Consider the following 113,184-nt stretch of genomic DNA (forward strand, 5'->3'; position numbering starts at 1 on the left):
TCCCACCCTCCCAAACCAGCTTCGACGCCGCCTTCAGCCAGTAAGCCCACCCTGGCGGGAACGCCCCCGACAATACGGCAAGGCAAAGGCGGCACCAGAGACCAGAAAGGACTCCACACATGGATCCAAAAGACGCGCCGCTACGCATCGGCATTTTGGGGGCGTCCCGCATCAGCCCGACATCCATCGTTGAACCTTCCAAGCTGACAGGTGCGCGGCTGGTGGTCGTCGCAGCCCGCGACCGGGACCGGGCGCAGGACTTTGCCGACCGGTACGGCGTCGAACGGGTAGTCGGCTCCTATGAAGATCTTGTCAACGACCCGGAGATCGAAGCGGTCTACAATCCGCTGGCCAACTCACTGCACGGACGATGGAACCTTGCTGCCATTGCGGCGGGAAAACACGTCCTGTCGGAAAAGCCGTTCGCCGCAAACACAGCAGAAGCCAAGGAAGTGCGGGACGCAGGCAAACGCGCGGGCGTGCAGGTCGTCGACGGTTTCCACTACCTTTACCACCCCGTCACGAAGAGACTCCACGAACTCGTCGCGTCCGGGGAACTGGGCGAGCTGCAGCGTGTGGAAACCATGGTGACGATTCCACCGCCGCCACCCGAAGACCCCCGGTGGTCGCTGCCACTCGCGGGCGGCGCACTCATGGACTTGGGCTGCTACAGCCTCCATGCCGTCCGAGCCATGGCCCACCTGGCAGGAGGGAATCCCACGCTCATCGGTGCCCGGGGAGCCGAACGGACGGGCTTGCCGGGCGTGGACGAATGGGTTGACGCTGAACTGGTCTATCCCTCCGGAATCACCGCAACCGCGCGATGCAATATGAACGGGCACCGAATCGAAATGACCTACCGCGCCATCGGAAGCAAGGGGCAAGCCACCGTATCAAATTTCATCCTCCCCCACACCGATGACAGCCTCGAGGTGAAAACGACTGACGGTGAACGAATCGAGCACCTGGGCACAAGATCCTCCTACACCTACCAGTTGGAGGCTTTCGCTGCCCTGGTCAGACATGGAATCCCCATGCCCACAGACAGCGACGACGCCGTACAAACCGCGGAACTCATCGACCAATGCTACGCAGCCATCGGACTGGAACCCCGTGCCGGCACCCGATTCGAGGCCAACGCCCAAGAACGCTAAGGGAACCTGGATGTGCGGTTGCGGGGCAGTCCTTGGTCACATCTTGGCGGCGACCAGACCGTAGTCGGTGAACCGGACCGGCCCGCCCACAAGCACTGGCTGATAGACGGCTTCAAAGGCCGCGACGGCGTCCGACCGGCCGTGGGCCTCGTGTGCGTCCTCATTCTCGAAAATGAAAAGGTGGACGAACTTGGTGGGATCCTCGATCTCCTGCCATGCGGCATAAAGCCTGGTGCCCGGCTCATTCGCCTTCACGTAGGAGACGAACTCCTCAACTGCTGCCTTAACGCGTTCGACGGCATCGCCTTGAACCTGGTAGTGCGCGGTCTGGTAGATCGGCATGAGTGCTCCTCTTCACGACATCGGATCATTCAGCATTCAGTCGATCACGGGGTCCGGAGCTGGTCAACGCTCCGATTTATCGCTGCGTGCTTCCGGGCTCGTGATCGCCCAGCAATCCCAGTTCCCCCCTGCGGGGCAGCCCTTCCCAGTCGCCCACCGTGCTGACGGCGACAGCGCCAGTAATGACCCCGCGCCGGAGCCGCCCGGCGAGGTCGTCGCCGTCGAGCACTGCGGACAGGTAACCGGCGGTGAAGGCGTCACCGGCTCCCACGGTATCGACGCTGGTGACAGGCAAGGCTTGCGCCTCGAGGCACCCAGCGGCGGTGTAGGCACATGCGCCGTCTGCTCCCCGCTTGACCACGACTTCCCGTACGCCGCGGTCCAGCAGCCCGGCCGCAAGCCGGGCCTCCGCTCCTGAGCTGTGGTTTCCGTCGGCGAGGGCCGGCTCATCGGACGCGAGCAGGTCAAGCTCGTCCGCGGAAGCGATCACGACGTCAACGTATCCGGCGATCGCGCTGAGCGCGGTACGCGCCTGGTGCCGGGTCCAGAGCTTGCTACGGTAATTCACGTCCAAGGAGACCAGGATCCCTTCGCTTGCGGCGCGCCGGGCTGCATACTCCACGGCTTCGAGTGGCCCTGGCCCCAGTGCGGCGGTAACCCCGGTCAGATGCAGGATCCTGGCGCCCGCATCGAGTGCCGGCTGAAGGTCGTCCGATCGAAAAGTGGATCCCGCCGAACCTGCACGGTAGTAAAAAGCACGGCTGACGTCGGCTGTGCGCTGTTCGAGGAACATCACGCCGGTGCTGCGGGCCTGGTCGATCCGGTGCTGTACGCCGACACCTTCGGAGCGCAATTGCCGAAGAATGAACTCGCCGTGCGGATCCGCCCCCAGCACCCCGGCCCAGGTGACCGTGTGGCCGAGGCGCGCCATGCCCACGGCCACGTTGGATTCGGCCCCTGCGGCGTGCATGCTCAGGCTGCCGCCCGCAGAAAGGGGGCCGGGACTCCTGAGGGAGACCATGGTCTCCCCGAACGTCAGAAGGTCGACGGCGGCGCTCAAGGCTGCTCGACCTTGCCGTGGCGCGCGGCAAGGGCCACGAAGGCCCTGGCGCGTTCGCGCAAGGCGTTGAGGTCACCTCCGGACGCCGCGTCTCCGACGAGCGGACTTCCCGGGCCAACTGCGATGGCGCCGGCTTCCCAGAAAGCAGGAGCTTCCTTCAAGCCAACTCCGCCGACGGCGATGAACGGAGTCCGCGGAAACGGGTCCCGGAGTGCTTTGAGGTAGGAGGGGCCGCCGAGCGAGGCCGGGAAGAGCTTCACCGCGGTAGCGCCGCGGGTCATTGCCCCATGGGCTTCGCTGGGGGTCATCGCGCCGGCGAGGACTGGGATCCCGAGGCCGGCACCTGCCTCAATCGATTCGGCCAAGGCCGGGGTGACGATGAACTGGCCACCGGCCGCAGCGACATCGTGCACGTCCCGGGCGGTGAGGACGGTTCCCGCTCCCACGAAGCACGACTCCGGCGCGGAAGCACGGATGCGCGCGATAGCCGCGAGGGCGTCCGGCGTCGTGAGTGCGACCTCGACGTAGGAGAAGCCCTCCTCGATGAGCGCAAGGGCGGTGTCCACCGCTGCCTCTCCGGATGTTCCGCGCACGATCCCCACGAGCCGTGCGTTGCTCAGTCCCTGCAGGAACGAATCTGCAGCCATCTTGGTCACCATTCTGCGAAGGAGCCGTCGGAATGGCGCCACACCGGGCCGCGCCATGCGTGCCCCTGTTTGTCGGCGGCGCGGACAACGGCCTCGTCGATCTCGATCCCGAGGCCCGGCCCGGTCAACCGTTCAATGTGCCCGTCCACGAATTTGAGCGGTGTCTTGTCCACCACGTAGTCCAGGACCTCGGCGCCTTGGTTGTAGTGGATCCCGATGCTCTGCTCCTGGATCAGGAAGTTTGGCGTGGCAAACCCCACTTGCAGGCAGGCCGCCAGCGCCAGCGGGCCCAAAGGGCAATGCGGGGCGAGCTGGACCTCGTACACTTCGGCCAAAGAGGCGATTTTCCGGACTTCCGTGATGCCACCGGCGTGGGAGAGGTCCGGTTGGGCCACGGCGATCCCGGCCTGCAGCGCGGGCAGGAATTCCTGCCTGCTGTAGAGCCGCTCGCCTGTGGAGACCGGCGTCGTGGTGGAAGAGGTGAACTCGCGCAGAAGGTGCGTGTTTTCCGGGACCACCGGCTCCTCGAGGAAGAAGGGGCGGCAGGGTTCCAGGAGGGGTGCCACCCTGCGGGCGTTGGCGAGGCTGAAGCGGCCATGGAAGTCGACCGCGACGTCCCGGTGGTCGCCCAGCACTTCCCGGGCGGCCTCCACTCGCCGGACCACGCCGTCGATCTCTGCCACTGTTGCCACCGGGCCCATCCGGCCGCTGGCGTTCATCTTGACGGCAGTGAGTCCGACTTCGAGTTGCGCGCTGATCTGGTCGGCCACCTCGTTCGGCTCGTCCCCGCCGACCCAGCCGTACATCCTGATCCGGTCACGGACCGGGCCACCGAGCAGCTGGTGCACGGGAGCGTTGAAATGTTTGCCCGCGATGTCCCATAGGGCCTGGTCCAGGCCCGAAACCGCGCTCCCCAGGATCGGACCGCCACGGTAGAACGATCCCTTGGTCATGACCTGCCAGTGGTCCTCGATCCGAAGGGCGTCGTTTCCGATGAGCAACTCGGAGAGTTGCTCGACGGCGGTGCGGACGGTTTCGCTGCGGCCCTCGCAACTGGCCTCTCCCCAACCGACGATTCCGCTGTCGGTTTCGATCCGCACGAACAACCAGCGCGGCGGGACAAGGAACGTTTCGATCTTGCTGATACGCGTCATGCCGGGCCCCTAACCTTTGGTCGCGCCGGCAGTCATGCCGGACACGATGTATTTCTGGGTGAAGAGCGCGATGATCATGATCGGGATGGTGACCACGGTGGCGGCGGCCATGAGCCCGCCCCAATCGATGCTTGCGTAGGAGACGAAGTCAAAGATCGCCACAGGCAGGGTCTTGGTCTTGGAGCCGGAGAGAACCAAGGCGAACATGAAGTTGTTCCACGAGAAGATGAACGACAGGATTCCCGCTGTGGCCATCCCGGCGACCGACAGGGGCAGCGTGATGCGGCGGAAGGCCCCGATCGGCGTCAAACCGTCCACCTGCGCCGACTCTTCGAGTTCAAGGGGCAATGAGTCGAAGTAGCTCATCATGATGTACACGATCAGGGGCAATGCCACGAACATGTGGCTGAGGATCAGCGCTTCGAACCCGCCAACCATCTTCAAATTGGAGAAGACGTAATACCAGGGCACCAGAAGCGAAACTCCCGGGATGACGCGTGCCATCAGGACTACGAGGGCCGAGCGGTGCATGGTGAACCTGCTCATCGCATAAGCGGCAGGAACGCCCAGCACCAGCGACAGCGCCGTGGACACGAAGGCCACGCTAAAGCTGTTCGTAATGAAGACAAAGTAGTTGTTTCGCTGCAGCACGTTGGCATAGTTCTCCACCGTCGGCGAGAACAGGAAAGACTTGCCGGCGTCGTAGATGTCCACGTTGGTCTTGAAGGAGGCCAAAAGCATCCAGAACAGCGGAGCGATCAGGAAAAGGACGACGACGACCAGCGCGACCACACGAAACACCTTGTAGGCGCGTGCGCTGATGGGCTTACGACGACGGGCGGGCACCGCGGGCGCTCCGGTCGAGATGCGGGCTTTGTTCAGGACGGTCATTTGCTTGCCGCTTTCTTGCGCATGGTCAGAAGCCACATCGTGCCGATAATGATCATGAAAAACAGAATCAGAACCGCGGAGGACAGACCGTATTGGTTGTAGTCGAAGCTCAGCCCGTAGGCGTAGACGTTGAGGGTCTCCACCTCATGGAAGGAGCCGCCGCCCTTGCCTTTCGTGGCATAGAGGATGTCAAAGGTCTTCAGGGCGTCGATGCCGCGGAGCAGGACAGCAACGATCATGGTTGGCATCATCAGCGGCAGCGTGACATAGAAGAAGCGCTGGAAGGCGTTGGCACCGTCCATCCGTGCAGCTTCGTCGGGTTCGTCGGACAAGGAAGTCAAGCCGGCAAGAAGGATAAGGACCACCATGGGGGTCCACTGCCACACATCCATGAAGATTGTGGTACCAAGTGCGGTGTCCTGACCTGACAGCCACGGCTGCGGCGGGATGCCGACCAGACCTAAGAGCTGGTTGACCAACCCGATGTTCGGATCCAGGATCAGCCTCCACATCATGCCCACTGCCACAGGGGTGGCTACGAGCGGCAGGAGGATTGCCACCCGGACCCAGCGCTCACCGCGGAACGGCCGCCACAACAGCAAGGCGACGCCCAGGCCCAGCAGAATTTCGCACGCCAGCGCCACGCCCGTGAAGGAAAGTGTGCGTGTGACTGCCGGCCAGAAACGGTCCGTATCGGAGAGGACAGTGGCGTAGTTCTGCAGGCCCACAAACTCAGAAGCGGCCCGGACGGACCCATGCGAGTCCGTCAGGCTAAGGTAGACGGTCCAAGCCAAGGGGAAGACGATCAGCACACCGACAAAGATCATCGCGGGGGCCGCGAAGAGCCATTTCCGATGGCGGTTGGCCCAGCCCGAGAAGTTCTCACGGGCACCGGTGGTCCGGTCCGATCTTCTGGAGGACGCGCTGCGGGGAGCGGTTTGTACAGACATGGTTCACCTAAGGAGTTGAGGGCGAATTCGCGTGTCGGCCGCGGGGGGGGGGGNCTGGAGGACGCGCTGCGGGGAGCGGTTTGTACAGACATGGTTCACCTAAGGAGTTGAGGGCGAATTCGCGTGTCGGCCGCGGCGGGACGGCAACCAAGCCGTCCCGCCGCGGCGGTTGCGTTACTTCTTTTCGCTGTCCAGGAACTTCTGGAAATCGCTGCTGGCCTTGTCGGCTGCAGCTGAAGCGTCGGCTCCCGTGATCGTGGAAACGATCGGAGTGCCCACGATTTCGCGGGCCTTTCCTACCGTGATCACCTCGGGACGGTCGTGCCCAACCCCGGCCTTGGCGCTGCTCGCGATGGCCTCCGCCAGGTCCTTCGGGTACGTCGACGTGCCCGCCGGGTCAGCCCAGACCGAGGAGCGGGCTCCCGGCACGCCGGCCTTCTGTGCGGCCAGGGTGCGTTCCTTGCTCGTTGCCCACTGGATGAATTTCCATGCATTGTCCTGGTTGCTGGACGCCTTATTGACGGCCAAGCCCCACGAAGCGATGTTGTACGGCTTGGAACCTGCGGGGCCGGCGGGCAGGGCGGCGAAGCCCACGTTGTCGGCGACCTTCGACTTGGCCGGGTCTGTCGCGTTCTTGTAGAGCGAATCGGCCTCAGTGTAGAAGGCCGCTTTGCCTTGGGTGAAGACAGCCATGGCTTCCGGCCAGCTCATGTCGGTGCTGACGTTCTTGGGTCCGAAGTTCTTGATGAGACCACCGTAGAAGGCGTAGGCCTTCTTCGCGGCATCGCTTCCCACAGCGGATTTGCCGCTGCCGTCGACGAAATCCCCGCCGAAGCTGTACAGGAAGCTTGAGAACTGGGTGACGGCGGCCGACTTGTTCGTTCGCGCCACAAAGCCTGCCGTGTCAGGCGAGGTTGCGGCGATGGTCTTCGCTGCCGCCTGGAGCTCGTTCATGGTCTTGGGTACCGCGAGACCCGCAGCCTTCAGCAGGTCCTTGCGGTAATAGAGCACTTCGCGCTCGGTGATGATGGGTACACCCACCACTTTCCCGTCGACAGTGCTGGCCTTCACAGGACCGTCTTGGTAATCCTTCCAGTCCCAGCCGGCGTCCTGGGACACTTTGCTGGTCAGGTCGGCAAGATAGCCGTTCTTTGCGAATGCTTTGCCTTCCTGAAGAGGACGGTACATCATGACGTCGATCTCGTCGGTGCCCGCGTTGAGCTTGACGTTGTACTGGTCTGAGAGCTGGTCTTCACCGAGCTGGGTCAGTTCGACCTTGAGCCCTGTGGCCTTCTCGAATTCAGGAATCGAGGCCTTGATCCCCTCGGTCCAGACATGGTTGGCCAGCGTGACCCGAACGGTCCCTGACGCCTTCGTCTCGCCCCCGCCGCTGCCTCCACATGCGGTCAGACCGAGAGACAGGACTGCGGCCACTGCCGCATATTTCACAATTGAACGCCGCTTCATTACGACTCCCCGTTTAGTTTTCAGAGCCGGACAACCTCGTCCAGCCGACTGCAGATGCATCCATACATCTGCTCCGGATGAGAGCTTAGGGAAATAAAGCATACTTAAACAAGGGCTTGCCGTAATTCAGTATGATTTATTTATGAAGACCCCCCATAGCGACCCCACTCCGGACCTGCATACAGTGCTGGTCCAGAACCTGGGACTCGCCATCGCCGAGGGGACCCTCCAGGCGAATTCGGTCCTGCGCCTGGATAGCTTGGAGAAAGAACACAACGTCTCCCGATCCGTGGTCCGGGAAGCCACACGGGTGCTTTGCTCCATGGGCATGTTGGAATCACGGCGGCGCCTTGGCACCGTAGTGCAACCCGAAGAGACCTGGAACCTTTATGACCCGCAGGTCATCCGCTGGCGGCTTGCGTCTTCCAAGAGACTCGACCAGCTGCAAGCGCTCAATGAACTGCGCGGTGCAATCGAGCCGCAAGCCGCGCGGCTAGCCGCCCGGCGCGCCTCACTGGAAGCCGGCAGCGATCTGGTTTCCTTGGCCGCACGGTTGTGGGCCGCAGGCCACGGCGGCAACCAGGACGAGTTCCTGAGGCTGGACATCGAGTTTCACGCCGCAGTTCTGCGCGCCTCGGGAAATCCGATGTTTTCCCAGCTTCACAACCTCGTGAAGGAACTCCTGACCGGGCGCGCGGAGCATGGACTCATGCCCCACTTGCCCCATCACGAGGCCCTTCAACTTCACGTGGACGTGGCGAGCGCCATCCAGCGCGGCGAGGCGGAAAGCGCCCATGCCGCCATGAGCAGGATCGTCGAACAGTTCGTTGAGGAAATGGCCGAAATCTGGTCAAAGCACCACGCTCCCGGTGAGGACAGCTAGGACACCCATCCCAGGGGCACACTAGGACCTGTGGACTGACCACTAGGGACAGACTCAGCTCGGTGGACTGACCATTGTGGACGAACCACTGTGGACTGACCATTGACCAGCAGGCGCGGGTGCGCCTAATATTCAATCCACCTGCAGCGTTCCGTGCAGTGGAAATCTCCTTCCGTTGGTTCTCGAAGTGCAAGCCCTACGATCTGTTGTCTCAGACAAAGGAGTCTCTCGTGACAGCGTTCCACCAGTTAACCGATCCCTTGGGATCATTGGCCCTCGCAGCGGTGCTCGCGGCCCTTCCTCTCATTCTGTTGTTCATCCTCCTCGGCGTTTTCCGGACCAAGGCATGGAAGGCCGCCGTTGCGAGTCTGGCCCTGTCCGTGGTGCTGGCTGTTGCCGTGTGGCGGATGCCCGTCGGCCAAGCCTTGAGCGCCACCGCCGAGGGTGCTTTCTATGGCTTCTTCCCCATCCTGTGGATCCTGATCAACGCCCTCTGGGTCTACCGGCTCACCACGGAAACCCGCTGGTTCGGAGTGCTTGGTGCGACCATCCGGTCGGTCTCGGGCGACCTGCGGATCCTGGCGATCCTGATCGCGTTTTGCTTCGGCGCACTCCTGGAGGCCCTGGCCGGATTCGGCGCACCCGTGGCGATCACCTCTGCCATGCTGATGGCGGCAGGCATGAAGCCCCTCAAGTCCGCTTCGGTATCGCTTCTGGCCAACACCGCGCCCGTCGCCTTCGGCGCGATGGGATCGCCGGTCATCGCTCTGAGCGGTGTCACCGGCATTCCGCTCGGAACCGTCGCCGCCATGGCCGGACGGCAGACGCCGTTCCTCGCCCTCATCGTCCCGCTCCTGCTGGTGTTCATCGTTGACGGCAGGCGCGGCGTTCGCCAAACGTGGCCTGCGGCAGTTGTGGGCGGCACAGTCTTCGCCATCGTCCAATTTGCCACGTCGAACTTCTTCACTGTGGAGCTCACCGACGTCCTGGCGGGCATTGTCGCCATCGCAGCCGTCCTGCTGCTGCTCCGGGTGTGGAAGCCCGCCGCCGCTGAGGTTGCCGACAATGCCGTGGCAGTCGGGGAACCCGCGTCCATCGTGCTGGGCACAGAAGGCGCAGCTGGCAACTCGGGTGCCGGAAGGACGTCGGTCAGGGGCGGGACAGCGCCTGGAATCGGACAGTCCGTACGCCCCGGACAGGGCTCTGCAGCCGAATCCGAGGTTCCTGCCCGCCCGTCACCACGGGAGATCTGGATGGCCATAGCACCATATCTGGTGGTCATCGCCGTCTTCTCCATTTCCCAGATTCCCGCCATCAAGTCCTGGCTGACGGCTGCCGGCGGATTCTCGTTCAACTGGCCCGGGCTCGACGTTGTCGGGACGAACGGCAAGCCGGCCGCATCGCAAATCATGCGGTTCGACCACCTCAAGGCCACCGGCACGCTGCTGCTCATTTCCGGGCTCATTACGCTGGCGCTGTACCGGATCCGCTTCGCGGACGGGATCAAAATCTACGTCAAGACGCTGGGGATGCTGAGGTGGACGATCCTGACCGTGTGTTCTGTACTGGCGCTCTCGTTCGTCATGAACCTTTCGGGCGAGACCGGAACCCTCGGCGTGGCCCTGGCTTCGGCCGGGGGCATCTTCGCCCTCCTCTCCCCGGTCCTGGGCTGGATCGGCGTTGCGCTCACCGGCTCGGACACTTCGGCGAACTCCCTCTTCGGCCAGCTGCAAGTGACCGCAGCCACGCACGCGGGCCTTTCGCCGGTGCTGATGGCCGCGACGAATTCCTCGGCCGGCGTCCTGGGCAAGATGCTCTCGCTGCAGAACCTGGCTGTGGCCGCGGCTGCCGTCGGTATCGACGGGCTGGAAAGCACGCTGTTCCGACGGCTCATCGGCTGGAGCATCGGCCTGCTCGCCCTCCTCACTGTGCTCGTCCTGCTCCAGACCAACGTCCTTTCGTGGATGGTTCCGTGAGAAACGAAATAAGGACCAGTCCCCTGCGCAACAACCCGAAGGACCCCACAATGACAGTGAACACAGCCTCCACCGCCGCAACCGATGCAACTCCGGACTCCTCGCCGGCCGCGGCAGTCCTGGCAGCCCACCCGCAGGCGACCACCGACGCCGAGGCGCGGCGCGCTGCGGCCACCGACCGCTCAGGCTACATCCCCGCCACGCTTCCCGACGGCGTCGTCCTCGCCAGGAGCGTCGACGACGTCGTCGAAGCGCTGCGCCTCGCCCACGCCCACGGTGCGCCCGTGGTCCCGCGTGGAGCAGGCACAGGCCTCGCCGCCGGCGCCAGCGCCCACGCGGGAGAGGTTGTGATCGATGTCTCCGGAATGAACCGCATTCTGGCCATCGATCCCGTGGAGATGACGGCCATCGTCGAACCCGGAGTGCTCAACGCCGAGGTCAACGCCGCGGCAGCCAGGCACGGGCTCTTCTACGCCCCCGATCCCGCCAGCACCGCAATCTGCTCGATCGGCGGGAACATTGCCACGAATGCGGGCGGCATGTGGTGCGCAAAGTACGGCGTCACCCGCGAATCAATACTCGGACTGACTGTGGTCCTCGCGGACGGGCGCATCCTCCGCACCGGCAGGGCAACCATCAAGGGCGTCACCGGCTACGACCTCAACGCCCTCTTCATCGGCTCCGAGGGAACCCTCGGCATTGTGGTCGAGGCCACTCTTCGCCTCCGGCCAAAACCAGTTCGGACGGAGACCCTCGCAGCATACTTTGCCGACATCGAGGCAGCCGGCCGGGCCGCTTCCGCAATCACGGCCGCGCGCATCCAGCCCTCAATCCTGGAACTCATGGACGGCCCCACCCTCGAGGCTGTCGACCAGGCAGAGGGAACCAGGCATCGCGAGCTCGGCGGGGCCTTCCTCCTCGCCCAGACGGACGGCTATGGCGCCCACCTCGAACTTGACGAAATAGCGCAGGCCATTCTTCCGTACGCCACGTCGATCCACCGTGCCGCCGACGCCGGGGAGGCCGAGGCCCTGGTCAAGGCCCGGCGCGACGCGATCCCTTCCTTGGAGAAGCTCGGCCGCGTCTCGATCGGCGACATCGCGGTGCCCCGGAACCGGCTCGCGGAGGCGTTCGCCGGGCTCGAGGACATCGCGGCCAAGACCGGTGTACGGATCTTTAGCGTGGCGCACGCGGCCGACGGCAACCTGCATCCCATGCTCGTCGTCGATCCCCACGAGCCGATCACCGAAGGTCCTGCGAAGGCTGCCCTCGGAGACATGTTCCACCTCGCGCGGCGCCTTGGCGGCACCCTCACCGGGGAACACGGCGTAGGGCTGCTCAAACGGGACTGGGTGGGCGAGGAACTCGGCGAGACCTCCCGCTCGCTCCAGCAGGCAATCAAGGACGTCATCGATCCGAGAGGCATCCTCAACCCGGGCAAGGCCATCTGAAGCGACGGGCCACACAGAATTTCCATCAGCAGCACAACCCCTTTATAAGGAGCAAGAAAGCATGTCATCTCATGTGGAGATCAGTGGACTCACTGTCGATGAAGGGCTTTATGCCTTCGTCAGGGATGAGGCACTCCCCGGCACCGGGATCGAACAGGAGGCTTTTTGGACCGGCGCGGCGGCCCTCGTCGAGGAGTTTTCCCCCCAGGTGCGGGAACTGCTGGAGGTCCGCGACAGGCTGCAGGAGCAGATCGACGCGTTCCACCGTTCCGCACCGGGTCCGGTCGATCCCGGGACATACGAGGCGTTCCTGCGTTCTATTGGCTACCTGGTCGATGAGCCGGAGAACTTTACGATCAGTACGGACGGCGTCGATCCTGAAATAGCCGCCGTGTCGGGGCCCCAGCTGGTGGTCCCGCTGCTGAACGCCCGTTTCGCGGCAAACGCGGCCAACGCCCGGTGGGGTTCGCTGTACGACGCGCTGTACGGCACCGATGTCATCGACGAGGCGGAGGGGCGGGAGCGCACCGGCGCCTACAACCCCGTCCGCGGGGCAGCTGTGGTTGCCCGGGGGCGGCAATTCCTCGACGAACACACGCCCCTGACCGGCGGCTCGCACGCTGATGTCACCGCCTACCGCATTGCCGACGGCGCACTCGTCGCCGAGACGCCGGGCGGGGAACTCCAGCTCGCCGAACCATCCCAGCTCGCGGGCTACCGCGGAACAGCGCAGGAACCGGAAGCCGTGTTGCTCGTGCACCACGGGCTGCACATTGAGATCCAAATCGACCGGAGCCACCCCATCGGCTCCGGCGACGCCGCGGGCGTGAAGGACATCATCCTGGAGTCGGCGGTCACAACCATCATGGACCTTGAGGACTCAGTGGCTGCGGTGGATGCCGAGGACAAGGTCGAAGGCTACCGGAACTGGCTCCAGCTCATGCAGGGCACGCTGACCGCGGATATCGAGAAAGACGGCAAGACCTACACACGCCGACTCAACCCGGACCGCGTCTACACGACCCCCGGCGGCTCCGAGCTGACCCTGCCCGGCCGTTCGATGCTGCTCATCCGCCAGGTCGGTCACCTCATGACCAGCGACGCCATCCTCGACGCGTTCGGCAATCCCGTGCCCGAGGAGATCCTCGATGCCCTCTTCACCGGCCTCGGTTCCGTGCATGACCTGCGCGGCCCGCATGCCGGCGGGAACTCGCGGACGGGATCGGTATACATCGTCAAGCCCAAGATGCACGGCCCTCGCGAGGTCGCAGTGGCCTGCGCCCTGCTCGCGGGCGCCGAATCGGTGCTCGGGCTCGACCCGCTGACCCTCAAAATCGGAATCATGGACGAGGAGCGCCGCACCTCCGCGAACCTCAAAGCGTGCATCTGGGAGGCCCGGGAGCGGGTCGTCTTCATCAACACCGGGTTCCTGGACCGTACCGGCGACGAGATCCACACATCGATGCTCGCGGGCCCCATGGTGCGCAAGGCGGACATGCGCTCCACCAGCTGGATCAAAGCCTACGAGGACGCCAACGTCGACACCGGGCTCGAGTGCGGGTTCCGCGGCCGTGCCCAGATCGGCAAGGGCATGTGGGCCGCGCCGGACAACCTGGCAGACATGCTTGACCAGAAGATCGCGCACCCGCTCGCCGGCGCCAACTGCGCCTGGGTCCCCTCCCCCACCGCGGCCACCTTGCACGCCATCCACTACCACCAGGTCGATGTGGACGCCCAGCAGGAAAAGCTCGGCCGGGAACGCCGCTCCACCCTCCGGCAACTGCTCACCATCCCGATCGGCGACCCCTCCGCATGGGACGCCGAAGCCCGGCGGAACGAGCTGGACAACAACATCCAGAGCACCCTCGGCTACGTCGTACGCTGGGTCAACGCCGGCGTCGGCTGCTCCAAGGTACCCGACATCCACGGCACCGCGCTGATGGAGGACCGGGCCACCTGTCGCATCAGCTCCCAGCACATCTCCAACTGGCTCTTGCACGGGGTCATCACGGCGGATGAGGTGGAGGAGTCGTTGCGCCGCATGGCCGCCGTCGTCGACGAGCAGAACGCCAACGACCCGGACTACCTGCCCATGTCTCCGGCATTCGACACCGAGGCCTTCCTGGCCGCCCGGGAGCTCGTGCTCGAGGGCGTCCGCCAGCCCTCGGGGTACACCGAGCCGATCCTCCACCGGCGCCGCCTGGCGCAGAAGCACACCGACCTTGCAAGGAGCGCATCATGAGCCTGGACCTCGCCACAGCCCAATCCATCGTTGCCGAGGCCCTCTCGGTGGGACAACAGGACGGCTTCAAGCCGCTGACCGTCGTCGTGCTCGATTCCGGCGGCCACCTGATCGCTGCCGCACGGCAGGACGGCGCCTCGAACAACCGCTTCGAAATCGCCCACGGCAAGGCATACGGGGCCCTCGCGCTCGGCATGGGCTCCCGGGCCCTCATGGAGCGGGCCGAGCAACAGGCCTACTTTATCTCCGCCGCAACCGCCGCCCTCGGCGGCCGCCTCATCCCGGTCCCCGGCGGGGTCCTGGTCCGCGGCAACGACGGCGGCCTTCTGGGCGCCGTTGGCATCAGCGGCGACAGCTCCGACAACGACGAGACTGCCGCGTCAAAGGCCATTCAAACGGCAGGCCTCACAGCCCAGGTAGCCTGACCCGAACAGGCGCAGCAAAAAGTTCCGGCCCCTGAGACTGAGTCTCAGGGGCCGGATCGTTTTGTGCCGGGGCGGTCCGGCCGTCGTGGTGTCAGACGGCTCGGCCGTAGAACCAGTCGATGTGCTCACGGACGAGACGGGCTGCCAGGGCTCCGTCGCGCGCCTCGACAGCCTCGAAGATGCGATGGTGGTGCGCACGGAGGACCTGGGCAACCTCCTCCCAGGATCCTTGCCGGGCCGCGGCGTCGCTGATGTAGTCGCGGATCGCCTCACGCATCGACTCCATCATGGTGCTCACCACGACGTTGCCGGCCAACGCGCTCAGGGCAACGTGGAATTGGGAATCGAGAAGAGTGAAGATCTCCGAGGGCAGGCCCTCGTCGTCCATCGCCTCGAGCAGCCGGCGTGCGTCATCGATTTGTTCAAGTGTCCAGGGCGCGGCGGCGGCGTGCTCCAACGCCCACGTCTCAGTCATGATCCGGGCCTCGACAACGTCCTTGAGAGGGAGCTGATGGCTCGCCACGTGCATGCGCAATGCTCCACCCAAGGCCGAAGACGGGTTGGAGACTACGATCGTTCCCGAGTTGGGCCCGGAGCCCGTCGCGGAGCGCACGACGCCCATGACCTCGAGCGACCGGATGGCATGCCGCACCGAGGCGCGCGAGATGCCGAACTGCTCTGCAAGGGCACGCTCGCCGGGGAGCCTGTCGCCAAGCTTGATAGCCCCGGAGCGGAGACTTTCCTCTACATGGCGCAACACGGCATCGTACGCGCGGGTGGCGGTTGATTCAGACATAGACCAATCATGCCGCAGCCGGACCCGAACACCGCCCTACCTGGCGATGAGGACGTCGAGTCGGCGTGGTCCGTGCACACCCTCGACCCGTTCGAGTTCGATGTCGCTGGTGGCGCTCGGTCCGCTGATCATGGTGAGCGGCCGGGTTCCGTCGATGCGGCGCAGCGCCTCGGGAAGTATGCCGGCAATATCGGCGACGTTGACGACGCAGATGTGGTGGTCCGGGACGAGGCTGATGGCCCGGCGGCCTTGGTCGGGGCTGGCATCCAGGATGATGGTCCCCGTTTCGGCGACGGCGACGGCGCTACCGGTCACGACGGCGTCGATGCTGTCCAACTCTGCCAATGACAGCGGGGCGGAGATGGAATCGACGTGGCGGCGCCCGCCGTCGAGACCGGCGAGCCACCCGGCGTCGAACCCTGCGGGCACAACATAGCTGCGCGCGTCGGCGAGCAGTTCCGCGATCCGCTCGGGCACCTCCGCCGCTTCCACCACGGAGACCTGGGCCTTGTAATCGACAAGGCGGTCCACCAGCATCTCGATGAGGGCCTCCTCGCCCAAGCCGGATGCCGCCCGGTAATCCCTCGGGATGGGAGGGGCTACGGGCGCGTCCCGCAGTGCGGAGCGGATCCGGCCGAGGATGTCTTCGCGTGCGCTCATGCCTGGTCTTCCTTTTGCTGTGTCGGCGCTGGGGCCTCTTTGACGTCCGGGCTTCGGTGTTCCTTTGCCCACCAACTACGGAAGGACTGCGCAGGGGGCGCAGGAATGTCCCTGCTTTGGGTCCATCCGGCGGCGATGCCGGGCAGCTTGGTGATTTTTTTGTCCGGTCCGGCAGCCAGCCTGCCGATCGGGAGGCCTTTTTCGATCAATCCGAGCCGTTTGCCGGAAGACAACGCCCAGGACGCCGCCTTCATGCCGGCATCCATCTGGCTGGGCACCTTCTTCATGCCTCGCTTACTGTCCACGTCGACGCTGCGCAGGTGCACCAGGATGTCCGGGATGTTGATTTTCACCGGGCAGGCATCGAAGCAGGCACCACACAGTGAGGAGGCGTAAGGCAGCGAACTGTTCTCCTCCGACTGGATACCGGTCAGCAACGGGGAGAGAATGGCGCCGATCGGCCCGGGGTAGGTGGAGCCGTAGGCGTGGCCGCCGGTCCGCTCGTAGACCGGGCAGACGTTCATGCAGGCGCTGCAACGGATGCAGTGCAGCGCCGACCTGCCCATTTCGTCAGCAAGCGCGGCGCTGCGTCCGTTGTCGAGCAACACCAGGTGCACGTTTTGCGGCCCGTCGCCCTCGGTGACACCGGTCCACAGCGAAGTGTAGGGGTTCATCCGTTCCCCGGTGGAGGAGCGCGGGAGCAGCTGCATGAACACCTCGAGGTCCTGCCAGGTCGGCAAAAGCTTCTCCACGCCCATCACGGTGATCAGGGTGTCCGGCAGTGTCAGGCACATCCTGCCATTGCCTTCGGATTCGACGACGGCCAGCGTACCGGAGTCGGCCAGCGCGAAGTTGGCGCCTGATACGGCCACCTTGGCGTTGAGGAACTTTCGGCGCAGATGTGCGCGGGCCGCCATCGCCAGCATCGCCGGGTCGTCGGTGAGCGCGGGGTCCGCGCCCGGCATTTCGCGAAGGAAAATATCACGGATTTCGGTGCGGTTTTTGTGGATCGCGGGGACCAGGATGTGGCTGGGCTTATCGTGGTCCAACTGCACGATCAGCTCGGCCAAATCTGTTTCGAACGCTGAGATTCCCTGCTCTTCGAGGTACTCGTTGAGCCCGATTTCCTGGGTCGCCATGGACTTTACTTTGACCACTTCGGTCTCGCCGGTCTCCCGGATCAGGCGGGTCACGATGTCGTTTGCCTCATCAGCATCGCGCGCCCAGTGGATCACTCCCCCGCGCGCAGTGAACTTCTCCTCGAACTGTTCAAGAAGTTCCGGAAGCCTGGCCATCACGGATTCCTTGATGGCGGAGCCGGCATCGCGAAGTTGTTCCCAGTCGGGCAGTTCGGAGACCACCTTGAGCCTCTTGTCGCGGATGGTGTGGGTGGCGTGGCCGAGGTTGGCACGAAGTTGGCCGTTGCCGAGCTCGTGCCGGGCCGCCTTGGCGAAGGATTCGGTAGCGTGCAGGTTGCCTGAGCCGAAGACCGGCAGGGAGGGCATGCCCAGGAAGGTGCTCATCGTGTTGCCTTTCCGGTGGTGACGCGCACATCGCCGACGACGGACGCGGGCGAGTCCACGGTGCTGGCAAGGATTTCAGCCAGGTGAAGGGTGGTGACCGCGCTGCCTTGCCGTGAGAGGCCGCCGCCGATGTGCATCAGGCAGGACGCGTCGCCGCCCGTACACAGCGCAGCGCCCGTGGCGGCGATGCTCGCGGTCTTATCGGCGAGCATCGCCGAAGATACGTCGGCGTTCTTCATCGAGAACGTGCCGCCGAAGCCGCAGCACTGGTCGGCCTCCGGGAGTTCAGCCAGGTCGATTCCCGTCACGCTGCGCAGCAGCCGTGACTGGCGGTCGCCGAGGCGCAGGAGGCGCATCCCGTGACAGCTGGGGTGGTAGGTGACCCGGTGCGGAAAATAGGAGCCCAGCTGCGCGCCGGCGTCGGTGACGCCAAGTACGTCGACCAGCAGCTCGGACAGCTCATAGGTCCGGGAGCCGACGGCGGCGGCCCGGGCTTCCAGAGCCGTGTCACCGCAGGAACGCGCGACCATCGGGTGCTGATGCTTGACCGAGGCGACACATGACCCGGACGGCGCGACGGCGACGTCATAGTCGTCGCTGCTGAAGGCCTCCACATGATTGGCGACGACTGGAAGGGCTTCCTTGAGATAGCCGCTGTTGACGTGCATCTGACCACAGCAGGCCTGGGCCGGGGGGAACACAACCTCGTGCCCCAGCCGCTCGAGGATGCTGACGGTGGCCTGCGCCGTGCGCGGATACATCGCGTCAACGATGCAGGTGGCGAACAATGCGATTCTCATGGGAGCCTTTCGGGCGTTCGAGCTGTGTGGTCTGACCATAGTAGCGCAGGTCAAAGCGCCTGTCTCCGGCTTGTCGTTTAGTGAGCCTGTTCACAGGTGCCGTGAGATGTGCGCTACACTCTTATGGTCCGACCACAGTGGTCCGACCACAATCTGTCTCTCAGCGTAGAGGAACTCCATGGAGCACTTCACCCCCAGCACCAATCCGGTGCTCAACAGTGTGGCCTGGTCTGCCATAACAGGCCTGCTGCCCCTGCTGACCTTTTTCGTCCTGCTCGCCGTCGTGAAGACGAAGGCCCACGTGGCCGGGGCCTTCGCGCTGCTCGCGGCCCTGGTCGTCGGGATCACCGCTTTCCACATGCCGCCCGTACTGGCAATCCTTTCGGCAACCCAGGGCGGCGTGTTCGGCGCCTTCCCAGTGCTCTGGATCGTCATCATGGCCGTCTGGCTCTATCAGGTAACCGTCCTGAGCGGCCGGTTCGAAGACCTGCGCCGCGTTTTTGACAAGATCGGCGGCGGCGATACCCGCCTTCAGGCCGTGCTGGTTGCGTTCTGCTTCGGCGGCCTCCTTGAGGCCCTCGCCGGGTTCGGTGCCCCCGTCGCAATTACCGCCACGATGCTGCTCGCCCTGGGACTTCCGCCGCTGCGTGCCGCAGCCGCAGTGCTGGTGGCCAACACCGCGCCTGTCGCATTCGGTGCGATGGCCATTCCGATCACCACCGCCGCGGGGCTGACCGGGCTTCACGCCACCGACATCGCCTCCATCATCGGCCGGCAGGCGCCGCTGCTTGCAACCTTCGTGCCTCTGGTCCTGCTCTACATCATCGACGGCCGCCGGGGCATCAAGGACTGCTGGCCAGCCGCGCTCGTGGTCGGCGGGTCCTTTGCCGTTGCGCAGTTCCTGTGCTCCAACTACTTCTCCTACGAGCTCACGGACATCTTGGCCTCGCTCGTTGGCCTCGGGGCGGCGGTCGTGTTCTTCCGCGTGTGGAAGCCGAAGGGCAGCGAGGCTGCCCGCGAGCGGCTCGGCGCGCGCGCCAAGGCAACCGCCGGGGGAACCGAAGTCCGCTCCCACGGTCCGGTAAACTCTGGCACGGGCGGTGTCGCGACAGCCGAAAGGACCGTCGAGGACAGCCTCACGCCGTCACGCACCTGGCTGGCCCTGTTCCCGTACTTCCTTGTGATCGTGGTGTTCGGCATCGCCAAACTGTGGAACATCGGCGTCGACCTCCCCGCGTTCCTGGCCTCCACCGATATCAAGATCCCGTGGCCCATCCTGCATGACGCCCTGGTCAGCGCCGACGGCAAACCCATTTCGTCCACCACGTACGTCTTCCAGTGGCTGTCGAGCCCCGGCACGCTGCTGCTCATCACCGGGCTCATCGTCGCGTTCGTATACTCCAAGTTCGACGACGGCGGCCGCTTCCGCCTCAGCGTCGCCGATGCGCTGACGGAGATCGGGAGGACGATCTTCAAAATGCGCTGGGCCGGGCTGACCATCATCACAGTGCTTGCGCTCGCTTACGTCATGAACAACTCCGGCCAGACCGTCTCGATCGGCACCTGGTTGGCTGGCACCGGAAGCTTCTTCGCCTTCCTCTCCCCTGTTCTCGGCTGGCTGGGCACGGCCGTCACTGGTTCGGACACGTCTGCCAACGCCCTGTTCGCCAAACTGCAACAGACCGCGGGCATGAAGGCCGGCATCAATCCAAACCTCTTGGTTGCCGCCAATACCTCCGGCGGCGTGGTTGGCAAGCTGATTAGCCCGCAGAACCTCGCCATCGCGGCGAGCGCCGTCGACTTGGACGGCAAGGAATCAGTGATTCTGCGCAAGGTTGTCGGCTGGAGCGTCGCTCTGTTGCTGGTGCTCTGCACTATTGTTTTCCTCCAGTCCACCCCCTTCCTGGGCTGGATGCTGCCCTAGCATCCTGTCCTAAGCAACGTTGGAGTGCGGGGCGCGATGCGTCCCGCACTCCCCCACGAACCACGGAGCACCAATGACAGCCGCGGCCGCCACATCTTCCCTGATCAACCGACTAAACCTGGACACAGTCAGCACAAGGGACCTTGACCGCAGGGCCAAGGCCCACGATGCCTCCCACTACTTGCTGATCCCGCACGGCGTCGCCACCCCGCGCAACGCCGAGGACGTCGGACAGCTGCTGCGGCGCAGCCGTGAGCTCAATATCCCCGCCACTTTCCGTTCCGGCGGGACAAGCCTCTCGGGACAGGCGCTCAGCGACAGCTTGTTGATCGACACCCGCCAGCACTTCCGCGGCATCGAGGTCCTCGACGGCGGCGCACGCGTACGCGTGCAGCCCGGTGCCACCATTCGCAGCGTCAATGCCCGGCTTGCCCCCTTCGGACGCAAACTCGGTCCGGACCCCGCGAGCGAGATCGCGTGCACCGTGGGCGGCGTGATCGCCAACAACTCCTCCGGGATGGCCTGCGGCACGGAGTTCAATACCTACCGCACCCTGGAATCGATGGTGCTGATCCTGCCATCAGGCACTGTTATTGATACCGCCCGCGCCGATGCCGACGCCCGCCTGCGGGAGCTGGAACCAGAACTCCATGAAGGCTTGCTGCGGCTGCGCCGCCGGGTGGCCGGGAACGCGGAATCGGTACGGACTATCACCTCACTCTTCTCAATGAAGAACACCATGGGTTACGGGCTGAACTCCTTCCTGGATTACGAGCGTGCCGTCGACATCCTCATGCACCTGATGATCGGCAGCGAAGGCACCCTCGGCTTCGTAGCCCAAGCTGTCTTCCGGACCGTCGAAGTCAAGCCCGCTGTAGCCACCGGACTGCTCGTGTTCAACACACTCGCCTCGGCAACCACAGCGCTGCCCGAACTGGTTGCCTCCGGCCTGGCGACCATTGAACTGATGGATGCTGCCGCGCTGAAGGTCGCACAGCTCGCCCCCGACGCCCCGGCGTCCATCCGCTCCCTCCCAGTCACGGGGCATACCGCCCTGCTCGTGGAGCACCAGGGCGCCGACACAACGGAGCTGTCCTTTAAACGGCAGGCCTCCCAGCCGCTGTTCGAGTCGCTCGACCTGGCCTCGCCATTTGCCATGACCTCAGACCCGAAAACCCGTGCCGCGCTCTGGCATGTGCGCAAGGGCTTGTACACCACCGTGGCGGGCGCGCGTCCATCCGGGACCAACGCCCTCCTCGAAGACATCGTGGTCCCGGTGCCCGCACTTGCCCACACCTGCAGCGAACTGACCCGGCTCTTCGCCGAGCACCGCTACGAAGAGTCGGTCATCTTTGGGCATGCCAAGGACGGCAACGTCCATTTCATGCTCAACGAACGCTTCGACGATCCTGCCCAGCTGCTCCGGTACCAGGCGTTTACGGACGACATGGTGGACCTGGTGCTCGGTGCTGGCGGCTCGCTGAAAGCCGAGCACGGCACCGGTCGGATCATGGCCCCGTTTGTGCGCCGCCAGTACGGGGACGAGCTCTATTCAGTCATGCGTGAGATCAAGCAGCTGATCGATCCGGCCCATCTTCTCAATCCCGGCGTGCTGCTCGCGGAGGAACCCCTCTCCTATATGGAGAACCTCAAGGTGGCCCCGACGGTGGAAGAAGAAGTGGATCGCTGCGTCGAATGTGGCTACTGCGAACCGGTGTGCCCCAGTAAGGACATCACCCTGACCCCCCGCCAGCGCATTGTGCTGCGCCGCGAGATCGCCGCCGCTGAAGAGCGCGGCGACCGGACGCTGGTCGAGCAACTACGCAAGGACTACGACTATGACGGCGTACAGACCTGCGCGGCCGACGGAATGTGCGTCACAGCCTGTCCGGTGCTGATCAACACCGGCGACCTCGTACGCCGATTGAGGAAGGAGAACGCCAACCCGGCGGCAGAGGCGGTCTGGAAGACCGCCGCCGGGCACTGGGACTCGGTCGCACAGGGCGGCGCCGTCGCGCTGAGCATAGCTAAAGCCGTGCCTACTCCCCTGGTCAAAGCCGCGACAACCGTGGGCAGGGCGGTGCTGGGAACCGAGACCGTCCCGGCCTACGACGGCGTGCTGCCGGCCGGCGGTTCGAGGCGCAAGCCCCGGCGGGACAAGGACAGCGCCGCTGTCTTCTTTCCAGCCTGCATAGGAACAATGTTCGGCCCCGCCGGCCCAGGCAAGGGCTCAATCCAGGCCTTCCTCGACCTGTGCGAGCGGACAGGAGTGGGTCTGACCATTCCGGAGGACATCGGCAGCCTGTGCTGCGGCACTCCCTGGAAGTCAAAAGGATTCTCCAAGGGCTATGCGGACATGTCCGCCAAAGTGCTCGAAAGCCTCTATGAGGCCAGTGGCGGCGGGACGCTGCCCATTGTGTGCGACGCCGCGTCCTGCACCGAAGGCCTGGAGACCATGAAGCGGCTCGCCCGTGAGGACGAAAGGTATGCCCGGCTCGTATTCGTGGATTCAGTGGAGTTTGTGCACGCCGCTGTTCTGCCCGGACTGAAGGTCGAGAGGAAAATGACGTCAATTGCGTTGCACCCGACCTGCTCGTCCACACAGCTCGGCACGAACAGCGCATTGAATGACCTCGCCGCGTCCGTTGCCGACGAAGTCTTTGTGCCCGCGAGCTGGGGTTGCTGCGCCTTCGCCGGCGACCGCGGCCTGCTCCACCCGGAACTGACCGCATCGGCCACGGACAAACAGGCCAAGGAGATCAACGAGCGCGAGTTCGACGCCTATGCCTCAACCAACCGGACCTGCGAGCTCGGCATGTCCAAGGCCACCGGCAAAACCTACCGGCACATACTGGAACTCCTCGAGGAGGCAACCCGCCCCTGAATAAGCCAGGCATGAACCGCGGTGAGCCGTTTGAGGGCCGGGTTGAGACCCTGGCGGAGGCGATACACTTTGCGTGTGCAGATTCGGCTGGCTGAGCCGCTCATCGCGCTGTCGGGCATTGGCGATTTGGGCCGAGAGCGCAAGACGGGCGCTGCGGCTCGTAGCTGTTTCATCGCCTGCCGGCTTGCCCGCGCCATGGGTTTGCCGGACCCGGATGTTCAGGACGTGTTCTATACGGCACTCCTGCAGCACGTCGGGTGCGTGGGTTACGCACAGGAAACCGCCGCCATCTTTTCAGGTCGCGACATAGAAATGAATCGGGTCGGTTCGCTGACTGATTTCGCTGATCCGGCTGACTTCTTCAACACGTTCATACCTGAGCTCACTGCGGGCACCGACATTCTCACGAAGATACGATTGATCGCCGCCGCATTGACCCAGGCACCGAAGCTGGGGCCTACAATCCACCGCGCGTCGTGCGAGATCGCATCGGTCACGGCCCAGCGGATCGGGCTTGGACCAGGGGTTGTTGTCGCACTGCGGAACGTCGAGGAGTGGTACGACGGCAAAGGCGGCTATCAGGGCGTCTCCGGGACTGATATCCCCGTCGTGGCCCGGATTGTTCTCACGGCGATGACCGCGATGACCTTTCACGAACTCGGAGGTGCCGACGCTGCGCAGAGGGTGGTTACACAGCGGGCGGGCAAGCAGCTTGATCCCGCGACGGCCGTGGCCTTCGCGGTTCATGGTCGGGAGATCCTCAACGCCCTGGACGCCGCGGATGTCGAGTCCGAGCTGGTTGCAGAGGAACCTGAGCCCTTCGTACATGTTGACGATGACCGGCTGGACGAGATCGCGCTGGCGTTTGGCCAGATCGTCGACCTCAAGACGCCGGCAGCATACGGCACCTCACGTTCTGCTTTTGACCTGGCGGATCGTGCTGCGACCGTGATGGGCTTTGACCGAAGGGAGGTAGGCCGCATCCGGCGTGCAGCCGCTCTGCGCGACATCGGGAAGGCTGCGGTGTCGAACCGGGTCTTGGCGAAGCCTGCCGCCTTGAACCGGAGCGAGGAGGACGAGTACGAGCTGCACGCTCTCCATACCCAGCGCGTGCTTGCCCGCGCAACCGATCTTTCCGCCGAAGCCGAATTGGCCTCGGTTCACCACGAACGAGAGGACGGATCGGGCTACTTCAGGGGCCTTCGCGGGGAGAGCATAGCCCAGGGTGGCAAACTGATCGCGGCGGTCGATGCGTATCTCGAGGGGACGCACCCTCGTGTCGGCGAACCCCTGCCGCCGCAGGCTGCATGTCAGCAACTCCAGCAACTCGCCGGCCGGGGCGCATTGGATTCCGAAGCGACCCGGGCAGTCGTGGTTGCGGTGACCGGCGCCGAGGTACCGGTGCGGCGTGACTGGCCTGCAGCTCTCACGGAGCGTCAGGTGGAAGTCCTTCGGCACATCGCGAGAGGGCTCAGCAACAAGCAGATCGCCGCGGCCCTGGTGGTGTCACCCCGCACTGCTGAACACCATGTGCAGGATATCTACCAGAAAATCGGAGTCTCCAGCCGCGCAGCTGCCACGCTTTTCGCGATGCAGCATCGCCTCTTGTGACGCACCGCGCAACAAGACTGGTAGTTCTACCGATGCGGACCCATCGGCTCGCCGACGAAGCTGGACTCATCAGCACAAACAGAGGAGCCAGCCATGAAGACCCAGGAACACAGTGTCACCCGCACCCCAGCCATCGACTTGTATTGCGAAGTTCGCGGCGAAGGACCCGCCGTCGTCCTGATTCCGGGCGCGACCGGCGACGCAGGGCATTTCACGAAGTCTGCCGACATTCTCAGCGACGAATTCACAGTCATTACCTACGATCGCCGGGGCAACTCCCGCAGTACCCAGGGAGCCGACAACGACGATGTCGCGACAATCCGCGCGCAAGCCGACGACGCAGCCTCACTCATCGCCGCATGTGGACTGGACCGGGCCGTCGTGTTCGGCACGAGCGGCGGAGCGATCATCACTTTGGAGCTCATCACCCGGCACCCGGATGTGGTGCGTGGTGCGGTGGTCCACGAACCTCCGCTCATCAGCCTTTTGCCACAGCAAGATGGACCGGATCCTCTTGAGGACGTGTTCAAGCTTGCCGCGGCCGATCCCCGGGCCGCGCTCGAGGTTTTCATCAAACTCAACTCCAGCCCGACCGCTCTCGACGGACTCGATGCTGCCACCCGTGACCGGATGTTCAACAACGCCGAACAGCTGTTCAGCAAGGAAGTGAAGAGCTTCCTCACCTACCAGCCGAACGCCGACGCCCTCCGGCGGTCAATGGTTCCGCTCACCCTGCTACGCAGCGCAAACGGGCTGCCCTTCGCGCCGGTGACCAACGGCTGGCTCGAGTCAAACCTCGGCCTCGAAGAGAAGATCATCGGCGGCCACCACGCCCCGTACTTTGATACGGCCAAGACCTTCGCGGAAGAACTCCGGCCCTACCTCCGGGCTCTGATCTAGAACAAGAGCGGGGCTTCCTTCACTTCTCCCTCCCCTGGACGGACAGGTTTATGCTTTGAGGGAGGTGGTCCCTATGCCGCAGACGATGATCGAGGACGGTCGCCGGTTCTATGCTGAGCAGGCCTGGATGGCTGCGCTGCAGGCGTTCGAACGAGCGGACCGTGATGTTCCGATCCCGGCCTCCGATATTTTAGTGTGGGCGTTCAGCGCATTCCTGGTCGGCCACGAGCAGCGGAGCCTGGAACTGCTGGCCCGGGCGTTCCGGGGCTTCCTCGAGGCGGGCGACTCCGCATCGGCGGCCCGTGCGGCTTTTTGGCTCGCCTTCGCCCATGAGGCGCACGGTGACCCGGCACGGGCTGAGGCATGGGGTCGGCGGCTCGCCACGATTGTCGAGGATGCCGGGCTCGATCCCGAGCGGGCCTTGGTGTACTCGGGGCTGGGGCATGTAGCTCTTTCATCCTCTGAGCCGGTCCAGATCGAGCGCGCCCTAGAGCTCTCACGCCGGGCCATCGAGATCGCCCGGCCCGCCGGGGACACGGACACGGCAGTACTGTCCCGTCTGAGTGCCGGGTGGGCTCTCTTGCGCCTCGGGCGGAGGGCTGCCGGCTTGGCCGAGCTGGATGAGGCCATGGCCATGGTGAACTGCGGGGACGTCCCGACCCCTCTGGTCAACGGGGTTGCCTATTGTTCGGTCATATCCGCGTCCTTGCGGACCCTGGATGTCGCCCGGGCGCGGGAGTGGACCACGGCGGCGTCGGAGTGGTGCGCCGGGCATCCGGAGCTCGTGCCGTTCCGGGGCGAGTGCCTCGTGCACCGGTCCGTGGTCAAGATGCTCGACGGCGACTGGGCGGGTGCACTGACCGAGGCCGTGCGCGCAGGCGAGCGGGTGAGGGCGGTGGACGTGGGGCCGGCTTACTACCAGCTGGGAGAGCTCCACCGGTTGGCGGGACGCTTCACCGCGGCCGAGGAGGCGTACCGCCTGGCAAACTCCGCGGGCCGCAGGCCGGAGCCGGGACTCATGCTGCTCAGGCTCGCCCAGGGCCGCACGGACGCGGCCGTCCTCTCGGCCCGACGGCTTGAGCGCGAGACAGTGGGCGAGGCCGGGCGTTTGGAGTTCCTCCCGGCATATGTGGAGGTCATGGCGGCCGCGAGCGCCCCTGACGAGGCCCGGTCGGGTGCCGAGGAACTCGTCAGCCTCGTCCAGGCAAGCCCCTCGGCCGTGTTGTCCGCACGGGCGCTCACCGCCGTCGGGACCGCGCGCTTCGCTGCAGGGGACGCCGTTGACGCTGCCGCGAGCCTGCGGGATGCGTCCATCCGGTGGCACGAGCTGGGCCTGCCATATTCGGAGGCGAGATCACGGGCGGAACTCGGGAGGTGCTACGCGGCCCTTGGGGATGACGAGGCCGCGTCCTTGGAGTTCGAGGCCGCCCGCGCGGCCTTCGAACGGCTGGGCGCCGCGCCCGATCTGGCTGCACTCCCGGGCATCGCGCCGTCCCCGTCCGGGCCGCTCACCGCCCGGGAGGTGGACGTCATCCGTCTCGTGGCCAAGGGGCTCACGAACCGTGCCGTCGCCGAGGAACTCGTGTTGAGCGAGAAGACGATCGCACGGCACCTCGCGAACGTCTACAGCAAGCTCGGCATCGCCTCCCGGGCCGCCGCCACAGCCTACGCGTACGACCACGGGCTGATCTGACGCCTTCCCGCCCTGCACAAAATGACCCATCCGCCCGTCGTCGTGGTTGCATCATCCGCCCGAAGCGCTCCCCGGACGGGTTCGCTTACCGTCGTAGCAGAAGCCCGCAAAGGGCGGGCCCTGGAACACTCGGAGGGCATCATGGCAGGCATCCAGCCCGTCGCGCCGGCGTCGGCAACGACGGGAAGCAGGACCGTTGAAACGGTGATCGTGGGCGGCGGGCAGGCCGGGCTCGCGACCGCCTACTGGCTTACCCGGGCGGGCCGGGAGTGCGTCGTCCTCGAGGCCCGCGCCCGGGTCGGGAACCAGTGGCGTGAACGGTATGACTCGTTGCGGCTCTTCACGCCCGCACGAGCCGACGGCCTTCCCGGGACACCGTTCCCGGGACGGAAATCGGCCTGGCCGACCGGCAGGGAACTCGCCGACTATCTGGAAAACTATGCGGCCACCCTTGGGGCGGTGGTCCGCACCGGGGTGCGCGTGGTCGAGGTCGATATTGCCGAGGGCGGCGGCTTCGTGCTCTCCACGACCGACGGCGCCCTCCGGTCCCGGAACGTCGTCCTTGCAGCCGGCAGCGATTCGTCGCCGAAGATCCCCGAAGTAGCGGCCCAGCTCGATCCGGGTATCCGGCAGCTTCATTCAAGCCAGTACCGCAACCCCGCACAACTTCTGCCGGGACCGGTCCTCGTGGTTGGTGCCAGCCAGTCCGGCGCCGACCTCGCACTCGAAGCGGCCCAGGCAGGCCACGAAACCTGGCTTTCGGGGCGGAACCACGGAGAGATCCCGGTGGACGAGCGCCTCGCAGCTCCGGTCTTCTGGTTCGCCTCAAACCATCTCCTCACTCTCCGCACCCCGATTGGACGCAAGCTGCGTCCCGCGATCAGGCGCGGCGGATCGCCACTCATCCGGACCAAACGCGCCGACTTGGATGGCGCCGGGGTGCAGCGCACGACTGCACGGACAGTGGGCTCGCAGGACGGTCGCCCGGTCCTTGAGGACGGCACGGTGCTTGACGTCGCCAATGTCCTCTGGTGCACCGGCTACCGCCCGGACTACTCCTTCGTCCGTCCCGCCGTCGTCGGGCCCGACGGGTACCCCGCGGAGACCGAGGGCGCGGCCGACGGCGTTCCGGGCCTGTTCTACGTAGGCCTCATCTTCCAGCGCGGCTTCTACTCGCACTTGGTCGGCGGAGTGGGGCGGGACGCACGGTTCGTTGCCGACCGCATCGCCGCCCGCTCCCCCTCCGGCTATCCAGTGGCCGCCCAAGGCCAGTAAGCACCGCCGGGACAGGCGGCCCGAAGTTCGTGCCGAGGGCCGCTCATCCAGCGGCCCTGTTGCCGGGGACGCCCGACCTCCAGCCTTCGTTGTGGAGTCGTTCGAACCCGTCCAGGAGCACGTCCAGGGCGAATTCGAACTCTGACTGGTCATCGCAACCCTGACCAACTGACGACGCGTCGTCGTGTGCCCCGACAGTGGCGATGGCGACGATGTGCGGAAACCTTTCGGCAGCCTGGCGGAACATGGCCGCCCGCATCCCGGGATCAGCGGGCGGTTGTGGAGTGGGAAACACCTCTTGGGTGAATCCCCACATTCTGCTGCCGAGGGCGTGCATCACGTGATGGGTGAGGTCGGCCGAAAGGCCGCCCGCCAGGAACATGCCAATGAGGGAGTTCATGTAATCCAGCACGACCGGCGGAGCCTGAGTGCGCGACTCGATCACCCGCGGGGCCCAGGAGTGGCGTAGCAGCGCCTGCCGGGCCGAGAGGATCCGGTGCCGAACAGCATTTTTCCAGTCGGGACCGGGAAGGGGTGGATCGACCTCGGCAACGATGACGCTGACCATGCCGTCGAGCAGTTCCTCTTTGTTAGCCACATGTTTGTACAACGCCATAGGAGCCACGCCCAGTTCTTGGGCCAGCTTGCGCATGCTCAGCGATTCGATGCCGATGTCGTCGGCCAAGGCCACTGCGGCGCGCAGCACGCGCTCGCGATTGAGCGGGGCCCGACGCGGCACAGCCGCCCCATTTTCACTCCTTGACATGGCGTACAGCGTACACCTACGATCGGGGCGGTTGAAGGTGTACGCCGTACACCAACTACGCCTGGAGGCCCACATGACCACGACAATGAAACCAGCCCGCATGGGCTCACTGCGCAAGACCGCCCTTGTGGCGGGCGCGCTCTATCTGGCTACCTTCGTTTCAATTCCGACCCTCTCCCTCTACGGTCCGATCCATGGCCGCGGCTACATCGCCGGCCCCGGGCCCGACACGGGCGCGATCTGGGGCGGCATCCTGGAGATGATCGTGGCCTTCGCCTGCATTGGCACGGCGGTGGTGCTCTACCCCGTGCTCAAGGGGCAGAACCAAGCGGTCGCGCTCGGCTTTCTCGCCGCGCGGGTGCTGGAGGCCGCCACGATCGTCGTCGGCGTCGCAGGCCTCCTGACGGTCGTCAGCCTGCGGCAGGCCGGAGCCGGAGCAGACGCGGTGGTGACCGGCCAAGCGCTGGTCGCCCTCTACGACCGGATGTTCCTGCTCGGCCAAAGCCTGCTCCCGGCGGCAAACGCCCTGCTGCTGGGCTCCGTGCTCTACCGGACACGCTTGGTACCGCGGATTCTTCCCGTGCTCGGATTCATCGGAGCTCCCCTGCTCCTCGCCTCCACCGCCGCGACGATGTTCGGGATCCTCGACCGGGTCTCCCCGTTGTCAGGAATCGCCGCACTCCCTATCGCGCTGTGGGAGTTCTCGCTGGGCGTCTGGCTGCTCTTCAAAGGCTTCAAGACCGCACCCGTCCCTGAGCCATGAATACTTGACACGACCAGAAACTACGTATACTGATTATCTCGATTATTGCCGAAGGCAACAGGGCTAAGGTCGAGCCTTCTCATCTCCGGACACCGTCGTCTTCCACCGAGCAAGGGAATCATCATGGGCTTCCTGGACCGTGAACGAACCATTGCGCCGCCGGGCTTCAACCGCTGGCTCGTACCGCCCGCGGCCCTCGCCGTTCATCTGTGCATCGGGCAGGCCTACGCGACCAGCGTCTACAAGACTGCGCTGGTGAAGCATTTTGGCGCCAGCCTGACTGAGGTCGGCGTGATCTTCTCCATTGCCATTGTGATGCTGGGCCTCTCCGCCGCCGTCATGGGCACCTGGGTGGACCGGAACGGACCGCGGAAGGCGATGTTCACCTCCGCGATGTTCTGGGCGGGCGGCTTCCTGATCGGCGCGCTGGGCATCTTCTCCCATCAGCTGTGGCTCGTCTACCTGGGCTACGGCGTGGTGGGCGGCATTGGCCTTGGCATCGGCTACATCTCTCCCGTTTCCACGCTGATCAAGTGGTTCCCGGACCGCCCCGGCCTGGCCACCGGCATGGCGATCATGGGCTTTGGCGGCGGTGCGCTGATCGCCAGCCCGGTGTCGCAGGCGCTGCTCAAGGCATACGATCCTAACTCCGGCGCGCAGGGCTGGGTGGCCAGCGGCGACGCGGTGGGCAAGCTATTCCTGACCCTCGCCGCCGTCTACCTCGCGTACATGCTCTTCGGCGCATTCACCGTCCGGGTGCCGGCCGACGGCTGGCGGCCGGCAGGCTTCGATCCGGCCAAGGTCAAAGCGGCCAAGCTGGTGACCACGGAGAACGTCTCCGCGAAGAATGCGATCAAGACCCGGCAGTTCTGGCTGGTGTGGGTGGTGTTGTTCTGCAACGTCACGGCCGGCATCGGCATCCTGGAACAGGCCGCGCCCATGATCCAGGACTTCTTCCGCCAGTCCGACGGGAAGTCCTTGGTGAGTGCCGGCGTCGCGGCAGGCTTTGTCGGGCTGCTGTCCATCGGCAACATGGCGGGCCGGTTCACGTGGTCGGCCACTTCCGACGTCACCGGCCGCAAGCGGATCTACATGATGTACTTGGGCGTCGGCGCAGTGCTGTACACAGTGCTGGCCTTCGCCGGGTCTACCGCCACCGTCCTTTACGTTGCACTCGCGTTTGTCATCATCTCGTTCTACGGCGGCGGTTTCGCCACGGTCCCGGCGTACCTCCGGGACCTTTTTGGGACGTACCAAGTGGGCGCCATCCACGGCCGGCTGCTCACCGCATGGTCGGCTGCCGGCGTGGCGGGCCCGCTGATCGTCAACGGGATCCTGGACGCGCAGGGCAAACCGGGCAAGCTGACCGCCGTTTCCTACCAGCCGGCGCTCTTGACCATGGTGGCGCTGCTGGTGATTGGTTTCATCGCCAACCTGCTGGTCAAGCCCGTCGATGAACGGTTCCACGAACGCCGCCCCGAAGCTGCACGAAACGTCCATGGAGGCCGGAAATGAGCACCACTGCACCCACTCCCGCCGCGCACGAGCCGGTCAAGCGCTCCACCGTCCGGCTCGTGGTTGCCTGGGTCTTGGTGGGGATCCCGCTGGCCTATGGGGTCTTTCAGACGCTGACCCAGGTGACGGCGCTTTTCGGATAACGCCGGTCCGGCCGCCCATCACTGGATCATCCCCCCTAAGGCAGCGTCCGCGGGGCCTCGTCAGTTCTCCTGGACGGCATTGGCATGCGATTCGGAGCGCCGGACGTGCCGGGCGGCGATGATGTCGACGCCAAAGGCATAGCCACTCACTCCCGCGCCGGCAATCACCGCCACGGCCACGGGCGAGACGAAGGAGTGGTGGCGGAACGCCTCGCGGGTGTGGGGGTTGCTGATATGGACTTCGACGACGTCCAGCTCGGATGCCTTGATGGCGTCATGCAGGGCAACTGACGTGTGGGTCAGGCCGGCGGGATTGATAACACAGCCAACGTTCCCGGTGCGGCCCCGGTGCAGCGCGTCGATGAGGTCACCCTCGTGGTTGCTTTGCAGGAAGTCCACATCCAACCCGTGGACTGCGGCACGCGCACGGACCAAACGTTCGACGTCGGCGATCGTGTCACTGCCGTAGATTTCCGGTTCGCGGGTACCGAGCATGTTCAGGTTGGGTCCGTTGAGGACGAGGACGCGGTTGGTCACGGGGTCTGCTTTCTGGGGTTTACTGCAATAACGAATCAGGGGTCGAACGAGTGGTGAGGGCTTCTGTCACGAGGTTTCGGGCCGCGGAGATGCTGCGGCGGGCCGCGGCCGTGGCATCCAGCTCACGGAATTCCGGATAGTTCACTTCCACGCACCACGGCCCGGAGAACCCCGCGGCACGGACGGCGCGGATGAAGCCTTGGCCGTCAGGGTCACCGTCGCCGGGCAACCGGCGGGTGGAGCGTGCATTGGCCAGGAAATCATTGTGAACGCGGTATCCGCCGTTGAGCTGGACGGCCGCGATATGGCCCATCTCTCCACTGGCGATCCCGTCGGTGGTGCATCCGGTGTTGTAGGCGTGCCACGTGTCGGCAAGCGCTCCCCCGATCCCCGCAGCGGCCTGAATGTCTCGAACAAGCCCGTAGTCCCGGATCTTTGACCAGGCGAAGGCCTCGATGGCCAGGTCATAGCCGGTGCAGGCCACCAGGCCGGCGAATTCGGCCAGTCCACGACCGGCGAGCCGTGGGTCCGCCGCCGGGCCGGCGCCAAACTCCCCCACACTCACGTGATGTCCGCCGACAGTGTTGGTGGACAGGTGCGCGGCCAACTCACCGATGAGTCCAGCCGCCCGGTAGACGGCCGGGTTGCCGGGTCCATCGCACCACCCGCCAACGAACTCAATTTCAACAAGGTCCAGCCCGGTTCCGTGCAGGACTCCGGACATGTGGGTCAGCACGGCAGAGGGGTCCGCAGTCCCGAGATCATTCCAAGCCGGGTCGGTGAGTTCGTTGAGGTGAAGGCCGATGCCGGCGTAACCGGCATCGGCAGCCGCCTGGACCCGCGCGCTGAACGAGTGCCTTGGGGGCTGCCCGAAGCCGCTGCCGGACAGGGTGAAAAAACTTGCTGCGTAAGAACCCAGGTCCTGGTCGGTTCTTGGTGGCTGGTCGGTCACGCCTCAGCCCACCTGCATGGCAGCCGGTACGTAGTGCGGGGTGGCATATTCCTTAAAGCTGGGTGGGGTGGCCAGACCCCAGGCCGTGCTGCGGCCGCCGGTTTCGGTGTCCCACGTGACCGGTTCCCAGTCGGGCGAGAAGATGTGGATCCCGCCGGAGAACACCTCGATCCGGTTGCCGCCGGGTTCGATGACATAGAGGAAGAACCCTTGGGTGCGGGAGTGCTTTGCGGGGCCGAAATCGATCGGCACGCCGTTCTCCATGAATATGTCGGCTGCCTTGAGAACGTCCTCGCGGCTTTCGACGGCGTAGGCCAGGTGGTGCAGCCGGCCTTCTGTAGGGTATGGCTCCTGGGTCAGGGCAAGGTCGTGGGCCTTGGTCATGAGCGAAAGCCAAGCTCCGACTTCCTGCTCGGTGCCGGCCGGGACCAGCCGCTCCCGTAGTTTGAATCCGAGGGATTCCTGGGCGAAGGCGCTGGCTCGCCCCACATTCGGCACTAGCAGGTTGATGTGGTCAAGGTGCGCAGCTGCCACGCCCCTGGGTTCGTATTTTTGCGGCTGGTTGGGCAGGTAGGGCTTCTCTCCCGCGGGGGCGACGTACTTTTCCGTCTCGAAGTAGATCTCCTGCAGGTGCCCTCCGGGGCCGCGGTACTGGTAGGCGGCGCCATGCCCCACATCCCCGTCAACCCACTTTCCCTGGATGCCCTTTGCCTCCAAGGCGGCGACCCTGCGGCGCAGCGCCTGGGGGCTGGTGCAGCGCCACGCTACGTGTCCGGGGCCGGCCTGGGCCGCCGCGGTCACCTTCAGGGACGTCAGCACGTCATCGTTCCGTGCCCGCAGGTAGACCGCGTCAGCCGTCTCCTCCACGGTGTAGAGCCCGTAGACCCGGGTGAAGAAATCCGCCGTCTCCTGGAGGGCCGGGCTGAGGATTTCGACATGCCCCAGCTGCGCGACGTCGTAAATTGGTTCCTTGTATGTGTCTTCTCCGGGCATCTTGAGCCGTTCGGCGTGGTGGGAGATGTCGACCATGGTGCTCCTTTGCACGCGGCAGCCCGGCAGGCCGCCAGTGTTTTCCGTGGGATGTGTCAGCTGCGGGTATCAGCGTGGCGCGGCCGTTGCGCCCAGACCGGCTTCATTTTTCTGTTCAAGCTCCGCGATCCCTTCCATCATCGCCGGGGCATGGTTGGCCACGGACAGGCCGCCGAAAAGGTAGGCCAGGTCAATGGTGGCCTGCAGCTCGTCCCAGCTGGCACCGGCCCGGCGGGCGGCCAGACCGTGCAGCTTGGCGGCGTCGCGCAGGTTGACGGCCAGGACCGCGAAAAGGATCAGTTGGACCGTTTTCTGGTCGAGCTTGTCCGTGTAGCAAATCAGGTTCCGGACCCGTTCCTCGGCGAGCAGCAGGTCCGGGTTCGAGTCCCGGAGCCGGTCGAAGCGGGCCTGGATCCGCGGAGGCACGAATCCCATCAGTTCCCGGTAGGTGTCCAGGAATTCATCGATCTGCCAGTTCTGGCTTTCGGTGGCGGTCATGGCCATCCCCTCTTTCCCTCGTGTTGGCTGTGTTGGGCTGCGGTGGCGGTTCAGGCGCCGGCGACCGTCAGGGTTCCCAGGTTGCTGAACTCTGCTGTGATCTGTTCACCCGGGCGGACAAAGACGGCGTCGGTCAGGCCGCCGGTCAGCACGACCGCACCGGCTTCGATGGCCTCTCCGCGCCCGGCAAGCGCGTTGGCCGCCAGGGCCAGGGCTTCGCCGGGGTGTCCCTGGACTGCTGCCCCGGTGGCGGTGGCCACCACGGCGCCGTTGACGGACAGGACCACCGCCTCGAGGGCCAGGTCCAAGCCGGCGGGATCAGTGCCGTCAGCCCCGATGAAGAGCCGTGAAGAGGAAGCGTTGTCGGCCACGACGTCGGGCAGCGTGAACTTGAAGTCAGTGAAGCGGCTGTCGATCACCTCGAAGCCGGCGTGGACGCTTCCGACGGCGGCCATGGCGGTTGCTGCAGTCACGCCGGGCCCGGAGAGGCGGTTCTTCATGACGAAGACGATTTCCGGTTCGATCTTGGGGTGGATGAGCTCATCCATCGGGATCGGAACACCGGCCTCGAGGACCATTCTGTCGGTGATCACGGCGGTGAGGGGCGAATCGATACCCATCTGCTGTTGCTTCGCGCGGGCCGTCAGGCCAAGCTTCACGCCAATGACGCGCTCTCCACCGGCAACCTTCAGGTCGATGAGCTTGCGCTGGACGCGGTAGGCGGCGTCGAGATCGAGCCCGGGGTACTCGTCGGTGATTTTTCCGCCGTCGGTCCGGTCCAGTTCGCGCTTGTACAGCACGTCGGCGACGCGGTCCTCGGTCCAGTCGTTGCCTTGGGCGGAGGGAGAGATGGTTTCGCTGCTCATGCGGAGACTCTTTCGTTGTGTTCGCCTGCCTGCCGCTGCAGACCGGCCAGTTCGATGGCGACGTCGATGATCATGTCCTCCTGACCGCCGACGTAGCCGGCTTCGCCCACGCGTCGGAGGATCTGGTAGGCCGGAACACCGTAGCGATCCGCAGCCCGTTCCGCATGGAGCAGGAAGGAGTTGTACACACCGTAGCGCCCCTGGACGATCGAGGAGCGGTCCATTACCGGCATGCGTCTCACGATCGGGGCCAGGACTTCTTCGGCGGCGGCGAGGGCCGCTTCGACGTCGACGCCGGTAGGGATGCCCATGGCGTCCAGGACGGTGACCAGAACTTCGGTCGGGGTATTGCCGGCACCGGCGCCGAGCGCTCGGAGTGTTCCGTCAATGCTCCGCGCCCCGGCACGGTAGGCTTCCACGGAGTTCGCTACACCCATGGACAGGTTCTGGTGTCCGTGGAAGCCCACCATGGCGTCGTCGCCCAGTTCCTGGACCAGTGCATCCACCCTGGTCCGGACGCCGTCGGGAAGCAGTGCCCCCGCGGAGTCCACAACATACACGCATTGGCATCCGGCGTCGGCCATGGTCCGGGCCTGCTTCGCCAGCCGCGCGGGTTCTGTGCGGTGGGACAGCATAAGGAACCCGGCTGTTTCCATGCCCAGGTCCCGGGCAGCGCCGAAATGCTGGACGCTGACATCGGCCTCCGTGGAGTGCGTGGCGACCCGCGCCATGCCCGCCCCCGCGGCGTGGGCTTCACGGAGATCGTGTACGGTTCCGAGTCCGGGAAGCAGCAGGACGGCGATCTTCGCATCGGTGACGGCTTCTGCTGCCGCAGCTACCAGGTCGATGTCCCGGACCGCGGAGAAGCCGTAATTGAAGGAAGACCCGGCGAGCCCGTCACCGTGGGTGACTTCGATGATGGGTACGCCGGCATGGTCCAGCGCCTTTGAGATGTCACGGACCTGTTGGACGGTGAAGCTGTGGCTGACGGCGTGGCTGCCGTCGCGCAGGGTGGTGTCGATGATACGGACGGGCGGGTTGCCCGTGCTGGCGATGTTGGCGGAAGTCATTTCGCAGCCACCTGTACTTTCTGGTTCGTGGCGTCGGGTTTCGTATGAGCCCAGGCCAGTGCAAGTTGTTCGCCGGCACGCGCTGCGGCGGCCGTCATGATGTCGAGGTTGCCTGCCCATGGCGGGAGATAGTCGCCGTTGCCGGTGACTTCGAGGAAGACCGCAACCCGTCCGTTGCCGTCCCAGTCCGGGCGCGGCTCATCGAACTGGGGCTCGGATTTGAGCCGGTAGCCCGGGACGTACTGCTGGACTTCGGCGACCATCCGGTGGACGGATTCGGTGATGGCCTCGCGGTCCGCGTCTGGGCCGATGGCGGCAAAGACGGTGTCGCGCATGACCATTGGAGGCTCCACGGGGTTCAGGATGATGATGGCCTTGCCTCTTGCCGCGCCGCCCACCGCTTGGAGGGCGTGCGAAGTGGTTTCGGTGAATTCGTCGATGTTCGCCCGCGTTCCGGGTCCTGCGGAGCGGGAGGAGATGGAGGCGACGATTTCGGCGTATGGCACCGGGGTGACCCTGGAGACGGCAGAAACGATGGGAATGGTGGCCTGGCCGCCGCAGGTGATCATGTTGATGTTCGGGGCAGTACCGCCGCCGGCATCCAGATGCTCATCGAGGTTCACTGCCGGGCACACAAAGGGGCCGACTGCGGCGGGCGTGAGGTCGACGGCGGCGATGCCGGCTTCGCGGTACCGCGGGGCGTTCGCGTCGTGGGCCTTGGCGCTGGTCGCTTCGAAGACAACATCGGGGACGACCTCCTGGTCAAGGAGCCAATCGACTCCCCCGGCGCTGGCTTCAACGCCGAGCTCGCGTGCCCTGCGCAGCCCGTCCGAGGCAGGGTCGACGCCGATCATGTAGCGGACATCGAGGGTGCCGCTGCGCTGGAGTTTGATCAGTAGGTCCGTGCCGATGTTTCCCGGGCCGACGATGGCCGCGATAGGACGTGGACGATGGTCCATGGAATGACTCCTGTGGCTCGATGTGATGTGTCAGTTGGCGAAGTTCGCGGTGACGCTGCCCAGTCCCCCGGCGAAAGTTGCCGTGATGGTGTCCCCCGGCGCAGCCGCGACGGCGGCAGTCATGGAGCCCGGAAGAACAACGGAGCCGGCCTCGAGGGTGACGCCGAGTGGGCCCAGGGTGTTCGCGAGCCAGACGAGCGCGTTCAGCGGTGAGCCGAGCACGGCGCCTCCGGCTCCGGTGGCAATGAGCTCGCCGTTCCGGGACAGGTTCACGCCAGTGGTCCGCAGGTCCAGGTCTGCCGGTTTCACGGGCCGTGAACCCAGGACGACGCCGCCGGAGGAGGCATTGTCGGCGACGGTGTCCGCGAGCTTGATCTTCCAGTCCGTGATTCGGGAATCGATGATCTCCAGTGCCCCCACGACGTAGTCGATGGCGCTGAGTGCTTCGGTGGCGGTGACCCCCGGGCCGGTCAGGGACTTTCCGAGGACGAACGCGAACTCTGGTTCGACCTTCGGGCTGATGAAACGCCCGGCCTTGATGGGCTCTGTGTCGGCGAAGAACATGTTGTCCATCAGATGCCCGAAGTCCGGCTGGTCCACACCGAGCTGCTCCTGCATGACGCGCGAGGTGAGGCCCACCTTGTGGCCTTTCACCCTGCGGCCTTCGACCTTCCAGGCCTCTACCTGTGCCAGCTGGATGCCGTAGGCGCCCTCGATACCCAGATCCGGGATGGTGTCAGTCAGCGGCGGAACGGTCTGGTGGGTCCGGTAGGCCTCAAGGAGTGCCTGCGCGGCGCCGTTGTCGCGGGTGTCGGTGATCATGCGTGTCTCCGTCAGTCTGGGTGGTGCGCGACCTGGAAGCGGCCGGTGAATGGAACGAACACTTGGAATCCTGCCCGGCATTACTCCATACTCCAAGCATGTGTCCCACTGAACGAAACATCCCCGAATCCATGATTGGACGGGTCTCTCTGGTGCTGGGCGCCTTCGGCCCCGACGACGAAGACCTTGGAATCTCCGAGATCGCCCGCCGGACGGGCCTGGCGAAAGCGACGGTTTCGCGGATCGCTCGGGAGCTTATCGAGTACGAGTTCCTGGAGCGGCGCGGCACTTCGGTCCGGCTGGGGCTGCGGATCTTCGAACTCGGATCTGTCACCCGCCGCCCCAAGGACCTTCGCCGTTTGGCGTTGGCGACGATGGCTGACCTGCGGCAGGCGACCGGCCACACCGTCCACCTGGCAGTGCGGGAAGGCCGGGAGGTGGTCTACATCGAGATCCTGAGGGGCCGCGATGGCGTTCAGCTGCCCTCACGGGTCGGCGGACGCATGCCGGCTCACGCGACGGGTGTCGGCAAGGCCCTTTTGGCCCACGCGGATTCCGCGGCCGTGGAGGAGATCCTTGCTGGACAGCTGGAGCAGATGGGTCCCCGTACGTTCACCGCCCCGAAGGACCTGCGGGTGGAACTGGAATCCGTGCGTACGCATGGCGTCGCTTATGAACAGGAGGAGTCGGCCTCGGGCGTGTGCTGCGCGGCCAGCGCCATACTGCGCGAAAATGGTGAACCGCTGGCGGCCATCAGCGTCTCCGGGCCGCTCGGCGTCGTGCAGTTGGAAAGGGTGGGGCCCGCTGTACAGGCGGCAACGATGGGCCTCAACCGTCTAATTCGAAACAACACGATGCTGAAGAGAATCTAAGGTATCCGGCTCCCTTGCCACCGAAATAGCGCTGCGGCCCGCCCCGGACGTGGAGTCCGGGGCGGGGTGCAAAGATTCGGGTGCTATCGCAGGTTAGGCGCCCACCTCGATCCGCTCCGCTCGTGCCGCCTTCAGGTCCACCCGGCGGGGGTTCTTCTTGCCAAGGTCTTCCAGCGGAACATTGAAGGTTTCGCGGCTGAACAGGACGGCAACCGCGGCAATGGCGGAAGAAACTGCGACGAAGATCGCGATCGGCAGCCAGCCCATTTCGCCCTTGTCGACGATGGCTGCGGCGATCGATGGCGCGAAGCCGGTCAGCACGACGCCCAGCTGAGTGGAGACCGCGACGCCCGAGTAGCGCACCCTGGCGGCGAACTGCTCCGGGTAGAAGGAGGGCCAGATGGCGTTGTAGCAGCTATAGAACACGGAGGTGATGATGAACTGGCCCAGGAAGATCAGCCATCCGTTGCCGGACGTTAGCGTGCTGAGCCAGAAGAACGAGCTGATAGTGCATCCGACCGCGGCCGTGATCAGCACCGGCTTGCGGCCGATCCGGTCTGACAGTATCGCTGCGAGAGGCTGGACGATGAGCGCGCCGAGGTTTGCCCCGATGACTACCCACAGCATGGTGCTAGAGGAGACCACGTTGGCGTGCCCGTATTCCGGCTTGGAGGCGTAGGCCACACCAAAGGTTGCGGTAACGGAGCTGACCACGCCAAGGCAGGTGCAGCCAATCACGCGGATGATGTCCCGCCACTGATCACGGAACAATGCCTTGAGGGGCATCTTCTCGACCTTGTGGTCTTCTTCGAGTTCAGTGAAGATCGGCGCGTCATCCAGCGTGCGGCGGACGATGAAGGCGATGACCACCAGAACGGCGCTGAGCAGGAACGGTATCCGCCAACCCCATGTGTACAGATCCTCCGGCGGGAGCGCGGCAAAAGGCAGGAACACGAGATTGGCCAGGATCAGGCCCGCCTGGGTGCCGTTGAGGGTCCAGCTGGCGAAGAACGCACGGCGGCCCATCGGGGCATGTTCGATGGTCAGCGAGCTGGCACCGCTCTGCTCGCCCGCCGCGGACAATCCCTGGCAAAGCCGAAGGAAAACCAGCAGCCCGGGGGCCCACAGTCCGATGGCGTTGTAGTCGGGCAGGACGCCGATAAGGAAAGTGGACATCCCCATCAGGAGGAGGCAGAACACCATGACTTTCTTGCGTCCCAACTTGTCACCGTAGTGACCGAGGAAGAAGGCGCCGACGGGTCGCGCCACGTAGGCGACGCCGAAGGTGGCCAGCGCGAGCAGCGTTCCGGTGGCCGGGTCGGCGGCGGTGAAGAAAACCTTGTTCAGTACCAGGGTCGCCATGACCCCGTAGATGAAAAAGTCGTAGTACTCCACCATCGAGCCCAGAAAGGACGCGAGGGCTGCCTTGACAGGGGTGGGGGCATGGCCGGGCGACGGTGCCTGGCCCTTTACCGAGATGGTCATTTCGGGCTCATTTCTCGAGATCGGAACTGCTTTGTTCTGCGTCAATTAGCGAAAGAAAGATGCGGCGCATGCGCTGCGGGTCAGGCACGCGGCCGGTGAAGTGAAAAGCCTGAAGGCCTCGGCCCTGGTGGACGCATATGCGTGCACCGTCCAGCGTCCTGCACGCCAGGGCCTCAGCTTTGGCCAACAGCTCAGTGCGCAGCGGCCGGTATGCGGCGTCGCTCACCCGGAGACGTCGTCCATTAACCCGAGGACGGTCTGCTTGTACGGATGCGTGATGTTCGGCCCGTTGAAGCCCACGAGCCGGGCGTGGTGGAGCAGGCTGGAGGTTCCCTCTTCGCATCGTTGCGACTCCTTCCATATGCCGTTGCGCATTCTTGGCAACGGCATATGGAGATAGTGGCAGGGTTCACACTCCAGAAGGAATGGACTGTTCCATTGAGCGGTACGTCGCGGCCAGGCGACAGGTAACTCGGCTAGGAAGCGGGGCTAGGATTCTGCCGGGACCTCGGGGCCGGTGGGCCAACGCAGCAGGGCCGCAATATTTTCGCCATTGGGCAGTGCTGCTTTTGGGGTGAGTTGTATTCGCGCGTCGGTGAGGGCTGCCACCCGTAAGAGCGCCGCCGGCGCCGGGACCCTTCCCAGGACTCCAGCGCCCAAGGATTCTTCCTCGGAGTTGGCGATCCACGGTTCAGCGTCCAACGCCAACAAAGTGTGTTCCGAGAGCGCTTGGTCATCGAAGATCAATACGTCCACCTGTGCCTGCTGGAGGGCGCGCACTACGGCGCCGGTTCCGGTGGCGGACTCCGGGTTTGCCTGCCCTTCCTGCGCGGCCAGGCGATCCAAAAGTTGTTGCTGCTCATCCGCCCACTGCCGCGCGACCAGCGAGTTGATCTCGGCCTCGAACTTTTCGCGGTCAGAGCCTGCGGCGAGCGTGTGGGAGTCGACTACGCTCAATGCGGCCTTACTCGCCGGGGACAACTGTTCGGCAACCATTTGCCGCGCGCGGATGTCGCCGGCGAGCACCACAAGCCGCGCATGGCTGTCAGCCACCGCCTTGTCGATTTCCTGGACAACCTGATCAGCGTTGCGCTTCCAGATCTCCTCAGTGCGGTGTTGGAACCGGCCTTGTGCCCAGCCGCCGCCAGGGACCTTTGTCAGGTTCTCGCCCGATCCCTGAACATGGTCGCTGGAATCGGCTTCCTGCCTGCCCGCCCGTCGCAGCTGGATTTCGCCTTCATCACGGCTGACTTCTGCCACAACGTAGGCGAACTCATCCGGCCGGTGTTTTATGAGAGGCAGCAGATCCGGGACAACGTCCCTGGAGATGCGCTCCGGCACCGCTAGAGGTCCGGGGAGCAGCTCGTTGATCACCGCCGATCCCTCCCGCACCAGAACGAAGCGGCTGATAGGTGAGGGCTCACCCGTGGCCGGCCGGATTGCCTGTTCAATCGCGTCCAAGTCCTCCTTCGAGGCACCCTGCCCGGCCAAGGCGTCCCGGACATTTTCGGGCTGGGCATCGCCGGCTTCAAGGCTGTCCACCGTACCGGTGCTGGCATCGACATAGGCCACGCACCAAGGTCCCGACAAACGGTATAGGTCAGCGAATTCCGACAGCCTGTTACTCATCGGACGAACCTTCCTCCCCGGCCTCCTCTGTTCCAACGCCGGGGTTCACTGCGTCCTGAATCTCGGCGGGGTCAGTGTCGTCCGGGAAAGGCTCGGTTTCCCGCCCTTCTTCCACATGGGCTGGCTGATTTCCCTTGACCATGCCCTGCGTTTCCTGCTGCATCTTGTCGTCCAGATGCGGCCCGTGCTTCGTGTTTCCCCGTTCAGCCACGGCAATCACCCTTTCCGGTTCGTTGTGTTTCCGTCAACGTCAGCGGTGGACGAGCTTGACGGATTCCATCGTGGTCGGTGGTGGATATACCTCGACCCTAGCCCCGGGCCCACCCAAATAGAAAGGGTACTGAGTATTTTTGGATGGTTCCCCTCAGGGAATCCGATCATTCCGTTGTACCTGACCCCGTGTCCCCGGCGTCCTCAAGATACGGTTTTCCTTCTTCATCCGTGCGCCTGGTCAAGGGCTCCACGTCCTCGGCCATACCTGAGCGGGTGCGGGGGTTCCGGGGAGGTTCATCGATGGCTGACCTGTCGGCATCCCCGAGAACCGCACCCAAACCTTTGGCGTCCTCCGTAATCTCGCCCGGCGGGATGCCTTCCCCGAATCCCCTGGCGACCTCAGGACTTTCCGGCAGAGGCGCACCGCCCGTCGGGGATGCGGTGGTCCGGCCGGGGGCGGCTGCATGGCCTGCGCCGGGATCCCAGGTGACCGAGACCGCCACGGAGCCATTCGTTCCTCGGTCGATGTGCGTGACCACCTCCTCCGGTGCCGCGCCCATCGCCATGATCTTTTTCCGGTAGGAATCAGTCAGCTCCACCAGGCTCGCTTCGGTCCATTCTCCAGGCCGGATACGGGTCGATATCTCCACCGGCTCCACGTTCTCTTCTGCCATCTGCGTCCCCTTATGGTGGGCGAACCTCTGAAAGTCAGGCTGCTTCGAGTGCTTCGCCGAACTCACGGAGGGTCTTGTTGTGGCTGGCGTGGGCGATCACGTGTCCGGCGGCAACCACCACGGCGACGGGCCATTCAATCAGGCCCGCAGCGGCGATGAGACCGACACCGGCGAGGAAGGCCAACTCGCCGTTGGGGGGCAGGCTGAACGTTCCGACTCCTTCGACGGTGATGGAAATCGAGCGGCTGTCGGCAATGTCGGCGGCGTTCCCGGCTTTCCCACGGTTGGAATTACTGGCCTGGTTCGGCATGATCCCTCCTTGTCCTGGCGAGACTGGCGGGCTGGGGCGGCACTCGCTCTCGCGCCCGGGGGCCTCTGGTCCTAGTATGGGCTTCATCGGCGTGCCGTGCCAGCCAGGTTCGGTGCCGAATCGAAAAGTTGCGGGACCAACTTTCAGGAGGAGCCATGGCGGCTGTGGGCCAGAACAAGAGCGCGACGTCCGAGGAAACAAGCAAGGAGGGCGCCGCCGGTCAGCCTCCTTCGGCGCCGGGGAAGGTGACGATCACCCTGCCTTCACTGGCCAATCTGCCGCCGCTGCCGCCGGTTCAAATGGAGCCGAAAAGGCTCCTGTGGCTCGGTGGCTTGGCTGCGCTTGGCGTGATCGGCGTACTGGAGTGGCCCGTGGTAGCCGTGGTCGGCGTCGGGAGCTACGTCGCCGAACGCTTTGCCAAGGACGAAATCCGTAAGGCTCGGGCGAACGGGCGTTAGCCCGCGACCATGACCGGTTTTTAGGTGTCGTTTTTTGCGGCTGCGATCCAGTCATTGATCGAACCTTCCCGGAGGCTGGGGCGGCCGTCGCTGCCCCGGCGGCTGCTCGATGTCATCGTCCCGGCCCAGGTCGCCGGACGGCGGGCGTGGGCCGCGGGCGGGCGGGCAGCGATCGAGGTTCCAGGCATCGACCTCCCCGGGAGTGAGGACTTTGCCTCACGGTTGGAGGAGACCCTCGAAGGGCACCCGGCGGTGCTCTGGGCTGCCGTGAACGCACCGCTGGGCCGGGTCATCATCGCACTCAGCGTGGATCCCGCACCGCTGGAAGAACTGGTGGAGCTCGTCCGATCGGTCGAACGCCGCTTCCGGCCCGAACCGGGCCGCGCCGAAGACGAGGGCGGGCCGGCGGCCGTTGCCGGGGTTGAGCGGGCCGTCGTCGAGCTCACCGCCGACGTGGTTGGGATTGCCGCCGCGGTCGTGGCACGCCTGTTCAATGTGGCGCCGGTTGCCGCGGAATTAGCCGCCGCGGTTTCGGTGGTGGACAGCACCCCGCGGCTCCGCGGGCACGTCGAGCGAGCACTGGGCCAGGTGAGGGCGGACGCCGTCATTGCCCTGGCGAACGCCACTGTGCAGGCGCTGTCGCAAGGGTTCGCGGGCCTGGCGGTAGACGGCGCCCTTCGGGGGCTCATTCTCCAAGAGGCGGCGGCAGCGTCGGCCGCCTGGCGGACGGCGCAGGAAACGTATCTGACGACGAAGGGGTCGGCCTCGGCTGGACCTCTTGATACCTGGAAGCCCCTCAAGCCCGGGCCCGGGCCCATTGAAAAATGGGGGGACACGGCCGACGCTCTTGGACTGGCGACCTTCGGCGTCCAACTGGCGGCCAGCGGCAGCGCGTGGCATGCAGCAGGCCTCGCGGTGGCGACGCTACCGAAGCCGGGACGTGTCGGTCGCGAAGCATTTGCCGCCCAGCTGGGGACAATCCTGTCCCGCCGCGGCGCCGTCATTCGGGACCCGCGGGCCTTGCGAAGGCTCGATCGTGTGGAGACGATAGTCGTCGACGCCGGGATCCTCGCCACCGGCCGGCATGTGATGGTGTCACCCGTTCCGCTGCACGGCGCCGACCGGGAGCAAGTGGCCGAGAGGCTCCATGCACTGTTCCGCTCGGACGATCCGGAAAGCATTCAGCGGGACCGGACCTGGTCTCTCGGACCGATCGACGAGCTGTCCATCACGGGCCGCCGCGGCGTGAGGGAGCGACGCCGATTGGAAGCGACGAGCGCCTCCGTGCTGGGTTTGGCCAACGGGTCACGGCTGATTGCGCTGGTCGGTGTGGCCGCCGAACCACACGAATACCTTGACGCCCTGGCTGCGGCGTGCCGCCGCAGCAGTTGCCACGTGGTAGTTGCCGGGGACCCCGGCGGCGGAGCGGGCTTGAACGCTGTGGCCGATGAGATCCGGCCAGGAGGCGAGGACCTTCGGGAATCGGTCCGGGCCCTTCGCGAAACCGGGTCCGCGCTGATGCTGATTTCCGCAAACAGTCAAGCCCTGGCCACAGTGGATGTGGGCGTCGGAATTGCAACCCCGGCTGGCGGTCCGGCCTGGGGAGGCCACATCCTTGCCGGTCAGGATCTTGGACTCGCCCTGACGCTGATCCAAGCGTGCGCGAAGGCAGCGGGGGTGAGCCGGGACAGTGTACGGCTCGCACAGGCGGGCACGGTGGTCGGCGCGGTGGCCGCATCGATGGGCAGTCCGCGCGCGGGCGCTTCCCGGTCCATGCTCGCGGTCAACGCGGCTTCGGCGGTGTCGCTTGTCATGGCAGTCCGCGCCGCTGTCCAATTGGGGCAGCAGCCCATTGTGCCGGGGGTTTCTTCCGTGCCGTGGCATGCCATGCCTCCCGGCGCCGTCCTCCAACGCCTGGGTTCTTCGCCGGAGGGCTTAAGCGTTGAGCAGGTGCGGCTGAGGCAGATCCAGGGCGGACGCCCGGATGCTGCTCCCGTTACTTTTCCGGGCGCAGTTCTGGAGGAACTGGCCAACCCGCTGACCCCGGTGTTGGGTGCCGGCGCTTCCCTGTCGGTCGCTATCGGCGCTGTCATTGACGGGGTGCTCATCGCCGCTGTTGCCCTGCTCGGCGGAATTGTCGGCGGCGTCGAGCGCTTGCGCACGGAGCGCGCCCTGGACGCGCTGGTCAACCAGTCTGCGTTGATGGCCCGGGTGCGGCGCCCCGGCGGCGACGCGACCATTCCCGCACGCCACCTTGTTCCGGGCGACATTGTCCACCTTGCTGCAGGCGACGTGGTCCCCGCGGACTGCCGGATCATCGAAACGGCAAGCCTGGAAGCAGACGAATCCTCCCTGACCGGTGAAGCCTTCCCGGTGTCGAAATGTTCGGCCGGGGTGATCGCCGATTCACTGGCGGAACGGAGCTCAATGCTCTACGAGGGCACCACCGTCGCCTCGGGACGGGCGGTTGCCGCCGTCGTCGCGACCGGTGCCGGTACCGAGGCGGGGCGAAGCGCCGCAGCCAGCCGGGAAGGAACCAGCGCCAGCGGCGTCGAAAAGCGGCTGGCGGCCATCACCAATGTGACCGTGCCCGTCACGATTACGTCGGCCGTTGCCGTTGTCGCGGCTGGCTTGGCACGGGGCAGGCCGATCAGGAGTACCGCCGGGGCCGGTCTCAGCCTGGCCGTGGCCGCAGTGCCCGAAGGGCTGCCCTTCCTCGTCAGCGCCGCCCAGTTGGCAGCCGCCCGCCGCCTGTCGACGGAAGGCGTTCTCGTGCGTAATCCACGCACCATTGAAGCGCTGGGCAGGGTGGACGTTCTCTGTTTCGACAAGACGGGGACCCTCACCGAAGGGCGGATCCGTTTGGAGACCGTCAGCACGGTTGACCAGCAGGACGTCCCCCTGGACCGTCTCGGCCCGGAACATCGTCATGTCCTCGCCGCGGCTTTGCGGGCGACACCCCAAAAGCCGTCCGGCGGCAAACTCGAGCATTTCACCGACCGCGCCGTGGCCAGCGGCGCGAAGCAGGCTGGCGTGACCCGTGCGGTGCGCGACGCTGGCTGGAGCAGACGGTCGGTTCTTCCCTTCGAACCGGCACGCGGCTACCACGCCACGGTGGGATCAGCCGCCGGCGAGTCGCTGCTAAGCATCAAGGGCGCGCCTGAGACGGTCCTCCCGCTCTGCTCCGCAGTCCGCCGTAGCGGAACCGAGGTCCCGCTCGACAGCAAGGAAGAGCGCCGTATTGCCCACCGCATCGAGCGGCTGGCCGGGCAGGGCTACCGGGTCCTCGTGGTGGCGGAGCGACGGGCCGAGGCAGGGGCTGACCTTCACCAGGGCGAGCTGGCCGGGCACGACGTCAAGGAATTGACCCTGCTCGGGTTCCTTGCGCTGACCGATCCAGTGAGGGCCGCGGCGGCGCCGTCGGTCCGGACACTGCGCAAGGCCGGGGTGCAAATCATCATGATCACCGGCGACCACCCCGGAACCGCCAAGGCAGTCGCGGACCGTCTTGGTCTGCTCAATGGCGGACGTGTGGTGACCGGCGCCGAGATGGACGCGCTCGACGACGACGCGCTTGACAAGCTGCTTCCCTCCGTAGCCGTCGTTGCCCGCGGAACACCGGCGCACAAGGTCCGCGCGGTACAGGCATTCCAGCGCCTGCACCGGACGGTTGCGATGACCGGAGACGGCGCCAACGATGCCCCTGCCATCAGACTTGCCGACGTCGGCATCGCCCTGGGACAGAGGGGCACTCCGGCGGCCCGCGCCGCGGCGGACCTGATTGTGACCGACGACAGGCTCGAGACGATCATCGCCGCCTTGGTCGAGGGCCGCTCCATGTGGGTCTCAGTCCGGGAGGCCTTGGGTATCCTCGTCGGGGGAAACCTCGGTGAAATTGCCTTCACGGTTCTGGGAGCCGCCCTGTCCGGCCTGTCCCCGCTGGGCGCCCGCCAATTGCTGCTCGTCAACCTGCTCACGGACCTGGCACCGGCGCTCGCCGTGGCCCTGCGACCGCCGCATGCGATGTCGGCCCAGGCTCTCCTGGCCGAAGGACCAGAAGCGTCCCTTGGCCCGGCCCTGGTGCGCGACGTCGGTTCCCGGGCCTTGATCACCGCGGCAGGAGCCGCGGCCGCCTGGCTCACCGCGACAGCACTCGGGTTGGGCGCCGCGGCTCCGACGATCGCACTGGTCGGCTTGATCGGCACCCAACTGGGGCAGACCCTGTTTTCCGGCACCCCTACCCGTGGCGTAATCGTGGGCGGACTTGGATCGGCGATCCTGCTCGCCGCCGTCATCCAAAACCCTGTGCTGAGCCTCTTCTTCGGGTCCACACCGCTCGGGCTGGCGGGCTGGGCCGTGGCGGCGGCGTCGGCAGCCCTCGCGGTCGCGGTCCTGTCCCCGCTGCTGCCCCGGATTTGGTCATTTTTCGCGCTGAGTACCGAAACCTCGGGGACGGGCGCAACCGGAACCCACGCTGCCTTCCAAAGCGCGCGCCAGGCGTAAACAGTCAACGTATACCGAGACTTCGCGCGGACGATCACATCGTTCTGTTGGTATTTACCCGCCGTCCACATCCGGACCCTACGGTGGCACTGACACACCGCAGCCGGAAGGACCTACCGGACGCGCCCCAATCGGCTGATAGCCTGCGCTTGGCGTCAGCCGGATGCTCCAAAGGAACCAACGATGAACACCATGACGTCAGGGCTCTCCCGCGGCCCGATCCATCTCCATTTCGAAGGCATCGGCACAATCACCCTGCCCGGAGTCCAGACACTGGCCTTCCTCGGCGGCATGGGCGTACTTGTTGCCGTGGGAATGCTCGAATGGCCTCTCGCGGCCCTGTTCGCGATCGCACGGCTGTTCGCAGGAAGCACCAATGCTTTCTTGCGAGGCCTGGGCGACGCACTTGCGATTGCCCACTAAAGATTAATTCGGCGCCAAGTCTTTTGGCGTCCAATAAGTCGGCGCCAGATTTTCGGCGCGGAATAAGGCTGCGCCAAATTTTCGGCGCGGGTTGTAAAATTTCCCGGCCCCGCAGTCAGGACCCGGGGATGTCCTGACGCGAAGGTCAGTCGGGCTCAGGGGAGCCTGAACGCGCTCCCCTGGCGATGACTAGCGGCGGTTTGCTGAGCGGGCGAAGCGTTCAGCCACGTAGCTTCCGACACCGACAGCTGCCACGACGGGCCATTCGAGGACGCCGACGACTCCGGCCACGGCAAGGCCACCGAACCACAAAAGATGCTTTGGCTCGAAGGCGTCGGACACCGGCATCATGGATTGAAATGACGGGATCGTGATGGTCGTCCCCGCGGTGCCTTGGGAGGTGTCGGTCGCGCGATCGTCGCCGGACCGCGTGGTAGTGCTCGTGTCTTTTTCCTGCTGGGTGGTTGCCATAGTGAACTCCTACATAAGCGGAATATCGGTGATGGATCGCTCGGATTAAATCCGTACTGTCAAGTTTACGGCGGCTAGCCCCGACTGAACCCTCCAAAAGCGGCTATTCTTCGCCGGGGCAGGGATTCGCACCACTTCCGGCAGGGACACCTTATGGGCGCGTCGCTCGGCCGACGAGGACATTGGGGTGGACCTTGCGCCAGCCCTCGGATTCGAGGGCCCGGGTGTCAAAGCCGGTTGTGACGAGCTTTACCGTGGGCTGCCCGATGTGGCTGAGCTCCTGGGCCGGTTCCACCTATCGTCTCCTGTTCCGGCGGAGTAGATTGAACAAACACGCCGATGCCGGACGGGACTACCGTCCGTCTTGTGAGCATCACGGCCCGGCGATCCACTAGGTCTATCGCGCCGCGCCCTTGCCTATCCACAAACGTCTGCTTGAGGTGATCTAGCCGACTCCTTCGGAACTCCACTCCGGGCGCACATGCCGTCCATCCACACCACGTCAGGACAACTAGCCATGAGCCTCATGGGCATACCCCAGTTCAAACAATTCTTCCGTCAAGCGGCCAGCCTGGATATCGACAAGAACGACCTGAAGCGCTTTCACGACTTCGTCGGCGACAGAACCTACAACCTGCTCGTGCGGGCCGAAGCCTCGGCCAGAGCAAACGGCCGCGACATTATCGAGCCGAGCGACCTCCCCATCACGAAGGGCCTCCAGGAGTGCATGCACGCCTATCGCAAGATCGACCAGACAGTTGAACTTGCGCCCATTTTGGCCAGGCTGACCGAGCGGCCACCGCTGGACCTCGAATACAGCGAGGAGACCAGAGAAGGGCTCCCGCAGGTCTCGGGCGGCCTGGGCGTCGCCCTGGCGCGGTGCTTCCGCCTCCTCGACGACAAGGTCAAGAACCCACAAACGCCGCACTGGGAAAAGGCCGAGCAGGTATTTGACCTCCTACTATAGGGCGGCCGCGCTGCTATAGGGCGGCCGCGCGCACTTTGTCCAAAGAATCGGTCAGTCCAGCGCTACCACGGATTCCAGTGCGTCCCATGCGAAGCTGGCCAGCCAGTGCGTGGACATGAAGTCGCCGCTCTCCAGCCCGGCAAGCCCGGCCTTGAGCATCGGATCGAGTGCCTGACGGAGCACGGCAGCAACAGCGGAAGCCTCGGCACTGCCGGATCCGCGAAGCGTCGCGATGATTCGGGCGACCTGTCCGGCGCGGGTCAGGTTCAGCCCGTGCAGGTGCACCAGGTATCCGTCGGTCTCGTCCGTCACGCTGACGGGCTGCAGGATCCGCGACTCTGCTGAGAGTCCCGGCAGGAAACCGGCGAACCATGCGGCGAACTCGTCGGCGGACAGAATGCGGCGCATCAGGTCCGCCTCGCTCAGTCCTGCGGAGAGGAAGTCCTGGCCACTGAGCTCCCAGTCGCCCGGCCAGCCGCGGTCGTTGCCAAACCAGGCGCGCGCTGCTTCTTCGCATGCCTTCGCTGCATCATCCCGGCCCAGTGACCGGAAGGCATCCAGCATGTAACCCACTCCGAAGGCCGCGTTGGTGTGCAGGCCGTGCCGGACGGGGTACTGCGCCTTGGCCAGCCACGCCGCGCTCAGCTCCGCCACTGCATCGACCAAGGGCTCCAGCGCGGCGCCCCATTCCGGGATCTGAGGATCATCCGAGGCAGAACACGTGGCCGCCAGCCGCATAAGCCAGGCCCAGCCGTACGGCCGCTCCCAGGACGGGTTGGCCACGAGGTAGTCGCGTTCCACCGCGAGCTTGGCCGTGGTCAGGTTGGCGCCCAGCGCTTCCCGCAACGACGCGGCCGTGGGGCTGTCCACCCAAGCCTTCGTGCCGCCGTCGGACGCTCCGTCCAAGGGCGAGCCGGGAGCACCGCCGAGCAGGCTCACCCCCAGCCAGTGCATGTGCACGCAGGAATGCCAGTCGAAGGAAGTGTAGAACGCGGGGTGGATCTGCTCCGGAGTGGGCCGGTCGTTAGCCGAAACCTGGATGTGGTGCGCCGAGTGCGGGTAGGGCTCGGAAAGGTTGCCCAGCACCACGGCCGCGTATCCCGGTGCCGCCTGTGCGCGAAAATCGTTGTCCATGGTGTTCCTTTGCGGGGTTTAGTGGAAGGCCAGGAAGTACATCAGCCCGATGTTGACTGCGAGCAGCGGGATGGCGGTGCCCACCTGTGCCGCGATGACGCCGTATTTGTTGTCCATTTCGAGCAGCGCGGACGGTACCAGGTTGAAGTTGGCGGCCATGGGCGTGCACAGCGTCCCGCAGAAGCCGGCGAGCATGCCGATGGCGAAGACAATGGCCGGGTCGCCGTGGAAGGTCTGTACCAGGACGGGCCAGCCGATCGCGGCCGTCATGATGGGGAACGCGGCGAACCCGTTGCCCATGAGCACGGTGAACAGGAACATGCCCACGCAGTACACGACCACGCCGGCGATCAGCGAGCCCTTAGGAAGCAGCCCGGAAGCGAGCGTGCCCACAGCAGTTCCTACGCCCGCTTTGGTGAAGAGGATGCCCAGCGTGGTGAGCATTTGCGGCAGCAGCGCGGCCCAGCCGATCGATTCGAGGATGCGGCGGCTTTCGAAAATGGGCGTCGCCGGGTTCTTGGGCTTGAGGATCAAAAGGGCGACGACGACGGCCGCCACGGCACCGATGGCCAGGGCCACCAGGGTGGTGTTCTTGGGATCGAGCAGCGGGGTGCGGCCGATCACCAGTACCGGCGCAGCCAGCACCAGGATCACTGTAACCAGGGGCAGCGTCAGGGCGGGGATGAAGAGCTTGTTGCCGAAGCGCTTGGCGAAAGCCTCCCGCTCCGGGCCGGTGGTGGTGCGGTGCTTGCCGTGGCCCAACAGCCCGGTGGAGGCCAGGACCACCAGGACCAGGACGGCGATGCCCAGGATCCAGCCCGGGGCGGTGCCCGCCTGGACCCAGGTGCTATAGAAGAAGCACAGGCCCAACAGGCCCCAGAAGGCCGAGCTGCCCCAGCGGCGGGGGTGGTTGGTGTCGGCGGCAATCAAGGATGCCCACGCGACAAAGAGAATGCCGATCAGCCAGTAAACCGCTTCAACGTTGATCATTTGGCTTCTCCTGCGGTTTCCTTCTGGGCGGTGAGCTCGTACTCGCGGTATTCCTTGTCCAATTGCTTGTCCAGGCGCAGCAGCCTGAACCCGTGGATGAGGAAGGCTGCGATGGCGGTGGGGATGGCCCAGAGCGCCAATTGGAGCGGTTCCAGGTGCAGGTGGTAGGTGGTGTCCACGAACGTGGTGATCAGCAGGATGGAGCCGACGGCCACGAAGACGTCCTCACCGAAGAAGACCCCCACGTTGTCAGCGCCTGCGGAGTGGCCCTTGATCTTCTCGCTGATCTTCTCCGGCACGTGGCCGTAGCGGCGCAACGCTGCGCCCTCTGCCATTGGGAACACCAGCGGGCGGACGGTCTGGGCGTGGCCGCCGATGCTGTTCAGGCCCACGGCGGCGGTAATCTGGCGGACAGCCAGGTACCCGATCAGGACGCGGCCCGCGGTCAGCTTGGCAAGGCGGCCGATGAGGATCTTGGCCTGCTCCTGCAGCCCGAAGAACTCAATGATGCCCACCACCGGCAGCACCGCAACGAAGATGGTGACCGAGCGGCTGTTGGCGAATCCGGTGCCGAACGAGTCGAGGATCTGTGCGGGGTTCATGCCGCCCAGCAGTGCCGTGACAATGCCGGCGACGGTGACGACAATCAGGGGGTTCAGGCGGATGGCGAAGCCAACGATCACCAGGAGCACCCCGATGAGTACAAGCATGGTTATCCCTTCCCAGGGGACCCGTGACGGGTCTGCGAAAGTGGGGGCCGGCGCGTCCGTGGCCCGGTTGAAGGGTTGGGCGGCGCCGAGGGGCGGGAGCCCCGGTCACGTCAAAGCTGCAGGTTTTAGTGAGCTGCAGAACAACGGTGTGATTTACAGCATACCGTTTTGTTCAACAATCCTACAACCCCTCCCGGGGAAAAGTTTTGGCTACCGTTCGACGGCGGCGAGCAGCTGCGCCTCGGCGCGGTCCAGGTAGGCGGCCAGGAAGTCCGCTGCCGCGGCCAGGTTCCCCGCTTCCAGAAGCTCCACAATCTTGGCGTTGTCCTCGACGTACGGCTCGTGGAAGGCCGGATTGGCAGCCATGGAGTGGAATACCAGCCGCATTTCGGCCAGGACCTGGTCCATGAGGCTGTTGAGCCGCTCACTGCCCGCGCGGTCCACGATGGCACGATGGAAGTCCTGGTTGGCGCTGGCCATGCCGGAGATGTCCCCCTCTGCGGCGGCGGCCCTCGCCGCTTTGATGATTCCCGACAACCGCTCCATTGACGTGTCCCCCGCCCACAGCACCGCCGCGGGCTCCAAGAAGCGGCGGACGCGGTAGATCTCCCGGACGTCGTCCGCCGTCGGATGGGCGACAAACACTCCGCGGTTGGGGATGCGAGTGACGATATGCTCCGCGTGGAGCGCGGTGAACGCCTCCCGCAGGGTATTGCGGGACACGCCAAGGGCCTCGCACAGCGCTTCCTCGGCGAGCTTGGAGCCGGGCTTCAGCTTCCCGGCCTCGATGCGGCTACGGAGCTGGGCCGCCACCCAGAGGCCCGTTTCGGCGTGCTTAGTGGTCTTGGCCTGGGCTTGGAGATCGGCAAGCACCTCGTCAAACGTCATGGCACCACGATATCGGCCCGGACCCGGGCCACCGCGCCAGCATCGCCGCTTACCCGATGCTGGTGAGGACCTGACCGGGCGCGACGGCGTCCCCCGCCGCTGCTAACTGCTCACCGAGCGTACCGGCCCGGTGGGCTGCAATGGCCGTCTCCATCTTCATGGCTTCGAGCACTAGCACCGTTTCCCCTTCCGCGACTGACGCCCCGGGCTGGGCCAGCCACTTCACTACGGTGCCCGCCATGGTCGCCAGCAGATCGCCGTCGTGCTTCTCCGCGGCAGTCTCCGCGCCGTTGTCCTGGGCTCCGGTAACGGGAGCTCCGGAACGTGGCCGTGCGCCGCCGTCGAGCAGTGCATCCAGCAGCGTCTTGGGAAGTCCCAGCTCCATCCGCTTGCCGTCCACCTCGATGCCGATGGTCCGGCGGGGTTCCTCCGGCGCCGCCGGGCTGAAGGCTGGGTCCGCAGCCAGGGCCGTTGCGAACTCGCTCTCGATCCAAGTGGTGTAGATGTCCAGCCCATCGGCGCGGGTAAAGTCCGGGTCCTCGAGCACGGCCCGGTGGAGCGGCAGCACGGTGGCCAGGCCTCCGATGCGGAACTCCCGCAGGGCCCGGCGGGCGCGGCGCAGGGCCTGCTGCCGGTCCGCTCCGGTGACCACGAGCTTGGCAAGCAGGGAGTCGAACTGCCCCGGCACCACAGAGCCGGCGCGGACACCGGTGTCTACGCGGATCCCCGGCCCGGTGGGCACTTCGAACTCCGTGACAGAGCCCGGGGACGGCAGGAAGCCCCGGCCCGGGTCCTCGGCGTTGATCCGGAACTCGAACGAATGGCCCTGTGGTTCCGGGTCCTCCAGGATGGGAAGCTTCTCCCCCGCCGCGATGGCCAGCTGGGCGGCCACCAGGTCCACGCCCGAGGTCTCCTCGGTGATGGGATGCTCCACCTGCAGCCGGGTGTTCACCTCCAGGAAGCTCAGGAAGCCCGAGCCGTCCAGCAGGTACTCCACGGTGCCTGCACCCACGTATCCGGCCTCGCGGCAGATCGCCTTGGCCGAGTCGTGGATGGCAGCACGCTGTTCGGGGGTGAGGAAGGGCGCGGGCGCCTCCTCCACGAGCTTCTGGTGGCGGCGCTGCAGCGAGCAGTCACGCGTTCCCACCACCACCACGTTTCCGTGCGTGTCCGCGATGACCTGGGCTTCCACGTGGCGGGGGCGGTCCAGGAACTTCTCCACATAGCACTCACTACGGCCGAAGGCGGCCAGGGATTCACGCACCGCCGAGTCAAAGCTTTCCTCGATGTCGGCCTGGTTACGGACCACCTTCAGGCCCCGGCCGCCGCCGCCGAAGGCAGCCTTGATGGCAACCGGGAGGCCTACCTGTTCAGCAAAGGTCCGGACTTCGGCGGCGCTGGCCACCGGACCGTCGCTGCCCGGGGCGAGGGGGGCGCCGGCGCGGACGGCCACCTCGCGGGCGCTGACCTTGTCGCCCAGGAGCCGGATGGTCTCCGGCGAAGGGCCAATCCAGGTCAGACCCGCGTCGATGACCGCCTGGGCGAAGGTGGCGTTCTCGGACAGGAAGCCGTAGCCGGGGTGGACGGCGTCGGCACCGCTTTTCTCGGCGACAGCAAGGATTTTCTCGATGTCCAGGTAGGTTTCCTGCGGCTTGGAGCCGTCCAGCGAGTAAGCTTCGGAGGCTACGGAGACGTGCAGCGCGTCGGCGTCGGGATCGGCGTAGACGGCCACGCTGTCCAGGCCTGCATCGTCGCAAGCGCGGGCGATCCGGACGGCGATCTCGCCGCGGTTGGCAATGAGGACTTTACGCATGGGAGGTTTCCTTAAGTATTTCGGGCAGGTCAGCCGGGAGCGCCGCAGCGGCGAACCGCACGTGGGTGCCTGGGGGAAGTTGTGCCGCTTTGTCCAGGTCCGCGTGGACGACGACGGCGATCACCGGGTATCCGCCGGTCACCGGGTGGTCTGACAAGAACAGGACCGGCTGGCCTTCCGGGGGCACTTGCACAGCGCCGCGGACGGTTCCTTCGCTGGCAAGTTCGCCGTCCCGGCTACGGGTGAGCGCGTTGCCTTTCAGCCGCAGCCCGATCCGGTTCGATTGGGATGTGACCGTCCACTCCTGGGTCAGGAAGTCCTGCAGCGTTTCGGCGCTGAACCAGTCCTGCCGGGGTCCGGGGACCACGCGCAGCACCGTGGCCTGGGTTTGGTCCGGGAGGGGCGAGATTTCGGGGTTGCCCACGACGCTGCCCGGCTTGGGGGTTCCCACGGTCAGGACAGTGCCCGCTTGAAGCGGTTCGGGGCCGATGCCGGACATCGTGTCCCTGGAACGGCTGCCCAGGGCTTCGGGTCCACCGAGTCCGCCGCGGACACCTATATAGGAGCGCAGACCCGCAGTGGGAGTGCCCACCGTGAGCTGCTCCCCTGCCAGGAGGGCGAAGGGGGCGTCGCACGCCGGCTGCCGCATAGCGTCCGGCCGCTCATCGCCGGCCTGTTCGTCGTCCGGGCGCGTGACCGCCAGCGGAACGGCTGCTCCGGTGACAGAAATGACCTGGTCGCTGAGGGCAACAAGTTCAAGTCCGCCGAAGAGGAGTTCGATCCCGGCGGCGTCCTCCGGGTTGCCCACTAAGCGGTTCGCGCGACGTAGCGCTCCGAGGTCCATGGCGCCGGCGCTGCTCACGCCGAGCGCTGCGTAGCCCGGGCGGCCGAGGTCCTGGATGGTGGCCTGCAGCCCGGGCTTGCGGACGGCGAGGCCTTCGGTGGCTTGCTCTTCGGCCGCGGCGTCGCTGGGCTTGGGCTGCTGCTTATTCACGTGCTGCTGATTAACGTTCTGTGGAGCCACCGCGGCCTGGGCACGGACGGCGTGGAACCGGACTGTATTGCCGGGACGGATCAGCGCAGGGCTCTCCCGGCCCAGATCCCACATGGCTGCATCGGTCCGACCGATCAGCTGCCAGCCGCCCGGCGACTGCCGGGGGTAGACCGCCGAGTAGGCTCCGCCCAAGGCAACAGCGCCCGCAGGAACAGCCGTACGCGGCGACCGGCGGCGCGGAACCTCCAGGCTGGAATCCTCGCCCGTGAGGTAGGCAAAGCCCGGAGCGAAGCCGGCGAATGCCGCGGTCCACAGCTGGCCTGTGTGGGCTGCCACCACTCCCTCGCGGCCCAGCCCGGTGAGGGCCGCCACCTCGTCCAGGTCCTCGCCGTCGTACACCACATCGATGGTGACCAGCGTGCTGTCAGTTTCCGCGGGGGCCGCCAGGTCCAAGCCGCGTACATGTGCGGCCAGTGCCTGTATCGCCTGGGTCGAATCCGCTGTGATGAGGACTGTTCCGGCGGCGGCGATGACGTCGAACTGGCCCGGCTGCGGGTGCGCGGTGAGCTGCGCCTGGAGGCTGAGGACGGCCTGGAGGGACGGCAGCTCCACCAGGATGGCACGGTCACCGGCGGCCCTGATCCCGGTCAGGCCGGCGGGCGCGCCGGCTTGAGGTTCGTGCTGCTGCATGGTCATGGCTAGGCGAAACTCCGGATCTGTATGCCGGCGTCCAGCAGTGCCGCGCGGACCGCGGCGGCCATGGCCACGGCCCCGGGGGTGTCGCCGTGCAGGCAGATGCTTTCGGCTTTGACCGGGACCAAGGAGCCGTCGATGGCTCGGACCACGCCGTCGTTGGCCAGGCGCAGGACGTGCTCGACGACGTCCGCCACCTCGTGGAGCACGGCCCCGGGTTCGCGCCGGGAGACCAGGGTGCCGTCCGGATTGTAGGCGCGGTCGGCGAACGCCTCGGCCACGGTCCGGAGCCCGGCGGCTTCGGCCTGGTGCTGGATTTCGGAGTTCGGCAGCACCATAAGGGGCAGCGTGGGGTCCACGGCCCGGACGGCGGCAACCACGGCGCCGGCCTGCTGCGGATGGTTCACGATGGTGTTGTAGAGGGCCCCGTGCGGCTTAACGTAGCGGACGGCGGTTCCGGCAGCGAGGGCCATCGCTTGGACTGCGCCGATCTGGTAAACGACATCTGCGGTGAGCTCAGCCGGGGTCATGTCGACGAAACGGCGGCCGAATCCGGCCAGGTCCCGGTAGCCAGGATGGGCGCCGACGGTGACGCCGGCCTTCACGGCAGCCTGGCACGTGGCCATGATGCCGACGGGATCGCCGGCGTGGAAGCCGCAGGCGACGTTGGCGCTGGACACGCTTTCAAAAATGGCGGCGTCGTCGCCGAAGGACCAGTTCCCAAAGGACTCGCCTACGTCGCTGTTCAGATCGATGCTGGGCATTGTGATCTCCGTCTCGGTTTGGTGTCCTTCAAGGATGCCCTAAAACCGACGATTGTTCAACAATCTCGCGACGGGGGGTCTGGTTATCGCTAAGGTATCTGCGCGAATTCCTCTCGGGATGCCAGGAACGCATGCCCGGTGCTCGCTTCCCGGCAGGTAATCCCCTTCTCCTGGGACTGGCAGCTGAACGTCCCGACGTGAATCTCCTGGCCGTATTGGAGGACTCTTGTAAAGACGGAGGCGTTCACTTCCCCGTAAGCCCCCGGGGTCGGGGTGATTTTAGGGTTAGGCAGGACATAGAGACCCTGGTTCCAGCACTTCGCCTCAACCACGCCCTCGGTGGTCAGTGAGATAAATGGCCCGTTGCCCCGCGGATCGTCACAGCGCGGCAGGTTGGCGACCACCGACTGGGCTTGGCACCCAACCACATTCGCGTTGTTGTTCTGCAGCTTGGGGTAGTCGTTGAGGATGCCGCACAGCAGGTTCCCGCTCGGTGACGCGAAGTAGTAGCCCGCGAAGTAGTCGCCAAAGCCTGATTCCGAGCGGTAGTCCTCAGCATTCACGGCGCTGAACGGCCCCGGGGAGGGCACGGCTCCGTCCGGCGCGGAGGGCACGGTTGCGTCCGGCGGGGAGGGCACGGCTCCGTCCGGCGAAGTGGTCCCCGCGCTAGCGCTCGTGGCCGAAGGGTCCGGTGCTGGCGCCGCCGTCGCCCTTGCTGTGGCCGTTGCGGTGGCGGCGGGCTGGTCGGCCGGGGCTGCGCTATTGACCTGACCGGACACTAGGTTCGGGGCCAGGAGTACGCATGCCGCGACGGCCGCTGCTGCAAGCCCGGCAGCGGCGAAACGCCCCCAATGGCGTTTGGCCGGTGCGCGGTGGAAGTCATGAACGGAGCCGCCCGCGGCGATGTGGGTGATTTCGGAATTCACGAACGACAGGGAACGCTGGCGGCTGCGGGTCAACTCCTCCTCAGTGATCGTGAGAGCAGGATCGGCGGCTGCAAGCAGATCGGCGGCGGATTGGTCCGGGCGCATTCTGTTGCTCATTCTGCTGCTCCTTCTGACACTGTCTGTTGCTGAAGTATTCGGGTGAGTTCCTTGCGGGCCCGGTGTAAACGCATTCGCACAGCGGCCGCTGATGTGTTGAGCAGTTGGGCCACTTCGCCGGCGGAGAGTCCGTCCCAGTACGTCAGCAGCAACACCTCCCGGTCTTTCGGGGCCAGGCGGTCGATGCTTTCCAGAACGGCGGATTCCTCGGCGGGCTCATGGATGCGCTGCAGCTGCAGGGCTCCCATGAGCCCGGCAGCCCGGGACAAGGACCTGTCATGGTTTCGGAGCACGTTCTTGGCCACCCCGAAAAGGACGATTACTGAGAGATCATCGCTGTGTCCGGACTTTTCCCAGACAATCCTGAAAACCTCCGCGCACAGGTCCTCCGCGGTGGCGGCGTCGTCCGTCCTGCGCCGAAAATAGCGGTAGATACGGTCGTGGGCCGCTGTGTGAACGGCCAGGAACCGGTTTTCCCTCTCCCGATCCACACGTTCCCCCATCGTTTGCAAGCTCATGCCCTGTTAATGTCCGGCAGCGAACAAACTGTAACGGGAATCTTGGAGAAATCTGCGCACGATAAAAAGATTGCAAAAAGGTTGCCCATCAGAGCGGCCACGACTTAGGGAGCTGCGGAGGCGACCAGGCCGTACTCAAGGCCAGCCTGTCCTGACGCAGCGCGTCGCCGAGACCAAGGCTGCCTTTCCGTCAGTTCGTGAGGGCACCCTCCAGCCAGGACCTCAACGCGGGGGCGGGAGCTGCGCCGGCCTGCCGCGCGACAATCTTGCCGTCGACGATGACCATCAGCGTTGGCACTGCCTGAATGCCGAACCTGGCGGAGAGCTGCGGTGAGTGGTCGACGTCGACCTTTACGAGCTTGATCTGCCCCGCGCGTTCGTGCGCCAACTGGTCAAGCACCGGGCTCACCATCCGGCAAGGTCCGCACCACACCGCCCAAAAGTCCACGAGCACCGGAACGCCGGACCGTTCGGCGATCTCGGTAAAGTCGTCGTCGCCGGCCTCAACAACCCAGGGCGGCTCCCGGTGGCAATTGCCGCAGCGTGGCCGGCCCTCGGCGACGGCCGGCACGCGGTTGGATTTGCCGCAATGCGGACATTGGATGATGGCCTTGTTCATGAGGCTCCGGCCCCTTCGAGCTCCATCGCACTGTAGTCAACCACTAGTTCCCCTCCGGATGCGGTCACCGTGACCGCCCCTCCTTCCGCGATGCTTCCACGAAGCAGGGCCCGGCCCACCTGCGTTTCCACCACATGGGAAATATAGCGGCGCAACGGCCTGGCTCCATAGACCGGGTCGAAGCCGCGTTCGGCTATCAGAAGCCGCGCTTCCTCGGTCAGATGCAGCTCTATTTGCTGCTCGGCCAGCCGCTGCCGCAGCTGTTGGAATTGCAGATCAACGATGCGCTCGATTTGCTGCAGTCCGAGGGGTGCGAACAGCACTGTATCGTCCACGCGGTTCAGGAACTCGGGACGGAAGTGCGCCCGGAGTTCACCCATCACCCTGCCCCGCGCCTCCTCGGTGATCGCCCCGCCCTCTGCCGAGCCTTCCAAAAGATACTGGGAGCCGATATTTGAGGTCATGATGATGACGGTGTTGCGGAAATCGACCGTGCGGCCCTGCGAGTCCGTAATCCGTCCGTCGTCGAGGACCTGCAGCAAGGTGTTGAAGATGTCCGGATGGGCCTTTTCCACCTCGTCGAACAGCACCACAGAGTACGGCTTCCGGCGTACCGCTTCCGTGAGCTGCCCTCCTTCGTCATAACCGATGTAGCCGGGAGGCGCTCCCAGCAGCCGGCTCACGGTGTGGCGCTCCTGGTACTCACTCATGTCCAGCCGGATCATCGCGCCCTCACTGTCGAACAGCGCCGCGGCCAGCGCCTTGGCAAGCTCGGTCTTCCCGACGCCCGTCGGGCCGAGGAAAATGAAGGAGCCGATGGGCCGGCGGGGATCGCGGATACCGGAGCGGGCGCGGATGATGGCGTCCGACACCGCGCTAATTGCTTCTTCCTGCCCCACGACGCGGGTGCGCAGGATTTCATCCAGGTGCAGGACTTTTTCACGTTCGCCCTGCTTGAGCCGTGCGACCGGTATGCCTGTCCAGGCCGCGACGATGTCGGCGATCTCGTCCTCCGTCACCACCTCGCGGAGCAGGCGTTTCTCGCCTTGTTTCGCGGTCAGCCGGTCCTCCTCGGCGGCCAGCCGCCGTTCCAGGTCGGCAAGCTTGCCGTAGCGTAGCTCCGCGACGCGGTTAAGATCGTAGTTCCGCTCGGCTTCCTCCGCGTCCTGCCGCACCCGCTCCAGTTCACTGCGGATTTCCTGCAGCTTGTGAATCGCTTGCCGCTCGGCCTCCCATTGTGCCCTCTTCGCGTCGGCATCGGCCCGAAGGTCCGCCAATTCACGCCTCAATTCCTCGAGCCGGGTCTTGCTGGCAGGATCGGTCTCCTTGGAGAGTGCCGCCTCCTCTATTTCGAGCCGCGTAACCTTCCGGGTGAGTTCATCCAGTTCCGCCGGCATCGAGTCAATTTCCGTACGCAGCCGGGCGCACGCCTCGTCCACGAGGTCAATGGCCTTGTCCGGAAGGAACCGGTCAGTGATGTACCGGTGGGACAGGGTAGCCGCAGCCACCAGGGCACTGTCCTGGATCCGTACGCCGTGGAAGACCTCAAGCCGTTCCCGCAGCCCGCGGAGAATGGAAATGGCGTCCTCGACGTCGGGCTCGTCAACCGTGACTGGCTGGAAGCGCCGTTCCAACGCCGCATCCGACTCTATGTGTTTCCGGTATTCGTCGAGGGTGGTGGCGCCGATCATGTGCAGCTCCCCGCGGGCCAGCATTGGCTTCAGCATATTCCCGGCGTCCATCGACCCCTCTGTCGCCCCCGCCCCGACGACGGTGTGCAGCTCGTCAACAAAGAGCAGGATCCTGCCTTCGGCCGCCAGCACCTCGGACAGTACTGCCTTCAACCGCTCCTCGAACTCGCCGCGGTACTTGGCACCCGCCACGAGAGCGCTCATGTCGAGCGAGAAGATGGTCTTGTTCTTCAACCCTTCCGGCACATCCTGCCGGACGATCCGCTGGGCCAGTCCCTCGACAATGGCGGTCTTGCCGACACCAGGCTCACCGATGAGCACCGGGTTGTTTTTGGTCTTGCGGGAAAGTATCTGCACGACCCGCCGGATTTCCGCATCGCGGCCGATGACAGGATCCAGTTTTCCGGAGCGTGCGTCCGCCACCAGATCGCGGCCGTACTTCTCCAGCGCCTCGTAGGTCTGCTCCGGCGTCGCCGACGTGACGCGCTGGTTTCCCCGCACCTGGGTCAGGACCGACAGGAACGCCTCACGGGTGATCCGGTGTTCAGCCAGCACCCTTCCGGCCGCAGTGGACCGTCCTTCCTCCGCCAAGGCCACGAACAGGTGCTCCACGGAGACATACTCGTCCTTGAGACGCTTGGCTTCACGTTCGGCGGCGTCCAGGAGTGCGCCCAGCCTTCGACTCACATACACTTGGCCCGGTGCCGCTCCCGGGCCGGTGACCTTTGGCTTGCGCCTCAGTTCTGCTTCCACGGCAGCCCTCAGCCCGTCCACATCCACCTGCATCCCCGCTAGCAGCCGCGGGACAAGGCCATCTTCCTGCTCCAGCAGTGCCAGCAGCAGGTGTTCGCCGTCGGTCTCAGTGTGCCCGTTGCGTCCGGCGATCCGTTGAGCCTCCGCCAAGGCCTCCTGCGATTTTTGCGTCAAGCTCTCCATGTTCATCGTGAAGCTGTCCCTTCCACCTGAGTAATTTCAACCAGTCGTCGTTCAAGGGAATCGACCCGCACCAGCAGGTCCAGTACGAGCGGGATTGCCGCGTAGTTCAGCGACAGTTCCGAATGGAGTCTCATGACACGCGCTATGAGTTCGGGGGCCCCGAGGCTGAACCAGGGTCCGCCCGGGGCGTTTCCGCCGAGCGGCCGAATCAAATCCAGGTCTACGAACCGCATGACGACGTCGGGGTGGACCCCGCTGCTGCGTGCAACGGCCTCGAGATTCAGCCGCCATGGATAGGCGAGCGGATAATTTCGGCTCATAGGAGCCCCTCCCTCGGGTGGAAGTCGGATACGGCGGCAAGCTCCTCGTATAGCTTGCGCACCTTGCTGCTCAGCCGCGGCGGCACCATGACGCGGATCTCCGCGTAGAGGTTTCCCGGCTGGCCCCTCCGGTCGGGCATGCCCTGACCTCGCAGCCGAAGTCTGCGCCCGCTGGAAGAGCCCTCGGGAATGGTGATGGTGACCGGTCCCGCGGGCGCGTTGACCTTGATCTTGGCCCCTAGAGCGGCTTCCGACGGCGTGACGGGAAAGTCGAAGTGGATGTCCCGCCCCTTGAGGCGGTATCTGGCGTCCGGCTGGATGCGCACCGTGAGGGACAGGTCGCCCGGCGGACCGCCTTCACGGCCTGCCGCGCCCTCCCCCACGAGGCGGATGCGCTGGCCGTCCAGCACACCAGGGGGTACGTCCACTTCGTAATCCCGCGTTTCGCCGCCCGGCTGGGCCAAGCGGACGGTGCGCCGTCCGCCACGGATCGCCTCTTCGAGGGTCAGCCGAAGCTCGGCTTCATGGTCCGCCCCCTGCGCCGGGCCGGCTCCCTGCTGACGGAACCAGCCTCCGAGCAGGTCCTCCCAGTCGACGTCGCCACCCATATTGACGTTGACATTGCCGTACCCGCTCCGTCCCGGCCCTGGGCCGGGCCGAGGGCCGCCAGCACCCCAGCGCGGAGCGCCTCCAGCCGGACCGGCACCGCTGTACTGTCGGAAATCAGCTCCGAAACGGTCGTACCGCGCCTTCGTTTCGGGATCCGAAAGAGTGCTGTAGGCCTCGCCGATTTCCTTGAACCGGTCGGCGGCGTCCGGCTCGCGGTTGACGTCCGGATGATATTTTCGCGCCAGCTTGCGGTAGGCGCGCTGGATCTCCTGGGGGTCGGCCGTCCGGGAGAGGCCGAGAACGGAATATGGGTCCTTAGCCACGTTCAGCATTCACCGCCCGGCTCACAACGACGGCGGCCGGCCTGAGGGTGGTGTCCGGACTGCCATAGCCCGGCCGCAGTACAGTCAGCACAGTCCCGGGAGGAGCCTCGTCCGTTTCGGAGACACTGACCACTTCGTGAATCCGGGGGTCGAAAGGGACGTTCTCGGCGTCGATCCGCAGGAAGCCCAGGCGGGCAAGAGTGTCTATGGCCTGGGACCGAATGGCGGCTACGCCATCAGCGAGCGCATCTCCGTCGGACGGTGCGTGGGCCAAGGCCAACTCGAGATTGTCCAGGACGGGCAGCCACGCCAAAGAGACCGCTGCACGCTCCTGCGCCCTTAGCTGTGCCCCGTCCCGGATGGCGCGCTTTCGCGCATTGTCTGCATCAGCGAGCGCGCGGCGCCACTGGTCCTCCATTTTGGCCAGCGCATCCGCGTGCGCCTTCGCGTCGGCTTCCCTCTCATTGGGTGCGGCGGTCTCATTGGGTGCGGCGGCTTCAGCCCCATCACCTCCTGGATGGACCTGTCCAGCCGGCCCCGCCTGCTCGCTCATGGCCGTTCTTAGCCACGGTCGAATTCTGCATCGACGATGTCATCGTCCTCTGCAGCGGTGAACCCGCCGGGCTGAGATGAGGCTCCCGGAGCTGCCCCTGCAGTGGCCCCGGCGGCAGCCGAGGCACTTAGTGCCGCCTGTAGCTGCTGAAGCTCGGAAATCAGCTCCCGCGCAGTGCCAACATCCGCCTGGTTGCTGACGGCGTCGCGAGCCTGGCCTACCAGCAGCTCCGCGCGGGCCTTGTCGTGCACCGGGACTGCATCGCCGTGCTCATTCACGGCCCGCTCAACGCGGTATGCCGCCGCATCGAGTTCGTTGAGAGTGTCGATCCGCTCCCGGTTCTTCAGGTCTTCGCTTCTGTGGGAATCGGCCTCGGCAATCATGCGTTCGACTTCCTTGGCGTCGAGGTTTGAGCCTTCGCTGATAGTGATGCCCTGTTCCTTGCCCGTGTCCTTGTCACGGGCGGTGACGTTCAGAATGCCGTTGGCGTCGACGTCGAACGTGACTTCGATCTGCGGTTCGCCCCGGGGCGCGGGCCGGATATCGGTCAGCTGGAACCGGCCCAATACCCGGTTATCCGCCGCCAGTTCCCGCTCCCCCTGCAAGACCACCACGTCCACCGCCGGCTGGTTATCGTCAGCCGTGGAGAACACCTCGCTGCGTCTGGCCGGGATGGTCGTGTTGCGCTCGATGATCTTTGTCATCACGCCGCCCCGCGTCTCGACGCCCAAGGAAAGTGGCACAACGTCCAGGAGCAGGACGTCCGAAACTTCTCCCTTGAGTACGCCGGCCTGGATGGCCGCACCGATGGCCACGACCTCATCCGGATTGACGCTCATGTTGGGATCTTTGCCGCCGGTCAGACGACGCACGAGGTCCTGTATCGCGGGAATACGGGTGGAGCCGCCGACCAAAATTACTTCATCGATGTCGTTGGCCGTAACCTTGGCGTCCGTCATGGCCTGCTTGACCGGCCCCATGGTGCGTTCCACCAGGTCATGGGTGATGTCTTCAAAAACGGACCGCCGAACTGTGGTGGTCAAATGCTTTGGGCCCGTGGCGTCGGCAGTGACGAAGGGAAGGTTGACCTGGGCCTGGGTCACGGAACTGAGCTCCACCTTCGCTTTCTCGGCCGCCTCGAACAAGCGTTGCAATGCCTGTGCGTCCGAACGCAGGTCGATGCCCTCCTGCTTTTGGAATTCGTCGGCCAGGTAGTCGACAAGGCGGCGGTCAAAATCGTCTCCGCCAAGGTGCGTGTCGCCCGCCGTGGAGCGGACCTCCACAACCCCGTCCCCCACGTCCAGCAGGCTCACATCGAAGGTTCCGCCGCCAAGGTCGAAAACCAAAACCGTCTCATGTTGACGTTTATCGATGCCGTAGGCCAAGGCCGCTGCAGTCGGCTCGTTGATGATGCGAAGTACTTCCAGCCCGGCGATCCTGCCCGCGTCCTTGGTGGCGGTGCGCTGTGCATCGTTGAAGTATGCAGGCACCGTAATGACGGCCTCCGTCACTTTTTCGCCCAGCTGCTTCGCCGCGTCGTCCACCAGCTTGCGGAGGACGAGCGCGCTGACCTCTTCGGGTGCCACCTTCTTGCCCTGAACCTGGAAACGCGCCACGCCGTTGTCATCAGCTACAACGTCGAAACTTACGGCCTTGGCTTCATCAGTTATCTCGTCATAGTGCCGGCCGATAAACCGCTTGGCCGACGTGATAGTTCCTTTGGGGTTGAGAATCGCCTGGCGGCGTGCCAGTTGCCCCACCAGCCGTTCCCCGCTGTCCGTGTATGCCACAACCGAGGGCGTGGTACGGGCTCCTTCTGCGTTGGGTACAACCCGGGCTTCCCCGCCTTCCCAGACGGCGATCACTGAATTGGTTGTTCCAAGATCAATTCCTACTGCTTTGGCCATGACTCGCTCCGGTCCTGGGGGCGCGCGTTGCAGTCATCTGGCGACGTCCGCCCGAGATTCCACCGCATGATTCCGTGCCCTCTCCTGAGGGGCCGCGAGGCACAGAGGGCGTTGTCATGTGGCCTTATAGGGTCGAGTCTGCCCTTTACCGGGAAATGACGGCATGACCTCCCGGGTCCAAATATCCATAAGCAAACTGACCTATCAGAATAGGTTTCACAGGCGTAGTGTCGAAAACCTGGGATGACGGGGATCCGCCGCCACGCATCTCGCCCACGAACGACTCCCTCAACTGCGGACAGAGACCGGCAGGTAACCTGGATGTTCGATCGACCAACGGCTGAGGCGATTCTCGGTAAGGCCACACAATCCGTGTCAGCACTGGGATTCTGCCATGTGGGAGCTTGCTATCTGGTGATGGACGGTCACTTGCTTCCGGTCGCGAACCTGATGCCGACCGCCCAGCACCACGACGACCCCCAGGTCGAAGGAACGGATACCAAAGGTACATCCACCGGCCCGGGCTGGCGTTACGCGCTTTCGACTTTTCGCGACAATGGTGAGCTGAATGGCTGCCTTGTCCTGCATGCCCGCACGGCTCCGAGTCCGGCGCAGATGATCGAGCTACGCGCAATAGCTGCGCCATCTGCCCCCGGCGCAGTCGAGGAAGCAGCAGGACCACACCAGCGGGCGCACTCGGCCGCAGTCTCCGATGCCCCCGAGGTGGCGGAGCTGGACGATCGCGTGCGTATCCTCTCGGCAACGGTACTGCAGCTCGAAACCCGAACGTCGATCCAGAACGCACTGAATGGCGCCCTTACCGCCCCGCTTGGTCAAATGGGCTCCCGCGAGTCCCTTCTGGCGGAAGTGCTGTCGGTGCTGACTGGACGCTCTGTCTGCACTGAGGACGGATTCGGCAATATCCGAGCCGCCGTCGGTACCAAATCCGGACGTCCGTACCCCCGGCCCAGCCCGTCGGACAGGTCCCGGACGGCGCAGCTCTGGCTCGCCTTCGGATTGCCGGTCCAAGAACCCCGAGGGCTCGTGGCGCTGGTTCTGCCGGCCACGGACGTGCTTGGGGCAATGTGCTTGGTCGAGGACGGCAGGCCTTACACGGCCGACGACGTCTTCGCCTTGGAGTATGGAACGCGGCTCCTGCAGGTTGAACTCTCGCACCGCCGCAGCATCGCGCAGCTTGAACTGAAACTGGGGCGCGACCTGGTGTTTGAACTCGTGTCCGGACTGGATGAAGAGACCGCGGTCTTGCGGGCCGAGGCATTGGGATACGACATCAGGGGGCCGCAGCACGTCATTGTTGCTCAGTGGCAACCGCCAAGAACGGACGATACCGTGGCGGTGGCGCTGCGCAGGACACTGCGCGAACTCCAGATCCCTGCGCTCGTGTCACGGCATTCGGACACAACACTCGCTGTAGTTACGGGAGAGCCGCTCGACACGGAACTCTTTACCATTGCGGCACGGACGCTGCGCAGCGCCACCGGAGCTGTGGGCATCGGAGGTCCGAGCCGGGATGTCACACAGATCCCACGCTCATACGCAGAAGCCCTGCGTGCACTGCAAATCCGGGTACATTCCACCGACCCCTACGGGATCACCCGCTACGACCAGCTGGGGATCTACCGAATCCTTGACATGCCTGGGAACGAAACCGACCTCTCCGGCTATGTCGAGGAGTGGCTCGGCGCACTCCAGGGCAACGATGCCCGCCGGGGATCCGATCTGGTGCACACTTTGGCGCAGTTCCTGGATCATGGCGGCAACTACGACGACACGGCGGTCAGCCTCGCCATTCACCGGAGCACCCTGCGGTACCGGCTGAAGTCCATCCGTCAGATCACCGGTTTTGAACTAGGTGACCCCGAGACCCGCCTCAACCTGCACGTCGCCACCCGTGCCTGGCGCCTGCGGGCCGCGCGGACGAACTGAGCCCTTGCACCGCCCAAGTTGACCTGTCGGACTCAAATTCTGGCTGTTTTTCGGCGTGCCGGGGCCATGCGGGTTTGGTGGCAACGGCGGAGACTCAGACTGGTACATGTGGCCATCGACATCCATAGAAGGCGACGGGACTCCAATGAGTATGAGCAGACCAACGGCCACCGAGAGCGAGGCCCCGCTCCCGCCGCCAGGGCGCAGCAGGAGGGCATGGTCCGCGATTCTGGGAGCAGGATTACTCATTGTCGGGTCAGCATGCACAGGGCCACCACCGGCTCCGGCAGCGCAATCCTCCAGCGCCGACGGTTCCAGTTCCACAGGGGACCTTTCAGCCGTGCCGGGGATCGTGAGAGAAGTCGAGCCTTCTGTAGTAACGATTCAGACCTCCGGCGGCATTGGCAGCGGCGTGGTCTACCGGAGTGATGGCACCATCGTCACCGACGCCCACGTCGTGGAGGACCAGCAAAAGAAGCCGTTCAAGACTGTCCAGATCCACTTCGCGGACGGATCCCAGGCGGTAGCCACCGTCGTCGGTGTCGACGACCCCACCGACGTGGCAGTGGTGAAAGCTGACCGCAACAACCTCCCGGCCGCCAGGTTTCCGACAACGCTTCCGATAGTTGGACAGCTGGCGGTTGTCATTGGCAGTCCGCTGGGGCTGGAAGAAACCGTCACGGCCGGCATCATTTCCGCCCTCCACCGCAATATGCCACCGTCGGAGGGTTCGCCGGGACTTATCGACCTCATCCAGACCGACGCGCCTATCTCCCCGGGCAATTCGGGCGGAGCAGTGGTCAACAGCAAATCCGAGATCATCGGGCTCTCAGAAGCCTATCTGCCGCCCAGCTCAGGGGCCGTGTCGATCGGGTTCGTGACCCCCGCCGCGACGGTGACCGACGTCGCGGACCAGATACTGAAGAGCGGCGTGGCCGCGCATGCCGTCCTTGGGATTATTCCGACCGACATTTCCCCTGAGGTGGCAAGCCGCTTGAGTCTTCCCAGAACGTCTGGCGCGCTGGTTATCGAAGTTGCCCAAGGCGGACCGGCAGCCAAGGCGGGGCTGCAGCCAGGAGACATCATCGTCCAGTTTGACGGACAAAAAATCGCCAATGTGACCGACCTTCTGGCGGCCATACGCAAGAAAGAACCGGGACAGCAGTCCGATGTCGAGTTCCAGCGCGGGCAGGAGACGAAGTCAGTAAAAGTCACGTTGGACAACACTGCGAAGCGATAGATCCGTTCGAAGGTTCAGGCCAGCAAGTTTACGAATGCACCATTTCCAGAAACAGAGGTTTGGCTATGTCTGACGCACTGGTACAACAATTATTCAAGGGATCCGGAACTGCGTTGATTGTTCGGGGCATCGCGGCCGTTCTATTCGGCATTTTGGTTGTCGTCTGGCCCGGGGTCTCCGTACTCGCGCTCGTGGTCCTCTTCGGAATTTACGCCATCGTTGACGGCGTCACGAATATCGCGCACTACGTCAAGCGCAAGGGGCGCCGGCCCGTCTGGCAAATAGTGGGCGGCGTCATCTCCGTATTCGCGGGTCTCGCCGCATTGGTCTGGCCGGGCATCACTGCCCTCTCGCTGGCGTTCGTCATCGGCCTGTGGGCGGTCATTCTGGGTGTTTCCCAGATCGCACTTGCCTTCGAAGTTAGAAAGACCGTCGGACAATGGTGGCTCTGGCTGATCACAGGTGTCGTCACTCCTCTTTTCGGCCTCTTTTTGGTCGTTCTTCCCGGCGCGGGCATCCTGAGTCTCCTGGGCCTGCTCTCATCCTTCGCAATTCTCTTCGGAATTCTCCTGGTCGTTTCCGGTGCCGGGCTGCGCAGGCTGGGCGGCAGCTCGGGTGCGCGGCTCTCGATGGGCTAAAAACCGCAACGGCCGGACAGACAGGAGCCGCTATGCTTCCCGGGATTCCTGATCCGCATCTGGCACGGGTTCGTCCCGTTCGGGTGCGCACACCCCAAGGCTGCGAGGAATGCCTGGCTTTGGGCACTCCCTGGGTTCACTTGCGTCTATGCCTTACCTGCGGCCACGTCGGGTGTTGTGACGCTTCACCCATGCGGCACGCCAGGGCTCACGCCACCGAGTTGCACCCCATCGTTCGTTCCTTCGAGCCCGGTGAGGATTGGCGTTGGTGCTACCCCCATGAGGCATACGTCTAGAACGCGGGAGGGCGCGATCCACTGATGGAACCTGCAGCACAATCGACGTTGACCGAAACGCCGGATCACTCCGGCGCCTATCCGCGGCTCGGCCAGGCCCAGATCGAGTTGCTAGGCCGTGTCGGCACCAGGCGTGCCACTCACGCCGGGGAAGTCCTCATACACGAGGGACAGGTCGACGCTGACTTCTTCGCCATACTGCAGGGCAAGGTACTGGTCGTGGAGGGGCTGGGCGCCGGGGACAAACAACCTGCTGAGCCCGGCCCGGGCACACGGATCCTCGAAGTTCACGGTCCTGGACGTTTCCTTGGGGAACTAGGCCTGGTCGAGGGGCAACCGGCCTTTTTCAGCACGGTGGTCGGCGAGCCGGGTGAAGTGCTGCAAATCAGCGGAGACGACCTGCGCCGTGTGCTCCTGACGGACGCCGCGATCGGTGAGACGATCCTGCGGGCATACCTTCAGCGCCGGATCCTCCTGATCAGCGCGGGCGCGGGCATCCGCATCGTCGGGTCCCGTTTCAGCCGTGACACCCTTCGGATCTTGGAATTTGCAGCCGCCAACCGCCTGCCCCACCGACTGGTCGATCTGGAGGATGACGTGCAAGCACAGGCAATCCTGGAACAGGCAGGGGTCCTCACGAGTGAGCTGCCCGCAGTGGTGCTCACCGCTGCGCAGGTCCTCAAAAACCCGTCCAACGCGGATCTGGCGTTCGCCCTGGGCCTGCGGGTGGTGAAGGAGCATTCTGCCTCGTACGATCTCATGGTGATCGGGGCCGGACCCGCAGGCCTGGCGGCCGCAGTGTATGCGGCGTCCGACGGGTTGTCAGTGGTCCTCAAGGAAGGCTTTGCGATCGGAGGGCAAGCCGGCACGTCATCACGAATCGAGAACTTTCTCGGCTTTCCCTCCGGAATATCCGGCGGGGAACTCACTGAAAGAGCAGCCATTCAGGCTCGGAAGTTCAGAGTCCAGATCAACGTCGCCTGCCGGGCAAACACCATCACGTTCCGGGACGGTGAGTTCCGCGCCGAGTTCGACGAGAGCGGCCCCGCCTCCGCACGTGCCGCCCTGCTCGCAACCGGGGTTCGCTACCGCCGCCTGCCGGTCCCGGGACTGGAGGAATACGAGGGGATCAGTGTCTTCTACGCGGCCACTGTCCATGAAGCCAGGCTCTGCATGTCGCAGCCGGCGGCCGTAGTCGGTGGCGGAAACTCGGCGGGTCAGGCCGCTCTTTTCCTCGCTGGCATGGGGACGCCCGTGCGGTTGGTGGTACGCGGGGACGACCTCCGCGCCGACATGTCCGGATACCTCGCCGATCGAATCGATGAGCACAAGGGAATCGAGGTGCTTCTGGGGGCCAACATCGTGGGCGTAGCCGGTTCCGGCGGCCTTGAAAGGATCGTGGTCGATCTGCGAGCGACAGGCGAACAACGCATCTTCGACTCCCGGTACCTCTTTGTTTTCATCGGCGCCAAGCCGCACACAGCATGGCTGCAGGGCACCGTCGCGCTGGATGACCACGGCTTTATCCTTACCGGGGCTGACCTAGCAGACTTCCCTCCCGAGTTCAGCCATCTGCGGCGCAGACGACTCCCCTTGGAGACCAGCGTGCCCGGAATGTTCGCGGCCGGTGACGTCCGGCATGGATCGGTGAAACGCGTAACGGCTGCCGCCGGTGAAGGCTCAACGGCAGTGGCAATGATCCACGAGCACCTGCGCCTCCTCCGGGAGGGACCGGCGCGTTCGTGAAGGACGACCTCTTCAGTCGGGACGGCGCTAGTACTCAGCGCGCTGCACTTATGGGTGACGCAGGCCCACTCCGGCAAGGACCTCCCGGTACCCCTCCCGAAAGGTCGGATAGCGGAAGGTGAAACCGGTGCCGCGCAGCAAGGCGTTGCTGCACCGCTTGTTGCCGCCGCGGGCCTCGCCGGCATCACCGATGGGCGGCTCGCCAAGGCCAAGCTCTGCCGCCAGAAAACGCAAGACCTCGCCCAGCTCGGCCGGCTCGTCGTCCACGCCCACATAGACCGGGGACGGTACATCCTCCATCGTGCACAACCAGACGATAGCGGCTGCGGCGTCGTCACGATGGATACGGTTTGTGTAGTGGGAAACATCAGGAATGACGGCCGAGCCGGTACGGACCTGGTCGATGAGCCGCGTGCGCGCCGGCCCGTAGATACCACCCAGGCGAACAACTACGGCAGTGGACGAGGTTCCGTGCAGACGGTCAGCCAGAAGGCCTTCGGCCTCAAGAAGGACGCGCCCTGAGAAACGGCCAGGTGCCGGCGTCGTACCTTCGTCCACCCAACCGCCGTCGGCGTCACCGTAGACGGCGGTTGAGGAGACGAACAAAACACGGCGCGGCGTCACGCCGTCGCGCTCAAAGGCGTCCAGGACATGCGCAAGTCCGTCCAGGTAGGCCGAGCGGTAGGCAGTCTCCGTAGGCGAGTCGGCGGCAACAGCAACGACGACGGCGGTGGTGTCCGCCGGGACTTGCGGAAGGCCCGGGGACCTGAGGTCCGCCGCGACGCCCTCGATTTCAGGCGGAAGTTTCGCGGGTGTGCGCCGCCAGCCGACCACTCTGTGCCCGGCAGCGGCGAACCGCAGGCCGGCTTCGGTGCCCAAATCACCGCACCCGGCCAGAAGGATAGTCATACCCGTCAGTCTATTTGTCGCGGGAATCTTAGCTGACTTTCTCCCCGCTTCCAGTGAAAGAGGAAGCCCGCCGGCTGATGGAGAGATGGTCCGGGCGATGGTCCGGCTCCGCCGCCGCAGGCTTAGACTCAAGGAAGATCGCGGTGGAGGCGAGGAGATGATGCCCAGGATGCGCGTTTCAGCACGATCGGATCCGCGGCAGGCAGAGTCTTTTTTGGGTGGCCGAGGGATGTAAGTCCAGTGCGCGTCCTTATCTCCGGAGCCAGCATCGCCGGTCCCACCGCGGCCTACTGGGTTTGCCGTGCCGGTCATTCGGTGACGGTCGTCGAGCAGGCTCCCGGTCCTCGCACGGCGGGCGGGCACGCGGTCGATCTGTTCAGCCCCGCCCTGAAGATCCTGGACCAGATGGGAGTCTTGCCCGGGGTCCTGGCGAAGGAGACGGGAACCACCAGCGGAACCTTCTTCGCACCGGGTTTGAAACGGCCGGTCGAGGCGGACATCGAAAGATTCGTCCACACCATCGCCGAACGTCACGTCGAGATCATGCGCGATGACCTCAGCGCGATCCTGACCGCTGCCACAAGCAACGACGTCGAATACCTCTTCGGTGACTCCATCACCGTGCTCTCCCCGGACACGGGGGAGGTCAGCTTCAAGCACGTCCCGCCCCGGACATTCGACGTGATTATCGGAGCCGACGGCTTGCACTCAAACGTGCGCCGCCTCCTATTCGGGCCGGAGGAGCAGTTCAGCTCGTTCCTCGGTGCCTACTTGGCCGTCTTCTCCCTGCCCAAGATACTCGGGCTCGACCGCCGCATCTTGGCCTACCTCGACGTCGGCCGGCTCGCTGCCACCTACAGTGCCCGACACCTGCACGACGCCCGGGCCCTTTTCCTGTTCCGCACAGAACGCCCGCTTGCCTACGACCGGCACGATGTTCCCGGTCAAAAGAACCTGCTCCGCGACGCCTTCACCGGGCTCAACGCCGAGGTAGACCGCTGGCTGGAAGAACTGGAGCACACTGATGCCTTTTACTTTGACGCGATCACCCAACTGTCCCTGGACACCTGGTCCCGGGGCCGGGTCACGCTCGTCGGCGACGCCGGGTACTGCCCCGGGGCAGTGGTGGGCGGCAGCACAAGCCTCGCCATCGTCGGAGCCTACGTCCTTGCCGGTGAACTCGCCCAAGCCGGCAACGATTACGCGCGCGCCTTCTCGGCCACCGAACGGGAAATGCTGCCCTACGTGCGCGGCAGCCGCTCCCTCGCCCGGCACACGGCACGGATCCTTATCCCCGCAAACCGGGCACAGGTCTGGACCCTCATCCACGGCACGCGGCTGATCTCCCACCTGCCCCCGGTACTGGCCCGGGCCGCCGCCGGATTCAGCAACCAAGGCCTGCGCCTTGCCGATTCAATGAAGCTCAAGGACTACAACGGGCCACCGGCTCTGGAATAGGTCCTCGCGTTTGTCGTGCAGACCCGGCCCGCCGGACTTGCGTCCGCGTTAGGGGCGAGTCAGAAAGGATTCGACTTTAGAGGGGTCGCGTTCGATGACGGGGTCAAGGATCGAGTCGATTCGAGCCAGCAACTCCGGATCCAGGTTGATTCCGACGGCGGCCGCGTTGTCCACAAGCTGCTCGGGTCGTGAAGCTCCCACGATGGCAGCTGAGACGTTGCTGTTCTGCAGGACCCAGGCAAGGGCGAGGGCGGCCATGGACAAACCCGCTTCTTCCGCGACTGGCTTCAACGCTTGGACCCGTTCGAGGACCGCTCGGCGCATGAACTTGAGCTCGGTCTTCACCTCGCCTTCCTCCGTCGCGAACCGGGACCCCGACGGCGCGTCCTGGCCAGGGACGTATTTGCCGGTGAGTACCCCCTGGGCAAGGGGTGACCAGCAGATTTGGCCCAAGCCCAGTTCCTGACTGACGGGGACGACTTCGTCCTCGATGACCCGCCAGAGCATGGAGTACTGCGGCTGGTTCGAAATGAGCTGTATCCCCAGGTCCTTGGCAAGTTTTGCGCCGGCCCGGATTTCGCCAACCGTCCATTCGGAGACGCCGATGTAAAGGGCCTTGCCTGACCGGACAATGTCCGCGAAAGCCTGCATGGTCTCTTCGAGTGGGGTCTCGTAGTCGTAACGGTGGGCCTGGTAAACGTCGACGTAGTCCGTTCCAAGGCGCCGCAGGGAAGCGTTGATGGATTCCATGACGTGTTTGCGGGACAGACCGCGGTCGTTCTTGCCTTCACCGGCGGGGAAGAACGTTTTAGTGAATATCTCCAGTCCTTCGCGGCGCACGCCTTTGAGTGCTTCGCCTAGGGCTTTCTCGGCACGGGTGCCGGCATAGGCATCGGCCGTGTCGAAGGTGGTGATACCCAGGTCGAGGGCCTGGCGGACGCATGCGTTGGCGGCGTCCTGGTCGATTTGCTCACCGTGGGTGACCCAGTTCCCGTAGGCCAGTTCACTGATGTACATGCCGGATGAGCCGAGCTTGCGGTATTCCATGTGGCATTTTCCTTTGTCAGGGGTCTCTCACGCGTATTGGGTAACACTCAGTTTGTTTGCTATTGCGGTTCCCCCGACGGCGTAGAGGGAGACCCCGGTACTACTCCTGGATGGGAAAATCAGCTCGGTCAGGGTGACCTCCCCTTCCTTGGCGAAGACTTCAACCGAGCACCGGTCCACAAATATGGTTAGCTCGTAAGCGCCATTCCTCGTCTGGATGGGCGCGGTGTCGACCGAAGCGAAGGATTCGTGGAAATCTGTTTGGCCGGATTCGCGGCGGTCGACGATGATGTAACCCTCGGCGGGCCGAATGCCGATCCGGGTTCCCTCCACTCCGTTGCCGCGGACAACGATCCCCATTTCCTCTGCAGTCCCCGGAACGAGGCTGAGGTCTATGCGTTGGGCACTCCCGGCCGCGCCCGTAAGGACATGCTGACCGTCGGGGATTTCGACTGCCTCGAGGCTGAACGAGGGACCATGCCCTCTCAGTGATGTCAGATCCCCTGCGACATGCTGCACCATGCGCGGGTTTCCTTCAATGGTGCGCAGGGATACTTCGCGGACCAGTGACATGGGGCCCCGCCAAGGCGAAGTCGGGATCTTGTTGGCGTACTCCCAGTTGTTCATCCAGCCGATCATCAACCGTCGGTTGTCCGGGGCATCGCTAAAAGAAACGGCGGCGTAGTAGTCACGGCCCCAGTCGAGCCATTGGTACTCAGCCAAACGCGCCGGATCCTGGGGGCCTTCGGTGACCGTAGTGACGGAGGTGAACTTAACGCCGTCGAAGTCTCCCACGAAGTACTGACCGGCCGAGCCGTTATTGGGGCCGCCGGGATTGAGGTTCACTATGAGGACCCACTTGAGGTTGTCCGGATCGCCGTCGACTGGCAGCGGGAAGAGATCCGGGCACTCCCACACTCCCCCGGTCGCATTCGCCGGACCGAAGCTGCTCAGCAATTCCCAGCTCTTGAGATCGTTGGACTTATAGAGGACCACCTTGAAGTCATTCGCTTCGACAGCAACCATGACCCAGTAGCTACCTGCATCGCCGTCGTAGCGGAACACCTTGGGGTCACGGAAGTTTGCCGATCCACGATCCAGCACGGGGTTTCCGGCGTATTTGGTCCAGTTGTAGCCACCGTCCAGGCTGTAGGCCAGCGACTGGGCCTGGATGCCATCGCGTGAGGATGGCTCTTTGAACGCGCTGGTATAGACAGCGACCAGCGGCGCGCGGGCCCCGGTGCCGAAGCCGCTGGTGTTTGCACGGTCGAAGACGACGCTGCCGGAGAAGACGTCTTCGGTCTCGTCGCAGGCGATGGCGACGGGGTGCTCGGTCCAGGTCAGCAGGTCAGGGGACGTTGCGTGTCCCCATGACATGTTGCCCCAGACATTGTCCAAGGGATTGTTCTGGTAGTAGAGGTGGTAGATGCCTTCATGGTGAATAAGGCCGTTGGGGTCGTTGAGCCAGGTGTTCCGGGCTGCGTAGTGCAGTGCGGGCCGGAAAGTATCGGCCGTCGTGGCGGTCACGGCAGTCATGAAGGTCGGATCTCGCTTCTGTGATCGTGGGTGTGGTGCTGTCCAGTTGCAGGTTCCCGACGGCGGGGCAGGCCGGCTTGCGCAGACCTACCCCGCGGTGTCGGGCGGTTAGGAGTTCTTCTTGTAACGGTCGTAGGCGTCCTGGTAGATCTTGACCATCTTGTCCAAACCGATGGACTTCAGCTGGGCGACATAGCTATCCCATTCCTGGTCAACTCCGCCGGAAACGATCCACTTGGCGCGCTTTTCCTTCACGAGTGTCTGGACGTCGGTTTCGATAGTGCTTAGCTGCTGCAGCTCGTCGTTGGACAGGAGCACGTTGGGGTACGGCTCATTCCCGGCATGGGGCTTGAAGAGGTCCTTGATAGTTTGCTGGCGAGCAGCGGCCCGCGGCTCCGGGGCCACGACAGTCTGGAAGTCTTGAGCTGTGACGATGTGCGGGCCACCCGGGGCCACTTTCTGGCGTTGTTCCCCCGCCGTCGTGCCGGCCGGCGCGGGAATCTGTTGGAGGACGCCATTTGCATCCTTCTGCAGGGCGGTGCCGACAGGCCCCCAGCTGGTTTGCGCGGACATCGTGGGGTCATACAGACGATCCACCCAGCGCATGGTTGCCACAGGATATTTGTCGGCACGGGTGATCGCGAACGCGCCTCGGCTGATATCCCCGGCGTTGGCGACGCTGGCGATCTGCTTGCCGTCCTTGCCTTTGAGTACGGGCATTACGACGTAGTCCTTGGCACGGTTCGCGCCGACAGCTTCCGCAGTCTCCCACCAGACGTAGGAGCCGAGGGTTTCATCGGCGGTCTTACCCTTGGCCAAGTACGCCTTATCGTCCTGAGTGAACGATTCGGGGTCGATCAGACCTTCCTGGTACCACTTGTGCAGTTCTGAAACGGCCGTCTTGTACTGGTCCTGCGCCGCGGTGAAGATGACCTTGCCGTTTTGGACGATGCGGTGGTCGATGTTGTCCGGCAGACCGCCCAGAGCGGCGAACAGGTCGCTGACGTCCGCGCACCACCAGTTGTTGATGAAGCTCAAAGGAATTTCATCGTTCTTGCCGTTCCCGTTCGGGTCCTTGGTCTTAAAGGCGACGAGGGCGTCGTGGTACTCCTGGATGGTCTGCGGAACCGGCAGCCCGAGTTTGTCCAGCCATGCCTTGTTGATCGACATAAAATTCGGGTAGGAATGCAACCCAAGTTCCTCGACGTTGGGCAGGGAGTAGATATGCCCGTCCGACGAAGTGATGGCTGCCTTGATGTCCGGCCGCTCCTTGAGGATTTTTGACAGGTTCGGGGCGTACTTGTCGATCAGGTCTTCCAGCGGGATGAGAGTACCGTTGGTCCCGTAAGTTGAGAGGTCCGAGTCCGAGAAGCCGGTGTTGAAGAAGGCATCCGGCAGGTCCCCGCTGGCCAGGATAAGGTTCTTCTTTTCCTTATAGACGTTATCGGGCAGATTTTCCCACTTGACGTCGATGTTGGTGTCTTTGGCCCATTGCTGGACCAGCGGCATGCTCTCGTACGCCGGCGCCAGCGGGGCTTTCGTCCCGGAGAAACGCAGGGTCAGTGTTTTGTCGACAATGGGCAATCCGGTCTGCTTCAGGCCGAAGTCCGACGAGGAATCTTTGATACCGGTCGGGCTCTGCCCAGAACAGGCAGTGAACATCAGTGTTCCGGCGACGAAGACGCCGACCGTGGCCAGGGCGTGGTTTTTCTTCATGGGTTTCCCTTTCAGGGGTTCCAATTGGGTTTCGGTGGGGTTCTAGGGTTTGGTGTGGATCGTTCTAGCTTTTGACGGCACCGATGAGGGCGCCCTTGGTGAAGTGCTTCTGCATGAACGGCAAGGCGATCATCAGGGGCAGGCTGGAGATGACGATCATGGCGTATTTGGTCAGTTCAGCGACCCGTTGGGCAGCGGCATAGGACTCGACGTCGCCCGAGAGATTTCCGGATGCGGCGACGTCGGACTGGATGAGGATGTTCCGCAGCACCAGTTGCAGCGGGTATTTGGTGTCATCGTTGAGGTAGATCAGGGCGTCGAAAAAGGAGTTCCAGTTGCCCACGACATGGATCATGAGCATCAGCATGATCAACGGCTTGGACAGCGGGAGGACCATCCGGAAAAAGAACTGGAAGTCCGAGGCGCCGTCGAGCTGGGCGGCTTCGCGCAGTTCGTCGGGGATGCTGTGTTCAAAGAAGGATCTGGCAATGATGAGGTTCCAGACCCCGATGGCCCCGGGCAGGATTACCGCCCACATGGTGTTGAGCAATCCCAGATCACGGACCACCAGGTACCGGGAGATCAGGCCGCCGTCGAAGAACATGGTGATGATAAACAGCAGCATGATGAACTTTCGACCGGGCAGGTCCTTGCGGGAGAGGGCATAGCCGGCGCCCAGGATGGAGCCAACGCTGATGATGCTGCCCGTCACCGTGTACAGGATGGAGTTGCCAAGACCGCGCCAGATGGCCGGATCTGCGAAGATTCTCTGGTAGCCCTCAAGGGTGAATCCTGCCGGCAGGAACCACACCTTGCCTTCGTAGATCTGGTTCGGGTCGCTGACTGACGCGATGACGATGAAGTAGAGCGGGTAGGCGACTGCGGCAATCGCAACAAGCAGGATGGCGATCGCCAGGGTGTTGAATGCCGGGTCGGCCAGCCGGGCGCGCAGCGGAACCTTATACGCGACTGCTGGCGGGCGTTCACGGAGGAGCTCGTGTGAGGGGATGGTTCTGGTTGTCATTTGGTTACCACAGACTTGTCTTGGTTGCGCGGCGGGCCACCCAGTTGAAAGTCACCAGAAGCGCCAGATTGAGCAAGGAGTTGAAAAGGCCGATCGCGGCGGAGTAGCTGAACTGCGCCTGCTGCAGTCCCGCGTGGTAAACGTAGGTCTGGACGATCTCAGAGGTCTGCGTGTTTAGGTTCGTCTGCATCAGCAGGGCTTTTTCGAAACCGACGTTGAGAAGGTTGCCGATCGCCAGGATGAACAGCACCGTGATGACAGGCATGATTCCGGGGATGTCGATATGCCTGATCCGCTGGAACTTGTTTGCCCCGTCAACCTTGGCTGCATCGTGCAGAGCAGGGTCGATGCCGGTCAGCGCGGCCAGGTAGACGACCATGGAGAATCCGGCGTGCTGCCAGATGTCCGACGCCACGTACACCGGGCGGAACCAGTCGGCCGATCCCATGAAGAAGACAGGCTGGCCACCAAAGAGCTGGAGGGCATTGTTGATCAGGCCCGACCGTGACGAGAGCAGGACGAACAGCATTCCGACAATCACGACCGTTGAAATGAAGGCGGGCGAATACAACACCGTTTGGGTAAGTTGCTTGAACCGCCGGGCCTGGAGCTGGTTCACGAGCAAGGCCAGGACGATCGGCACCGGAAACGCTATGAGAAGGCCAAGGACCGCGAGCCAGACTGTGTTTTCCAATACCCGCTCAAATTGGAACGAAGAGACGAACCGCTGGAAATTGGCTAAACCGACCCACGGACTTCCGAGGAAACCGTCCGCCGGGTTGTAGCTTCGGAACGCGATCTGAACCCCGTACATCGGCCAGTACTTGAAGACGGCAATATAAACCAAGGCCGGCGCTAGTAATACGTATAACTGCCAGGCACCAACCACCCGTCTCAAGCGAAAAGAGATTGGTTTTTTGACCGGACGGGGCCGGGGAGGCCGGATCCTGGTCGACGTTGCGCGGCTCATGCCGCCGCACCTGAATTCGTCACTGAACTCCGTTCAATAAGGGCACATTCGAGGGCTTCAATCCGGCCGTCCGGTTCGCCGCCCTCAATGAGAATTTCGACTGCGCGCCTGCCCATGGAGACAAACGGCAGGTCCATGGTGGTCAGCCCCGGCTGAAGATACGGGGCCAAGGTCTCCTGGTTGTCGAAGCCGATAACGGCAACGTCATCGGGTATCCGGCATCCCAGTTGTTCCAGCGCCTGGTAGGCACCCCAGGCGGTCCGGTCATTCGCGCAGAAGATGGCCGTCGGGGGGTTTGCCCCGGCCATGAGCTCCCGGGCGTACCGGAGGCCGTCGCCGGGATTCCCGTCGCCGAACCGGACAATGGCCGGATCAACGGTCAAGCCGGCTTCGACGAGTGCCCGGGAATAGCCGGCGTACCGCCCGAGGGCAGCGGGCAGCCTGCTTTCGAGGGTTTCGATGTTGATCATGGCCACCCGGCGGTGCCCGGCGTCGAGGAGTCGCTTCGTGGCGGCATACCCGCCGAGTTCCTCGTCCGGGATGATGCTGGGGATCCGGCGCTCACGGTCCTCGGAATTCAGCACCACGGATGGAACGCCGCGCAAGGCAGCCGGAACGTCGACCTCCTGGTGGTACATGGACGCGTAGACCACGCCGGCAACCTTGTACGAAAGCATGGCCTCCAAAGAGGCGCGCTCGAGATCCTTGTCTCCGTTGGTGTTAACCGTCAGGACCAGAAGTCCCGATTCCCATGCACGTTCCTGTGCGCCCTCGATGATCTTGCCCGCGAAGGGGGCGCTGGCCACAACGTCGCCGACGAAGCCGACCATGCCGGAGACCCCTTCACGCAGGACCTTGGCATGTGCGTTGGTCCGATATCCGAGCTGCTGGACGGCCAATTCCACTTTGTCCTTGGTCTTCTGTGAGAACCGGGAACCACTCACATCGTTCAGGACGAGGGACACTGTGGCCTGGGAAACCCCGGCGAGGGCCGCGACGTCGTGCATGGTAGGTCCTGAGTTTGGACTGGGCTTGCGCAACTTGGCACCTCCTTCGCTGTTCGTTGCGTTAGTCATGCGTATAACTAACTACCTGCTGATTGAATGTAATGCGGCTCACACGCTCGCGTCAAGTTATGCCCGACGTGAGCGTCAGCGCGGCGGCCTCAGTCCCAGAGGATGGGGCCGCCGGCGCTGTATCCGCCGCTGGATCCGGATTCGTCCGAGAACCAGAACGAGTACAGGCGCGCATCGGCGGAGAGTCCAAGCGTCACAGTGACGCGCCGCGGGGTCGGCACCGTGGGCGTCGCCAAGGGGATGCCATAGCGGGTGTTGTCGATGCCCTGGGGGACGGTGTGCGTTTCGGTGACACCTGTGTCAAGGTCAGTCACGGTTGCTTCGGCTTCGCCTGCTCCTGTGCAGATATTGATGAATAGGTGGCTACCCTGTACCAGGAGCGGCCTGGTCCGAATGGATCCCGTGCCCTCCGGACCAGGCGTCAGGGCACAGAATCCGTCACGCCGCATTGTGGCCAGTCCCATCGAAGCCCCCGCGTACATGTGGTGCCCAAGACTCGGCGAGATACCCGAGAATCCCGTGTAGTAGATTCTGGTTTCGTCTCCGTATGGAATGATGCCGCCATTGACCATGTGGAGGTAGCCGTAGTCCCAGGCATCGGGAACCAAGGACGAGGCAAGGAAGGGCTCAGGGTTGACGGTGTAGTGGTAGCCGTCCCTTGAGATGCCCAGGTAGAGATCGATGATTTTCGGCAGGCCATGCGCTTCGGCATAGTCGTTGGAAGGGCCCCGGTACACGGCGAATACTCCAAGCATGGCGCTTTCATAGGGCATGCACGTGACTTTGTATATTTCCGGTGTGCGCAAATCGCCGAAGGCAGGTGCCGCCCCGAAGCCATGACTCCCGACCCACGGCAAAACCTCATCCTCCGCCCAACGGGACGCTGCGTGAAAGTCGTCCGCCTCATGCCAACCCCGGCCCCGGCCGTACGGCCCAAGGTGGGTGCGGAGGCTGAAGACCCACTTCCGCCGGAATGGGTCATAGAAAAACGTGGTGTTGTCACCGCATGGGCCCGACGGACCTTCGTGGACCCAATGTTCACCGTCGTTGCTGGAATAGATCTCACCCCCCTCCGAGATGACCGGCGTTGAGTGGGCTGGCAAATCGTCCGGGCCGAAATCGCCGGTCCTGCGACGGACCCAGCGCAGCATGCGGTATTTAGCTTCGGCATCGGCATAATCGCGGCAGATGCTAACGCCATCACGCTGAAGAATGCTTTCCCCTTCCTCGTAAGCCAGCCCTGTGAGCTCCCTCGGCGCGCGGTCATTCCAAGCGACGCCATCCGCAGACGTGCGCAACGAGGTCCGGTCAAACCAGCCCGACATATACCAGACGCGCCACTGGCCACTCGCGTGGTCATACAGGATTCCGTCGTCGAAAGGGGCAGCCACCGGACATCGGCCACCATTCATGTCGCGGTCCGTCGTAGGGGCCAGCACCGGGTTCCGTGCGCTGGGAGTGGGCGGCAACCACGTTCGCACGAGTGACCGGTGCTCCAACAGATGGTCATCAACGATCAACTGGCGCCCGGTACGGGCGTCGATGGAAATCATGTTTCGGTGCAATCCTTTGGTTTCTTCGATCCGTGCCGCCTGCGCCCGGCTGCGGGAATGCTCTCCGGCAGGAAGACCGGACCCCTGCGGAAATCCGGGCCGCGCCATCACTAATGTTCAGGAAGTCATTCGTATAACTTCGGCTCTATGACTGTAATGCTCATCACACCGCGGCGTCAACCCGTCTTATCGGATTCACAAAAAACTCCCACTGGACTGAGGCGGACCCTGCGGCTCATCCCGGGTTGCTTGCCACCACCGGCCGCATTGTGACCCTTGACACTCTCCGCCCGCCCCGCGTAGGGTGTTGCCAAGTCGTTTTGGCAAAACGGTTTTTCACAAATCATTTCGTCTTTGTGTTTCCATTCCCGAGAAAGGGAGTCGACAGCGATGTCCTCTCGAAAAACAATCTCCAAGCTGGCCGCCATCGGCGGCATCTGCACCGCCGTCGCGCTCGTTGCAACCGGATGCGGCGCAGGGGGCCCCGCGTCCAGCGAAAGCGGCGGAAGCTCCATCAACGTCCTGGTTGAGGCAGGTGGACATGCAGAACTGCAGCCCATTGCCGACCAGTGCAAGAAAGACACCGGGGTCAACGTCAACTTCGTCGAACTCCCCTACGACGGCTTGTTCAACCGTCTCTCCAGCGAATTCTCATCCGGCACCGTCTCCTTCGATGTCGCGGCGTTGGACTCCGTCTGGCTGCCGAGCTTCAAGGACGCCCTGCAGCCCATCGATGAGCTCTTCACGGACGAGGCGAAGAAGGACATCTTCCCGTCGCTGGTCAAGGAAGCCAATGTCGGCGGGCACTTCATCGGGATGCCGGCGTGGACCAACGCCGAGATCGTCCTGTACCGCAAGGACCTGTTCGAGGATTCCAAGAACAAGGCTGACTTCAAGGCCAAGTACGGCTATGAGCTGGCAGCACCCACAACCTGGCAGCAGTACCAGGACATCTCCGCGTTCTTCACCAAGGACGGGATGTACGGAACAGATGTCAAGGGCGGCGTGGAAACCGAATACCTCGCCCACGTGCTGCAGGCCGGCTCACCCATGGTCCTGGATAGCAACAACAACGTGATCATCGACAACGCAGCCCACAAACAGGCGCTTGATTTCTACACCAGCCTCGCCAAGGACGCCCCGGCCGGCGCCGCCCAGGTCGACTGGGCTGCCGCGCAGAACCTCTTCAACCAGGGCAAGACGGCCATGACCCGGTTCTGGGCGCATGCCTACCGGCAGATCCCCAAGGACTCCCCGGTCTACGGCAAGGTCGGAACAGCCCCGATGATTGGCGGCTCCGCCGGTGTGGCTGGTGTTCCCGGTCCCTGGTACCTGTCAGTTCCGAAGGCAACCAAGAACACAGACGCTGCGAAAAAGTTCGTCAAGTGCGCGTACGACCATAATGACCTGGCCATTCAGTCCAACCTCGGCCTCGCTGCACGGGTCTCCGCCTTCCAGAAGTACCAGGACCAGCCCGGCTATGAGAGCTTCAAGCCGCTGATCCAAACGCTCAATGCACCCGCGACGGCAACCCGTCCGGCAACGGCTAAGTGGCAGCAGATTGTCGACACCGTCCTGGTTCCGATGCTTCAAAAGGCCGTCGCCGGCGGAGACAGCGCGACCTTGCTGGCGGACGCCAAGTCCAAGATCCAGGCCCTCCTCAAGTAAGACTCCGCGGCCGGCAGCAGCCCATGGCGTTGCCGGCCGCGGCCCCAACCAGCGGAAGAGAATCCCGTGCGTATCCCTGATCGCCGCTTCGCCCTCTACCTCATGACTCCCGCGGCGCTGTTCCTCGCAGTCTTTGTTGCTTACCCGTTGTTCCGTCTTGTGGCGGACAGCTTCTTCAAGATCTCCCCGCTCGTCGGAGGTCCGCGCGACTTCGTGGGCCTCGACAACTACGTCCGCGCCTTCACGTCCCCGGACTTCATGGGCGCCGGCTGGCGGACCCTCGCTTACACCGTCATGGTGGTGACCCTCGAATTCGCCCTCGGCCTGGGCATCGCCCTGCTGTTCACCACCCTCGGCAAAAAATCCCAGATCTGGCGGACCATGTTCCTCTACCCCCTCATGATCGCGCCGATCGTGGCCGGTTTGTTGTGGAAGTTCCTCATGATCGACAACTTCGGGCTGCTCGGCAGCCTCCTCAGCCAGGCGGGTATCCTGCAGAACCCCAACCAGATCGGCTGGCTCTCAAACCCGGACATCGTCCTGTTCTCCGTCGCCATCCCGGACATCTGGCTCACCACCTCGTTCATGTGCCTGGTGCTGTTCGCCGGCCTGCAGAACATCCCCGGGGACCTGATCGAGGCGGCCAGGCTCGACGGCGCCCGCGCCCCGGCGCTGCTGTTCCGCATCATCCTCCCGCTGCTCCGGCCGGTCATCGCCGTCGCGCTGGTGGTCCGCGGCATCGACGCCGCAAGGGCTTTTGACACCATCCTGATCCAAACCAACGGCGGGCCGCAGTCCGCCTCCGAAACCATGAGCCTTCTCATCTACCGGACGATGATCCGCTTCGGCGATCCCGGCCTGGCAAGCGCCATGGGCACCATTTACCTGCTGGCCATGCTCGCCATCGCCTTCGTCGCCGTCACCACCATCTGGCGGCCAGGAAAGGACACCTGATGAGCACCATGGAAAGTCCCGTCATCCCTGCCCGCCATACCAGCAAGGGTCCAGCACCCGCGACCGGCGCGAACCGCCGGCGCCGCGGCGTCAACCGTGAAGGACTCGAAGCCGGAAAGCGCAGCACCCGAACCATCCTGTGGATCCTGCTCGCCGCTTCCCTGGTCCTCTACGGCTTCCCGTTCCTCTACCTGCTGTTCACCTCGTTCAAGACCCCCATCGACACGATCGCCGTACCGCCCACCATCCTGCCCAAGGAATGGACACTGGCCAACTACGCCAACGCCCTAGGCCGCAGCGGAGTGCCGGCGTCGTTCATCAACAGCATCCAGACCGCGGTGATCAGCACCGCTCTCTCGCTGGTCCTGTCCATCCCGGCAGCCTACGGCATCACCAGATATAAGACCCGGAGCGGAAGGGTGTTCATCATGGCTGCCCTCGTCACCCGCATGGTTCCGCCGGTGGCTATCGGCATCCCGCTGGCGTCCATGATGGCCTCCGTGGGCCTGGCTGACACTCCGATCGCCCTGTCGATCGCGCACACCACCATTTCGTTGCCGCTCTCCATCTGGCTCATGTCCAGCTTCTTCGAGGCCGTCCCACAGGACTTGGAGGAAGCCGCGACAGTGGATGGCTGCAGCCGGCTCGGAGCCCTCTGGCGAGTGGTGATCCCGGTGGTCTCCGGAGGCATCGCCGTCACTGCGATCTTCGCCTTCCTCGCCTCCTGGAACGAATTCCTGTTCGCGCTTCTCATGACCGCAGTCCGGTCCCAGACCACACCCGTGGTCATCGCGAACTTCCAGACCCAGTTCGGACTCGACTGGGGATCTATGACCGCCCTCGCTGCCGTCTACTCGATCCCCGTCATCCTCCTGACCCTTCTCTTGCAGCGCAAGATCGTCGCAGGCATGACACTCGGCGCCGTCAAGGGCTGAGCAACTTAAAAACAAAGGTAAGAACCAATGTCAAGCAACAACTACTACGACGTGACGACGTGGCACGTCGGCAACCCGTCCGAGGACGTCGGTGAAGTGATCAACAGCATCATCGCCGACGTCAAGGGCAGGCAGGTCGCCACCGACGCGAACGATGGAGGAAAGCCAGGCGCGGTGATCTACATTCCTCCGGGAGACTACCGTCTTCGTACGCAGGTGGTGATCGATGTCAGCTTCCTGAAGATCCACGGCTCGGGGCACGGGTTTACGTCCTCGAGCATCCGCTTCAACGTGCCAGAAGACGAATGGCCCGACTTGCACGAACTGTGGCCCGGAGGAAGCCGCGTTATCGTCGACATTCCCGACCGCGCAGGCGCGGAGGAATCCCAGGGTGCCGCCTTCTACATCGAGCGAACCGGAAACCCCCGGATCAGCTCGGTAGAGTTCTCCAACTTCTGCATCGACGGCTTGCATTTCGAATCCGATGGCTTGGGGATGCATCCGGAGAACAGCTACGCGAACGGCAAGACCGGCATCTATGTTGCAGGCGCCAACGACTCATTCCGGATAAGCGAAATGGGTTTCGTCTACCTCGAGAACGCCCTCACCATCTACCACGCGGACGCGCTTTCCATTCACGACAACTTCATTGCCGAATGCGGAAGCTGCGTCGAGCTGCGCGGGTGGGGGCAGGCGTCAAAGATCACCGACAACCTGATCGGCGCGGGCCCGAAAGGCCACTCTGTCTACGCGGAGAACCATGGCGGGCTCCTGATCACCGCGAACAACGTCTTCCCCCGTGGTTCGAGCAGTGTTCACCTTGAAGGCGTGACGCGTTCAAGTGTCACCAACAATCGTCTGCATTCCTTCTATCCCGGCATGGTGATCCTCGCGGCGAATAGTTCGGAAAACCTCGTGGCCACGAACCATTTCCTGCGCGACCACGAGCCCTGGACGCCCTTTTTCGGAGTCGACAACGGACTTGACGACCTCAACGGACTGCTCAGTGTCAGCGGCAGCAACAACTCTGTGGTTGGCAACCACTTCTCCGAGATCATCGACTCACAGAGCATCCGGCCGACAGGTGCGACGCCGGTCATCATCCGGCTGAAGGCTGGAATGGGCAACTTCGTCTCCAACAACCACGTGGTGGCGATGGACGTTCGTTCCAAGTCAAGCGACTCCTGCTTCTCGGCCCAGGTCGATGCCCTGTTGAGCACCGAGGCTTCGGCCGGCCTCGCGGTGACGGCCGTTATGGTCGACCCAGATTCTTCCAGGAACACGATCCTCGATTCCGGAACTGACTCCCAAGTCCTCGCTGACAGGGCTGTCAACGCGTTGCGGGCCACACCCACGGTCGGTTACCAGCCGGCACCCTCACCACTTGCATCACCCAACAACGTACCGTCGGCCACCCCTTAGTGCCGACCCGAAAGGCCTATAACAAATGTCGTATGTTCTTTCCGACGCATGGACCTGGGACATGTGGTTCGCCGACGACGGCGATCTATACCACGCCTTCTACCTGAAGGCCTCCCGCGCGCTTGGGGATCCCGATCGCCGCCACTTCTACGTGACCGTCGGCCATGCCGTCTCCCGGGACTTGCGCACCTGGCACGAGGCAGCCGATGCGCTGATCGCGTCGGACCAGCCTGCTTTCGATGACTACACGACGTGGACCGGATCCATTGTCAGGGACCCTCAGGGCATGTGGCGCATGTTCTACACCGGAACTACCCGCGCTGAAAACGCGATCGTCCAACGCGTCGGCGTCGCGAAATCGCCGGACCTCTACAACTGGACCAAGGCCGGCAGCGAGGCCCTGTGCGAAGCCGAACCGCAGTGGTACGAGAAGTTCGACGGCGTCAGCTGGCCTGATGAAGCCTGGCGCGATCCCTGGGTTTTCGCCCACGACGGGCGGTGGCACATGCTCGTCACCGCCCGTTCCAACCACGGTGCACCCGACGACCGCGGCGTCATCGGTCACGCTACTTCGCCCGACCTTGACACGTGGACCGTTCAGCCTCCGCTCTCGCAGTCGGGCGCGGGTTTCGGGCACCTCGAAGTGCCTCAAATTGCATCAATAGGCGACCGGGACGTGCTTATATTCTCTTCGCTGCACGGCGAGCTGACCGCGGCCCGGCGCGAAGCCGGTGAACGCGGGGGCGTGTGGTCGGTCCCGGTCGAGTCGCCCACCGGTCCCTACGACATTGCGAAAGCCACGCGCCTGACGGACGAGTCGCTCTATGCCGGCCGATTGTTCCAGGACCGCGACGGCGCTTGGTGGCTCTTCGCGTTCAACCACGTTGACGAGAACCGGGCATTCATTGGCTCGCTGTCCGACCCGCTACCCGTAGGTTGGGACGCAAACGGGCGCTTGCGGGTCACCGACGGTCGCTTCGACCACCTCGGATGAAGAGAAGACGGCCGTGGAAAAGTTCCTGCCATCGAGTTCAGCCGGACTGTCACAGATCATCCGGCCGAGTCCAGGGCCGTCGTGCAGCCCTATACGACTATTCCTCGGTAGCGTATTGGTACCAGACCGGCAAACAGGCCGGGCACGCAAGCCGCCGCCCGCTGAAGGGCGGCTGCCCCGCTGCCCGGGCGCGGGCTCCGGGACGAATAAACGCACATAGCATCAACGCGAATATAAGGGACGTGGGAGAGACATGAGCAACAAGTCAGTGGGAATCCGGGACGTGGCAGCCGCAGCCGGCGTCTCCGTCACGACTGTCTCCCATGTCCTAAACAACACTGTCTACGCCCGAGTGGGCGCGGAGACGAGAGAACGTGTCCGTGAGGCCGCGCAGCGGTTGGGTTACGGTCCAAACCGCATGGCGCAGGCCCTCCGGACCCAACGATCAGGCATGCTCGGATTTGTCAGCGAAGAAATCGCCACGACCCCCCACGCTGGCCGGATCATTCTGGGTGCAGAGGAAACAGCGCGCCGCCGCGGCTACAACCTGATGATCATCAATACTTCGAGCACCGCCACCTATGAGTCGCGAACGGCTGACATCGCGGCCCTGCTGGAGCGCCAGGTGGATGGCGTCCTGTACGCCACGATGTACCACCGCCAACTTGCCGTCCCGGACAATCTGAACGGCATTCCCGCAATCCTCGTGGACTCAGAAGACACCAACCACTCAATCTCCTCAGTGATCCCCGACGAAATGGGAGGAGCAACCGCGGCCGTCAGGACCCTGATCGAAGCCGGACACCAGCGGATCGGCATGATCAACAACACCGACGACGTACCGGCCACCCATTCCCGGCTGCGGGCCTTCAAGGACACGCTTTCCGACTCAGGACTGGCGTTCGACGCCGATCTCGTCGAGGCTGAACTGTCAGAAGTGGCTGGCGGCTATCAGGCCGCGCTACGGCTCCTGGCACGGAGGGACCGGCCGACGGCCGTCTTCTGCTACAACGACCGCATGGCCATGGGCGCCTACCGGGCAGCCGCGGAACTCGGCCTGAAAATTCCCCGGGACCTTTCAGTGGTCGGCTTCGACAACCAGGAACTCATCGCGGAAAACCTGCATCCCGCCCTAACCACGGTCTCGCTCCCCCATTACGAAATGGGCGCGTGGGCAACCGAGAACCTCATCGACGCCATAGAAGGCAAGACGGACCTGAGCCTGTTCGCACTCCACCCGACCCTCCTGGCATGCCCGCTCGTGGTCAGGGATTCGGTGAAACCCCCAGTCTCCTAATAGGGACGAACCACAACACAAACGAGAGCGTCACTCGTTCCCTGCGTTCTCCAGCAGCGCCCCGTACACCTCATCGGCGACCGGCTCGAGCCACTCATTACTGACGTTGTTGCCTGGGGTGATGAAGGCGACGTGGGAGAACCACGAGTCCGCCTTCGCCCCATGCCAATGTTTCGTCCCGGCCGGCACACGGATCACCGTTCCCGGCTCCATGCTGACGGGGGCTTCGCCGTCGGCCTGGTACCAGCCGCTGCCCGCAGTGCACAGCAGGATCTGGTCGCCTCCGCCGTCAGCGCCGTGGTGAATGTGCCAGTTGTTCCGGCAGCCAGGCTCGAAAGAGACGTTGCTGACCGGAACGCTCCCCGGGGCGAGCGGAGCCAAATAGCTCTGGCCAATGAAGTACTGCGCGTAGGCGTCGTTCGGCGCCCCGAGCGGGAAAATCTGGTCGAATTCGTTGTTCGCCATTGTGTTTTACCTCCGGCTGCAATCAGCGGTTGACGTAGGTCATGTGCTCGGCGTTGTAGCGGCCTCCGCGCACGCCGATGCGCTGGGCAAGGCTGTCGAGGTCGGCGCGCTCGTCCGCGGAGAGCGCGACCTGGGTGGCCCCTGCGTTCTCCCGGATGCGCTCGGTGCGCCGGGTTCCGGGGATCGGCACGATCCACGGTTGTTGGGCGAGCAACCATGCCAAGGCGAGCTGGCCCGGCGTCGCACCCTTCGCCTCGGCGAGCCCCTTCACGTGGTCGACGAGCTTCTGGTTCGCGGCGAGGTTCTCCGCCTCGAACCGCGGGACACGGTTGCGGATGTCGCCTTCGGTGAATGCGGTGGATGCGTCGACGGTGCCGGTAAGGAAGCCCTTGCCGAGGGGGCTGAACGGGACGAACCCGATTCCGAGCTCCGCCAGCGTCGGGAGCACCTCCGCCTCGGGATCGCGTGTCCAGAGCGAATACTCGCTCTGGACCGCGGTGACCGGGTGGGCGGCGTGAGCGCGGCGGATCGTGTCCGCGGATGCCTCGGAGAGACCGAAATGCTTCACCTTGCCCTCGGCGATGAGTTCGCCGACGGTGCCGGCGACGTCCTCAATCGGCACGCCGGGGTCGACGCGGTGCTGATAGAACAAATCGATCGCCTCGGTGCGGAGCCGTTTCAGCGACGCCTCGGCGACGCGGCGGATCTGCTCGGGCCGGCTGTTCAGGCCCACCATCCGGCCATCCTGGATGTCCCAGCCGAACTTCGTAGCGATCACCACCCGGTCGCGAATCGGCTCGAGCGCCTCGCCGACGAGTTCCTCGTTGACATGCGGCCCGTAGACCTCTGCCGTGTCGAAGAACGTCACGCCCTCGTCGACGGCGGAGCGCAGCACGGTGATCATCTCGTCCCTGCTGCCAGGGTTGGGGCCGTAGCTCTGGGACATGCCCATTGCGCCGAGCCCGATCGCGGAGACTTTCAAGCCCTGGCCAAGTGTTCTGATATGCATGATCAATCCTTCGTAGTAGTGGTCTCGTCGAATAAAGGTCGCGACGCCGAAGCGGTCGCCGTGGCGGCGAGGCTCGCCAGTAGCTGCAGCCGCTGCTCGCTCGGCGAACCAGGCTCGGCGGTGTAAATCAGGAACGAAAGTCCCGGCTCGGCGGTCAGCTCCAGTCCCTCGTAGCTGAGGGTGATCTCGCCGACCTTGCGGTGGTGGAAGTTCTTCGTGCCCGAGCCATGGCGGCGGACGTTGTGCGCGCCCCACCGCATGCGGAACGCTTCGCTGAGGGTGGAGAGCTCTCCGACGAGGTCGTGAAGTTGCTTGTCCCCAAGATATCCATCCGCCCGTTGAGGAACTGGCGTGCTTCGTCCCTGGTGTTCATGTAGGCAACGTTATTTCGGCCATCGCTCCGGAGGGAGGCCCTACTGGTACACCCATCGCATATTCTGGGATCAGCCGTACCCGATCCTGAAGGAAGCCATGCCCGAGCCCTCCCGTCCCCTACAGAAGCTTGGATTCCTCACTATCGGCCTGTTCGACCCGGCGGATCCCGCCATGGGCCACGAATCCACTTTGCAGATCATCGAACTTGGCGAACAGCTTGGATTCGACAGCGCCTGGCTACGCCACCGCCACCTGCAGTTCGGAATCTCCTCCCCCATCGCCATGATGGCCGCCGCCAGCCAGCGCACCTCACGGATCGAGCTTGGAACCGCGGTAACCCCGCTGGGCTGGGAAAACCCCTTGCGCTTGGCCGAGGACCTGGCCACCGTGGATCTGCTCGCCAAGGGACGCATCAATCCGGGGCTCAGCGTGGGTGAACCCATGCACTACGACACAGTGAAGCACGAGTTGTACCCGGACTCGTCCGAGTTGGAGGATTTCAGCTACGGCCGCCTGAATCGATTTGCCCGCCTGGTCGCAGGGGAAAAGGTGCGGGACTTTTCCGGCAAGCAGGGTGTGGTCGAGGAATTCTCCAACCGCGTCGAGCCGCACTCTGCCGGGCTCCGGGACCGCCTTTGGTACGGGGCGGCCAGCGGGAAGTCAGCCGTCTGGGCCGGGGCAAACGGTTTCAACCTGCTCTCAAGCAGCGTGGTCTTTCCCGAAGCGGATCAGCAACCGGATTTTGCCCGCATTCAGCAGTCGCAGATTCGTGCCTTCCGTGAAGCCGCTCAAACGTCAGCCCCGGCCCATGGATCTGCCCGTGTGTCGCAGGGCTTGGTGGTGATCCCAACCGATTCGGCGTCGCCGGGTCAGCGGGAGAAATACCAGCGGTACGTTGATGAGCGCACTCCCCGCACACGAGCGCCCCAAGGGCCAAAGGGCATGCTGTTCGCCCCGGACCTCATCGGCACCAGCGAACAGATCGCAGAGCAGCTCTACGCACACGCGGGATTTCAGGAAGTCGACGAAGTGGCGTTCGCACTGCCCTTCAGCTTCGACCAGGAGGACTACGTCCAGATCCTCACGGACATCGCCGACAAACTCGGTCCCGCCCTGGGATGGACTCCGGCTGAAGTCCCGCGCGACCCGCAGTAGGCGCTTAAACCGTGCGAAACGTCGGTTAGCCCCGACGGGCGACATCCCGGCTCAGAATAGCCGGCCAGGTTGCGACATCTTCCGGGTGGTGGGCGACCGTCAGCGTTGCCTGCGGGAGCAGGGCGGCAAGGGATTCCGCAGTTGACAGCGGATGTCCCGGATCATCGATCCACGCCAGGATTGTTGTCGGTACCTCGATTCGCGCGATGGCCTCGGGAGCAGGCAGATCGCTGAGTGCCGCGCCTCGAAACAATGACGGCAAGAGGGCGTCGGCGACGTCGGGCACCGTCTCCGGCGCACCGATGGTGGCGGGCGGCGGCGTTGCCTGGCGGGTAGTCGCGAGGAATGCCTCAACCCCGGCAGATTCGATAACCTCCGCGGCAGCCCGGTAATTTCCAGCCTGTGCAGCCCGGGTTTCCCACGCCGTGGGTGGCACCATGAGCGTGAGCCCGGTAAAGCGGTCCGGCTCGCGGGCAGCGGCATGCAAAAGTGTGCCTGCACCCATCGAGGGACCGACCCCGTGGACAGGTTCATCTGGGAACCAGTGGTCGAGCAGCCGCAGGAGGTCCTCGGCAAGGTTTTGCCATTGATAGTCTTCGGGGACTTTCCGCCCCGTCGACCGGCCATGGCCTCGTGCGTCGTACCGCAGCAGCCGGGTTCCACTAAGCCCTCGACCGAGGTCGAGGTTGAGCACCCGGTCGCGCGCCCGGCTCGAGGTAAGGCCATGCAGCTGGACAACCGGGTGCCCACCTTCGTCACTCAAAGCAACCGCAAGCTCGGCTCCAGGAACCGCGAAAGTTGGCATCAAGCTCCTCGTTTGGTGACGGGCCGCGTTAACCTTGAGGGTCGGCGTCGAGCATTCAGGCTATCCGGGACGATACGATACTGCCATGCGGCTGACCAACGTCACGCACCTGCGCCTACCGTTCGGACGACTTTGGGGCTACGACGTCAGTGTGTCTGCGCCCAGCCGACGCCTGCCAGTGTCCTTCGACCAAAGGCTGCATGTGGGGGCGGGCGAACGCCCCGGCTCCTGGATGGCATTGTCTTTCCGGCTGCCTGCACCAACGCGTCGTGACTCAATAGCCGATGCCTGGCTGGCCGTCATCGCACGCCATGGCACCCTGCGAACAGCATTCGTGCCCGGAGCGGACGGTGAACCTGAGCTTCACGAAATCGGGATCGGTCCCGGAACGTGGGTTGAGCACCAGATCTCGCCCGGCCAGGCCGTCAATGACGCGGTGCGGGACATTCTCGATACCGCATGTTCGCCCTACGCACGGCCCTCCCACCGGCTGTGCCTACTGGAGACGGCTGCCGGACTCACCGTGGTGATTGCGGCCGACCACGCCCACGTCGATATGTGGTCCATGCTCGTGATCGCGCGCGACCTGCTGTCGGCGCTCGGTGCCCGGAAGGCGGGCCACGAACCGTTAGCCCTGCCAGTGCCGGCATTCGAAGAACACACGCAAGCGCTGCTGGATCGCGAAGCCGCGCCGGACCACATCCGTCAACGCTGGAAGGACATCATCGGCGACAGCGGCGGCGTCATGCCGCAGTTCCCGCTGCCCCTCGGCGCGCCCGCTCCACAGCGCGAGCGCGTAGAAGTGCGCGATGTATTCGATCTTGACGACGGTGCCGCGTTTGCCGCGCAGGCCCGCGACGACGGCGTCTCCACGCTCGCGCTCGCTGTTGCCGCAATGACTGCGGTCACCCGCGAGTTGGCGGGAACCCCGCTGCGGGCGGTCTTTCCCGTGCACAGCCGCTTTGAGGACAAATGGCATGACTCAGTCGGCTGGTTCATCACCAATTCGGTACTTGAGTCGGCGGTCGCCGAACCGCGCGCCGCAGCGGCGGCGGTAAAAGAAGCCGTGCAGCTTGGCTCGTGGCCGCTCGCCGACGTCCTGGATCCATGGGGCGGCATGCCGGTGGCTCCCGGCATGTTCGCGATCTCCTGGCTGGACCTGCGCAGGCTGCCGGTGCGGATCGATTCCGTCGGACTCGACGCGCAATATGTGAGCGCAGCTATCGACACCGACGGCGTGATGCTCTGGTTCATTCTGGACGAGTCCGGTCTTCACTTGAGATGCCGTTATCCCGACACCCTTGAAGCTCGAGCCAACGTCGGCGGATGGCTGGATCTGCTGGTCGCCCGTTTGCAGGCAGATGCCCGATCCTCGGTTCGAGGACTGCTTCGGGTAGCGGGCCGGACCTTCAGGTTGGAACGGGCGACTCGCGCTGACGTTGAGGCGATCGCCAGGCTCCTGTCCGATGACCAATTCGGTCCCGATCGTGAGTGCGTCGAGCTCGAAAGATACGAGGCGGCCTATGACGTGGTTGTTCGCGACAAGTCCAACTATCTGGGGGTTGTCCGCAATGGTGCCGACCGCATCGTTGCCACGATGCAGTTGACCATCATTCCGGGACTTTCCAGGGGTGGTTCTTCTCGACTACAGATCGAGGGGCTGCGGGTTGCGGCCACGGAACGTTCACGCGGGTTGGGCACCGCGATGCTTGAGTGGGCACACGATTTCGGGCGTGCGCGCGGCGCGCAATTGGCACAGGTGACCACTGACGAAACACGGGAACGGGCCCGGGCCTTCTACACCCGACTTGGATATCAGACGGCCCATGTCGGGCTGAAACGGCGCATTTAACGTGTCTCCCGTTGACCGGGCTCCTTCCATGCGCCTAAATTGACGGGCAAGATAGCCTATCGTTTCGCTTCAGGGTGGAGCGACCGCTCAGCAGAAAAGCGAGGACACCCGTGCTGCAGTCTCATATCTCTGACGACGGCGTCGCAAGCGACTCCTTGCGGACGCTTACGATCGACGAGCTGCTGCTTGAGAGCCGTGCCGGGCTTGAGCGCGTTCACCCGGCGGATCTGGAGCGTGAGATGTCAGCCGGCGCCCTTGTTGTTGACACCCGACCGGCCGAACAGAGAGAACGGGACGGCGATCTTCCAGGAGCAGTCGTCATCGACCGGAACGTGCTCGAGTGGCGGCTCGATCCTTCCAGTCCCCATCACCTCCCGTTCGCCGGCGATCCCACTCGGCGGATCGTGATCGTCTGCAATGAGGGCTACAGCTCCAGCCTCGCTGCGCACACACTGCAGCGGCTGGGGCTGCCCCGGGCAACGGACCTCATCGGCGGGTTCCAAGCCTGGAGAGCGCTAAGCAAGGACCCTTAATAGGGCAAGGACCCTTAATAGGGCAAGGACCCTTAATAGGGACTGTCATTGGGCGATCGGCGCGGGGTCCTCGCCGTTGGCAATGGTCTCTATCCAGTCAACAGCAGCGTCGGTCAGTTGGGGTCCCTCAGCCGAGTCACCGGCCCACCACCCGGGTTCCGTGGCACCGTGTGTGGCAGCAAGGATGTCGGCGCTGACCTGCGGGGTGAGGGGTTCCCCGTTGTGCGCGACCAACCAGTCCCTGGTTTCGGCGGTGACCAGGGGCCACCACTCATCGATCTTCACGGAATCAGTATCACTTCCGGGGAGGTGGCCGGTAAAGGTGATGGCGTCAGGATGCTCAAGGATCGGGCGCCGGGAACCCACTCAAAAGGCGGGCGTGCCACGCCGGGAGCCGCCCGCCGTCGTACGCCCGCCAATGTTTCGAGGCGCTAGGCCTCCGCCGGCACTGCGCCGGCCCGCACCTCGCCGGGAACACCGGGCTCGCCGCGGCCGTAGAGCCAGTCGTTGTACTGGAAGTTGTTGTCGCCGCGGCTCTTGAACAGCATGTTCCGCAGGACACGGGCGACGCCGTCAACGTGCCAGGACTCGCCCCAGACCCGGGCGGTGCGCTGGACTCGGGCAGTACGGGCCGCCCGGGTTTCATTGAAGTCGCGGAAGGCAGCTTCCCAGGCGCCGGCGTCGATGCCTTCGGGAGTGAAGACCCTGTCCCGGGTGGCGTGCTGGAGCACGGCTGCATCTTCCAGCGCCTGGCAGGCACCCTGGGCCAGGTACTGCAGCATGGGGTGCGCGGCGTCGCCGATGAGTGCCATGCGGCCGGACACCCAGTTCTCGATGGGGTTCCGGTCATACATGGGCCAGCGGATGCCGGTGGCCAGGTTCTTAAGGGCTTCCCGCACGGCGGGGACGCAGTCTTTGTAAGCGGCCTCGAGTTCGTCCACGCCGCCGTACTGCTCTTCGCCGCGTTCAAAGGACGGGGACTTGAACACGGCCACGGTGTTGAGCAGCTGGCCCTTCCGCAGCGGGTACTGGACCAAGTGGCAGTTCGGTCCGAGGTAGACGATGACGTCTTCCAGGTCCGCCGCGGGGGTCTCCTCGGTGATCGGCACGGTTCCGCGGTATGCCACATACGCAGAGTTGACGGGGCGGTCGTCGGCAACCGTGCCGCGGAGGGTGGACTTCAGGCCGTCTGCAGCCAGGATGGCGTCGGCCTCGAACACGTCGCCCTTGGCGCTGTAGGCGCGGGCACGGTCGCCGTCGGCTTCCACCTTCTGCACCAGCACGTCGTTCACCAGGGTGACGCCGGCTTTCTGGCAGGCTTCGAGCAGGATCCGGTGCAGGTCGCTACGGTGGATCACCACGTAGGGGGCGCCGTAGCGTTCCTCAAACTCACCGTCAAGCGTCTGCCGGGTCAGCTCCTCGCCGGTGATGGCATCGCGGAACACCAGGTGCTTGGGCTGGACGCCGATTTCCAGCGCCTTCTCCAACAGGCCCCAGCGCTTCAGGACGCGGGAGGCATTGGGGGCCATCTGCAGGCCCGCACCCACCTCACCGAAGGCGGGGGCCACTTCAACCAGGGTGACGTCGGCGCCGTTTTCGCGCAGCGCCAGCGCGCCGGCAAGGCCAGCCATACCACCGCCCACCACCAGGACGTCGGTGGACGCTTTGAGGTTAGACATTGGAAACTCCTATTGCCGTTGATTTCTTGATCTTGATGCCGACCGCTGCGATCAGGATTGCAGCCGCTGCGGCTCCCCCGGCGAATGCCAGGAAGTTTGAGTCAACGCCCAGGCCCGCTGCCAGGAGGAGCCCGCCGGCCTGCGGTGCGGCCACAGCCCCGATCCGGCCTACACCCAGGGCCCAGCCAAGGGCGGTACCGCGAAGGTGCGCTGGGTAGTGGCTGGCCACGGCGGCGATGATGAGGCACTGGGTGCCGTGCGTTCCCACACCGGCGAGCACCAGCATGAAGTAGACGACGGCGACCGGCGGCCCGGTCACCAGGACCACCAGGGCGGCGGCGGCCACCGCCGCTGCCGCGATGGCGGTGGGAATGGGTCCGAACCGGGTACCCGCCCACGCCGTCAGCACGGAGCCAGCGACGGCACCCAGGTTGAGCGCCAGTGCGAACGTCAGGGCGGAGCCGAGGTTGTAGCCGGCCAGCTGCATCAGGTTGGGCAGCCATGTCCCCAGCCCGTACCAGGCGAACAAAGTCACCAGGGTGCCGATGGCGAACAGCAGGCTGATACCGAGGTAGGGCGCCCGGAGCAGGGAGCCGAAGCCTGCGGATTCCTTCGCCGGGCCGCCACCCGCTTCGGCGTTCTTGCCGGGCGTAAACGTCTCCGGCAGGTAGCGGATACCCAGCGGGATCACCACCACCAGGGCGACGACGGCCACAAGGAACATCACCGGCCAACCGAAGGCTGGAATGAGCGGGATGCCTACGAGGGCAGCGATGGAGCCACCAATGGGAACGCCGGACATCATCAGGGTGGCGATGGTTGACCGCCACTTTTCCGGAACCAGCTCTGCCACCAGCGCGTTGGCAGACGGCACCAGTCCGCCCAGGCCGATGCCTGCGAGCAGACGCAGGCCGCCGAACACGGGTGCGCTGGGGGCAAACGCACAGAGAATAGTGAAGGCGGAGAACACGACGGCGCAGCCGACGATGGTGCGCCGCCGGCCCCAGGTATCGGACATGCGGCCGGCAAAGACGGCTCCGATCATCATGCCGACGAAGGCCATCGACCCGATGGTTCCGGCCGTGGCCTTGGTGAGGCCCCAGCCGGTGTCGCTGATGAGTGAGCCCTGCACGGTGCCGTAGACGATCAGGTCGTAACCGTCGAAAACGACCAGCAGCCAGCACACCAGGACGGCAAGTACGGAACGCCGGGGAAACCCGGAACGGCCGGCGCCCGGAGCGGGGGCCGCCGCGCGCTGCGGCACTGCAGCGGAAGTTGTGTGATTCATGCCACCACTGTGCTGGCAGTCGTACTTTCCCGCACATAAGATTCTGCCATGCAGAATCTTCCTGCCAGGCGGAAGCCCACCTACTCCATCGAAGCGGTGGACAACGCCCTGCAGCTCCTCCAATTGCTCCGGGATGTGGGCAGCCTCCGGCTCAAGGATGCCGCCGAGGAGCTGGGGGTTGCCCCTTCCACGGCCCACCGACTGCTGGCAATGCTGGTGTACCGCGGCTTCGCAATCCAGGATGAGACGCGCCGCTATGCTCCCGGCCCGGCGATGGGTGCCGGCCCGGCCGGGTTCAGCTGGACCAGGCAATTGAGGGACATCTCCCGCCCACACATGGAAGGCCTGTGTACCCGCACCAACGAGACCGTCAACCTCATGATCCGGGTGGGCACCAAGGTCCGGTTCCTAGACACAGTGGAAAGCAGCAATATCCTCCGGGTCGGAGACCGCCAGGGAACGCTGCTGCCGGCACACAAGGCCTCCGGCGGGAAGGCCATCCTGGCGGAAATGGAACCGTCCGCACTGGAGCAGCTGTTTCACAGCCCCAACTCGGAGCTCGCCGGAGACTACATTCCCGACGCCGAGTACCCGGCATTCTTGCGCGAGCTTGAGTCTGTGCGCGCCAACGGATTCGCCGCCAACTTTGAAGGTACTGAGGAGGGCATCAGCGCCTTTGGGATAGCTGTGCACAACGGCCAAGGCGTGGTGGTGGGCGCCCTGAGCGTGGCCACTCCGGTGGCCAGGTTCCGGCCGCTGTTCGACGCCGGGCTGGTGGGCGTCATGATGGAAACGCGGCGCCAACTGGAAATCGACATCGCAGCCAATCCGGTGGACGGCTCCCGGGGCAGCTGACGCCCCCACGAAATGCCCAACGCGGAATTCTGCTAGACAGAATATATTGGGCGTCACAGTGCCATACTCCTTACGGTCGAATCCACGTCACATTCAGTCCGCACGCAAGGAGAAGGCCAGTGCCGACCAGCGCTGAAAACCAAACGCATGAGTCCGTCGCGCAGGAGCACCACGTTCCCCAGCCCACCCCCGAGGAGGCTGCCCAGCTCGAGCAGCTGTACCGGGACTTCGACAAAGGGAACCTGATTCCGTTGTGGACGGAGATCGGTGACCTGATGCCGATGGTCCCGTCACCGAAAGCTGTGCCGCACGTGTGGCGGTGGGATGACCTGTACCCGTTGGCAGCCCGGGCCGGCGACCTGGTTCCGGTGGGCCGCGGCGGGGAGCGCCGGGCCATTGCCCTGGCCAACCCCGGCTTGGGCGGCACCCCCTATGCCACCCCCACGCTGTGGGCCGCCATCCAGTACCTGGGCGGCCGCGAAACCGCGCCCGAACACCGCCACTCACAGAACGCCTTCCGTTTCGTCGTGGAGGGCGAGGGGGTCTGGACGGTGGTGAACGGCGATCCGGTGCGGATGTCCCGCGGCGACTTCCTGCTCACTCCGGGCTGGAACTTCCACGGCCACCACAACGACACCGACGAGCCGATGGCCTGGATCGATGGCCTCGACATCCCGTTCGTGCATTACGCCGACGCCGGGTTCTTCGAATTCGGCACGGAACGCGTCACCGACGAGGCAACCCCGGACATCTCGCGCTCCGAACGTCTCTGGGCCCACCCCGGCCTGCGTCCGCTGTCGGGGCTGGAGAACACCACCAACTCCCCCATCGCCGCCTACCGGTGGAAGTACACCGACGCCGCCCTGCGTGAGCAGCTGATGCTGGAAGACGAAGGCCACCCGGCCACGGTGTCCCAGGGCCACGCCGCGATCCGGTACACCAACCCCACCACCGGCGGGGACGTTATGCCCACCATCCGTGCCGAGTTCCACCGGCTGCGTGCCGGCGCCTGGACCGAGACGGTCCGCGAGGTCGGTTCCAGTGTGTGGCAGGTTTTTGAAGGCACCGGCACCGTGACCATGAGCGGCGAAACCCGGGTGCTGGCCAAGGGCGACCTGTTCGTCGTCCCGTCCTGGGCATCATTCTCCCTTCAGGCGGACCTGCAGGCCGACGCCGGTTCGCAAACTGAGTTTGATTTGTTCCGGTTCAGCGACGCCCCCATTTTTGAGCGCCTAAACTTCAACCGCACCTACATCGAAGGACGCACCAAATAATGAAACTCCTCACCCTCCGGCTCGACAACGGCAGCACGACGGCGGCCCGCCAGGACGGCGCCACCCTCACCGAGATCCCCGGCTACTCCGACGTCCGCGCCCTGCTTCAGGACCCCGCCTGGGAAACCACCGCGAAAGCAGCCACCGGCCCAACGCACCCCCTCGACGGCGCCGACCTCGCCGCCGTCGTGCCCTCCCCCGGCAAGATCATCTGCGTGGGCCATAACTACCGCAACCACATCAAGGAAATGGGCCGCGAAGTCCCCGCGCACCCCACCCTGTTCGCCAAGTACGCCGAGTCCCTGATCGGGCCAAACGACGACCTGGCCCTGCCGCAGGAATCGGACACCGTGGACTGGGAAGCCGAACTCGCCGTCGTCATCGGCAAGACAGGCCGCCGCATCCCCGAAGCCCAAGCCGCGGACCACATCGCCGGCTACTCGGTCCTGAACGACATCAGCATGCGCGACTACCAGTTCCGCACCATCCAGTGGCTGCAGGGCAAAACCTGGGAGAAGTCCACCCCGTTCGGCCCGGCCCTGGTCACCAAGGACGAATTCACCCCAGGCCCGCTGATGACCTCGGCCGTGGACGGCGACATCCAGCAGTCCACCCCCACCAGCGATCTGGTGTTCACCCCCGAATACCTGGTCTCCTACATCTCCACGATCATCACGCTCAACCCCGGAGACGTAATCGCCACCGGCACGCCCGGCGGCGTGGGCCACGCCCAGGACCCCAAGCGCTACCTGCAGGAAGGCCAGATCCTGGTCACCGCCATCGAGGGCCTCGGCCAGCTGACCAACCGCGTGGTCAAGGAAGCCTGATGGTCGCCCGGCACGACCAGACCACCGATCCCGTCCTGCTCGACGGGCTCCTCCAGGCCCGGCGCGGCACCGCATTTTTCGCCCGCAAGCTCAACGAGCTCACCGACGCGGAGCTGGACGGGGAGTCGCTGCTGCCGGGCTGGACCCGCCGGCACGTTGTGGCCCACGTGGGCTACAACGCCCGTGCAGTCGCGCGGCTGGTCGAATGGGCGGCCACCGGGGTGGAGACACCCATGTACCCCTCGGTGGATGTCCGCAACCACGAAATCGAGTTCGGCGCCACCCTCTCCCCGATCGCGCTGCGCAACCTGTTCGAGCACTCCGCGGTGCACTTGAACGTTGAATGGCGCGACCTGCCGGCCGCCAACTGGCACCACAAGGTCAAAACCGTCCAAGGCAGGACCGTCCCAGCGGAAGAGACCGTGTGGATGCGCACCCGCGAAGTCTGGGTGCACGCCGTCGACCTGGACAACGGGGCGACCTTTGTTGACATCCCGGCACCTGTGCTGGAGCGGCTGCTCAAAGACATCATCGGCGCCTGGCGCACCCGCGGCACGGACAAGGACCTGCTGGTCGAGGTCACCGGCCAGCCCTCAACGATGACTTACGGTGATACCGCAGCCACCGCGCCGACGGTCGTGTCCGGCTCCCTGCCAGCCATCACCCAGTGGGCCACCGGCCGGGGCACGCATGGAACAACGGCAACGCGGGACGGCGAAGCGGTGACCCCGTCCCCCCTGGCCCCGAACTGGATTTAGGCGGGGCATCTGGCGCCATAGCAGGCTGTTCGAGCCGGGCGCCCTGGCGTCAGTAGGACAATGACCGGTAGATCATTTCGGCGTCCTTGACGTCATTTTCCGCAGCGAAATCCGCGGCAGGTACCTTGGCGTTTTGCTCCCGGCTTCGGCCTTGGAAGAGGCCGCCGAACGTGGAGTAGACGCCAGGGTGGGTGGGGGAAGCAATGTACACGGTGTCCTCGGCGGTGCCCAAAAGCATCTCGTTGACCGTTCCTCCGCCTCCGCCTGCGGCGGCGGTTGTGTAGAGGACATTGGCGGGTCCGTAGTTGGGGATGGACAGCCCAGTCTTAGTGTTGATGGCAACGCACTGGAAGCCGCACGAACCCGTGGGGTCCATTTTGAAGTTGTTCGCCCCGTAAGCGCTTTGCTTGGTGAAACTTGATGCCGTGATGTCAAAGCCGCCAGGGCTTGTCAGATGGACGGTCTCGGTTCCATCCCCGCTCTCGTAGGTCCGCACCAGCCAAGTCGAGGGGTATTTCAGCGTGTACCCTGCCTGGGGCGACGTGAACGAATTCCATCCCGCGTATGCATCCTCCTGGACGGATGGATCCGCCGCTGGCGCTGGCGCAGGCGCAGGCTCCGAAGCTGGGGCCGTCGTCGAAGGCGCACTCTCCGAAGCGCTCGGCGAAGCTGGGGCCGTCGTCGAAGGCGCACTCTGCGAAGCGCTCGGCGAAGCCGGGGCCGTCGTCGAAGGCGCACTCTCCGAAGCCGGTGCCGCCGTCGTGCTCGTCGCAGCGACGGGCCGACCGGCAGTGCAGCCCGTTGCGCCGCCTAATAGGACGGCAAGACCAGCAAAAGCGGCCAGCCACCGGGTTCCGCGCATTTTCTCCATCAAATTCCCCCATATCGAAATTGTTCCCCCATGCCGGTTTAGTCGCTGGGAAACACAGTTGATCCGGCCCTGCGCGAAAGCCGCACCAGTGCTCAAAGAAAGAATCGTCTATCAACGGTCACGCGGAAAGATCCTTGAAATAACAGATTTGTAACTTCATTTGGGTTGGTTCCCATTCGTTCCCGCGGTCACTCCACCGACCCGCGGCCGGTCGCCAGGGGGTGGCTAATGGAATACGCCTGGCTGAGTGGCAGGCGTCCGAAAAGGATGTTGACGTCCACTGGCGCCCACCGCGTGGTGGATCAGACTTGCGAGGGACGGGGACGGATCCACGCCGAATTCGCGTCGCACGAACCTTGCATCCATAAGCATGCTTAGTACCCTAGTAGACCGAAGCGGACCATAAAACACCAAAACCTCAAGGTTCCCCGGATGTAGTGACCCGGCAGGGGCCACACCGAAAAGTTAGGAGAGTATCCACATGCCACGCATTCCCGCCCACACCGTTGCCACAGCTCCTGATGCATCCAAGGAATCCGCACGGAAACTTGAGAAAAAGATGGGCAAACTGCTCAACATCCACGCCGGAATGGCCCACTCACCCGTCGTGATAGCCTCCTACGAAGCAATGTCCTCCGCCATCGCCGCCCACGGCACCTTCGACGCCCGCACCCGCGAAGCGATCGCCCTGGCGGTCGGAAACCAGAACGGCTGCGACTACTGTCAAGCCGCACACACCCTCTCGGCACGGCGGGCCGGCTTGAAAGACGATCAAATCCTCGCAGTCCGGGCCGGGGATGTGGATTTCGACGACAAACTCGCGGCGATCACCGGCGTCGCCCGTGAAGCCGCGGCCCGGACCGGGAACGTCTCCGACGCGACCTGGCAGGCCGCCCTCGACGCCGGCTGGAGCCCCGAGGAACTCTCCGAGGCGTTCGCCCACATCGCGGCGAACCTTTACACCAATTACTTCAACCACTACGCCGGGACGGAACTGGACCTTCCCTCCGCCCCCGAACTCACCGCCGACGCGCCCCTCTCTTGAGGCTGGAAGACTTGATCTGCACCGCGGTCCGGCAGTGGGGGTTGTCCCCTCGGTCCCGTTCGGGAAAGGATTGCCCGGTGAGATTCTGGAATGCCGTGGGAACGGAGCCCGCGGGCAAGTTGCCGTCCGTGTCTGTGGTAATACCGTGCCTGGACGACGCCGGCCTGCTCGAGGCGTGCCTGCAGACCCTGGGTCGCCAAACGCGGGCGCCTCTGGAGGTCATCGTGGTGGACAATGGCTGCACCGACGACAGTGCACGTGTTGCCGCCCGTTTCGGTGCCCGTGTCATCCCGGAGGCGACACCGGGTATTCCGGCCGCTGCCTGCGCAGGATACGACGCCGCCTTTGGAGACATTATCGCCCGGTGCGACGCGGATTCGCTCTTGCCCCCGGAGTGGATCGGGCGGATCGCGGCGGCGTTCGCCCAGGATCCCCGGCTCACTGCCGTGACGGGCATGGGAACGTTTGCTCTGGCGCGGCCTGCAGCCCAGATCCTGTCGTTTCTCTATCTGGGATCGTACTATCTGTTTGCCGGCGCCGCCTTGGGTCACTGGCCGTTGTTCGGGTCCAACATGGCTGTGCGTGCTGCGAGCTGGCAGCAGGTCCGCGGCCAGGTGCACCGCAACGACAAGGAACTCCATGACGATCTGTGCCTGAGTTTCCACCTGGGACCGGCGAGCAGGATCCGCCTTGACCCGTCCCTGCAGTGCGGTATGTCCCCGCGTGCCATTGGCACCTGGGCCGGCCTCCGGCTCCGGTTTCGGCGTGGCCTGCACACTTTGGCGGTGCACTGGGCTGTGCAATCGCCGGGCCGGCGCTGGCAGGCCCGGCTCATCGCGCCGGCGAACGGCAGGCGCACTTGATGTATGCCGGATTGCGTGCCGGGGTTAGGTGGCGGAGTACCAGAGCAGCAACATGGTGACGAGGAACCCGGTCAGATAGTTCAACCAGAGGAACCGTTTCCAGCCATCGTTGCTGCGTTCGGCGTCCCGCAGTTGGAGTGATCGGTAGGGCCAGACGTTGGCCAGGTATGGTACGGCCAGCAGCGCCCCGAGCGCTCCCGGCCAACCGGTGGGAAGCATTAGAAGCCCTGCGGCTGCGTAAGCTGCCAGGACCAACCGTACGGTTGCGGCGGGACCGAGGACGGTGGCGACGGAGCCGATGCCGGCCTGACGGTCCGCTGCGATATCCTGCACGGCGCCGAAGGCGTGGCTTGCCATTCCCCAGAGGAAGAACGCGCCCAGGAGCGCCCACAGGGCGCCAGTGAAGTGGGCCTGGGCAAGGACCAGCCCGAACAGGGCCGGGCTGACGAAGTGGAAGCTGGATGTCATGGAGTCCAGGAAGGGCCGTTCTTTGAAACGCAGGCCCGGTGCACTGTAAGCGACCACCGCGAACAAGCTCATCGCCAGGACGACTCCTGACAGCCAGGTCCCGGCGGCCAGCAGGTATGCCAGGAACGGCAGCGGCAGCAGCACCGCGGCGCGCAGGGTGATCCGGTGCCGGGATCTTTCCAGCACCGCTCCTTCGATGCCGCCCTTGCGCGGGTTGTGCAGATCGGATTCGTAGTCGAAGACGTCATTGATCCCGTACATGGCCAGGTTGTAGGGAATCAGGAAGAACACAGTTCCGATCACCAGAGTCAGGTCAACGGCATGGGTGGTGACCAGGTACGCGGCGGCGAACGGATAGGCCGTGTTGACCCACGAGACAGGCCGCGAGGAGATGAACAGTGTGGCCACTACGGAGCGGCTTTTGAGCTTAGTCACGATCTGGTTCCTTACCGGCCGTCAGCAGCATCCACAAGGCGGGCAACAGCACGGCCGCACCCAGCACGTAGGCGAAATCCTCCACCGGAGCGAGCCCGATCCGCCACCCTGACGTGTGCTCGGCACTGTACGCGAACAGGCCGGCCGCGATCATCAAGTTATCGAAACCGGCCGTGAGTACACACAACACGCCGAACACGAGCAGCCCGGCGGCGAGGGTCCTTCGCGATGGCCAGGCCGCCAAGCCCTTGCCAGCCCGCCTGCGCATCATCAGGGCGCTGGCGAGCGTCGCCGCGGCCGCGAGGACCAGAAAGCCCAGATCAAGCAGGAGGTACGTCATCTCGGCTCCAGCTTCGCCGCCGAAGATGGCTGTCCGGCTGGCCGGAATGAGCCGGTATCCAGCCGGCGTGCAATCAGGACAAAGAGGTTCATCGTCAGATAGCACAGGAACAGGAGGAACACCGGTTCCTCAAGCGGAAGGTCGGGAGCGAGCAGAATACCGGACATGACGGGCGTTTCTCCCCGGTAGAAAATGCCCAGGCCGATGCCGGCCAGATCCCACGCCAGGAAGAACGCGAGCCCGCACCCCAGGACAACAGTGGCAGCTGGCGGCGCCGCCCGGAAAAACAACTTCAGCCGCCAGTCCAACACCACCATCCCGGCCAGGGAGAACAGCAGCACGGCCAAGTATACGAACCCCGTCACGGGGCCACCTCCGGCACCCGCCCAGTGACCGGGATCAGCGGTTCGTCCATGGCCGTGGTCGTGGTGTCCCTGCGCATCCGTTTGAGCAGGATTTCGGCGCTGATCAGGCACATAGGCAACCCGATTCCGGGAATGGTGGTTCCGCCGGCGTAGTAGAGGCCCTCGACTTTCCGGCTTTTGTTGCGCCCCCGCAGAAAGGCGCTTTGCTTAAGGACGTGGGCCGGGCCCAGCACGCCGCCGCGCCAGGAGTTGTAGTCCGTGGCGAAGTCGGCCGGTCCCAGGGTGCGGCGCACCTTGATCCGTTCAGCAAGGTCCTCGATGCCTGCCCAGCTGGAAAGCTGGGCAATGGCGCCATCGGCGACGGCCTCGACGCGGGCGTCCCCGTCCCGGTTGATCCCGCCGGCGCCCAAGCGGGTGTCGGGCGGGACGGGCACCAGGATGAACAGGTTCTCCCCGCCCTCGGGCGCCACGGTCTGGTCAGTGGCGCTGGGCTTGCACACATAGAACGACGCCGGATCAGGCACCTGCGTCGGACTGCGGAAGATCGCGTTGAAGTTCGCATCCCAATCCCGGGTGAACAGCAGGCTGTGGTGGGAAAGCTGTGGCAGCTTCCCGGTCACGCCCAGCATGACCAGTACCGCGCCGGGACCGGCGACACGCTTGTTCCAGTACCGTTCCGGGTAGCTCTGCAGAGGCCTGGGCAGGAGTCTGGTTTCGGTGTGGTGCAGGTCGGCGGCGGACACCACCGCGTTGGCGGCCAGCACCTCGGTTTTGCCGCTCCCGTCACGGTACCGGACCCCGACGGCGCGGGGTCGGCTGCGCGGACGGCTGTCGGTGAGGATGGCGGTGGCATCGGCGCCGGTGATGATCTGCGCCCCTTCGGCTTCGGCGAGGGCGCGGACGGCGTCGACGATGCGGATGAAGCCGCCCTGCGGATACAGAACTCCGTCGTCCAGGTCCAGGTGGCTCATCAAGTGGTACATGCTGGGCGTGAGTTTCGGCGCCGAGCCAAGAAATACCGCCGGGTACCCCAGGATTTGCCGCAACCTCTGGTCCTGCACGAACCGGCCCGCGTAACGGTCAAGGGATTCGAGCAGCAGCCTGGCCAGTTTCGGCGCACCGCGCAGGATATCGGGCGTCAGGAGCGGGGCGAACGATGCGAACGACGTGTAGAGGAAGTACTTTTTCGCCAGCCCGTAGGTTTCCTCGGCCGAGTCAAGGTACGCTGCGAGGCTCCGCCCTGCGCCGGGTTGGAGATCCTCGAAGATCCGTTCATTCAGGGCCCGGTCCCGCCTCAGATCGACCGGGCTTTGCTGCCCTTCAAAGAAAACCCGGTAGCCGGGGTCCAGGACCGTCAAGTCCAGTTGCTCAGCCGCTGAGGTGCCGAGCAGCCTGAAGAAGTGATCGAAGACCTCCGGCATCAGGTACCAGGAGGGTCCGGTGTCGAAACGGTAGCCGTCCTTCTCCCAGCTGCCCGCACGGCCGCCCACTTGGGCCTGCTTCTCGAGGACGGTGACGCGGTAGCCGTCGCGGGCGAGCAGGGCCGCCGAAGCCAGGCCGGCCATACCGGCTCCGATCACGGTGATCCTGCTCCCGGGCGGAACCTCCCTGCCGTGGTGTGCGTCGGGCCGGCTCATGCGCGGCCCCGGTGCAGGGCCGCAGCGGCCGCAAGTTGGCGCAGCCTCAATTGCCTCGGGGTGGTCCGTTGCCCGTACCAAGCGGCAGCTACCAGGCGCAGTTTGACGGCGTCCGGTACCCGAACGCGCCGGTGAAGGAGTTCGCGGGCCGGGGCCGCCCCCAGGCGCCGGGCGAGCTCGGCGAACAGTGCATGAACGGCGGCCACTGCGGTGCGGCTACCTGCCGGAAGTTCGGCGATCACGGCCTGCGCTGCGGCAAGGTCGTCCGTGATCTCTGCCAATAACGCGTCTTTCTGGGTGTCGCTGAACTCCTCCACGCTGATGCCCGGAAAGTAGCTTCGGCCCAGGTCCTGGAAGTCGTCGGCGAGGTCACGCAGGAAATTGATCTTCTGGAACGCCGCGCCGAGCCGTCTGGCCCCGTCCTCCAGCCGGGACAGGTGCCCGGGGTTGACCATGCGTCCCTGCAGGAAGGCCCGGACGCACATCATGCCGACCACCTCGGCGGAGCCGTATACGTATTCGTCGAAACTCTCGCGCGTGTGCTCGGAGCGGGCCAGGTCCGCCCGCATGGAGGCGAAGAACGGGCGCACCAGCTCCGGCCCGATTCCCACTGCCCGGGCGGTCAGCGCGAAAGCATGGACCACCAAATTCGAGCTGTAGCATCCCTGCACCGCGTCGATGGTGTCCTCTTCGAGCTTGACCAGGCACGCCCGGACCGCCTCGGGCGCGGAACCTGATCCGGCGCAGGCGCCATCGACGCATTCATCCGCGATCCGGACGAGGGCATAAATGTTTTCCACGTGGCGGCGCACAGGCTTTTCCAGGAGGCGCGTGGCGAGCAGGAACGACGTCGAATAGCGGCGGATCACGACGGCGGCCGCTTCCTGGGCGACCGACGCGTACAGCCGTGCCTGGTCCTGCTGATCCACTACGCCCTCCTGTCCACGGCGCGGTGAAGGAAAGCCTCGAGTGCCGCCACCAGGAGCGGGGGCAGGTTCGAGGTGTCCAGGGCCTCCTGGGCCTTGGCCGAATACGATCGGACGAGATCCTCGACGTAAGAACGCGCACCGCATCTCTCGAGCAGCAAACGGACCTCCTCCGCTTGCGGTGAACTGTGCACTCCTGCCGCGAGGACAGCCGCTATCTGCGGCCACTTTTCGCTCTGACGGGCGTGGACCATCAACGGCGTTGACTTTTCCGCCGCAAGATCGCCAAACGTGCTTTTGCCCGTGCGGCCTTCCTCGCCGAAGGTCCCCAACAGGTCATCCACCAGTTGAAACGCCGTCCCGATCAACCGGCCGACCATCCCGAGACTATCGAGCACCGATTGATCCGCACCCGCCAGAAGCGCCCCTGCGCGCAACGGCGCTTCGAACGAGTACACCGCCGTCTTCAACCGCGTCATGGCCAGCACGTCCTGCAGCGCCGGATCGTGCCCGGCACCGGAGAACTCGACGTCGAGAAGTTCGCCCCCGGCGGAAGCGAAAACGGCGGCGTCCAGTTCCTCCAACAACTGCAACCGCACCTCACCGGGCAGCTCAGCGGTCGCGATCAAGCGGTACGCGCCGGTCAATGCCAGATCACCGGCGATGACCGCGACCGACTGTCCGCGGTGCGCCGCCTGGTCCTCGGGAAAACCCTCGGCGGCAGCCAAGTCACGATACTCCCCGGGAAGGTTCCGCACGCCGCGCCGCTTGAAATCGCCGTCGATCACGTCATCGTGGAGAAGCAAGGCGGTATGCAGCATCTCGAAAGCAGCAGCCACCGGCGCCACAGCCACCGGATCCGTGCCGCCTAGACCGTTGTAGGAAATGAACACCAACTCGGGCCGGAGCCGTTTGCCGCCCCTCGCGCACCGGCTCAGCGCCTCCCACAGCCGGCCATATCCGGCTCCGACGGCCGCGGCCCGGACGCGCGCGCTTTCTAAATACTGCTCAAGCACCCGCCCTGCGCGGTCGCGATCATCATCACTGCACAGAACCGGCGCGGTCTGGCGTGCCAAAGGGATCGTCATGTGCAACAGTAAACAGGAATATCTCTCACTTATCGAGAGATAAGGGAGGATTGGTATCCATGCGCACCCACCCGCGGCCGGCCACCGAGCAGGTCGTCCTGGTCGACGCCGACGGCAGCCCCATCGGTGAAGCCGACAAAACGACGGTACACACGAAGGACACGCCCCTGCACCTGGCGTTTTCCTGCCACCTTTTCAACCAAGAAGGCCAGATTCTGGTGACCAGGCGGGCGCTGACGAAGCAGACATGGCCAGGGGTATGGACCAATTCCTTTTGCGGGCATCCCACGCCCGGAGAAGACGCTGCCAACGCAGTGATCCGGCGGGCCCACCAGGAACTGGGAATCTGCATCACCGCTCCCGGCCTTGCCCTGCCCGACTTTCGCTACCGCGCACAAGACGCCTCCGGGATCGTGGAAAACGAAATTTGTCCGGTCTTCACCGCGGTCTTGGACCGTGATCCTGACCCGGTTCCACGGGAAGTCTGCCAATGGCGGTGGACGGATCCGGCAGCCCTGTTGGAGGCTGTCACCGCAGCGCCGTGGGCTTTCAGTCCATGGCTGGTGCTTCAACTTCCCCTTCTTGCCGCTGCAGACCCCGGCCTATTCGCTTCCTGACGCGCAGGCTTGTTCGCGGGCGCGGACGATCGCCTCGCTCAGTTCGGCGACGAATGCCGACAACAGCTCCACTTCCTCAGCCGGATGGCG

General features: G+C 64.7%; 108 protein-coding genes and 1 pseudogene (1 of these 109 only partly in view). 43 read left to right on the forward strand and 66 right to left on the reverse strand.

Annotated features, from left to right (window positions below):
- The first annotated feature begins 119 nt into the window (after window positions 1-119).
- Window positions 120-1,154, forward strand: coding sequence for a Gfo/Idh/MocA family protein (locus L0B83_RS06280; protein ID WP_234757553.1), 1,035 nt, complete (start codon window positions 120-122; stop codon window positions 1,152-1,154).
- A 36-nt stretch (window positions 1,155-1,190) separates the two neighbouring features.
- On the opposite strand, the gene L0B83_RS06285 is transcribed toward L0B83_RS06280, so the two are convergent.
- From L0B83_RS06285 to L0B83_RS06315, 7 genes are all read right to left on the reverse strand, one after another.
- Window positions 1,191-1,496 (reverse strand): putative quinol monooxygenase, encoded by a 306-nt coding sequence (locus L0B83_RS06285; protein WP_234757554.1) that lies wholly within the window; start codon window positions 1,494-1,496, stop codon window positions 1,191-1,193.
- Between the two features lie 76 nt (window positions 1,497-1,572).
- Window positions 1,573-2,556, reverse strand: a complete 984-nt coding sequence (locus L0B83_RS06290) for a sugar kinase (protein ID WP_234757555.1) — start codon at window positions 2,554-2,556, stop codon at window positions 1,573-1,575.
- Window positions 2,553-3,203: a bifunctional 4-hydroxy-2-oxoglutarate aldolase/2-dehydro-3-deoxy-phosphogluconate aldolase gene (locus tag L0B83_RS06295; protein ID WP_234757556.1), complete on the reverse strand. Its 651-nt coding sequence runs from the start codon at window positions 3,201-3,203 to the stop codon at window positions 2,553-2,555. Before L0B83_RS06295 ends, L0B83_RS06290 begins: the two co-directional genes overlap by 4 nt.
- A 5-nt stretch (window positions 3,204-3,208) precedes the next feature.
- A complete protein-coding gene (gene dgoD / locus L0B83_RS06300) occupies window positions 3,209-4,357 on the reverse strand; it encodes a galactonate dehydratase (RefSeq protein ID WP_234757557.1) in 1,149 nt (382 codons plus the stop codon).
- 9 nt (window positions 4,358-4,366) lie between these two features.
- Window positions 4,367-5,248, reverse strand: coding sequence for a carbohydrate ABC transporter permease (locus tag L0B83_RS06305; protein ID WP_234757558.1), 882 nt, complete (start codon window positions 5,246-5,248; stop codon window positions 4,367-4,369).
- Window positions 5,245-6,198: a carbohydrate ABC transporter permease gene (locus tag L0B83_RS06310; RefSeq protein WP_234757559.1), complete on the reverse strand. Its 954-nt coding sequence runs from the start codon at window positions 6,196-6,198 to the stop codon at window positions 5,245-5,247. Before L0B83_RS06310 ends, L0B83_RS06305 begins: the two co-directional genes overlap by 4 nt.
- 174 nt (window positions 6,199-6,372) lie before the next feature.
- Window positions 6,373-7,665: an ABC transporter substrate-binding protein gene (locus tag L0B83_RS06315; protein ID WP_234757560.1), complete on the reverse strand. Its 1,293-nt coding sequence runs from the start codon at window positions 7,663-7,665 to the stop codon at window positions 6,373-6,375.
- A 142-nt stretch (window positions 7,666-7,807) separates the two neighbouring features.
- Here L0B83_RS06315 and L0B83_RS06320 point away from each other — a divergent pair, with 142 nt between their 5' ends.
- From L0B83_RS06320 to L0B83_RS06340, 5 genes are all read left to right on the forward strand, one after another.
- Window positions 7,808-8,548 (forward strand): FadR/GntR family transcriptional regulator, encoded by a 741-nt coding sequence (locus L0B83_RS06320; RefSeq protein WP_234757561.1) that lies wholly within the window; start codon window positions 7,808-7,810, stop codon window positions 8,546-8,548.
- Window positions 8,549-8,778: 230 nt separating this feature from the next.
- Window positions 8,779-10,524: an L-lactate permease gene (locus L0B83_RS06325; RefSeq protein WP_234757562.1), complete on the forward strand. Its 1,746-nt coding sequence runs from the start codon at window positions 8,779-8,781 to the stop codon at window positions 10,522-10,524.
- A 50-nt stretch (window positions 10,525-10,574) separates the two neighbouring features.
- Window positions 10,575-11,975 carry an FAD-binding oxidoreductase gene (locus L0B83_RS06330; protein WP_234757563.1) on the forward strand — a complete coding sequence of 467 codons (1,401 nt, stop codon included), beginning with the start codon at window positions 10,575-10,577 and terminating at the stop codon, window positions 11,973-11,975.
- Window positions 11,976-12,036: 61 nt separating this feature from the next.
- Window positions 12,037-14,217 (forward strand): malate synthase G, encoded by a 2,181-nt coding sequence (locus L0B83_RS06335; RefSeq protein ID WP_234757564.1) that lies wholly within the window; start codon window positions 12,037-12,039, stop codon window positions 14,215-14,217.
- Window positions 14,214-14,642, forward strand: a complete 429-nt coding sequence (locus tag L0B83_RS06340) for a GlcG/HbpS family heme-binding protein (protein ID WP_234757565.1) — start codon at window positions 14,214-14,216, stop codon at window positions 14,640-14,642. Before L0B83_RS06335 ends, L0B83_RS06340 begins: the two co-directional genes overlap by 4 nt.
- A gap of 91 nt (window positions 14,643-14,733) precedes the next feature.
- Here the strand turns inward: L0B83_RS06340 and L0B83_RS06345 are convergent, their stop codons facing one another.
- Genes L0B83_RS06345 through L0B83_RS06360 form a run of 4 tightly spaced genes read right to left on the reverse strand, consistent with a single transcriptional unit; the run spans window position 14,734 to window position 18,421 of the window.
- A complete protein-coding gene (locus tag L0B83_RS06345; RefSeq protein ID WP_234757566.1) occupies window positions 14,734-15,438 on the reverse strand; it encodes a FadR/GntR family transcriptional regulator in 705 nt (234 codons plus the stop codon).
- A 36-nt stretch (window positions 15,439-15,474) separates the two neighbouring features.
- Entirely contained in the window at window positions 15,475-16,098 is a 624-nt protein-coding gene (locus L0B83_RS06350) for a LutC/YkgG family protein (RefSeq protein ID WP_234757567.1), read from the reverse strand.
- The gene (locus tag L0B83_RS06355; RefSeq protein WP_234757568.1) at window positions 16,095-17,621 is read right to left on the reverse strand and encodes a LutB/LldF family L-lactate oxidation iron-sulfur protein; all 1,527 of its coding nucleotides are present in this window, start codon (window positions 17,619-17,621) and stop codon (window positions 16,095-16,097) included. The genes L0B83_RS06350 and L0B83_RS06355 overlap by 4 nt, the downstream gene beginning before the upstream one ends.
- Window positions 17,618-18,421 (reverse strand): (Fe-S)-binding protein, encoded by an 804-nt coding sequence (locus tag L0B83_RS06360; protein ID WP_234757569.1) that lies wholly within the window; start codon window positions 18,419-18,421, stop codon window positions 17,618-17,620. The genes L0B83_RS06355 and L0B83_RS06360 overlap by 4 nt, the downstream gene beginning before the upstream one ends.
- Before the next feature lie 178 nt (window positions 18,422-18,599).
- Here L0B83_RS06360 and L0B83_RS06365 point away from each other — a divergent pair, with 178 nt between their 5' ends.
- The 6 genes from L0B83_RS06365 (at window position 18,600) to L0B83_RS06390 (ending at window position 28,708) form a co-directional block, all read left to right on the forward strand.
- Window positions 18,600-20,345: an L-lactate permease gene (locus tag L0B83_RS06365; RefSeq protein ID WP_234757570.1), complete on the forward strand. Its 1,746-nt coding sequence runs from the start codon at window positions 18,600-18,602 to the stop codon at window positions 20,343-20,345.
- Between the two features lie 73 nt (window positions 20,346-20,418).
- Window positions 20,419-23,229, forward strand: a complete 2,811-nt coding sequence (locus L0B83_RS06370; protein ID WP_234757571.1) for an FAD-binding and (Fe-S)-binding domain-containing protein — start codon at window positions 20,419-20,421, stop codon at window positions 23,227-23,229.
- A 75-nt stretch (window positions 23,230-23,304) separates the two neighbouring features.
- The gene (locus L0B83_RS19855; RefSeq protein ID WP_234757572.1) at window positions 23,305-24,840 is read left to right on the forward strand and encodes an HD domain-containing phosphohydrolase; all 1,536 of its coding nucleotides are present in this window, start codon (window positions 23,305-23,307) and stop codon (window positions 24,838-24,840) included.
- A gap of 93 nt (window positions 24,841-24,933) precedes the next feature.
- Window positions 24,934-25,740 (forward strand): alpha/beta fold hydrolase, encoded by an 807-nt coding sequence (locus tag L0B83_RS06380; protein WP_234757573.1) that lies wholly within the window; start codon window positions 24,934-24,936, stop codon window positions 25,738-25,740.
- A gap of 73 nt (window positions 25,741-25,813) precedes the next feature.
- Window positions 25,814-27,433, forward strand: a complete 1,620-nt coding sequence (locus L0B83_RS06385) for a LuxR family transcriptional regulator (protein WP_234757574.1) — start codon at window positions 25,814-25,816, stop codon at window positions 27,431-27,433.
- Between the two features lie 21 nt (window positions 27,434-27,454).
- Complete coding sequence (locus L0B83_RS06390; RefSeq protein ID WP_234757575.1) at window positions 27,455-28,708, forward strand: flavin-containing monooxygenase; 1,254 nt, start codon at window positions 27,455-27,457, stop codon at window positions 28,706-28,708.
- A 43-nt stretch (window positions 28,709-28,751) separates the two neighbouring features.
- On the opposite strand, the gene L0B83_RS06395 is transcribed toward L0B83_RS06390, so the two are convergent.
- Window positions 28,752-29,474, reverse strand: a complete 723-nt coding sequence (locus L0B83_RS06395; RefSeq protein ID WP_234757576.1) for a TetR/AcrR family transcriptional regulator C-terminal domain-containing protein — start codon at window positions 29,472-29,474, stop codon at window positions 28,752-28,754.
- Window positions 29,475-29,547: 73 nt separating this feature from the next.
- Here L0B83_RS06395 and L0B83_RS06400 point away from each other — a divergent pair, with 73 nt between their 5' ends.
- From L0B83_RS06400 to L0B83_RS06410, 3 genes are all read left to right on the forward strand, one after another.
- Window positions 29,548-30,237 (forward strand): DUF4386 domain-containing protein, encoded by a 690-nt coding sequence (locus L0B83_RS06400; RefSeq protein ID WP_234757577.1) that lies wholly within the window; start codon window positions 29,548-29,550, stop codon window positions 30,235-30,237.
- A gap of 123 nt (window positions 30,238-30,360) precedes the next feature.
- A complete protein-coding gene (locus L0B83_RS06405) occupies window positions 30,361-31,752 on the forward strand; it encodes an OFA family MFS transporter (protein ID WP_234757578.1) in 1,392 nt (463 codons plus the stop codon).
- On the forward strand, window positions 31,749-31,895 hold the full coding sequence (locus L0B83_RS06410; protein ID WP_234757579.1) for an MFS transporter small subunit: 147 nt from the start codon (window positions 31,749-31,751) through the stop codon (window positions 31,893-31,895). The genes L0B83_RS06405 and L0B83_RS06410 overlap by 4 nt, the downstream gene beginning before the upstream one ends.
- Window positions 31,896-31,955: 60 nt before the next feature.
- On the opposite strand, the gene L0B83_RS06415 is transcribed toward L0B83_RS06410, so the two are convergent.
- The 8 genes from L0B83_RS06415 to L0B83_RS06450 form a co-directional block, all read right to left on the reverse strand.
- Window positions 31,956-32,432, reverse strand: coding sequence for a type II 3-dehydroquinate dehydratase (locus L0B83_RS06415; RefSeq protein ID WP_308193962.1), 477 nt, complete (start codon window positions 32,430-32,432; stop codon window positions 31,956-31,958).
- 19 nt (window positions 32,433-32,451) lie between these two features.
- Complete coding sequence (locus L0B83_RS06420) at window positions 32,452-33,384, reverse strand: sugar phosphate isomerase/epimerase family protein (protein WP_234757580.1); 933 nt, start codon at window positions 33,382-33,384, stop codon at window positions 32,452-32,454.
- Between the two features lie 3 nt (window positions 33,385-33,387).
- The gene (locus tag L0B83_RS06425) at window positions 33,388-34,413 is read right to left on the reverse strand and encodes a VOC family protein (RefSeq protein ID WP_234757581.1); all 1,026 of its coding nucleotides are present in this window, start codon (window positions 34,411-34,413) and stop codon (window positions 33,388-33,390) included.
- A 69-nt stretch (window positions 34,414-34,482) separates the two neighbouring features.
- On the reverse strand, window positions 34,483-34,911 hold the full coding sequence (locus tag L0B83_RS06430) for a carboxymuconolactone decarboxylase family protein (protein ID WP_234757582.1): 429 nt from the start codon (window positions 34,909-34,911) through the stop codon (window positions 34,483-34,485).
- Between the two features lie 50 nt (window positions 34,912-34,961).
- Window positions 34,962-35,777 carry a 2-keto-4-pentenoate hydratase gene (locus L0B83_RS06435; RefSeq protein ID WP_234757583.1) on the reverse strand — a complete coding sequence of 272 codons (816 nt, stop codon included), beginning with the start codon at window positions 35,775-35,777 and terminating at the stop codon, window positions 34,962-34,964.
- Complete coding sequence (gene dmpG, locus L0B83_RS06440; protein ID WP_234757584.1) at window positions 35,774-36,847, reverse strand: 4-hydroxy-2-oxovalerate aldolase; 1,074 nt, start codon at window positions 36,845-36,847, stop codon at window positions 35,774-35,776. Before dmpG ends, L0B83_RS06435 begins: the two co-directional genes overlap by 4 nt.
- Window positions 36,844-37,806 (reverse strand): acetaldehyde dehydrogenase (acetylating), encoded by a 963-nt coding sequence (locus tag L0B83_RS06445; RefSeq protein ID WP_234757585.1) that lies wholly within the window; start codon window positions 37,804-37,806, stop codon window positions 36,844-36,846. The genes dmpG and L0B83_RS06445 overlap by 4 nt, the downstream gene beginning before the upstream one ends.
- Window positions 37,807-37,836: 30 nt before the next feature.
- Window positions 37,837-38,628 carry a 2-keto-4-pentenoate hydratase gene (locus L0B83_RS06450; protein ID WP_234757586.1) on the reverse strand — a complete coding sequence of 264 codons (792 nt, stop codon included), beginning with the start codon at window positions 38,626-38,628 and terminating at the stop codon, window positions 37,837-37,839.
- Window positions 38,629-38,726: 98 nt separating this feature from the next.
- On the opposite strand from L0B83_RS06450, the gene L0B83_RS06455 reads away from it, so the two are divergent.
- On the forward strand, window positions 38,727-39,500 hold the full coding sequence (locus L0B83_RS06455) for an IclR family transcriptional regulator (protein ID WP_234757587.1): 774 nt from the start codon (window positions 38,727-38,729) through the stop codon (window positions 39,498-39,500).
- 93 nt (window positions 39,501-39,593) lie between these two features.
- Here L0B83_RS06455 and L0B83_RS06460 read toward each other — a convergent pair whose 3' ends face one another.
- The 6 genes from L0B83_RS06460 to L0B83_RS06485 form a co-directional block, all read right to left on the reverse strand.
- Window positions 39,594-40,985, reverse strand: a complete 1,392-nt coding sequence (locus L0B83_RS06460; protein WP_234757588.1) for an MFS transporter — start codon at window positions 40,983-40,985, stop codon at window positions 39,594-39,596.
- 222 nt (window positions 40,986-41,207) lie between these two features.
- The gene (locus L0B83_RS06465) at window positions 41,208-41,375 is read right to left on the reverse strand and encodes a hypothetical protein (protein ID WP_234757589.1); all 168 of its coding nucleotides are present in this window, start codon (window positions 41,373-41,375) and stop codon (window positions 41,208-41,210) included.
- A 99-nt stretch (window positions 41,376-41,474) separates the two neighbouring features.
- Complete coding sequence (locus L0B83_RS06470) at window positions 41,475-42,614, reverse strand: baeRF2 domain-containing protein (protein ID WP_234757590.1); 1,140 nt, start codon at window positions 42,612-42,614, stop codon at window positions 41,475-41,477.
- Window positions 42,607-42,825, reverse strand: a complete 219-nt coding sequence (locus L0B83_RS06475) for a hypothetical protein (RefSeq protein WP_234757591.1) — start codon at window positions 42,823-42,825, stop codon at window positions 42,607-42,609. Before L0B83_RS06475 ends, L0B83_RS06470 begins: the two co-directional genes overlap by 8 nt.
- A gap of 166 nt (window positions 42,826-42,991) precedes the next feature.
- Complete coding sequence (locus L0B83_RS06480) at window positions 42,992-43,501, reverse strand: hypothetical protein (protein ID WP_234757592.1); 510 nt, start codon at window positions 43,499-43,501, stop codon at window positions 42,992-42,994.
- A gap of 34 nt (window positions 43,502-43,535) precedes the next feature.
- On the reverse strand, window positions 43,536-43,811 hold the full coding sequence (locus tag L0B83_RS06485) for a hypothetical protein (protein ID WP_234757593.1): 276 nt from the start codon (window positions 43,809-43,811) through the stop codon (window positions 43,536-43,538).
- A gap of 155 nt (window positions 43,812-43,966) precedes the next feature.
- On the opposite strand from L0B83_RS06485, the gene L0B83_RS06490 reads away from it, so the two are divergent.
- The 3 genes from L0B83_RS06490 to L0B83_RS06500 all read left to right on the forward strand — a co-directional run bounded on the left by L0B83_RS06490 (window position 43,967) and on the right by L0B83_RS06500 (window position 49,195).
- Window positions 43,967-44,269 carry a hypothetical protein gene (locus L0B83_RS06490; protein ID WP_234757594.1) on the forward strand — a complete coding sequence of 101 codons (303 nt, stop codon included), beginning with the start codon at window positions 43,967-43,969 and terminating at the stop codon, window positions 44,267-44,269.
- A 24-nt stretch (window positions 44,270-44,293) separates the two neighbouring features.
- Window positions 44,294-48,772 carry an HAD-IC family P-type ATPase gene (locus L0B83_RS19860; RefSeq protein WP_234757595.1) on the forward strand — a complete coding sequence of 1,493 codons (4,479 nt, stop codon included), beginning with the start codon at window positions 44,294-44,296 and terminating at the stop codon, window positions 48,770-48,772.
- Between the two features lie 183 nt (window positions 48,773-48,955).
- Window positions 48,956-49,195, forward strand: coding sequence for a hypothetical protein (locus tag L0B83_RS06500; protein WP_234757596.1), 240 nt, complete (start codon window positions 48,956-48,958; stop codon window positions 49,193-49,195).
- A 189-nt stretch (window positions 49,196-49,384) separates the two neighbouring features.
- On the opposite strand, the gene L0B83_RS06505 is transcribed toward L0B83_RS06500, so the two are convergent.
- Both L0B83_RS06505 and L0B83_RS06510 read right to left on the reverse strand, forming a co-directional pair.
- Window positions 49,385-49,666 carry a hypothetical protein gene (locus L0B83_RS06505; RefSeq protein ID WP_234757597.1) on the reverse strand — a complete coding sequence of 94 codons (282 nt, stop codon included), beginning with the start codon at window positions 49,664-49,666 and terminating at the stop codon, window positions 49,385-49,387.
- Between the two features lie 151 nt (window positions 49,667-49,817).
- Entirely contained in the window at window positions 49,818-49,961 is a 144-nt protein-coding gene (locus tag L0B83_RS06510) for a hypothetical protein (protein ID WP_234757598.1), read from the reverse strand.
- Window positions 49,962-50,183: 222 nt separating this feature from the next.
- On the opposite strand from L0B83_RS06510, the gene L0B83_RS06515 reads away from it, so the two are divergent.
- Window positions 50,184-50,633 carry a DUF1931 family protein gene (locus L0B83_RS06515; RefSeq protein WP_234757599.1) on the forward strand — a complete coding sequence of 150 codons (450 nt, stop codon included), beginning with the start codon at window positions 50,184-50,186 and terminating at the stop codon, window positions 50,631-50,633.
- Window positions 50,634-50,684: 51 nt separating this feature from the next.
- Here L0B83_RS06515 and L0B83_RS06520 read toward each other — a convergent pair whose 3' ends face one another.
- The 15 genes from L0B83_RS06520 to dnaK form a co-directional block, all read right to left on the reverse strand.
- A complete protein-coding gene (locus L0B83_RS06520) occupies window positions 50,685-51,767 on the reverse strand; it encodes a DUF2891 family protein (RefSeq protein ID WP_234757600.1) in 1,083 nt (360 codons plus the stop codon).
- 18 nt (window positions 51,768-51,785) lie between these two features.
- On the reverse strand, window positions 51,786-52,757 hold the full coding sequence (locus L0B83_RS06525) for a DUF979 domain-containing protein (RefSeq protein ID WP_234757601.1): 972 nt from the start codon (window positions 52,755-52,757) through the stop codon (window positions 51,786-51,788).
- A complete protein-coding gene (locus tag L0B83_RS06530) occupies window positions 52,754-53,467 on the reverse strand; it encodes a DUF969 domain-containing protein (protein ID WP_234757602.1) in 714 nt (237 codons plus the stop codon). The genes L0B83_RS06525 and L0B83_RS06530 overlap by 4 nt, the downstream gene beginning before the upstream one ends.
- Before the next feature lie 210 nt (window positions 53,468-53,677).
- Complete coding sequence (locus L0B83_RS06535) at window positions 53,678-54,355, reverse strand: GntR family transcriptional regulator (RefSeq protein WP_234757603.1); 678 nt, start codon at window positions 54,353-54,355, stop codon at window positions 53,678-53,680.
- A 49-nt stretch (window positions 54,356-54,404) separates the two neighbouring features.
- The gene (locus L0B83_RS06540; protein WP_234757604.1) at window positions 54,405-56,168 is read right to left on the reverse strand and encodes an acetyl/propionyl/methylcrotonyl-CoA carboxylase subunit alpha; all 1,764 of its coding nucleotides are present in this window, start codon (window positions 56,166-56,168) and stop codon (window positions 54,405-54,407) included.
- Complete coding sequence (locus L0B83_RS06545; protein WP_234757690.1) at window positions 56,161-57,852, reverse strand: 5-oxoprolinase subunit B/C family protein; 1,692 nt, start codon at window positions 57,850-57,852, stop codon at window positions 56,161-56,163. Before L0B83_RS06545 ends, L0B83_RS06540 begins: the two co-directional genes overlap by 8 nt.
- 8 nt (window positions 57,853-57,860) lie before the next feature.
- Complete coding sequence (locus tag L0B83_RS06550) at window positions 57,861-58,619, reverse strand: LamB/YcsF family protein (RefSeq protein WP_234757605.1); 759 nt, start codon at window positions 58,617-58,619, stop codon at window positions 57,861-57,863.
- Between the two features lie 89 nt (window positions 58,620-58,708).
- Window positions 58,709-59,662, reverse strand: a complete 954-nt coding sequence (locus tag L0B83_RS06555) for a hypothetical protein (RefSeq protein WP_234757606.1) — start codon at window positions 59,660-59,662, stop codon at window positions 58,709-58,711.
- Window positions 59,659-60,180: an RNA polymerase sigma factor gene (locus L0B83_RS06560; RefSeq protein ID WP_234757607.1), complete on the reverse strand. Its 522-nt coding sequence runs from the start codon at window positions 60,178-60,180 to the stop codon at window positions 59,659-59,661. Before L0B83_RS06560 ends, L0B83_RS06555 begins: the two co-directional genes overlap by 4 nt.
- Window positions 60,181-60,370: 190 nt before the next feature.
- Window positions 60,371-60,799, reverse strand: coding sequence for a thioredoxin (trxA, locus tag L0B83_RS06565; protein WP_234757608.1), 429 nt, complete (start codon window positions 60,797-60,799; stop codon window positions 60,371-60,373).
- Window positions 60,796-63,432, reverse strand: coding sequence for an ATP-dependent chaperone ClpB (gene clpB, locus L0B83_RS06570; protein ID WP_234757609.1), 2,637 nt, complete (start codon window positions 63,430-63,432; stop codon window positions 60,796-60,798). The genes trxA and clpB overlap by 4 nt, the downstream gene beginning before the upstream one ends.
- Complete coding sequence (locus tag L0B83_RS06575) at window positions 63,429-63,746, reverse strand: chaperone modulator CbpM (RefSeq protein WP_234757610.1); 318 nt, start codon at window positions 63,744-63,746, stop codon at window positions 63,429-63,431. The genes clpB and L0B83_RS06575 overlap by 4 nt, the downstream gene beginning before the upstream one ends.
- Window positions 63,743-64,678: a DnaJ C-terminal domain-containing protein gene (locus L0B83_RS06580; protein ID WP_234757611.1), complete on the reverse strand. Its 936-nt coding sequence runs from the start codon at window positions 64,676-64,678 to the stop codon at window positions 63,743-63,745. The genes L0B83_RS06575 and L0B83_RS06580 overlap by 4 nt, the downstream gene beginning before the upstream one ends.
- Complete coding sequence (locus tag L0B83_RS06585; protein WP_234757612.1) at window positions 64,671-65,231, reverse strand: nucleotide exchange factor GrpE; 561 nt, start codon at window positions 65,229-65,231, stop codon at window positions 64,671-64,673. Before L0B83_RS06585 ends, L0B83_RS06580 begins: the two co-directional genes overlap by 8 nt.
- A gap of 8 nt (window positions 65,232-65,239) precedes the next feature.
- Window positions 65,240-67,138: a molecular chaperone DnaK gene (gene dnaK / locus L0B83_RS06590; RefSeq protein WP_234757613.1), complete on the reverse strand. Its 1,899-nt coding sequence runs from the start codon at window positions 67,136-67,138 to the stop codon at window positions 65,240-65,242.
- A gap of 417 nt (window positions 67,139-67,555) precedes the next feature.
- Between dnaK and L0B83_RS06595 the strand changes: the two genes are divergently transcribed.
- The 5 genes from L0B83_RS06595 (at window position 67,556) to L0B83_RS06615 (ending at window position 73,005) form a co-directional block, all read left to right on the forward strand.
- Window positions 67,556-69,085: a PucR family transcriptional regulator gene (locus L0B83_RS06595; protein ID WP_234757614.1), complete on the forward strand. Its 1,530-nt coding sequence runs from the start codon at window positions 67,556-67,558 to the stop codon at window positions 69,083-69,085.
- Window positions 69,086-69,437: 352 nt separating this feature from the next.
- On the forward strand, window positions 69,438-70,325 hold the full coding sequence (locus tag L0B83_RS06600; RefSeq protein ID WP_234757615.1) for a S1C family serine protease: 888 nt from the start codon (window positions 69,438-69,440) through the stop codon (window positions 70,323-70,325).
- Window positions 70,326-70,390: 65 nt separating this feature from the next.
- Complete coding sequence (locus L0B83_RS06605) at window positions 70,391-70,963, forward strand: HdeD family acid-resistance protein (RefSeq protein ID WP_234757616.1); 573 nt, start codon at window positions 70,391-70,393, stop codon at window positions 70,961-70,963.
- Window positions 70,964-70,995: 32 nt separating this feature from the next.
- The gene (locus L0B83_RS06610) at window positions 70,996-71,259 is read left to right on the forward strand and encodes a UBP-type zinc finger domain-containing protein (protein WP_234757617.1); all 264 of its coding nucleotides are present in this window, start codon (window positions 70,996-70,998) and stop codon (window positions 71,257-71,259) included.
- A gap of 24 nt (window positions 71,260-71,283) precedes the next feature.
- On the forward strand, window positions 71,284-73,005 hold the full coding sequence (locus L0B83_RS06615) for an FAD-dependent oxidoreductase (RefSeq protein ID WP_234757618.1): 1,722 nt from the start codon (window positions 71,284-71,286) through the stop codon (window positions 73,003-73,005).
- A 48-nt stretch (window positions 73,006-73,053) separates the two neighbouring features.
- Here L0B83_RS06615 and L0B83_RS06620 read toward each other — a convergent pair whose 3' ends face one another.
- Window positions 73,054-73,914, reverse strand: coding sequence for an SDR family oxidoreductase (locus tag L0B83_RS06620; RefSeq protein ID WP_234757619.1), 861 nt, complete (start codon window positions 73,912-73,914; stop codon window positions 73,054-73,056).
- A 240-nt stretch (window positions 73,915-74,154) separates the two neighbouring features.
- Between L0B83_RS06620 and L0B83_RS06625 the strand changes: the two genes are divergently transcribed.
- Window positions 74,155-75,372: an FAD-dependent monooxygenase gene (locus L0B83_RS06625; protein WP_234757620.1), complete on the forward strand. Its 1,218-nt coding sequence runs from the start codon at window positions 74,155-74,157 to the stop codon at window positions 75,370-75,372.
- Between the two features lie 48 nt (window positions 75,373-75,420).
- Here L0B83_RS06625 and L0B83_RS06630 read toward each other — a convergent pair whose 3' ends face one another.
- The 7 genes from L0B83_RS06630 to L0B83_RS06660 all read right to left on the reverse strand — a co-directional run bounded on the left by L0B83_RS06630 (window position 75,421) and on the right by L0B83_RS06660 (window position 84,294).
- Complete coding sequence (locus L0B83_RS06630) at window positions 75,421-76,419, reverse strand: aldo/keto reductase family protein (RefSeq protein WP_234757621.1); 999 nt, start codon at window positions 76,417-76,419, stop codon at window positions 75,421-75,423.
- A 27-nt stretch (window positions 76,420-76,446) separates the two neighbouring features.
- Complete coding sequence (locus L0B83_RS06635; protein ID WP_234757622.1) at window positions 76,447-77,955, reverse strand: glycoside hydrolase family 32 protein; 1,509 nt, start codon at window positions 77,953-77,955, stop codon at window positions 76,447-76,449.
- Between the two features lie 108 nt (window positions 77,956-78,063).
- Window positions 78,064-79,671: an ABC transporter substrate-binding protein gene (locus L0B83_RS06640; RefSeq protein ID WP_234757623.1), complete on the reverse strand. Its 1,608-nt coding sequence runs from the start codon at window positions 79,669-79,671 to the stop codon at window positions 78,064-78,066.
- A 64-nt stretch (window positions 79,672-79,735) separates the two neighbouring features.
- Window positions 79,736-80,695 (reverse strand): carbohydrate ABC transporter permease, encoded by a 960-nt coding sequence (locus tag L0B83_RS06645; RefSeq protein ID WP_234757624.1) that lies wholly within the window; start codon window positions 80,693-80,695, stop codon window positions 79,736-79,738.
- A gap of 4 nt (window positions 80,696-80,699) precedes the next feature.
- Entirely contained in the window at window positions 80,700-81,665 is a 966-nt protein-coding gene (locus tag L0B83_RS06650; protein ID WP_234757625.1) for an ABC transporter permease, read from the reverse strand.
- The gene (locus tag L0B83_RS06655; RefSeq protein ID WP_234757626.1) at window positions 81,662-82,741 is read right to left on the reverse strand and encodes a LacI family DNA-binding transcriptional regulator; all 1,080 of its coding nucleotides are present in this window, start codon (window positions 82,739-82,741) and stop codon (window positions 81,662-81,664) included. The genes L0B83_RS06650 and L0B83_RS06655 overlap by 4 nt, the downstream gene beginning before the upstream one ends.
- 89 nt (window positions 82,742-82,830) lie before the next feature.
- Complete coding sequence (locus L0B83_RS06660) at window positions 82,831-84,294, reverse strand: hypothetical protein (protein ID WP_234757627.1); 1,464 nt, start codon at window positions 84,292-84,294, stop codon at window positions 82,831-82,833.
- Window positions 84,295-84,684: 390 nt separating this feature from the next.
- Here L0B83_RS06660 and L0B83_RS06665 point away from each other — a divergent pair, with 390 nt between their 5' ends.
- The 6 genes from L0B83_RS06665 to L0B83_RS06690 all read left to right on the forward strand — a co-directional run bounded on the left by L0B83_RS06665 (window position 84,685) and on the right by L0B83_RS06690 (window position 91,564).
- On the forward strand, window positions 84,685-85,962 hold the full coding sequence (locus tag L0B83_RS06665) for an ABC transporter substrate-binding protein (RefSeq protein WP_234757628.1): 1,278 nt from the start codon (window positions 84,685-84,687) through the stop codon (window positions 85,960-85,962).
- Window positions 85,963-86,028: 66 nt separating this feature from the next.
- Entirely contained in the window at window positions 86,029-86,916 is an 888-nt protein-coding gene (locus L0B83_RS06670; protein WP_234757629.1) for a carbohydrate ABC transporter permease, read from the forward strand.
- Window positions 86,916-87,851 (forward strand): carbohydrate ABC transporter permease, encoded by a 936-nt coding sequence (locus L0B83_RS06675; RefSeq protein ID WP_234757630.1) that lies wholly within the window; start codon window positions 86,916-86,918, stop codon window positions 87,849-87,851. Before L0B83_RS06670 ends, L0B83_RS06675 begins: the two co-directional genes overlap by 1 nt.
- Window positions 87,852-87,878: 27 nt before the next feature.
- Entirely contained in the window at window positions 87,879-89,273 is a 1,395-nt protein-coding gene (locus tag L0B83_RS06680) for a right-handed parallel beta-helix repeat-containing protein (protein ID WP_234757631.1), read from the forward strand.
- A 25-nt stretch (window positions 89,274-89,298) separates the two neighbouring features.
- On the forward strand, window positions 89,299-90,267 hold the full coding sequence (locus L0B83_RS06685) for a glycoside hydrolase family protein (RefSeq protein ID WP_234757632.1): 969 nt from the start codon (window positions 89,299-89,301) through the stop codon (window positions 90,265-90,267).
- Window positions 90,268-90,520: 253 nt separating this feature from the next.
- On the forward strand, window positions 90,521-91,564 hold the full coding sequence (locus L0B83_RS06690; RefSeq protein ID WP_234757633.1) for a LacI family DNA-binding transcriptional regulator: 1,044 nt from the start codon (window positions 90,521-90,523) through the stop codon (window positions 91,562-91,564).
- A gap of 30 nt (window positions 91,565-91,594) precedes the next feature.
- Here the strand turns inward: L0B83_RS06690 and L0B83_RS06695 are convergent, their stop codons facing one another.
- From L0B83_RS06695 to L0B83_RS06705, 3 genes and pseudogenes are all read right to left on the reverse strand, one after another.
- Entirely contained in the window at window positions 91,595-92,029 is a 435-nt protein-coding gene (locus L0B83_RS06695; RefSeq protein WP_234757634.1) for a cupin domain-containing protein, read from the reverse strand.
- 22 nt (window positions 92,030-92,051) lie between these two features.
- The gene (locus L0B83_RS06700) at window positions 92,052-93,038 is read right to left on the reverse strand and encodes an aldo/keto reductase (protein WP_234757635.1); all 987 of its coding nucleotides are present in this window, start codon (window positions 93,036-93,038) and stop codon (window positions 92,052-92,054) included.
- 2 nt (window positions 93,039-93,040) lie between these two features.
- Window positions 93,041-93,361 (reverse strand): annotated as a pseudogene (locus tag L0B83_RS06705) (MmyB family transcriptional regulator); the annotation flags it as partial.
- A 148-nt stretch (window positions 93,362-93,509) separates the two neighbouring features.
- On the opposite strand from L0B83_RS06705, the gene L0B83_RS06710 reads away from it, so the two are divergent.
- On the forward strand, window positions 93,510-94,568 hold the full coding sequence (locus L0B83_RS06710) for an LLM class flavin-dependent oxidoreductase (RefSeq protein WP_234757636.1): 1,059 nt from the start codon (window positions 93,510-93,512) through the stop codon (window positions 94,566-94,568).
- A gap of 25 nt (window positions 94,569-94,593) precedes the next feature.
- On the opposite strand, the gene L0B83_RS06715 is transcribed toward L0B83_RS06710, so the two are convergent.
- The gene (locus L0B83_RS06715) at window positions 94,594-95,373 is read right to left on the reverse strand and encodes an alpha/beta fold hydrolase (RefSeq protein ID WP_234757637.1); all 780 of its coding nucleotides are present in this window, start codon (window positions 95,371-95,373) and stop codon (window positions 94,594-94,596) included.
- A gap of 85 nt (window positions 95,374-95,458) precedes the next feature.
- On the opposite strand from L0B83_RS06715, the gene L0B83_RS06720 reads away from it, so the two are divergent.
- Both L0B83_RS06720 and L0B83_RS06725 read left to right on the forward strand, forming a co-directional pair.
- Window positions 95,459-97,225, forward strand: a complete 1,767-nt coding sequence (locus L0B83_RS06720; protein ID WP_234757638.1) for a GNAT family N-acetyltransferase — start codon at window positions 95,459-95,461, stop codon at window positions 97,223-97,225.
- A 110-nt stretch (window positions 97,226-97,335) separates the two neighbouring features.
- Window positions 97,336-97,758, forward strand: a complete 423-nt coding sequence (locus tag L0B83_RS06725; protein ID WP_234757639.1) for a rhodanese-like domain-containing protein — start codon at window positions 97,336-97,338, stop codon at window positions 97,756-97,758.
- A 45-nt stretch (window positions 97,759-97,803) separates the two neighbouring features.
- Here the strand turns inward: L0B83_RS06725 and L0B83_RS06730 are convergent, their stop codons facing one another.
- The 3 genes from L0B83_RS06730 to L0B83_RS06740 all read right to left on the reverse strand — a co-directional run bounded on the left by L0B83_RS06730 (window position 97,804) and on the right by L0B83_RS06740 (window position 100,725).
- Entirely contained in the window at window positions 97,804-98,043 is a 240-nt protein-coding gene (locus L0B83_RS06730; protein ID WP_234757640.1) for a hypothetical protein, read from the reverse strand.
- 146 nt (window positions 98,044-98,189) lie between these two features.
- Window positions 98,190-99,437, reverse strand: coding sequence for an FAD-dependent oxidoreductase (locus L0B83_RS06735; protein ID WP_234757641.1), 1,248 nt, complete (start codon window positions 99,435-99,437; stop codon window positions 98,190-98,192).
- Window positions 99,430-100,725, reverse strand: a complete 1,296-nt coding sequence (locus L0B83_RS06740) for an MFS transporter (RefSeq protein WP_234757642.1) — start codon at window positions 100,723-100,725, stop codon at window positions 99,430-99,432. Before L0B83_RS06740 ends, L0B83_RS06735 begins: the two co-directional genes overlap by 8 nt.
- Window positions 100,726-100,773: 48 nt before the next feature.
- Between L0B83_RS06740 and L0B83_RS06745 the strand changes: the two genes are divergently transcribed.
- The 4 genes from L0B83_RS06745 (at window position 100,774) to L0B83_RS06760 (ending at window position 104,439) form a co-directional block, all read left to right on the forward strand.
- The gene (locus tag L0B83_RS06745; RefSeq protein ID WP_234757643.1) at window positions 100,774-101,580 is read left to right on the forward strand and encodes an IclR family transcriptional regulator; all 807 of its coding nucleotides are present in this window, start codon (window positions 100,774-100,776) and stop codon (window positions 101,578-101,580) included.
- Window positions 101,581-101,699: 119 nt separating this feature from the next.
- A complete protein-coding gene (locus L0B83_RS06750; protein ID WP_234757644.1) occupies window positions 101,700-102,854 on the forward strand; it encodes a cupin domain-containing protein in 1,155 nt (384 codons plus the stop codon).
- Entirely contained in the window at window positions 102,854-103,681 is an 828-nt protein-coding gene (locus tag L0B83_RS06755) for a fumarylacetoacetate hydrolase family protein (RefSeq protein ID WP_234757645.1), read from the forward strand. The genes L0B83_RS06750 and L0B83_RS06755 overlap by 1 nt, the downstream gene beginning before the upstream one ends.
- A complete protein-coding gene (locus L0B83_RS06760; protein ID WP_234757646.1) occupies window positions 103,681-104,439 on the forward strand; it encodes a maleylpyruvate isomerase family mycothiol-dependent enzyme in 759 nt (252 codons plus the stop codon). Before L0B83_RS06755 ends, L0B83_RS06760 begins: the two co-directional genes overlap by 1 nt.
- Before the next feature lie 49 nt (window positions 104,440-104,488).
- Here the strand turns inward: L0B83_RS06760 and L0B83_RS06765 are convergent, their stop codons facing one another.
- The gene (locus L0B83_RS06765; RefSeq protein ID WP_234757647.1) at window positions 104,489-104,935 is read right to left on the reverse strand and encodes a hypothetical protein; all 447 of its coding nucleotides are present in this window, start codon (window positions 104,933-104,935) and stop codon (window positions 104,489-104,491) included.
- Between the two features lie 46 nt (window positions 104,936-104,981).
- Between L0B83_RS06765 and L0B83_RS06770 the strand changes: the two genes are divergently transcribed.
- The 3 genes from L0B83_RS06770 (at window position 104,982) to L0B83_RS06780 (ending at window position 107,218) form a co-directional block, all read left to right on the forward strand.
- Window positions 104,982-105,464, forward strand: a complete 483-nt coding sequence (locus L0B83_RS06770; protein ID WP_234757648.1) for a hypothetical protein — start codon at window positions 104,982-104,984, stop codon at window positions 105,462-105,464.
- 327 nt (window positions 105,465-105,791) lie between these two features.
- Window positions 105,792-106,355 (forward strand): carboxymuconolactone decarboxylase family protein, encoded by a 564-nt coding sequence (locus tag L0B83_RS06775; protein WP_234757649.1) that lies wholly within the window; start codon window positions 105,792-105,794, stop codon window positions 106,353-106,355.
- 77 nt (window positions 106,356-106,432) lie between these two features.
- Entirely contained in the window at window positions 106,433-107,218 is a 786-nt protein-coding gene (locus L0B83_RS06780; protein WP_234757650.1) for a glycosyltransferase family A protein, read from the forward strand.
- Between the two features lie 24 nt (window positions 107,219-107,242).
- Here the strand turns inward: L0B83_RS06780 and L0B83_RS06785 are convergent, their stop codons facing one another.
- The 6 genes from L0B83_RS06785 to L0B83_RS06810 are packed head-to-tail and all read right to left on the reverse strand — an operon-like array spanning window position 107,243 to window position 112,477.
- The gene (locus L0B83_RS06785; protein ID WP_372461167.1) at window positions 107,243-108,121 is read right to left on the reverse strand and encodes a prenyltransferase; all 879 of its coding nucleotides are present in this window, start codon (window positions 108,119-108,121) and stop codon (window positions 107,243-107,245) included.
- A complete protein-coding gene (locus L0B83_RS06790; RefSeq protein WP_234757651.1) occupies window positions 108,114-108,461 on the reverse strand; it encodes a lycopene cyclase domain-containing protein in 348 nt (115 codons plus the stop codon). Before L0B83_RS06790 ends, L0B83_RS06785 begins: the two co-directional genes overlap by 8 nt.
- A complete protein-coding gene (locus L0B83_RS06795) occupies window positions 108,458-108,826 on the reverse strand; it encodes a lycopene cyclase domain-containing protein (RefSeq protein ID WP_234757652.1) in 369 nt (122 codons plus the stop codon). The genes L0B83_RS06790 and L0B83_RS06795 overlap by 4 nt, the downstream gene beginning before the upstream one ends.
- Window positions 108,823-110,463, reverse strand: coding sequence for a phytoene desaturase family protein (gene crtI, locus L0B83_RS06800; RefSeq protein ID WP_234757653.1), 1,641 nt, complete (start codon window positions 110,461-110,463; stop codon window positions 108,823-108,825). Before crtI ends, L0B83_RS06795 begins: the two co-directional genes overlap by 4 nt.
- On the reverse strand, window positions 110,460-111,392 hold the full coding sequence (locus L0B83_RS06805; protein ID WP_234757654.1) for a phytoene/squalene synthase family protein: 933 nt from the start codon (window positions 111,390-111,392) through the stop codon (window positions 110,460-110,462). The genes crtI and L0B83_RS06805 overlap by 4 nt, the downstream gene beginning before the upstream one ends.
- The gene (locus tag L0B83_RS06810; protein ID WP_234757655.1) at window positions 111,392-112,477 is read right to left on the reverse strand and encodes a polyprenyl synthetase family protein; all 1,086 of its coding nucleotides are present in this window, start codon (window positions 112,475-112,477) and stop codon (window positions 111,392-111,394) included. The genes L0B83_RS06805 and L0B83_RS06810 overlap by 1 nt, the downstream gene beginning before the upstream one ends.
- 59 nt (window positions 112,478-112,536) lie before the next feature.
- Between L0B83_RS06810 and idi the strand changes: the two genes are divergently transcribed.
- Window positions 112,537-113,094, forward strand: coding sequence for an isopentenyl-diphosphate Delta-isomerase (gene idi, locus L0B83_RS06815; RefSeq protein ID WP_234757656.1), 558 nt, complete (start codon window positions 112,537-112,539; stop codon window positions 113,092-113,094).
- On the opposite strand, the gene L0B83_RS06820 is transcribed toward idi, so the two are convergent.
- Window positions 113,080-113,184, reverse strand: partial view of a MarR family winged helix-turn-helix transcriptional regulator gene (locus L0B83_RS06820; RefSeq protein ID WP_234757657.1) — the end only. It continues 468 nt past the right edge of the window; the window shows 105 of its 573 coding nt (coding positions 469-573); its start codon lies off the right edge, out of view; it ends in the stop codon at window positions 113,080-113,082. The two genes, idi and L0B83_RS06820, sit on opposite strands and share 15 nt — an antisense overlap.

The sequence above is a fragment of the Arthrobacter alkaliphilus genome (assembly GCF_021483235.1).
Taxonomy (GTDB): domain Bacteria; phylum Actinomycetota; class Actinomycetes; order Actinomycetales; family Micrococcaceae; genus Arthrobacter; species Arthrobacter alkaliphilus.

Bases quoted from the DNA above. Each gene is read 5' to 3' on its own strand.
- L0B83_RS06280 (WP_234757553.1), top strand. From the start codon at position 120: ATGGATCCAAAAGACGCGCCGCTACGCATCGGCATTTTGGGGGCGTCC.
- L0B83_RS06285 (WP_234757554.1), bottom strand. From the start codon at position 1,496: ATGCCGATCTACCAGACCGCGCACTACCAGGTTCAAGGCGATGCCGTC.
- L0B83_RS06295 (WP_234757556.1), bottom strand. From the start codon at position 3,203: ATGGCTGCAGATTCGTTCCTGCAGGGACTGAGCAACGCACGGCTCGTG.
- dgoD (WP_234757557.1), bottom strand. From the start codon at position 4,357: ATGACGCGTATCAGCAAGATCGAAACGTTCCTTGTCCCGCCGCGCTGG.
- L0B83_RS06305 (WP_234757558.1), bottom strand. From the start codon at position 5,248: ATGACCGTCCTGAACAAAGCCCGCATCTCGACCGGAGCGCCCGCGGTG.
- L0B83_RS06310 (WP_234757559.1), bottom strand. From the start codon at position 6,198: ATGTCTGTACAAACCGCTCCCCGCAGCGCGTCCTCCAGAAGATCGGAC.
- L0B83_RS06315 (WP_234757560.1), bottom strand. From the start codon at position 7,665: ATGAAGCGGCGTTCAATTGTGAAATATGCGGCAGTGGCCGCAGTCCTG.
- L0B83_RS06320 (WP_234757561.1), top strand. From the start codon at position 7,808: ATGAAGACCCCCCATAGCGACCCCACTCCGGACCTGCATACAGTGCTG.
- L0B83_RS06330 (WP_234757563.1), top strand. From the start codon at position 10,575: ATGACAGTGAACACAGCCTCCACCGCCGCAACCGATGCAACTCCGGAC.
- L0B83_RS06335 (WP_234757564.1), top strand. From the start codon at position 12,037: ATGTCATCTCATGTGGAGATCAGTGGACTCACTGTCGATGAAGGGCTT.
- L0B83_RS06340 (WP_234757565.1), top strand. From the start codon at position 14,214: ATGAGCCTGGACCTCGCCACAGCCCAATCCATCGTTGCCGAGGCCCTC.
- L0B83_RS06345 (WP_234757566.1), bottom strand. From the start codon at position 15,438: ATGTCTGAATCAACCGCCACCCGCGCGTACGATGCCGTGTTGCGCCAT.
- L0B83_RS06350 (WP_234757567.1), bottom strand. From the start codon at position 16,098: ATGAGCGCACGCGAAGACATCCTCGGCCGGATCCGCTCCGCACTGCGG.
- L0B83_RS06355 (WP_234757568.1), bottom strand. From the start codon at position 17,621: ATGAGCACCTTCCTGGGCATGCCCTCCCTGCCGGTCTTCGGCTCAGGC.
- L0B83_RS06360 (WP_234757569.1), bottom strand. From the start codon at position 18,421: ATGAGAATCGCATTGTTCGCCACCTGCATCGTTGACGCGATGTATCCG.
- L0B83_RS06365 (WP_234757570.1), top strand. From the start codon at position 18,600: ATGGAGCACTTCACCCCCAGCACCAATCCGGTGCTCAACAGTGTGGCC.
- L0B83_RS06370 (WP_234757571.1), top strand. From the start codon at position 20,419: ATGACAGCCGCGGCCGCCACATCTTCCCTGATCAACCGACTAAACCTG.
- L0B83_RS06380 (WP_234757573.1), top strand. From the start codon at position 24,934: ATGAAGACCCAGGAACACAGTGTCACCCGCACCCCAGCCATCGACTTG.
- L0B83_RS06385 (WP_234757574.1), top strand. From the start codon at position 25,814: ATGCCGCAGACGATGATCGAGGACGGTCGCCGGTTCTATGCTGAGCAG.
- L0B83_RS06390 (WP_234757575.1), top strand. From the start codon at position 27,455: ATGACCCATCCGCCCGTCGTCGTGGTTGCATCATCCGCCCGAAGCGCT.
- L0B83_RS06395 (WP_234757576.1), bottom strand. From the start codon at position 29,474: ATGTCAAGGAGTGAAAATGGGGCGGCTGTGCCGCGTCGGGCCCCGCTC.
- L0B83_RS06400 (WP_234757577.1), top strand. From the start codon at position 29,548: ATGACCACGACAATGAAACCAGCCCGCATGGGCTCACTGCGCAAGACC.
- L0B83_RS06405 (WP_234757578.1), top strand. From the start codon at position 30,361: ATGGGCTTCCTGGACCGTGAACGAACCATTGCGCCGCCGGGCTTCAAC.
- L0B83_RS06410 (WP_234757579.1), top strand. From the start codon at position 31,749: ATGAGCACCACTGCACCCACTCCCGCCGCGCACGAGCCGGTCAAGCGC.
- L0B83_RS06425 (WP_234757581.1), bottom strand. From the start codon at position 34,413: ATGGTCGACATCTCCCACCACGCCGAACGGCTCAAGATGCCCGGAGAA.
- L0B83_RS06430 (WP_234757582.1), bottom strand. From the start codon at position 34,911: ATGACCGCCACCGAAAGCCAGAACTGGCAGATCGATGAATTCCTGGAC.
- L0B83_RS06435 (WP_234757583.1), bottom strand. From the start codon at position 35,777: ATGAGCAGCGAAACCATCTCTCCCTCCGCCCAAGGCAACGACTGGACC.
- dmpG (WP_234757584.1), bottom strand. From the start codon at position 36,847: ATGACTTCCGCCAACATCGCCAGCACGGGCAACCCGCCCGTCCGTATC.
- L0B83_RS06445 (WP_234757585.1), bottom strand. From the start codon at position 37,806: ATGGACCATCGTCCACGTCCTATCGCGGCCATCGTCGGCCCGGGAAAC.
- L0B83_RS06450 (WP_234757586.1), bottom strand. From the start codon at position 38,628: ATGATCACCGACACCCGCGACAACGGCGCCGCGCAGGCACTCCTTGAG.
- L0B83_RS06455 (WP_234757587.1), top strand. From the start codon at position 38,727: ATGTGTCCCACTGAACGAAACATCCCCGAATCCATGATTGGACGGGTC.
- L0B83_RS06460 (WP_234757588.1), bottom strand. From the start codon at position 40,985: ATGACCATCTCGGTAAAGGGCCAGGCACCGTCGCCCGGCCATGCCCCC.
- L0B83_RS06465 (WP_234757589.1), bottom strand. From the start codon at position 41,375: ATGCCGTTGCCAAGAATGCGCAACGGCATATGGAAGGAGTCGCAACGA.
- L0B83_RS06470 (WP_234757590.1), bottom strand. From the start codon at position 42,614: ATGAGTAACAGGCTGTCGGAATTCGCTGACCTATACCGTTTGTCGGGA.
- L0B83_RS06480 (WP_234757592.1), bottom strand. From the start codon at position 43,501: ATGGCAGAAGAGAACGTGGAGCCGGTGGAGATATCGACCCGTATCCGG.
- L0B83_RS06485 (WP_234757593.1), bottom strand. From the start codon at position 43,811: ATGCCGAACCAGGCCAGTAATTCCAACCGTGGGAAAGCCGGGAACGCC.
- L0B83_RS06490 (WP_234757594.1), top strand. From the start codon at position 43,967: ATGGCGGCTGTGGGCCAGAACAAGAGCGCGACGTCCGAGGAAACAAGC.
- L0B83_RS06500 (WP_234757596.1), top strand. From the start codon at position 48,956: ATGAACACCATGACGTCAGGGCTCTCCCGCGGCCCGATCCATCTCCAT.
- L0B83_RS06505 (WP_234757597.1), bottom strand. From the start codon at position 49,666: ATGGCAACCACCCAGCAGGAAAAAGACACGAGCACTACCACGCGGTCC.
- L0B83_RS06515 (WP_234757599.1), top strand. From the start codon at position 50,184: ATGAGCCTCATGGGCATACCCCAGTTCAAACAATTCTTCCGTCAAGCG.
- L0B83_RS06520 (WP_234757600.1), bottom strand. From the start codon at position 51,767: ATGGACAACGATTTTCGCGCACAGGCGGCACCGGGATACGCGGCCGTG.
- L0B83_RS06525 (WP_234757601.1), bottom strand. From the start codon at position 52,757: ATGATCAACGTTGAAGCGGTTTACTGGCTGATCGGCATTCTCTTTGTC.
- L0B83_RS06530 (WP_234757602.1), bottom strand. From the start codon at position 53,467: ATGCTTGTACTCATCGGGGTGCTCCTGGTGATCGTTGGCTTCGCCATC.
- L0B83_RS06535 (WP_234757603.1), bottom strand. From the start codon at position 54,355: ATGACGTTTGACGAGGTGCTTGCCGATCTCCAAGCCCAGGCCAAGACC.
- L0B83_RS06540 (WP_234757604.1), bottom strand. From the start codon at position 56,168: ATGCGTAAAGTCCTCATTGCCAACCGCGGCGAGATCGCCGTCCGGATC.
- L0B83_RS06545 (WP_234757690.1), bottom strand. From the start codon at position 57,852: ATGCAGCAGCACGAACCTCAAGCCGGCGCGCCCGCCGGCCTGACCGGG.
- L0B83_RS06550 (WP_234757605.1), bottom strand. From the start codon at position 58,619: ATGCCCAGCATCGATCTGAACAGCGACGTAGGCGAGTCCTTTGGGAAC.
- L0B83_RS06555 (WP_234757606.1), bottom strand. From the start codon at position 59,662: ATGAGCAACAGAATGCGCCCGGACCAATCCGCCGCCGATCTGCTTGCA.
- L0B83_RS06560 (WP_234757607.1), bottom strand. From the start codon at position 60,180: ATGAGCTTGCAAACGATGGGGGAACGTGTGGATCGGGAGAGGGAAAAC.
- trxA (WP_234757608.1), bottom strand. From the start codon at position 60,799: ATGAACAAGGCCATCATCCAATGTCCGCATTGCGGCAAATCCAACCGC.
- clpB (WP_234757609.1), bottom strand. From the start codon at position 63,432: ATGAACATGGAGAGCTTGACGCAAAAATCGCAGGAGGCCTTGGCGGAG.
- L0B83_RS06575 (WP_234757610.1), bottom strand. From the start codon at position 63,746: ATGAGCCGAAATTATCCGCTCGCCTATCCATGGCGGCTGAATCTCGAG.
- L0B83_RS06585 (WP_234757612.1), bottom strand. From the start codon at position 65,231: ATGAGCGAGCAGGCGGGGCCGGCTGGACAGGTCCATCCAGGAGGTGAT.
- dnaK (WP_234757613.1), bottom strand. From the start codon at position 67,138: ATGGCCAAAGCAGTAGGAATTGATCTTGGAACAACCAATTCAGTGATC.
- L0B83_RS06595 (WP_234757614.1), top strand. From the start codon at position 67,556: ATGGACGGTCACTTGCTTCCGGTCGCGAACCTGATGCCGACCGCCCAG.
- L0B83_RS06605 (WP_234757616.1), top strand. From the start codon at position 70,391: ATGTCTGACGCACTGGTACAACAATTATTCAAGGGATCCGGAACTGCG.
- L0B83_RS06610 (WP_234757617.1), top strand. From the start codon at position 70,996: ATGCTTCCCGGGATTCCTGATCCGCATCTGGCACGGGTTCGTCCCGTT.
- L0B83_RS06615 (WP_234757618.1), top strand. From the start codon at position 71,284: ATGGAACCTGCAGCACAATCGACGTTGACCGAAACGCCGGATCACTCC.
- L0B83_RS06620 (WP_234757619.1), bottom strand. From the start codon at position 73,914: ATGACTATCCTTCTGGCCGGGTGCGGTGATTTGGGCACCGAAGCCGGC.
- L0B83_RS06630 (WP_234757621.1), bottom strand. From the start codon at position 76,419: ATGGAATACCGCAAGCTCGGCTCATCCGGCATGTACATCAGTGAACTG.
- L0B83_RS06635 (WP_234757622.1), bottom strand. From the start codon at position 77,955: ATGACTGCCGTGACCGCCACGACGGCCGATACTTTCCGGCCCGCACTG.
- L0B83_RS06640 (WP_234757623.1), bottom strand. From the start codon at position 79,671: ATGAAGAAAAACCACGCCCTGGCCACGGTCGGCGTCTTCGTCGCCGGA.
- L0B83_RS06645 (WP_234757624.1), bottom strand. From the start codon at position 80,695: ATGACAACCAGAACCATCCCCTCACACGAGCTCCTCCGTGAACGCCCG.
- L0B83_RS06650 (WP_234757625.1), bottom strand. From the start codon at position 81,665: ATGAGCCGCGCAACGTCGACCAGGATCCGGCCTCCCCGGCCCCGTCCG.
- L0B83_RS06655 (WP_234757626.1), bottom strand. From the start codon at position 82,741: ATGACTAACGCAACGAACAGCGAAGGAGGTGCCAAGTTGCGCAAGCCC.
- L0B83_RS06660 (WP_234757627.1), bottom strand. From the start codon at position 84,294: ATGATTTCCATCGACGCCCGTACCGGGCGCCAGTTGATCGTTGATGAC.
- L0B83_RS06665 (WP_234757628.1), top strand. From the start codon at position 84,685: ATGTCCTCTCGAAAAACAATCTCCAAGCTGGCCGCCATCGGCGGCATC.
- L0B83_RS06675 (WP_234757630.1), top strand. From the start codon at position 86,916: ATGAGCACCATGGAAAGTCCCGTCATCCCTGCCCGCCATACCAGCAAG.
- L0B83_RS06680 (WP_234757631.1), top strand. From the start codon at position 87,879: ATGTCAAGCAACAACTACTACGACGTGACGACGTGGCACGTCGGCAAC.
- L0B83_RS06685 (WP_234757632.1), top strand. From the start codon at position 89,299: ATGTCGTATGTTCTTTCCGACGCATGGACCTGGGACATGTGGTTCGCC.
- L0B83_RS06690 (WP_234757633.1), top strand. From the start codon at position 90,521: ATGAGCAACAAGTCAGTGGGAATCCGGGACGTGGCAGCCGCAGCCGGC.
- L0B83_RS06695 (WP_234757634.1), bottom strand. From the start codon at position 92,029: ATGGCGAACAACGAATTCGACCAGATTTTCCCGCTCGGGGCGCCGAAC.
- L0B83_RS06700 (WP_234757635.1), bottom strand. From the start codon at position 93,038: ATGCATATCAGAACACTTGGCCAGGGCTTGAAAGTCTCCGCGATCGGG.
- L0B83_RS06710 (WP_234757636.1), top strand. From the start codon at position 93,510: ATGCCCGAGCCCTCCCGTCCCCTACAGAAGCTTGGATTCCTCACTATC.
- L0B83_RS06715 (WP_234757637.1), bottom strand. From the start codon at position 95,373: ATGCCAACTTTCGCGGTTCCTGGAGCCGAGCTTGCGGTTGCTTTGAGT.
- L0B83_RS06720 (WP_234757638.1), top strand. From the start codon at position 95,459: ATGCGGCTGACCAACGTCACGCACCTGCGCCTACCGTTCGGACGACTT.
- L0B83_RS06735 (WP_234757641.1), bottom strand. From the start codon at position 99,437: ATGTCTAACCTCAAAGCGTCCACCGACGTCCTGGTGGTGGGCGGTGGT.
- L0B83_RS06740 (WP_234757642.1), bottom strand. From the start codon at position 100,725: ATGAATCACACAACTTCCGCTGCAGTGCCGCAGCGCGCGGCGGCCCCC.
- L0B83_RS06745 (WP_234757643.1), top strand. From the start codon at position 100,774: ATGCAGAATCTTCCTGCCAGGCGGAAGCCCACCTACTCCATCGAAGCG.
- L0B83_RS06755 (WP_234757645.1), top strand. From the start codon at position 102,854: ATGAAACTCCTCACCCTCCGGCTCGACAACGGCAGCACGACGGCGGCC.
- L0B83_RS06760 (WP_234757646.1), top strand. From the start codon at position 103,681: ATGGTCGCCCGGCACGACCAGACCACCGATCCCGTCCTGCTCGACGGG.
- L0B83_RS06775 (WP_234757649.1), top strand. From the start codon at position 105,792: ATGCCACGCATTCCCGCCCACACCGTTGCCACAGCTCCTGATGCATCC.
- L0B83_RS06790 (WP_234757651.1), bottom strand. From the start codon at position 108,461: ATGACGTACCTCCTGCTTGATCTGGGCTTTCTGGTCCTCGCGGCCGCG.
- crtI (WP_234757653.1), bottom strand. From the start codon at position 110,463: ATGAGCCGGCCCGACGCACACCACGGCAGGGAGGTTCCGCCCGGGAGC.
- L0B83_RS06810 (WP_234757655.1), bottom strand. From the start codon at position 112,477: ATGACGATCCCTTTGGCACGCCAGACCGCGCCGGTTCTGTGCAGTGAT.
- idi (WP_234757656.1), top strand. From the start codon at position 112,537: ATGCGCACCCACCCGCGGCCGGCCACCGAGCAGGTCGTCCTGGTCGAC.